The sequence below is a fragment of the Microlunatus speluncae genome (genome assembly GCF_009299835.1).
Classification (GTDB): domain Bacteria; phylum Actinomycetota; class Actinomycetes; order Propionibacteriales; family Propionibacteriaceae; genus Microlunatus; species Microlunatus speluncae.
Genome location: NZ_VKCZ01000014.1, coordinates 517,941 through 630,303, shown reverse-complemented (window position 1 = coordinate 630,303; position 112,363 = coordinate 517,941). Strand labels below are relative to the sequence as shown.

The 112,363-nt window shown below is 69.2% G+C and carries 108 protein-coding genes, 4 tRNA genes and 1 riboswitch (1 of these 113 running past the window's edge); of the genes, 42 read left to right on the top strand and 70 right to left on the bottom strand.

Going from position 1 to position 112,363, the window contains the following annotated elements:
• Positions 1 to 715, top strand: partial view of a ScyD/ScyE family protein gene (locus FNH24_RS19685; RefSeq protein ID WP_161606219.1) — the 3' portion only. The gene continues 410 nt to the left of window position 1, outside the view; the window shows 715 of its 1,125 coding nt (coding positions 411–1,125); its start codon lies off the left edge, out of view; it ends in the stop codon at positions 713 to 715.
• A 33-nt stretch (positions 716 to 748) separates the two neighbouring features.
• On the opposite strand, the gene FNH24_RS19680 is transcribed toward FNH24_RS19685, so the two are convergent.
• Positions 749 to 2,434: a DUF4091 domain-containing protein gene (locus FNH24_RS19680; protein WP_152363891.1), complete on the bottom strand. Its 1,686-nt coding sequence runs from the start codon at positions 2,432 to 2,434 to the stop codon at positions 749 to 751.
• Between the two features lie 98 nt (positions 2,435 to 2,532).
• On the opposite strand from FNH24_RS19680, the gene FNH24_RS19675 reads away from it, so the two are divergent.
• Positions 2,533 to 3,318 carry an aldo/keto reductase gene (locus FNH24_RS19675; protein ID WP_152363890.1) on the top strand — a complete coding sequence of 262 codons (786 nt, stop codon included), beginning with the start codon at positions 2,533 to 2,535 and terminating at the stop codon, positions 3,316 to 3,318.
• 599 nt (positions 3,319 to 3,917) lie between these two features.
• Here FNH24_RS19675 and FNH24_RS19670 read toward each other — a convergent pair.
• The 5 genes from FNH24_RS19670 to FNH24_RS19650 form a co-directional block, all read right to left on the bottom strand.
• On the bottom strand, positions 3,918 to 5,102 hold the full coding sequence (locus tag FNH24_RS19670) for a mandelate racemase/muconate lactonizing enzyme family protein (protein ID WP_161606218.1): 1,185 nt from the start codon (positions 5,100 to 5,102) through the stop codon (positions 3,918 to 3,920).
• Positions 5,103 to 5,106: 4 nt separating this feature from the next.
• On the bottom strand, positions 5,107 to 6,030 hold the full coding sequence (locus FNH24_RS19665) for a dihydrodipicolinate synthase family protein (RefSeq protein ID WP_152363888.1): 924 nt from the start codon (positions 6,028 to 6,030) through the stop codon (positions 5,107 to 5,109).
• A 245-nt stretch (positions 6,031 to 6,275) separates the two neighbouring features.
• A complete protein-coding gene (locus FNH24_RS19660) occupies positions 6,276 to 7,370 on the bottom strand; it encodes a mandelate racemase/muconate lactonizing enzyme family protein (protein ID WP_152363887.1) in 1,095 nt (364 codons plus the stop codon).
• A gap of 784 nt (positions 7,371 to 8,154) precedes the next feature.
• Positions 8,155 to 9,225 carry a tryptophan--tRNA ligase gene (gene trpS, locus FNH24_RS19655; protein ID WP_152363886.1) on the bottom strand — a complete coding sequence of 357 codons (1,071 nt, stop codon included), beginning with the start codon at positions 9,223 to 9,225 and terminating at the stop codon, positions 8,155 to 8,157.
• A gap of 158 nt (positions 9,226 to 9,383) precedes the next feature.
• Positions 9,384 to 10,565: an enolase C-terminal domain-like protein gene (locus FNH24_RS19650; RefSeq protein ID WP_246186975.1), complete on the bottom strand. Its 1,182-nt coding sequence runs from the start codon at positions 10,563 to 10,565 to the stop codon at positions 9,384 to 9,386.
• A gap of 45 nt (positions 10,566 to 10,610) precedes the next feature.
• On the opposite strand from FNH24_RS19650, the gene FNH24_RS19645 reads away from it, so the two are divergent.
• Both FNH24_RS19645 and thrS (FNH24_RS19640) read left to right on the top strand, forming a co-directional pair.
• Complete coding sequence (locus FNH24_RS19645) at positions 10,611 to 11,636, top strand: LacI family DNA-binding transcriptional regulator (RefSeq protein ID WP_152363885.1); 1,026 nt, start codon at positions 10,611 to 10,613, stop codon at positions 11,634 to 11,636.
• Between the two features lie 187 nt (positions 11,637 to 11,823).
• Entirely contained in the window at positions 11,824 to 13,086 is a 1,263-nt protein-coding gene (thrS, locus tag FNH24_RS19640) for a threonine--tRNA ligase (protein ID WP_246186974.1), read from the top strand.
• Here thrS (FNH24_RS19640) and FNH24_RS19635 read toward each other — a convergent pair whose 3' ends face one another.
• Together FNH24_RS19635 and eat are read right to left on the bottom strand one after the other, a co-directional pair.
• Positions 13,087 to 15,420: a S8 family peptidase gene (locus FNH24_RS19635; protein ID WP_152363884.1), complete on the bottom strand. Its 2,334-nt coding sequence runs from the start codon at positions 15,418 to 15,420 to the stop codon at positions 13,087 to 13,089.
• Between the two features lie 167 nt (positions 15,421 to 15,587).
• Positions 15,588 to 17,036: an ethanolamine permease gene (eat, locus tag FNH24_RS19630; RefSeq protein ID WP_152363883.1), complete on the bottom strand. Its 1,449-nt coding sequence runs from the start codon at positions 17,034 to 17,036 to the stop codon at positions 15,588 to 15,590.
• A 181-nt stretch (positions 17,037 to 17,217) separates the two neighbouring features.
• Between eat and FNH24_RS19625 the strand changes: the two genes are divergently transcribed.
• Genes FNH24_RS19625 through FNH24_RS19605 form a run of 5 tightly spaced genes read left to right on the top strand, consistent with a single transcriptional unit; the run spans position 17,218 to position 22,261 of the window.
• Positions 17,218 to 18,594 (top strand): glutamine synthetase family protein, encoded by a 1,377-nt coding sequence (locus FNH24_RS19625; protein ID WP_152363882.1) that lies wholly within the window; start codon positions 17,218 to 17,220, stop codon positions 18,592 to 18,594.
• Positions 18,575 to 19,396: a gamma-glutamyl-gamma-aminobutyrate hydrolase family protein gene (locus FNH24_RS19620; RefSeq protein ID WP_152363881.1), complete on the top strand. Its 822-nt coding sequence runs from the start codon at positions 18,575 to 18,577 to the stop codon at positions 19,394 to 19,396. Before FNH24_RS19625 ends, FNH24_RS19620 begins: the two co-directional genes overlap by 20 nt.
• The gene (locus FNH24_RS19615; protein WP_152363880.1) at positions 19,393 to 20,757 is read left to right on the top strand and encodes an aldehyde dehydrogenase family protein; all 1,365 of its coding nucleotides are present in this window, start codon (positions 19,393 to 19,395) and stop codon (positions 20,755 to 20,757) included. The genes FNH24_RS19620 and FNH24_RS19615 overlap by 4 nt, the downstream gene beginning before the upstream one ends.
• Positions 20,758 to 21,519 carry a 3-oxoacyl-ACP reductase gene (locus tag FNH24_RS19610; protein ID WP_152363879.1) on the top strand — a complete coding sequence of 254 codons (762 nt, stop codon included), beginning with the start codon at positions 20,758 to 20,760 and terminating at the stop codon, positions 21,517 to 21,519.
• Positions 21,503 to 22,261 carry a FadR/GntR family transcriptional regulator gene (locus tag FNH24_RS19605; RefSeq protein ID WP_152363878.1) on the top strand — a complete coding sequence of 253 codons (759 nt, stop codon included), beginning with the start codon at positions 21,503 to 21,505 and terminating at the stop codon, positions 22,259 to 22,261. Before FNH24_RS19610 ends, FNH24_RS19605 begins: the two co-directional genes overlap by 17 nt.
• Before the next feature lie 24 nt (positions 22,262 to 22,285).
• Here FNH24_RS19605 and FNH24_RS19600 read toward each other — a convergent pair whose 3' ends face one another.
• Positions 22,286 to 22,840: an NUDIX domain-containing protein gene (locus FNH24_RS19600; RefSeq protein WP_152363877.1), complete on the bottom strand. Its 555-nt coding sequence runs from the start codon at positions 22,838 to 22,840 to the stop codon at positions 22,286 to 22,288.
• Positions 22,841 to 22,905: 65 nt separating this feature from the next.
• Here FNH24_RS19600 and FNH24_RS19595 point away from each other — a divergent pair, with 65 nt between their 5' ends.
• Together FNH24_RS19595 and FNH24_RS19590 are read left to right on the top strand one after the other, a co-directional pair.
• Entirely contained in the window at positions 22,906 to 24,111 is a 1,206-nt protein-coding gene (locus FNH24_RS19595) for an anhydro-N-acetylmuramic acid kinase (protein WP_246186973.1), read from the top strand.
• Between the two features lie 41 nt (positions 24,112 to 24,152).
• On the top strand, positions 24,153 to 24,641 hold the full coding sequence (locus FNH24_RS19590; RefSeq protein ID WP_246186972.1) for a GyrI-like domain-containing protein: 489 nt from the start codon (positions 24,153 to 24,155) through the stop codon (positions 24,639 to 24,641).
• Between the two features lie 64 nt (positions 24,642 to 24,705).
• On the opposite strand, the gene mraY is transcribed toward FNH24_RS19590, so the two are convergent.
• Entirely contained in the window at positions 24,706 to 25,809 is a 1,104-nt protein-coding gene (gene mraY, locus FNH24_RS19585) for a phospho-N-acetylmuramoyl-pentapeptide-transferase (protein ID WP_152363875.1), read from the bottom strand.
• 261 nt (positions 25,810 to 26,070) lie between these two features.
• Between mraY and FNH24_RS19580 the strand changes: the two genes are divergently transcribed.
• Positions 26,071 to 26,808, top strand: coding sequence for a nucleotidyltransferase domain-containing protein (locus tag FNH24_RS19580; protein ID WP_152363874.1), 738 nt, complete (start codon positions 26,071 to 26,073; stop codon positions 26,806 to 26,808).
• A 20-nt stretch (positions 26,809 to 26,828) separates the two neighbouring features.
• Positions 26,829 to 27,632 carry a TrmH family RNA methyltransferase gene (locus FNH24_RS19575; protein WP_152363873.1) on the top strand — a complete coding sequence of 268 codons (804 nt, stop codon included), beginning with the start codon at positions 26,829 to 26,831 and terminating at the stop codon, positions 27,630 to 27,632.
• A gap of 32 nt (positions 27,633 to 27,664) precedes the next feature.
• Here the strand turns inward: FNH24_RS19575 and ku are convergent, their stop codons facing one another.
• The 3 genes from ku to FNH24_RS19560 are packed head-to-tail and all read right to left on the bottom strand — an operon-like array spanning position 27,665 to position 29,990.
• On the bottom strand, positions 27,665 to 28,576 hold the full coding sequence (ku, locus tag FNH24_RS19570; RefSeq protein ID WP_152363872.1) for a non-homologous end joining protein Ku: 912 nt from the start codon (positions 28,574 to 28,576) through the stop codon (positions 27,665 to 27,667).
• A 17-nt stretch (positions 28,577 to 28,593) separates the two neighbouring features.
• Positions 28,594 to 29,214 carry an L-threonylcarbamoyladenylate synthase gene (locus FNH24_RS19565; RefSeq protein ID WP_152363871.1) on the bottom strand — a complete coding sequence of 207 codons (621 nt, stop codon included), beginning with the start codon at positions 29,212 to 29,214 and terminating at the stop codon, positions 28,594 to 28,596.
• Between the two features lie 50 nt (positions 29,215 to 29,264).
• Positions 29,265 to 29,990, bottom strand: a complete 726-nt coding sequence (locus FNH24_RS19560; protein WP_161606217.1) for a PP2C family protein-serine/threonine phosphatase — start codon at positions 29,988 to 29,990, stop codon at positions 29,265 to 29,267.
• Between the two features lie 195 nt (positions 29,991 to 30,185).
• On the opposite strand from FNH24_RS19560, the gene FNH24_RS19555 reads away from it, so the two are divergent.
• The 7 genes from FNH24_RS19555 (at position 30,186) to FNH24_RS19525 (ending at position 39,031) form a co-directional block, all read left to right on the top strand.
• Positions 30,186 to 31,151 (top strand): aminoglycoside phosphotransferase family protein, encoded by a 966-nt coding sequence (locus tag FNH24_RS19555; RefSeq protein ID WP_152363869.1) that lies wholly within the window; start codon positions 30,186 to 30,188, stop codon positions 31,149 to 31,151.
• Positions 31,152 to 31,334: 183 nt separating this feature from the next.
• Complete coding sequence (gene metG, locus FNH24_RS19550) at positions 31,335 to 32,828, top strand: methionine--tRNA ligase (protein WP_152363868.1); 1,494 nt, start codon at positions 31,335 to 31,337, stop codon at positions 32,826 to 32,828.
• An 859-nt stretch (positions 32,829 to 33,687) separates the two neighbouring features.
• Positions 33,688 to 34,326, top strand: a complete 639-nt coding sequence (locus FNH24_RS19545) for an HAD family hydrolase (RefSeq protein WP_246187000.1) — start codon at positions 33,688 to 33,690, stop codon at positions 34,324 to 34,326.
• A 42-nt stretch (positions 34,327 to 34,368) separates the two neighbouring features.
• Complete coding sequence (gene soxR / locus FNH24_RS19540; RefSeq protein WP_152363866.1) at positions 34,369 to 34,839, top strand: redox-sensitive transcriptional activator SoxR; 471 nt, start codon at positions 34,369 to 34,371, stop codon at positions 34,837 to 34,839.
• A gap of 287 nt (positions 34,840 to 35,126) precedes the next feature.
• The gene (locus FNH24_RS19535) at positions 35,127 to 37,145 is read left to right on the top strand and encodes an NPCBM/NEW2 domain-containing protein (RefSeq protein ID WP_152363865.1); all 2,019 of its coding nucleotides are present in this window, start codon (positions 35,127 to 35,129) and stop codon (positions 37,143 to 37,145) included.
• Between the two features lie 16 nt (positions 37,146 to 37,161).
• Positions 37,162 to 38,382: a pyrophosphate--fructose-6-phosphate 1-phosphotransferase gene (locus tag FNH24_RS19530; RefSeq protein WP_152363864.1), complete on the top strand. Its 1,221-nt coding sequence runs from the start codon at positions 37,162 to 37,164 to the stop codon at positions 38,380 to 38,382.
• A 166-nt stretch (positions 38,383 to 38,548) separates the two neighbouring features.
• Positions 38,549 to 39,031 (top strand): pyridoxamine 5'-phosphate oxidase family protein, encoded by a 483-nt coding sequence (locus tag FNH24_RS19525; RefSeq protein WP_152363863.1) that lies wholly within the window; start codon positions 38,549 to 38,551, stop codon positions 39,029 to 39,031.
• Between the two features lie 945 nt (positions 39,032 to 39,976).
• Here the strand turns inward: FNH24_RS19525 and FNH24_RS19520 are convergent.
• The 3 genes from FNH24_RS19520 to FNH24_RS19510 are packed head-to-tail and all read right to left on the bottom strand — an operon-like array spanning position 39,977 to position 42,714.
• The gene (locus FNH24_RS19520; protein ID WP_152363862.1) at positions 39,977 to 40,861 is read right to left on the bottom strand and encodes a phosphotransferase enzyme family protein; all 885 of its coding nucleotides are present in this window, start codon (positions 40,859 to 40,861) and stop codon (positions 39,977 to 39,979) included.
• A 54-nt stretch (positions 40,862 to 40,915) separates the two neighbouring features.
• Positions 40,916 to 41,854: a serine hydrolase gene (locus FNH24_RS19515; protein WP_152363861.1), complete on the bottom strand. Its 939-nt coding sequence runs from the start codon at positions 41,852 to 41,854 to the stop codon at positions 40,916 to 40,918.
• Positions 41,851 to 42,714 (bottom strand): LysR family transcriptional regulator, encoded by an 864-nt coding sequence (locus FNH24_RS19510; RefSeq protein ID WP_152363860.1) that lies wholly within the window; start codon positions 42,712 to 42,714, stop codon positions 41,851 to 41,853. The genes FNH24_RS19515 and FNH24_RS19510 overlap by 4 nt, the downstream gene beginning before the upstream one ends.
• 92 nt (positions 42,715 to 42,806) lie before the next feature.
• Here FNH24_RS19510 and bla point away from each other — a divergent pair, with 92 nt between their 5' ends.
• The 4 genes from bla (at position 42,807) to FNH24_RS19490 (ending at position 46,867) form a co-directional block, all read left to right on the top strand.
• On the top strand, positions 42,807 to 43,727 hold the full coding sequence (bla, locus tag FNH24_RS19505; RefSeq protein WP_152363859.1) for a class A beta-lactamase: 921 nt from the start codon (positions 42,807 to 42,809) through the stop codon (positions 43,725 to 43,727).
• Between the two features lie 89 nt (positions 43,728 to 43,816).
• On the top strand, positions 43,817 to 45,115 hold the full coding sequence (locus tag FNH24_RS19500) for an ABC transporter substrate-binding protein (protein ID WP_152363858.1): 1,299 nt from the start codon (positions 43,817 to 43,819) through the stop codon (positions 45,113 to 45,115).
• 25 nt (positions 45,116 to 45,140) lie between these two features.
• Complete coding sequence (locus tag FNH24_RS19495; protein ID WP_246186971.1) at positions 45,141 to 46,022, top strand: carbohydrate ABC transporter permease; 882 nt, start codon at positions 45,141 to 45,143, stop codon at positions 46,020 to 46,022.
• The gene (locus FNH24_RS19490) at positions 46,019 to 46,867 is read left to right on the top strand and encodes a carbohydrate ABC transporter permease (RefSeq protein WP_152363856.1); all 849 of its coding nucleotides are present in this window, start codon (positions 46,019 to 46,021) and stop codon (positions 46,865 to 46,867) included. The genes FNH24_RS19495 and FNH24_RS19490 overlap by 4 nt, the downstream gene beginning before the upstream one ends.
• A gap of 166 nt (positions 46,868 to 47,033) precedes the next feature.
• On the opposite strand, the gene FNH24_RS19485 is transcribed toward FNH24_RS19490, so the two are convergent.
• From FNH24_RS19485 to FNH24_RS19475, 3 genes are all read right to left on the bottom strand, one after another.
• Positions 47,034 to 48,137 carry a YhjD/YihY/BrkB family envelope integrity protein gene (locus tag FNH24_RS19485; RefSeq protein WP_152363855.1) on the bottom strand — a complete coding sequence of 368 codons (1,104 nt, stop codon included), beginning with the start codon at positions 48,135 to 48,137 and terminating at the stop codon, positions 47,034 to 47,036.
• 126 nt (positions 48,138 to 48,263) lie between these two features.
• The gene (locus FNH24_RS19480; RefSeq protein WP_217428309.1) at positions 48,264 to 49,358 is read right to left on the bottom strand and encodes an ArsB/NhaD family transporter; all 1,095 of its coding nucleotides are present in this window, start codon (positions 49,356 to 49,358) and stop codon (positions 48,264 to 48,266) included.
• A gap of 54 nt (positions 49,359 to 49,412) precedes the next feature.
• Entirely contained in the window at positions 49,413 to 49,820 is a 408-nt protein-coding gene (locus FNH24_RS19475) for a YybH family protein (protein WP_152363854.1), read from the bottom strand.
• Positions 49,821 to 49,906: 86 nt separating this feature from the next.
• Here FNH24_RS19475 and FNH24_RS19470 point away from each other — a divergent pair, with 86 nt between their 5' ends.
• Positions 49,907 to 50,191, top strand: coding sequence for a 4a-hydroxytetrahydrobiopterin dehydratase (locus FNH24_RS19470; protein WP_152363853.1), 285 nt, complete (start codon positions 49,907 to 49,909; stop codon positions 50,189 to 50,191).
• 18 nt (positions 50,192 to 50,209) lie between these two features.
• Here FNH24_RS19470 and gcvP read toward each other — a convergent pair whose 3' ends face one another.
• Entirely contained in the window at positions 50,210 to 53,116 is a 2,907-nt protein-coding gene (gcvP, locus tag FNH24_RS19465; protein ID WP_152363852.1) for an aminomethyl-transferring glycine dehydrogenase, read from the bottom strand.
• Positions 53,117 to 53,209: 93 nt separating this feature from the next.
• A riboswitch (glycine riboswitch) is annotated at positions 53,210 to 53,302 on the bottom strand.
• A 179-nt stretch (positions 53,303 to 53,481) separates the two neighbouring features.
• Here gcvP and FNH24_RS31540 point away from each other — a divergent pair.
• The 4 genes from FNH24_RS31540 to FNH24_RS19450 all read left to right on the top strand — a co-directional run bounded on the left by FNH24_RS31540 (position 53,482) and on the right by FNH24_RS19450 (position 56,266).
• A complete protein-coding gene (locus FNH24_RS31540; RefSeq protein WP_161606216.1) occupies positions 53,482 to 53,637 on the top strand; it encodes a hypothetical protein in 156 nt (51 codons plus the stop codon).
• Complete coding sequence (locus FNH24_RS19460) at positions 53,630 to 54,775, top strand: NAD(P)/FAD-dependent oxidoreductase (RefSeq protein ID WP_161606215.1); 1,146 nt, start codon at positions 53,630 to 53,632, stop codon at positions 54,773 to 54,775. The genes FNH24_RS31540 and FNH24_RS19460 overlap by 8 nt, the downstream gene beginning before the upstream one ends.
• A gap of 67 nt (positions 54,776 to 54,842) precedes the next feature.
• Entirely contained in the window at positions 54,843 to 55,643 is an 801-nt protein-coding gene (locus FNH24_RS19455; RefSeq protein ID WP_152363850.1) for an LLM class flavin-dependent oxidoreductase, read from the top strand.
• Between the two features lie 35 nt (positions 55,644 to 55,678).
• Positions 55,679 to 56,266, top strand: coding sequence for a GNAT family N-acetyltransferase (locus tag FNH24_RS19450; RefSeq protein ID WP_152363849.1), 588 nt, complete (start codon positions 55,679 to 55,681; stop codon positions 56,264 to 56,266).
• A gap of 1,416 nt (positions 56,267 to 57,682) precedes the next feature.
• Here FNH24_RS19450 and FNH24_RS19445 read toward each other — a convergent pair.
• The 14 genes from FNH24_RS19445 to thrS (FNH24_RS19380) all read right to left on the bottom strand — a co-directional run bounded on the left by FNH24_RS19445 (position 57,683) and on the right by thrS (FNH24_RS19380) (position 69,070).
• A complete protein-coding gene (locus tag FNH24_RS19445) occupies positions 57,683 to 58,282 on the bottom strand; it encodes a MerR family transcriptional regulator (RefSeq protein ID WP_425486902.1) in 600 nt (199 codons plus the stop codon).
• Between the two features lie 230 nt (positions 58,283 to 58,512).
• Positions 58,513 to 59,073: a dihydrofolate reductase family protein gene (locus FNH24_RS19440; RefSeq protein WP_152363847.1), complete on the bottom strand. Its 561-nt coding sequence runs from the start codon at positions 59,071 to 59,073 to the stop codon at positions 58,513 to 58,515.
• 96 nt (positions 59,074 to 59,169) lie between these two features.
• Entirely contained in the window at positions 59,170 to 59,652 is a 483-nt protein-coding gene (locus FNH24_RS19435) for a bifunctional nuclease family protein (protein WP_152363846.1), read from the bottom strand.
• Between the two features lie 81 nt (positions 59,653 to 59,733).
• The gene (gene ftsR / locus FNH24_RS19430) at positions 59,734 to 60,528 is read right to left on the bottom strand and encodes a transcriptional regulator FtsR (RefSeq protein WP_152363845.1); all 795 of its coding nucleotides are present in this window, start codon (positions 60,526 to 60,528) and stop codon (positions 59,734 to 59,736) included.
• Positions 60,529 to 60,547: 19 nt separating this feature from the next.
• Entirely contained in the window at positions 60,548 to 61,063 is a 516-nt protein-coding gene (locus tag FNH24_RS19425) for a double zinc ribbon and FHA domain-containing protein (RefSeq protein WP_152363844.1), read from the bottom strand.
• A 128-nt stretch (positions 61,064 to 61,191) separates the two neighbouring features.
• Positions 61,192 to 61,584: a glycine cleavage system protein GcvH gene (gene gcvH, locus FNH24_RS19420; RefSeq protein ID WP_152363843.1), complete on the bottom strand. Its 393-nt coding sequence runs from the start codon at positions 61,582 to 61,584 to the stop codon at positions 61,192 to 61,194.
• Positions 61,585 to 61,602: 18 nt separating this feature from the next.
• Positions 61,603 to 62,364 carry a DUF881 domain-containing protein gene (locus FNH24_RS19415; protein WP_246186970.1) on the bottom strand — a complete coding sequence of 254 codons (762 nt, stop codon included), beginning with the start codon at positions 62,362 to 62,364 and terminating at the stop codon, positions 61,603 to 61,605.
• Between the two features lie 76 nt (positions 62,365 to 62,440).
• Positions 62,441 to 62,773: a small basic family protein gene (locus tag FNH24_RS19410; protein WP_152363842.1), complete on the bottom strand. Its 333-nt coding sequence runs from the start codon at positions 62,771 to 62,773 to the stop codon at positions 62,441 to 62,443.
• Positions 62,770 to 63,615, bottom strand: coding sequence for a DUF881 domain-containing protein (locus FNH24_RS19405; RefSeq protein ID WP_152363841.1), 846 nt, complete (start codon positions 63,613 to 63,615; stop codon positions 62,770 to 62,772). The genes FNH24_RS19410 and FNH24_RS19405 overlap by 4 nt, the downstream gene beginning before the upstream one ends.
• A gap of 41 nt (positions 63,616 to 63,656) precedes the next feature.
• Positions 63,657 to 64,892 carry a glycosyltransferase family 4 protein gene (locus tag FNH24_RS19400; protein ID WP_152363840.1) on the bottom strand — a complete coding sequence of 412 codons (1,236 nt, stop codon included), beginning with the start codon at positions 64,890 to 64,892 and terminating at the stop codon, positions 63,657 to 63,659.
• Positions 64,889 to 65,821: a phosphatidylinositol mannoside acyltransferase gene (locus tag FNH24_RS19395; RefSeq protein ID WP_152363839.1), complete on the bottom strand. Its 933-nt coding sequence runs from the start codon at positions 65,819 to 65,821 to the stop codon at positions 64,889 to 64,891. The genes FNH24_RS19400 and FNH24_RS19395 overlap by 4 nt, the downstream gene beginning before the upstream one ends.
• Positions 65,805 to 66,425 carry a phosphatidylinositol phosphate synthase gene (gene pgsA, locus FNH24_RS19390; RefSeq protein WP_152363838.1) on the bottom strand — a complete coding sequence of 207 codons (621 nt, stop codon included), beginning with the start codon at positions 66,423 to 66,425 and terminating at the stop codon, positions 65,805 to 65,807. The genes FNH24_RS19395 and pgsA overlap by 17 nt, the downstream gene beginning before the upstream one ends.
• A gap of 4 nt (positions 66,426 to 66,429) precedes the next feature.
• Complete coding sequence (locus FNH24_RS19385) at positions 66,430 to 66,996, bottom strand: HIT family protein (protein WP_246186969.1); 567 nt, start codon at positions 66,994 to 66,996, stop codon at positions 66,430 to 66,432.
• A 73-nt stretch (positions 66,997 to 67,069) separates the two neighbouring features.
• Positions 67,070 to 69,070, bottom strand: coding sequence for a threonine--tRNA ligase (gene thrS, locus FNH24_RS19380; RefSeq protein WP_152363837.1), 2,001 nt, complete (start codon positions 69,068 to 69,070; stop codon positions 67,070 to 67,072).
• A 297-nt stretch (positions 69,071 to 69,367) separates the two neighbouring features.
• Between thrS (FNH24_RS19380) and FNH24_RS19375 the strand changes: the two genes are divergently transcribed.
• Positions 69,368 to 71,335, top strand: a complete 1,968-nt coding sequence (locus tag FNH24_RS19375; protein WP_161606214.1) for a vWA domain-containing protein — start codon at positions 69,368 to 69,370, stop codon at positions 71,333 to 71,335.
• Positions 71,336 to 71,465: 130 nt separating this feature from the next.
• Here the strand turns inward: FNH24_RS19375 and FNH24_RS19370 are convergent, their stop codons facing one another.
• Positions 71,466 to 72,647 carry a serine/threonine-protein kinase gene (locus FNH24_RS19370; protein ID WP_161606213.1) on the bottom strand — a complete coding sequence of 394 codons (1,182 nt, stop codon included), beginning with the start codon at positions 72,645 to 72,647 and terminating at the stop codon, positions 71,466 to 71,468.
• 71 nt (positions 72,648 to 72,718) lie between these two features.
• Between FNH24_RS19370 and FNH24_RS19365 the strand changes: the two genes are divergently transcribed.
• Positions 72,719 to 74,230, top strand: a complete 1,512-nt coding sequence (locus FNH24_RS19365; RefSeq protein WP_152363834.1) for a carboxylesterase/lipase family protein — start codon at positions 72,719 to 72,721, stop codon at positions 74,228 to 74,230.
• A gap of 12 nt (positions 74,231 to 74,242) precedes the next feature.
• Here FNH24_RS19365 and FNH24_RS19360 read toward each other — a convergent pair whose 3' ends face one another.
• The 3 genes from FNH24_RS19360 to FNH24_RS19350 all read right to left on the bottom strand — a co-directional run bounded on the left by FNH24_RS19360 (position 74,243) and on the right by FNH24_RS19350 (position 76,731).
• Positions 74,243 to 75,628 (bottom strand): exopolysaccharide biosynthesis polyprenyl glycosylphosphotransferase, encoded by a 1,386-nt coding sequence (locus FNH24_RS19360; protein ID WP_152363833.1) that lies wholly within the window; start codon positions 75,626 to 75,628, stop codon positions 74,243 to 74,245.
• Positions 75,629 to 75,630: 2 nt separating this feature from the next.
• Positions 75,631 to 76,119, bottom strand: a complete 489-nt coding sequence (locus FNH24_RS19355) for a P-loop nucleotide/nucleoside kinase family protein (RefSeq protein WP_152363832.1) — start codon at positions 76,117 to 76,119, stop codon at positions 75,631 to 75,633.
• 105 nt (positions 76,120 to 76,224) lie between these two features.
• Entirely contained in the window at positions 76,225 to 76,731 is a 507-nt protein-coding gene (locus FNH24_RS19350; protein WP_152363831.1) for a DinB family protein, read from the bottom strand.
• Between the two features lie 312 nt (positions 76,732 to 77,043).
• Between FNH24_RS19350 and FNH24_RS19345 the strand changes: the two genes are divergently transcribed.
• Together FNH24_RS19345 and FNH24_RS19340 are read left to right on the top strand one after the other, a co-directional pair.
• The gene (locus FNH24_RS19345) at positions 77,044 to 77,721 is read left to right on the top strand and encodes a class I SAM-dependent methyltransferase (protein WP_152363830.1); all 678 of its coding nucleotides are present in this window, start codon (positions 77,044 to 77,046) and stop codon (positions 77,719 to 77,721) included.
• Positions 77,722 to 77,819: 98 nt separating this feature from the next.
• Positions 77,820 to 78,122, top strand: coding sequence for a hypothetical protein (locus FNH24_RS19340; RefSeq protein WP_152363829.1), 303 nt, complete (start codon positions 77,820 to 77,822; stop codon positions 78,120 to 78,122).
• 67 nt (positions 78,123 to 78,189) lie between these two features.
• Here the strand turns inward: FNH24_RS19340 and FNH24_RS19335 are convergent.
• A tRNA-Val gene (locus FNH24_RS19335) sits at positions 78,190 to 78,261 on the bottom strand.
• 155 nt (positions 78,262 to 78,416) lie between these two features.
• Between FNH24_RS19335 and FNH24_RS19330 the strand changes: the two genes are divergently transcribed.
• Entirely contained in the window at positions 78,417 to 79,337 is a 921-nt protein-coding gene (locus FNH24_RS19330) for a DMT family transporter (RefSeq protein WP_152363828.1), read from the top strand.
• Here FNH24_RS19330 and FNH24_RS19325 read toward each other — a convergent pair.
• Positions 79,334 to 80,203, bottom strand: a complete 870-nt coding sequence (locus FNH24_RS19325; RefSeq protein ID WP_246186968.1) for an aminotransferase class IV — start codon at positions 80,201 to 80,203, stop codon at positions 79,334 to 79,336. The two genes, FNH24_RS19330 and FNH24_RS19325, sit on opposite strands and share 4 nt — an antisense overlap.
• Before the next feature lie 105 nt (positions 80,204 to 80,308).
• Between FNH24_RS19325 and FNH24_RS19320 the strand changes: the two genes are divergently transcribed.
• From FNH24_RS19320 to FNH24_RS19310, 3 genes are all read left to right on the top strand, one after another.
• Positions 80,309 to 80,380, top strand: a tRNA-Gly gene (locus FNH24_RS19320).
• A 43-nt stretch (positions 80,381 to 80,423) separates the two neighbouring features.
• Positions 80,424 to 80,494, top strand: a tRNA-Cys gene (locus FNH24_RS19315).
• Between the two features lies 1 nt (position 80,495).
• A tRNA-Val gene (locus FNH24_RS19310) sits at positions 80,496 to 80,567 on the top strand.
• A 78-nt stretch (positions 80,568 to 80,645) separates the two neighbouring features.
• Here FNH24_RS19310 and FNH24_RS19305 read toward each other — a convergent pair.
• The 17 genes from FNH24_RS19305 to FNH24_RS19235 form a co-directional block, all read right to left on the bottom strand.
• On the bottom strand, positions 80,646 to 81,836 hold the full coding sequence (locus FNH24_RS19305) for a site-specific integrase (RefSeq protein WP_152363827.1): 1,191 nt from the start codon (positions 81,834 to 81,836) through the stop codon (positions 80,646 to 80,648).
• Complete coding sequence (locus tag FNH24_RS19300) at positions 81,836 to 82,021, bottom strand: helix-turn-helix domain-containing protein (protein ID WP_152363826.1); 186 nt, start codon at positions 82,019 to 82,021, stop codon at positions 81,836 to 81,838. Before FNH24_RS19300 ends, FNH24_RS19305 begins: the two co-directional genes overlap by 1 nt.
• The gene (locus FNH24_RS19295) at positions 82,018 to 83,175 is read right to left on the bottom strand and encodes an AAA family ATPase (protein WP_152363825.1); all 1,158 of its coding nucleotides are present in this window, start codon (positions 83,173 to 83,175) and stop codon (positions 82,018 to 82,020) included. Before FNH24_RS19295 ends, FNH24_RS19300 begins: the two co-directional genes overlap by 4 nt.
• Entirely contained in the window at positions 83,175 to 84,113 is a 939-nt protein-coding gene (locus FNH24_RS19290; protein ID WP_152363824.1) for a bifunctional DNA primase/polymerase, read from the bottom strand. The genes FNH24_RS19295 and FNH24_RS19290 overlap by 1 nt, the downstream gene beginning before the upstream one ends.
• Before the next feature lie 96 nt (positions 84,114 to 84,209).
• On the bottom strand, positions 84,210 to 84,719 hold the full coding sequence (gene ssb, locus FNH24_RS19285; protein WP_152363823.1) for a single-stranded DNA-binding protein: 510 nt from the start codon (positions 84,717 to 84,719) through the stop codon (positions 84,210 to 84,212).
• Positions 84,720 to 84,760: 41 nt separating this feature from the next.
• Positions 84,761 to 85,114: a hypothetical protein gene (locus FNH24_RS19280; RefSeq protein ID WP_152363822.1), complete on the bottom strand. Its 354-nt coding sequence runs from the start codon at positions 85,112 to 85,114 to the stop codon at positions 84,761 to 84,763.
• A 41-nt stretch (positions 85,115 to 85,155) separates the two neighbouring features.
• On the bottom strand, positions 85,156 to 85,605 hold the full coding sequence (locus FNH24_RS19275; protein WP_217428308.1) for a P-loop NTPase family protein: 450 nt from the start codon (positions 85,603 to 85,605) through the stop codon (positions 85,156 to 85,158).
• Positions 85,606 to 85,621: 16 nt separating this feature from the next.
• Entirely contained in the window at positions 85,622 to 85,864 is a 243-nt protein-coding gene (locus FNH24_RS19270) for a hypothetical protein (RefSeq protein WP_152363821.1), read from the bottom strand.
• Positions 85,861 to 86,028: a hypothetical protein gene (locus FNH24_RS31535; protein ID WP_161606212.1), complete on the bottom strand. Its 168-nt coding sequence runs from the start codon at positions 86,026 to 86,028 to the stop codon at positions 85,861 to 85,863. The genes FNH24_RS19270 and FNH24_RS31535 overlap by 4 nt, the downstream gene beginning before the upstream one ends.
• Before the next feature lie 98 nt (positions 86,029 to 86,126).
• Positions 86,127 to 86,768 carry a hypothetical protein gene (locus tag FNH24_RS19265; protein WP_152363820.1) on the bottom strand — a complete coding sequence of 214 codons (642 nt, stop codon included), beginning with the start codon at positions 86,766 to 86,768 and terminating at the stop codon, positions 86,127 to 86,129.
• Complete coding sequence (locus FNH24_RS19260; protein ID WP_217428307.1) at positions 86,765 to 87,157, bottom strand: hypothetical protein; 393 nt, start codon at positions 87,155 to 87,157, stop codon at positions 86,765 to 86,767. The genes FNH24_RS19265 and FNH24_RS19260 overlap by 4 nt, the downstream gene beginning before the upstream one ends.
• 143 nt (positions 87,158 to 87,300) lie before the next feature.
• Positions 87,301 to 89,691 carry an FtsK/SpoIIIE domain-containing protein gene (locus FNH24_RS19255; protein WP_152363819.1) on the bottom strand — a complete coding sequence of 797 codons (2,391 nt, stop codon included), beginning with the start codon at positions 89,689 to 89,691 and terminating at the stop codon, positions 87,301 to 87,303.
• The gene (locus FNH24_RS19250; protein WP_152363818.1) at positions 89,691 to 90,554 is read right to left on the bottom strand and encodes an SLC5/6 family protein; all 864 of its coding nucleotides are present in this window, start codon (positions 90,552 to 90,554) and stop codon (positions 89,691 to 89,693) included. The genes FNH24_RS19255 and FNH24_RS19250 overlap by 1 nt, the downstream gene beginning before the upstream one ends.
• A complete protein-coding gene (locus FNH24_RS19245; protein WP_152363817.1) occupies positions 90,554 to 90,946 on the bottom strand; it encodes a hypothetical protein in 393 nt (130 codons plus the stop codon). Before FNH24_RS19245 ends, FNH24_RS19250 begins: the two co-directional genes overlap by 1 nt.
• A gap of 23 nt (positions 90,947 to 90,969) precedes the next feature.
• A complete protein-coding gene (locus FNH24_RS19240; RefSeq protein ID WP_152363816.1) occupies positions 90,970 to 91,215 on the bottom strand; it encodes a hypothetical protein in 246 nt (81 codons plus the stop codon).
• Between the two features lie 474 nt (positions 91,216 to 91,689).
• Positions 91,690 to 91,839: a hypothetical protein gene (locus FNH24_RS31530; RefSeq protein ID WP_161606211.1), complete on the bottom strand. Its 150-nt coding sequence runs from the start codon at positions 91,837 to 91,839 to the stop codon at positions 91,690 to 91,692.
• Positions 91,840 to 91,943: 104 nt separating this feature from the next.
• Positions 91,944 to 92,159, bottom strand: a complete 216-nt coding sequence (locus FNH24_RS19235) for a hypothetical protein (RefSeq protein ID WP_152363815.1) — start codon at positions 92,157 to 92,159, stop codon at positions 91,944 to 91,946.
• A 162-nt stretch (positions 92,160 to 92,321) separates the two neighbouring features.
• On the opposite strand from FNH24_RS19235, the gene FNH24_RS19230 reads away from it, so the two are divergent.
• Complete coding sequence (locus FNH24_RS19230) at positions 92,322 to 93,458, top strand: NsdA family TPR-like regulatory protein (protein ID WP_152363814.1); 1,137 nt, start codon at positions 92,322 to 92,324, stop codon at positions 93,456 to 93,458.
• Here FNH24_RS19230 and FNH24_RS19225 read toward each other — a convergent pair.
• Positions 93,426 to 94,175 carry an NUDIX domain-containing protein gene (locus tag FNH24_RS19225; protein ID WP_246186967.1) on the bottom strand — a complete coding sequence of 250 codons (750 nt, stop codon included), beginning with the start codon at positions 94,173 to 94,175 and terminating at the stop codon, positions 93,426 to 93,428. The genes FNH24_RS19230 and FNH24_RS19225 overlap by 33 nt on opposite strands.
• Before the next feature lie 963 nt (positions 94,176 to 95,138).
• Here FNH24_RS19225 and FNH24_RS19220 point away from each other — a divergent pair.
• Positions 95,139 to 95,582 carry a hypothetical protein gene (locus tag FNH24_RS19220; RefSeq protein ID WP_152363813.1) on the top strand — a complete coding sequence of 148 codons (444 nt, stop codon included), beginning with the start codon at positions 95,139 to 95,141 and terminating at the stop codon, positions 95,580 to 95,582.
• Between the two features lie 22 nt (positions 95,583 to 95,604).
• On the opposite strand, the gene FNH24_RS19215 is transcribed toward FNH24_RS19220, so the two are convergent.
• Positions 95,605 to 97,164: an alpha-amylase family protein gene (locus tag FNH24_RS19215; RefSeq protein WP_152363812.1), complete on the bottom strand. Its 1,560-nt coding sequence runs from the start codon at positions 97,162 to 97,164 to the stop codon at positions 95,605 to 95,607.
• Complete coding sequence (locus FNH24_RS19210) at positions 97,161 to 98,120, bottom strand: TIGR03885 family FMN-dependent LLM class oxidoreductase (RefSeq protein WP_152363811.1); 960 nt, start codon at positions 98,118 to 98,120, stop codon at positions 97,161 to 97,163. Before FNH24_RS19210 ends, FNH24_RS19215 begins: the two co-directional genes overlap by 4 nt.
• A 78-nt stretch (positions 98,121 to 98,198) precedes the next feature.
• Between FNH24_RS19210 and FNH24_RS19205 the strand changes: the two genes are divergently transcribed.
• Positions 98,199 to 98,939 carry a phosphotransferase gene (locus FNH24_RS19205; RefSeq protein ID WP_161606210.1) on the top strand — a complete coding sequence of 247 codons (741 nt, stop codon included), beginning with the start codon at positions 98,199 to 98,201 and terminating at the stop codon, positions 98,937 to 98,939.
• Here FNH24_RS19205 and FNH24_RS19200 read toward each other — a convergent pair.
• Positions 98,918 to 99,391: a GNAT family N-acetyltransferase gene (locus tag FNH24_RS19200; RefSeq protein ID WP_152363809.1), complete on the bottom strand. Its 474-nt coding sequence runs from the start codon at positions 99,389 to 99,391 to the stop codon at positions 98,918 to 98,920. The genes FNH24_RS19205 and FNH24_RS19200 overlap by 22 nt on opposite strands.
• A gap of 135 nt (positions 99,392 to 99,526) precedes the next feature.
• On the opposite strand from FNH24_RS19200, the gene FNH24_RS19195 reads away from it, so the two are divergent.
• Entirely contained in the window at positions 99,527 to 100,372 is an 846-nt protein-coding gene (locus FNH24_RS19195) for a class I SAM-dependent methyltransferase (RefSeq protein WP_161606209.1), read from the top strand.
• A 41-nt stretch (positions 100,373 to 100,413) separates the two neighbouring features.
• On the opposite strand, the gene FNH24_RS19190 is transcribed toward FNH24_RS19195, so the two are convergent.
• The 5 genes from FNH24_RS19190 to FNH24_RS19170 all read right to left on the bottom strand — a co-directional run bounded on the left by FNH24_RS19190 (position 100,414) and on the right by FNH24_RS19170 (position 108,144).
• Entirely contained in the window at positions 100,414 to 103,518 is a 3,105-nt protein-coding gene (locus FNH24_RS19190; RefSeq protein WP_170304510.1) for a DEAD/DEAH box helicase, read from the bottom strand.
• 94 nt (positions 103,519 to 103,612) lie between these two features.
• Positions 103,613 to 104,368 (bottom strand): ABC transporter ATP-binding protein, encoded by a 756-nt coding sequence (locus tag FNH24_RS19185; protein ID WP_152363806.1) that lies wholly within the window; start codon positions 104,366 to 104,368, stop codon positions 103,613 to 103,615.
• Positions 104,369 to 104,370: 2 nt separating this feature from the next.
• Positions 104,371 to 106,071 carry a branched-chain amino acid ABC transporter ATP-binding protein/permease gene (locus tag FNH24_RS19180; protein WP_152363805.1) on the bottom strand — a complete coding sequence of 567 codons (1,701 nt, stop codon included), beginning with the start codon at positions 106,069 to 106,071 and terminating at the stop codon, positions 104,371 to 104,373.
• Entirely contained in the window at positions 106,072 to 106,947 is an 876-nt protein-coding gene (locus FNH24_RS19175; RefSeq protein ID WP_152363804.1) for a branched-chain amino acid ABC transporter permease, read from the bottom strand.
• Positions 106,948 to 106,974: 27 nt separating this feature from the next.
• Complete coding sequence (locus tag FNH24_RS19170) at positions 106,975 to 108,144, bottom strand: ABC transporter substrate-binding protein (RefSeq protein WP_152363803.1); 1,170 nt, start codon at positions 108,142 to 108,144, stop codon at positions 106,975 to 106,977.
• Positions 108,145 to 108,399: 255 nt separating this feature from the next.
• On the opposite strand from FNH24_RS19170, the gene FNH24_RS19165 reads away from it, so the two are divergent.
• Entirely contained in the window at positions 108,400 to 110,469 is a 2,070-nt protein-coding gene (locus FNH24_RS19165) for a HelD family protein (RefSeq protein WP_152363802.1), read from the top strand.
• Here FNH24_RS19165 and FNH24_RS19160 read toward each other — a convergent pair.
• From FNH24_RS19160 to FNH24_RS19145, 4 genes are all read right to left on the bottom strand, one after another.
• On the bottom strand, positions 110,422 to 111,006 hold the full coding sequence (locus FNH24_RS19160) for a TetR/AcrR family transcriptional regulator (RefSeq protein ID WP_152363801.1): 585 nt from the start codon (positions 111,004 to 111,006) through the stop codon (positions 110,422 to 110,424). The two genes, FNH24_RS19165 and FNH24_RS19160, sit on opposite strands and share 48 nt — an antisense overlap.
• Before the next feature lie 102 nt (positions 111,007 to 111,108).
• Positions 111,109 to 111,465 (bottom strand): SPW repeat protein, encoded by a 357-nt coding sequence (locus tag FNH24_RS19155; RefSeq protein WP_152363800.1) that lies wholly within the window; start codon positions 111,463 to 111,465, stop codon positions 111,109 to 111,111.
• A gap of 134 nt (positions 111,466 to 111,599) precedes the next feature.
• Positions 111,600 to 111,980 (bottom strand): fluoride efflux transporter FluC, encoded by a 381-nt coding sequence (locus FNH24_RS19150; RefSeq protein ID WP_170304514.1) that lies wholly within the window; start codon positions 111,978 to 111,980, stop codon positions 111,600 to 111,602.
• A complete protein-coding gene (locus FNH24_RS19145) occupies positions 111,977 to 112,360 on the bottom strand; it encodes a fluoride efflux transporter FluC (protein WP_217428306.1) in 384 nt (127 codons plus the stop codon). The genes FNH24_RS19150 and FNH24_RS19145 overlap by 4 nt, the downstream gene beginning before the upstream one ends.
• Positions 112,361 to 112,363 lie beyond the last annotated feature (3 nt).

The window sequence follows — 112,363 nt, the reverse complement described above, 5'->3', positions numbered from 1 at the left end:
GTTCGCCGACCTGACCGCGTTCGAGCTGAAGTACAACCCGGATCGCCAGATCCAGTTCGGCCCGGACGGGCAGCCGCTTGATGCGCTGTCGAATCCGTACTTCGTGCTCAAGGACCGGGCCAAGCACGGCTTCCTGCTGGTCGCCGACGCCGGCGCCAACACTGTGCTCAAGGTCGATCGCCGGGGCAAGATCAGGAACTTCTTCACCCCGCCGACGGTGACCACCGGTGCCTGCAAGACCGCGCCGAACAACACCAAGAGCGGTGTCGGCTGCGATCCGGTGCCGACCGGGTTGGCCTACGGTCCCGGTGGGCTGCTCTACGTGTCGGCGCTGACGGCCGAGATGCCGGGCGAGGGCCGCGTCTACGTGGTCAACCAGCGCGGCAAGATCGTCAAGGTGATCAAGGGCTTCACGGCTCCGACCGGTGTCGCCGTCGACAAGTACGGCAACGTCTTCGTGTCGGAACTGCTCGAGGGCTCGCCGCCGCCGAATGCTCCGCCGCCGCCGGGATTCGATCCCAGCACGGTCGGGCAGATCGTCAAGGTGCCGCGTTGGGGTCAGCGCAAGTACGCGCAGGTCACGATGCCCAGCGGGCTGCTCTGGCGCGACGGCAAGCTGTGGTCCTCGGCCTGGGCCATCGCCGGCTTCGTCGGCATCCCGAACGCCGGCCAGGTGGTGATCGTCGACCAGAGGGCCTTCCGCTCCGCGAAATGACGTCCGGCCGGGGGAAGACCGCGCTACGCGTGGTCAACCCCCGGCGCGGATCGCGGCGTTGATCCGTTCCCGCGAGGCCAGGAAGTGCTCGGGATCCCGCGGATAGGCCGAGAAGCTCAGCGCGCCGTCCGGATCGATGATCTTGAGTACGGTCTCCCGCCCGGCCCGGTCGCGCAGCAGCTGCATCGCCCGGTGATCATGCATCGCCTGGGCGGCGACCCGGTGCCGGGTGGACTCCCAGACCGTACGATCCGGGCCGGGGTAGACGATGAACGGATCGCCGGCCGGGAACGCGCCGCCGGACGTGGTGTCGGTGAACGGGTCGACCCGGTAGCGGGACTGCTGGGCGTTGTAGAAGTTGAAACCCCAGTGCAGGAAGCCGCCGGCGTCGGCCGCGAACAACTGGTGGCCGAGCACCCGGTGCCGGGCCGCGGGCATGCCGATGAAGCGGTTGGCGACCAGCTTGTTCTGGCTGACGCAGTAGTAGACCCAGAGCCGCTCGACTCCCGCGTCCAGGAACGGCTTGACGTGGTTGGTCGCGACGATCGGGTTGGCCACCACTCCGCTGGTGTAGAAGGCGTAGTCGCTCAACGCGTCCACGATCAGGCACCCCTCGAGCAGGTCGGCCACCACCGCGCGGGCCGCCTGATAGGAGTCGAGTTGATCTTGGTGCGGCTCGTCGGAGATGTGGAAGATGATCTTCGCCGGATCCCACCGCTCGGCCAGGTAGGACCGCAGCTGCGGCAGCAGTGCCTCCAGGAAGCGCCGGTATTCGGGGTCGGTCGCGGCCACGTCCCAGCCGAAGAGCTGGGTCGCCGTCCCGTCCACGACCGCGTCGATCGCCGGCGTCGCCTTGGCTCCCCACTGGGTGAACAGGTGGGACAGCTCGACGTAGGCGATGCCGTGCCGGCGGAACAGCTCCAGCCAGCGGCCCAGCTTGTCGAAGCCGAACCGGTAGTCGCCGCCGTCCCGAGCGATGTCGATCAACTGCACCGGCGTCCGCCGGCTGCCGATCGCGGTGTCCAGCGGCGGGGTCCAGAGCGGCGTCAGCAGTCCGGTGACACCCATCCGCGCGGCGCTGCCGATGAACTGATCAAGGGCGGCCCAGTGGCCCTCGTCGAAGGCCGTACCGCCGTAGTAGTCGAGCACACAGTCGGCGTGCAGCCACTGGGTGTTGACCAGGTCGAGGTCCGGCAGCGGCTGGTTGATCACCGTCACCGGGACCGTCGTCGCGTACAACTCCTCACCGGTGCTGGCCCGGGTCGCGGTGATGATCAGGTCGAGGTCGATCGCCTCGACCCCTGCCGGCGCCGCGTCCGGGTCGACCCGGACGTCGATCCAGACGCTGCGCCAGTGCCCGACCAGCGGCTCGACCCGGCCGTCCGGGATCGGCCGCAGCACATCCGGATACAGGCCCGGCTCGGTGACCAGATAGTTGTCATCATGATCGGGAAACGCCGGCATCCGGGCCGGCACCAGGTCGACCGCGAAGATCGAGGCGTGTGGTGCGGCCGAGCCGGACAGCGTGAACTGCACCGCGTGCGACCCGGTCCGGCCCGCCGGCGGCGGCCGGAACGCAACTTGGACCGAGTACGGCTCGCCGAGGAACACCGACCCGCCACCGCGAGGTCCGCCGGAGTCGGCATGGGCCCGAGGCTCGACCGTCGGCAGCACGGTCTCGAGGGAATCGGCCAGGACGAAGCGCCAAGCGCTGGACATGATCAGCTCCGATGATCGACGGCGAGTTCGACACACCCTAATCCCACAGGCTGGTCGGCAGGGCGCGTGGATCGTACCGGCAGCGCCAGACTGACCCCATGACGAACGACTACTCCCAGCCCACCGTGGCGCTCAGCAACGGCCCGGCCATGCCGCTGCTCGGCTTCGGCACCTGGCAGATCCCCGATTCGGAGGCGACGGCGGCGACCGCCGCGGCCCTGGAGGCCGGCTACCGCCACATCGACACGGCCACCGGCTACCAGAACGAGGCCGGGATCGGCCAGGCACTCGCTGCCGCCGACCTGCCGCGCGAGTCGATCTTCGTCACCACGAAGATGCCGCCCGACCATGTCGGCCGGGAACGGCAGACCCTGGAGGAGAGCCTGCAGAAGCTCGGCCTCGACCGGGTCGACCTGTGGCTGGTGCACTGGCCGCCGAACAAGCAGGCCACCCCCGAAGCCTGGGAACAGTTCGTCGCCGCGCAGGCCGAGGGTCTGGCCACGTCGATCGGCGTCAGCAACTATTCGCTGGACCAGATCGACGAGCTGATCAGCGCGACCGGCGTCGCGCCGGCGGTGAACCAGATCAAGTGGGGCCCGACCCTGTACGACGCGACCATAGCCGACGGCCTGGCCGAGCGCGGCGTCGTGCTCGAGGGCTACAGCCCCTTCCGCGCCTCGAACCTGGACGACCCGACCCTGGTCGCGATCGCCGAGAAGCACGGCGCCACCACCGCCCAGGTGATCGTCGGCTGGCACGTCAAGCACAAGTTCGTGGTGATCCCGAAGTCGACCCAGCCGGAGCGGATCGTGGCCAACGCCGCCGGCGCCCGCGTCGACCTCGCCGACGACGAGGTCGCCCAGATCGACGCCCTCGCGGAGTAGCCCGCTCGTTCCCTGAGCCTGGATCCACCGATCGGGCGCACCAGCTTTGGACAGGGCCCGGTTCGGGTGTTGGCGTGCGTGGCCAGGCCTTGCGTCGAGAGTGACCTTATCCACCCGAAACCTGCGAACCCGGGTGGAAAAGGTCACACTCGACGGCTGCCGGACCGGAAGCCGGCTGCCGCTACGCGAGCGCCGGGTTGGGTCCGGATCCACCGCCGAGCTCGGCCGGGCTCAAGGGAGGATCGAGATCCCCCGCCGGCGTACATCGAGTGGACTGTTCGGCCACCTTCCAGACGCAGATCCGCGGCCAAAGCGTCCACTCGAGGAATGCAATCGAAACCCAACGCACAACCCGACGTCGGCCGCGACACCGGCTGACCGCTCCACCCGCCCCTCCTTGGCGCGTCCTGTCCGGCCGGATGGCCGAAACCCCAGGCGAGCGCAACCCCCTGGCCTGCCCTTCGACAGGCTCAGGGAACGAAACCAGCGACCGCCTCCCCCAACCCCTGGGCACGGCCACGGCTCCAAGATCATCGGTGGATCCGGGCTGAGTCTGTCGAAGGGCAATCCCTATTCATCACCCTGGCCCTTCGACAGGCTCAGGGAACGGAAAGCGCGACGGCGTGCTGAGTGATGAAGGCCTCGTCAACGTCGGGAACCGCTACGGGGACCTGGACGGTGCCGTCGGATCCCAGCTGCAGCGGATCCCGTACGACTCCCCTGCTCAGGGTGCTCTGGGCGACGTTGAACTCCACCCACGGAGCGGCGGGCAGGGTGGCCAGCAGGTGCAGGCTGTAGTGGTGCAGCAGGTCGGTCAGCCAGGAGTGGGTGACGAGCTGGACCCCATGATCAACAGCCGGTCCGACCAGCCGGCGAGCGACGGTGAGACCGCCGCAGCGGGACAGATCCGGTTGCAGATAACGGAGTCCGCCGGTCGCGATCAGCCGCTCCAGCTCCCAGCGGGTCGCCTGTTGCTCGCCGGCCGCGAACGGCAACTCGGGGAAGTCGCAGCGGAGGTCGGCGTACTGCTCGAACTCCTCGGGATGGACGATGTCCTCGACCCAGGTCGGCCGGACGTCGTCGAGCAGTTCGAGCATGGCGCGCAGCTCGGTCGGGGTGCGCAGCCGCGGTCGATCATGGTCGGCGACATACCAGCCCGGATCAACCATCAGGTCATGATCATCACCCAGCTCGGCGGTGATCGCCGCCAGATTCTCCGCGTCCCGGCCCGCGTCGACGCCGAAGCCGCCCCAGCCGAACTTCACGCCGCGGAAGCCGCGATCGCGGTAGGACCGAGCCGCCGCCGCATTCCCCTCGGGTGTGCTCCGGAACAGGGTCGAGGCGTAGGCCGGGATCCGGTCATGGCGCCGACCGCCGAGCAACTCGGCAAGATCAACACCGTCCCGCTGGGCCAGCAGGGCCCAGAGGCAGTTGTCGATCGCCGACAGAGCCTGCAGCGCGACGCCGCGGCGGCCGTAGTAGACCGAGCCGATGAACAGCTCCTGCCAGATCAGGTCCAGCTCCTCGGAGTCCTCGACGTCGCGGCCGGCGATCAGTTCCTCGAGAGTCTTGAAGCCCATCGCACCCATGCCGTCGCCGCGGACCACCCGGGCCGCGACCGGCGCCAGCGTCTCCACATCGGCCCAGGCCTGCAGCCCGTCCGTGGTCCGGACCCGGATCAGCAGCAGCCAGTCACCCTGATCGGTAGCCTCGTCGCCGGTCGCGCCGGAGCCGTACGTCTCGGAACCGCGGAGCAGGAACGGGGTGACATCGCGGATCCGCACCGGGTCACTCCCCCGCGTCCACCACGGACCGCAACCGATCGACCAACCGGTCCACCTCGGCCAGGGTGAGCTCGTCGCCGATCGTGCCGACCGGGCCACGCATCCGTGCCGAGGGGAAGATCCCCTGCCGGACCAGGTTGTGCTTCTCGATCGCGACGAACGTGTCCAGGCTCGACTGCAACGTGATCACCATCGCCAGCGGCCCGCCGATCGCGTACGCCCGCTCGAAGTCGCCGCGCCGCAGCGCCTGCCAGAGCGGCACCATGGCCCAGACCAGATCGCCGGCCGGCATCGTACCGATCGCACCCCGGCGGTAGCTGTCGATCAGGTGCAATCCCCCGGTGCCCTCGAAGATTCGGGCGCCGCCATCGGTCGCCTGTCGCAGCGCGGTCACCTTCGGCCCGATCGGCGGCGATTCCGGCTTGAACAGAGCAAGATCACCAAGCTCCCAGAACAGCCGGGCCTGCAACTCGATCGACAGTGACCGACCGACGTAGCCCGAGGCGTCCTGCACCACCACCGGCAGCCCGGACGTCTCAGCGATCGTGGCGAAGTAACCGAACAACTCGTCGTCACCGACCGCGGTCAGCGCCGGCGGCACCGCCATGACCGCGTTCGCGCCCGCCTTGGCGGCGTGCCGGGCATGCCGGACCGCCGTCTGGGTCGACTCGGCGCCGACGCTGACGATCACCGGTCCGCGGCCGGCGGCGGCCTCACAGGTCAGGCTGGCCAGCTCGTCGCGTTCGTCCGACGACAGCCGCAGCACCTCCGACACCATCCCCGTGACCACGCCGTCCGTGCCCTCGGCGAAGAGCCAGTCCACCTGGCGCCGATGGCTCCGCGGATCAAGCTCGTCGTTGTCGTCGAACGGGGTCTGCACGACACTGATCACCCCGCCGAGCCCACCCGGATTCGTTCGCTCGGTCACGTTGCCCCGTCCTTCCGCAGCCGTAGCCTGTCATCGGCACACTTCGAGATACCGAAGATTATTACAATAAACGGAGGATAGCTAGCGGACCGGCGACGGCATGAGTCGATCTTGCCCCCTGAGACCGGCGGAGGCGGCGTGGTGGGAGCGAAGGGATTCGTTCCCTGAGCCTGTCGAAGGGCAAGCCACGGGTCGGCCTGCACCGGAGGCTCAGGACGCGGGACCGACCGCGATCCCGCGATTGGTCAGTCCAGGGTCGAGATCTGGTGGGTGGCGGACTTCAGCAGGTCGGGGTCGATGTCGACGCCCCAGCCGGGACGCTCGGACAGCTCGAGGTGGCCATCGACCGCGACCGGGAAGGGTTCGTAGAACCGCATCCGGGAGACATCCTCGATGGTCCACTCGTGCCGGCCAGTGCAGGCCGGCAGGGCGGTGACCAGGTGCGCGGTGAAGATCGCGGTCAGCGATCGACCGGACGAGTGCGGGATGCAGGGGATGCCGGCCAGGTCGGCCAACTGCGCCACCTGCATCGCCCGGCTCACTCCGCCGAGGTAGCAGACGTCGGGCTGGATGATGTCGACCGCGCGGTCGTTGATCAAGCGACGCATGGACTCCACCGAGAACTCCTGTTCCCCGACCGCGACCGGGATGTCCAGTGCGTCGGCGACCTGCTTGGTGTTCTCGTGCTCCCAGAAGGCGACCGGCTCCTCGAAGTGGCAGTAGCCGTGATCTTCCATCAGCCGGCCGACCCGGATCGCCTGGCCCGGTGAGTACGCGCCGTTGCCGTCCGCGCTGAGGTCGAGTTGATCACCGAGCGCCTCGCGCAGGGCGGGGATCAGGGCGGTGCTGCGGCCGCCCAGGTAGGGCTCGCCGTCGCGGCCGATCCGCTCCCCGATCTTGATCTTGACCCCGCCGAATCCGTGCTCGGCGACGGCGCCGCCGAGCCGCTCGACCTCCTCTTCCGGGGTGGTGTCGCGCCTCATCGCCGAGCCGTAGAGCGGGATCCGGTCGCGGAGCTTTCCGCCGAGCAGCTCGTAAACCGGGCGGCCGGCGGCCTTGCCGAGCAGGTCCCAGAGTGCGGTGTCGACGCCGGCCAGGGCGCGAAACAGCAGGCTGCCCCAGATCTTGTACGAGGCCCGGGCGCAGGCGTCGGCCAGCGCGACCACGTTGATCGGATCCCGGCCGAGGTAGTGCTGGGCGACCAGGCGGTGCAGCACCTGCGCGGTCAGCTCGCCCTCGGAGTGCGCGGTCTGGCCGTAGCCCTCCAGCCCGTCGTCGGTCCGGACCCGGACGATGCAGACCGGCCCGCAGAAGGTCTCGATCGAAATGATCTTGGACACCTGATCACAACTCCTGGTTGAGCTCGTCGACCATCGCCTGGCTACATGAGCCAGAAAACGGTTTCTGACGGTATCTCCCGAGCTTGCTCGCGGTCAACAATTCCACCGTATTGCGGAGTATTGATTCCGGGGAGCGGCCTAGCTCCACCGCCGAGCTTGGAGCTGTGGTGTCGCGATCTCTGTTCGGGCTGGGGCAGCGGTCCGGCGGGTTCGACAGTCGGAAACGAGGGTGTTCGGTCCCCAAGCTTGTCGACGCTTGTTCATTCCCCGGCCTGTCGTGCTTGTTCGTTCCGGCCGAAGCCTGCCGTCCGGGTCCACTCGATGGGTGCACCCGGTCGGACTGTCGCAAAAGCTCTTCGTGCCGGAGGTTTCCACGTGGCAATCGCCGCTATCGCCCCGCACAAAGAGCTTTCGCGACACCACGACCAAGTCATCGGTGGATCCGGGCTGGGAAGATCCGGCTGGTGGGCCGCTGGCTGTCGACCAGCCCGCGCGTCGGTCCGCCGAGCTCGACGCGACCGCTCTCGGCTGACGCGACTGTTGCGGCAGTCGCGCGGACCGATAATGATCGCGCCGAGCCCAGGCAACAGCCGCGACTCCGCAGACCGCGATGACCCGCCCGCTCCTCAGCGCGTCTTTCCGGCCGTCAGGCCGAAACCCGACAGGACACCCAACTGGCCTGCCCTTCGACAGGCTCAGGGAACGAACACCCTCCCCCGCCCGACACCACCCAAGTCCAAGATCATCGGCGGATCCGGGCTCAAGGGAACGCGAGCGCTCGCGTTCAGTAGTTGCACTTCATGGCGGTCCGGACCTCGGCCAGGGTGGCGTTCGCCACGGCGTTGGCCTGCTCGTTGCCGGCGCGCAGGATTCGGCGGAGGTGACCGCGGTCGCGGGCGTACTCGGCGCGGCGGGCCCGGATCGGGGAGAGGAATTCGTTCACCGAATCGGTCACGGTCCGCTTCAGGGCCGCGGCGCCGGCGGAGCCGAGGTCGGAGGCGACCTGCTCCGGGGTCCGGCCCTGGCAGAGGGCGGCGAGCAGGACCAGGGACGACACTTCGGGCCGGGTGGCCGGATCGTAGGTGATGGATCGCTCGGCATCGGTCTTGGCGCCCCTGATCAGCCGGGCCGTCTCGTCGGCGGTGGCGGCCAGGGTGATCGCGTTGCCGCGGCTCTTGCTCATCTTGGTGCCGTCGGTGCCGAGCAGCAGTGGCGCCTCGGACAGCAGCGCGTCCGGCCGCGGGAAGACGTCGCCGTAGCGATGATTGAACCGGCGGGCGATGGTCCGGGTGATCTCCACGTGCGGCAGTTGATCTTGACCGACGGGGACCAGATTCGCCTTGCAGAACAGGATGTCGGCGGCCTGGTGAGCCGGATAGGTGAACATCAGCCCGCTGACCGAGGACTGCCGGGAATGGACGATCTCGTCCTTGACAGTGGGGTTGCGCTCCAGTTCGGGCACCGAGACCAGACTGAGGAACGGCAGCAGCAGCTGGTTCAGCGCCGGCACCGCGCTGTGGGTGAAGATCGTGCTGCGTTCCGGGTCGATGCCGATGGCCAGATAGTCGAGCGTCAGCTCCTCCACGTAGTCGGACAGGTGGTCGGCGACATCGCGATCGGTCAGCACCTGATAGTCCGCGATGATCACGTACGTCTCGATACCGAGATCCTGGAGTCGGACCCGGTTGTGCAGCGTGCCGAAGTAGTGACCCAGATGGAGCTGCCCGGTGGGCCGGTCGCCGGTCAGGATCCGGAACCGACCCGGATCGGTGGTGATCAACTCCTCCAGCTCCGCGCTGCGCAGTTGAGCGGCCGTAGTGCCGAGGACGCCGGTGGGTTGCAGGGTGGTGGTCATCAGGTCTCCCGGTGGTCGTGGTCACCGTCAGGACGGGCCGACCCCAGGCATGAAGAAAGGCCGTCCGTCCGGACGGCCTTTGCTCGTGTACGTGTGCTGGCCGCCCCTAGAAGGAGCGCCACCAGGACAGACACGACGAACGATGCATGATCGACAGCCTACCGCGTCCCGTCCCGGAGCCCGGCCAGGATCGGCGCCAGCGAGGCCTTGGCCTCCAACCCGATGCCCGGCACGTCGGGCAGCGTGACGTAGCCGTCGACGACCTGATCACCGTCGGCGAAGCCGCCGAACGGCTCGAAGATCCCCGGGTACGACTCCGCGCCACCGAGCCCACAGGCGGCGGCGATGGCCAGATTGAACTGGTGCCCGCCGTGTGGCACGCAGCGTTCCTTCGACCAGCCATGATCGGCCAGCGCGGCCAGGGTCCGGTCGTATTCGGTGAAGCCGTAGCTCAGCGCCGAATCCATCTGCAGCACGTCCCGGTCCGGCCGCAGGCCGCCGTAGCGGACCAGGTTGACCGCCTCCTGCCGGGACAGCAGGTTTTCCCCGGTCGCCAGTGGTCCGGGGTAGGCCTCGGCGACCTCGGCCAGGGCCCGGAAGTCGAGCGGGTCGACCGGCTCCTCGTACCAACGCAACGGCAGCTCCCGCAGCGCGACGGCATAGTCGATCGCGGTCGCCGCATCGAACCGGCCGTTGGCGTCGACGGCCAGGTCGGCTCCGGCCGGCAGCATCGCCAGCACCGCCTCGATCCGGCGCAGGTCGTCGGCCAGCGTCGCGCCGCCGATCTTGAGCTTGACCGTCCGGTAACCGAGGTCGAGGTAGCCACTCAACTCGTCCAGCAGCGCCGGGATGCCGCGGTCCGGGTAGTAGTAGCCGCCGGCCGCGTAGACCCAGACCCGCTCCAGCGGAGTGCCCAGACCGGCCGCGGCGCGCTCGGCGAGCTGGTGGTGCAGCGGCCGGCCGGCGAGCTTGGCCGCCAGATCCCAGGCGGCCATGTCCAGGATGCCGACCGCGACGGCCCGATCACCGTGCCCGCCGGGCTTCTCGTTGATCATGGCGGCCCGCCAGATCAGCTCCGGGTCGAGGTGGCCGGACTCCGGACCGATCAAGGAATCCGGCGCGGCGGCGAGCAGCCGCGGCACGATCCGATGGTCCAGGATGCCGGGCTGGGCGTAGCGGCCGTTGGAGTTGAAGCCGTACCCGATCACCGGCTCGCCGTCCAACACCTGGTCGGTGATGATCGCCAGTACGCTGACGTCCATGCTGGCGAAGCTGATGAACGCGTTCGCCATCTCCGACTCGATCGGGACGGTGACATGGCGGATGGCGGTGATCTGCACGGGTGTCCTTTCGACGTTCGAGGACTGCAGGAAGGAGACTAAGACATGGCCAAGAGCTCGAAGGTGCCGACCAGCGTCGACATCGCGCGCGCAGCGGGGATGTCGCAGGCCACGGTCTCGCGTGCCCTGAACGGCGGGGTCGTCTCCGAGGAGACCCGGGAACGGATCCTCGCGATCAGCAAGTCGCTCGGCTATTCGCCCAATGCGGTCGCCCGTGGGCTGGTCACCAGCCGCACCGGGTTGGTCGGCGTCGTGGTCTCCGACATCACCAATCCGTTCTATCCCGAGTTCCTGGAGGAGATCGGCCGATCGCTGACCGACCGCGATCAGCAGATGCTGTTGCAGAACGCCGCCACCGGTGATCAACAGGGTGCGGTCGAGCTGCTGTTGCAGCAGCGGGTGGACGGCATCATCTTCATGGCGGCAACGTCGACCCTCGGCATCATCCGCGACCTGGTCCGGCGCCGGTTCCCGATCGTGCTGGCCAACCGCACCATCGAGCTGCCGTGCGACTCGGTGCAGGGCGACAACCTCGCCGGGGCGGCCGCGATCGTTGATCATCTGTACGGTCTCGGACACCGCCGGTTCGCGGTCATCGAGGGCACGGCGACCACCAGCACCGCCGGGCAGCGGACCCGAGGGTTCGTCGCCCGGCTGGAGGAGCACGGGCTGGAGCTGCGGGACGAGTTGGTCGTCCGCACCGATTTCCGGTACGACCAAGCCTTCGCCGGCGCCCAACGGCTGCTCGATCGCCGCTATCCCCCGTCGGCGATCTTCTGTCACAACGATCTACTGGCGATCGCGGCACTGAACGCGATCAAGGACCGCGGGCTCCGCATCCCGGACGACGTCTCGGTGGTCGGCTTCGACAACACCCTGCAGTCACGGTGGGAGTCGATCGACCTGACCACCGTCGATCAGCCGTTGGCGGCGATGGCGGCGCGGTCCGTCGAGCTGCTCGGCGACCGGCTGGCGGAGCCTGACCTGCCGCCGCGGCACGAGGTGTTCCCGGCCGAGTTGATCGTGCGCGGATCGACCGGCCGGCGACGGCCTCGGCCACGGCAGGGCTGAAATGTCGCTTGCGATCGCCGAAACCGTCCGAGTACGGTGATCACATGCCTCAGCGATCACTGCCCACCACGACGCCGGACACCCTCCGGCGCCGCAGCGTTCGCTGACCTACCTCAGCACCCAGCCCCGGAGCTCGACTCCGGGGCTTTTTCGTTGCTCTGAGCCGGCTCCGCCAGCCTCCAGGAGCATGATCATGATCGAAAGTCCGAGCCGAGTCCGCGATCATCGCGAGATCGGCCGCGCCATGGGCGTCTTCGCCGGCCACCCCGACGTCGGGTCGGGCTTGCCGTTGTGGTTGCCCGCGGGGGCGGTGATCAGACGCGAGCTGGAGGAGTTCGCCCGTGAGGTGGCGATCGCCAGCGGCTGCCAGCCGGTCTACTCCCCCGTGCTGGGCAAGCGGGCCTTGTTCGAACGGTCCGGCCACTGGGAGAAGTTCAGCGACGACATGTTTCCGCCGATGCCGGTCGGCGGTGATCAACTTGTGCTCCGGCCGGCCAACTGCCCGCACCACGCGATGATCTACGCCGCGGAGCAGCACAGCTATCGCGAGCTGCCGGTGCGCTACAACGAGCTGGCACCGATGTTTCGGGCCGAGCGGTCCGGCAGCGTCAGCGGGCTCAGCCGGGTCCGGCAGATCAGCCTGGACGACACCCACGTGTTCTGCCGGCCGGATCAGCTCCGGGCCGAGGTGGTGTTGGCCATGGAAGCCCTGCTGGACGCATTCGGCGTGCTCGGCATCGAGGTCGACCATCTTCGCCTGTCCGGCCGGGACGATGGACCGGGCTACCTCGGGTCGGTTGATCAGTGGCAGCACGCGGAGGAGGAGCTGCGGCGGGCGATGGCGGAGCTCGGGCTCGACGGCCGGGGGCTGAGCTGGTGCGAGGTCGCCGGTGAGGCCGCGTTCTACGGGCCCAAGATCGACGTCCAGGTGCTCGACGCGGCCGGCCGGGAGGAGTCCATCGCGACCGTCCAACTGGACTTCAACCAGCCGGAGCGATTCGACCTGTGCTACACCGGCGCCGACGGGTCGGCCCAGCGGGTGATCATGATCCACCGTGGCGTGATCGGAGCGATGGAGCGGATGACCGCGTTCCTGCTGGAGGCCTACGACGGCCGGCTGCCGATCTGGCTGGCGCCGGTGCAGCTGTGCCTGCTCCCGGTCGGCGACTCCGCCCTGGCCGCGGCCGAGCAGGCCGCGGAATCCCTGCGCCGGCGGGGAATCCGGGTCCGGCTCCAGCCGGACGGCAGCCTCGGCCGCCGGATCCAGGACTCCCGCGCCCGCCGCGATGCGCTGATCGGGGTGATCGGCGACAGCGAAGCCGCTGCCGCAGAGATCACCGTCGACGATCCCGCGTCGGGCGTCCGGGCCCGACTCCAGGTCGCCCGGCTGGCCGAGTCGATCATGGACGCGGTCAGCCGTCGCGATCGGCGGGTCGACCTCGAGACCTGATCAGCGAGGGCGGACGACCACGTCCTCGGCATGCTCCGCGAGCTTCTGCTCGCCGTCGCCGCCGGCCTTCTTCCGGACGATCGTGTACTTGTACGGTTCGAACGACGGTGGCTCCACCCGAACCCGGAGCTGATCGCCGGAGTCGGACGACCAGACCCCCGACGCGGTGCAGTCGAGGTCCTTCCAGGGCAGGTCCGCGGGCTCCCGACTCGGCTGGAACGGACGGATCTCCAGCCGGCCGGTGACGGCCAGCTGTTGGTCCCCGGCCGGCTTCGGGCAGCCGTACTTCTGCGCGGTTGTGCTGCCCGACAGCCAACCGAGCTGCAGGTTCGTGTCGCCTTCGAAGTGCGCCAGCATCGTCGTGGCGCAGAAGAAGTCGTCGTACGGCCAGAACTGCCACACCCAGGGCTCGCCGGTCGATCTCGACTTCTCCAGGTCGAACACCCGCGGGCAGGACTGCGGACTCGTCGCGACCACATATCGGCCCTTGGCCGAACCCACGACCTCTTCGAACGGCAGCCCGCCGTCGTCCAGGGTGATCGCCGTACTGTCCGGCCAGACCGCGATCAGCCGGTTCGCGTACTCCCCCTGGCTCAGCGTCAGCAGCGCCACGTCGCCGGCCGCGCCGACGAGCTTGGCCCCGTCCAGTCCTCCGGACACCTTCGGGGCGTAGGTGGTGCCGGTCCAGTCGGCGGTCATCGGGTCGAACTGGGCGATCTTGACCCCACCACGGGTCTGGGCGGTGAGCACGAGGTTCTTCGGGTTGAACGCGACGCCGCTGCAGGCACACTCGGTCGACTGCTGCCGCCCGGTGTAGGCGTCGACGACGGTCAGCCTCTTGCCGTCGGTGGCGGCGAACCAGGCGCCGTCCGCACTGAAGGCGAACGACGGCGGTGCCCCACCCTGGGCGACCTGCTGCACGTCGACCAACTTGGCGGAGTCCAAGATCAACTCGACCTTGCCGCCGATTCGAGCCGCCGCCCTGATCACCGGCGGCTCGGGCCGCGGCTTCGGCGGATGATCATCGAGATACTTGACGGCGGCCAGGATGTCCAACCGGCCGTAGCCGTACTTGTCGTCGCGCTGACCCGGCTCGAGATCGAGATCGTCCCGGTTGGTGCTCACGATCAACGCGTTCCGGATGTCGGCCGGGGCCGCCGCCGGGTGCCGGGCCACCAGGATCGCTGCCGCGGCGGCGACCTGCGGCTCCGCGAAGGAGGTGCCGGTGCCCGTGCAGAGGGTGCGTGGCCGGCCCGGATCGTTGACACAGGTCGAACGCAGCGGATGATCCGGCCACCAGGCCTCACCGAGGTTACCGCCCGGTGCTACCAACTGGACCGTCCGGTTGGCCGACGAGTAGTCGGCCTTCTTCGTGTCATCCGCCGTGGCACCGACCCCGAGCACCGTCGGCTGATCGGCCTGGGCCATCACGTCGTCGCGGCCGCGGCAGTACTCGTCGCGGCTGGTTCGCCCGCCGCAGTTGCCGACCGCGGCGACGGCGACCACGCCGTTCAGCTCCGCGTACTCGTAGGCCGCGGTCAGCGTCGACGTTCCCTCGACCTGGGTGGCCGAAACGCTGAGCACCCGAGCGCCGGTGTCGACCGACCAGATGATCTCGTCGGCGATGCCCGGCTGGTTGACGCCCTCGGTCACACCCCAGTCCCCGCCGTCGCGCCAGTACTGGGCGTCCAGCAACTGCACCTTCGGCGAGATGCCGGTGATGCCCTGACCGTCGGCAGCGGCCGCCATGATCCCGGCACTGAACGTGCCGTGGTCCCGGCTGTGGTCCGTGCCGAGCACCGTGTCCCGGGTCGCGACCACCCGGCCGGCCAGTTCGGGATGGGTCGCGTCGACGCCGGAGTCGATCATCGCCACTCGGACGTCCGGCCCGTCCTCCGGCCACAGTCCGAGCAGGCGATCTCCGCCCAGCGAGTCCCGCGCGGGCTCCTCGAACTGTTTGCCGTCGCCGCCCTCGTAATCCTTGAAGTCCGGCGGCGCGGCGGCCTGCGCCCGGTCGGCCGCGACGACGTCCGGCTGCTTCCGCAATTCGTCGACCTTCGCGGCGGCGTCGGCGTCGGCCACCAGGACGGTCTCCGGGACCAGGCAGTGGCCGCGCAGCCGGATCACGCTCAGTCGCCCGTCGCCGGAGCCGGACGGCTTGGCCCGCGGGAGCTTCGTGCAGGCCGGATCGGGACGGGCCTGCTTGATCAACTCACTGTTGACCGGGTGCTCCACCCGGTCCGGTTGAGCGGTCGGCTGATCTCCGACGACCCAGACCACCGCAGTCACGGCGACGACTATGATCACCACGCCGAGCGCTGTCGCTCCGATCATCCAACGACGCTTCACGTCAGGTCAGTCTGCCAGGTGTCGGCCGGGCCGCGCTTCTGGTCCGGGTCCGGCGTGTTCGGTTCCCCGAGCTGTCGAAGGGCGCCCCCACCAGGGCCCTTCGACAGGCTCAGGGAACGCCACCCACCCCGCCGGTCCGTGCGACGCGCACCTCAGCTGAGCTCCTGCTCGGCGCTCTTGATCGCGGCGAACTCCTCCTCCGGGGCGTTGGCCACCAGCCGGTGCCGGCTGTAGAAGTAGAAGTAGGCCAGCGCGATGATCAGGATGCCCGCGGTGATCCCGGCCGCGATCCGGTCGACGAAGAAGGTCGCGATCACCGCGGCCAGGGCCAGCACGGTGGCGATCCCGGTGGTGATCACTCCGCCCGGGGTCCGGTACGGCCGCTCCAGGCCGGGTTCGCGGACCCGGAGCACGATGTGCGACAGGTTCATCAGCACGTACGACACGGCAGCTCCGAACACCGCGATGTTGATCAACAGCGCACCGTTCTGAGTGATCGCCGCCAACAGGAAGCCGACCACCCCGGGCACGACCAGCGCGAGGTACGGAGTCTTGCGCCGGCCGGTGACCGACAGCCAGCGCGGCAGATAGCCGGCTCGGGACAGCGCGAACAGCTGCCGCGAGTAGGCATAGATGATCGAGAAGAAGCTGGCCACCAGGCCGGCCAGGCCGGCGTAGTTGACGAACTGGGCCAGCAGGTTGTCGCCACCGTAGGCCGCCCGGATCGCCTCCGGCAGCGGATTGGTGGAGGTCGACATCAGCTGCGAGCCCGCGGTGCCGGGCACCAGCACGAGCATCAGGGCGGCGAACACGACCAAGATCGCCATCGCCGCGATGATCCCGCGCGGTAGGTCCCGGCGCGGGTCGCCGGCCTCCTCGGCGGCCAGCGGAACCCCTTCCACGGCGAGGAAGAACCAGATGCCGTAGACGAATGCGGCCAGCACCCCGGCGACGCCGAACGGCAGGAAGGTGCTCGCCCCGACGGCGTCGGTCGGCACGATGTCGAACAGCTTGCCGGCGTCGAACTTGCCGATCATGCCGACCACGAACACCACCAGCGCGACGACGGCGATCGCGGTCACCACGAAGATCACCCGCAGCGCCTCGCCGACCCCCCACAGATGCACGCCGATGAAGATCAGATAGCAGACCAGGAACACCGGCCAGCCGCTGGTCAGCCCGAACAGGCCGAGCGCCTCGACGTACCCGCCGATGAACACCGAGATCGCCGCCGGCGCGATGGCGTACTCGATCAGGATCGCCGTCCCGGTGGCGAACCCGCCGGTCGGCCCGAGCGCGCGCCGGGCGAACCCGTAGCCCGCGCCGGCGACCGGCATCGCCGAGGCCATCTCGGCCAGCCCGAACACCATGCAGGCATACATCACCGCCATCAACACGGTGGCGATCAGCAGGCCACCCCAGCCGCCCTGGGCCAGGCCGTTGTTCCAGCCGGCGAAGTCTCCGGAGATGACGTAGGCGACGCCCAGCCCGGCGAGGAGCACCCAGCCCGCGGCTCCGCGGCGCAGCTGACGCTGCTGCAGGTAGCTTCCCTCGACGGTTTCGTACTCGACGTTCTTCCGGCGCCCGGTCGGAGTCGCCATGGCTGCCCCCTACTCCCCGGTGAGTTCAATGGATCAACATCAGTCCTTTGAGACGGATCCAGATTGATACCGCCGCCCAGGCTCTGTCAAGAGATCTGTTGTCCACGGTGGATCACGCGTTGACACGGCGCGAACGCCCCGTGTCCAATGGATCACTATCAGTCCTTTGGCAGGAGGTCGGATGGGACGAGAGACGGATCGGCGCGACGGCCGGCTCACCGTCGACCAGCTCCGCACCCAGGTTGCCGACGGCGCGATCGACACCGTCCTGGTCGCGATCACCGACATGCAGGGACGGCTGCAGGGCAAGCGCTGTGCCGCGGAGTTCTTTCTGAACGAGGTCGTCCCGCACGCCACCGAGGCCTGCAACTACCTGCTCGCCGTGGACGTGGAGATGAACACGGTCGACGGCTACGCGATGTCCTCGTGGGAGCACGGCTACGGCGACTTCGTGCTCCGGCCGGACCTCGCCACGTTGCGGCTGGTGCCCTGGCACGAGGCCACCGCGCTCGTGTTCGCCGACGTCGAGTGGGTCAGCGGCGGCGACGTCCCCGCCTCGCCGCGGCAGGTGCTGCGCCGGCAACTCGACCGGCTGGCCGAGCGCGACCTGACCGCATTCGTCGGCACCGAGCTGGAGTTCATCGTCTTCGACGACAGCTACGAGGCCGCCTGGACCGCCGGCTACCGGGATCTGACCCCGGCCAACCAGTACAACGTGGACTACTCGCTGCTCGGCACCGGCCGGCTGGAGCCGCTGCTGCGCGACATCCGTAACGGGATGACCGGTGCCGGCCTCTACGTCGAGTCGGCCAAGGGCGAGTGCAATCCCGGCCAGCACGAGATCGCCTTCCGTTACGGCGAGGCGCTGGAGACCTGCGACAGCCACAGCCTCTACAAGACCGGGGCGAAGGAGATCGCCGCCCGGCACGGCAAGAGCCTGACCTTCATGGCGAAGTACAACGAGCGCGAGGGCAACTCCTGCCACATCCATCTCAGCCTGCGCGGCGCCGACGGAACGGCCGTGCTCAGCGGTGACGGACCGAACGGCTTCTCGCCCCTGATGACCAATTTCCTCGCCGGCCAGCTGGCCGCGCTGCGGGAGCTGACCTACTTCCTGGCACCGAACATCAACTCCTACAAGCGATTCGTGCCCGGCAGCTTCGCGCCGACCGCCGTCGCCTGGGGTCTGGACAACCGCACCTGCGCGCTCCGCGTGGTCGGGCACGGCGAGTCGTTGCGGTTCGAGAACCGGGTGCCGGGCGGCGACGTGAACCCGTATCTGGCGGTCGCGGCCTTGATCGCCGCCGGTCTGCACGGAGTCGATCATGAACTGCCGCTGGAGCCGGAGCTGACCGGGAACGCTTACAGCACGGACAAACCTCGGGTGCCGGCCACCCTGCGGGACGCGGCGGAGCTGTTCGGCGGCAGCAAGATCGCCCGGTCGGCGTTCGGCGACGACGTGGTCGAGCACTACCGGAACAACGCCCGGGTCGAACTGGCCGCCTACGACGCCGCCGTCACCGACTGGGAGAAGGTCCGTGGCTTCGAACGCCTCTAGCCCGCTGATCGGGATCAGCTGCTATCTGGAGCCGGCCCGGTTCGGCGTCTGGGACACCCCTTCCGCCCTGCTCCCGCGCTCCTATCTGGACGGGGTGCTGGCCGCCGGTGGGACGCCGGTCCTGCTGCCGCCGATCAGCGGTTGGGACCGTGGGCACCTGTCCCGGCTGGACGGCTTGATCATCGCCGGCGGCGCCGACGTCGCTCCGGAGCTCTACGGTGCCGTACGCGATCCGGCCACCGGTCCCGCCCGGCCGGACCGGGACGAGTCCGAACGGACCTTGATCAACACCGCCTTCGAGGTCGGGCTGCCGCTGCTCGCCGTGTGCCGTGGGATGCAGCTGCTCAACGTCGTGCGTGGCGGCACCCTGCACCAACACCTGCCCGATCACCTTCGATCCCTGAGCCAGTCGAAGGGCAGATCAGCTGCACCTGTCCCGCCCTTCGACGAGCTCAGGGAACGGAACAAGCCAGACGCATCGGGTCCGCCCTTCGACGAGCTCAGGGAACGAAACAGGCACCTACCGGAGCCGGGACGGTTCGGGCAGGTCAAGATCACCGTGGCGGCGGGCAGCCGGCTGAGCAAGATCATCGGCGAGGAGATCGAAGCGCATTGTCACCATCATCAGGCGGTCGATCGACTCGGTGACGACCTGACCGCGGCCGCGTGGGCGGAGGACGGGACGGTGGAGGCGATCGAGGTCGACGGGGAGCAGTTCGCGGTCGGGGTGCAGTGGCATCCGGAGGAGGACGGGGTGGATCGGAGACTGTTCCAGGAGTTGATCATGGAGGCGGGCCGGTGACGACGGTGATCAATCCGGCGACGGAGGCCGTCGTCGAGACCGTGCCGGAGACGTCGGCGGCGGAGGCGGATGCGGCGATCGTCCGGGCCGAACGAGCGTTCCCGGCCTGGCGGGAGGTGGCGCCGGCGGACCGGGCTCGGCTGCTGCGCCGGTTCGCCGACGCGGTCGACGCCGACCTGGCGCACCTGGCCGAGCTGGAGGTGGCGAACTCCGGGCACACGATCGGCAACGCGCGCTGGGAGGCGGGCAACGTCCGCGACGTGCTGCACTACTACTCCGCCGCGCCGGAACGATTGTTCGGCCGACAGATCCCGGTGCCCGGCGGGCTCAACATCACCTTCGCCGAGCCGCTCGGCGTGGTCGCGGTGATCGTGCCCTGGAACTTCCCGATGCCGATCGCCGGCTGGGGCTTCGCGCCCGCGCTCGCCGCCGGCAACACGGTCGTGCTGAAGCCGGCCGAGCTGACCCCGCTGACCGCATTGCGGCTGGCCGAGCTGGCCCTGGCGGCGGGTCTGCCCGAGGGCGTGTTTCAGGTGCTGCCGGGCCGGGGATCCGTGGTGGGACAGCGATTCGTCGACCATCCGGCCGTCCGCAAGGTGGTCTTCACCGGCTCGACCGAGGTCGGCCGGATGATCATGGCCGGCTGCGCGGCGCAGGTGAAGCGGGTGACGCTGGAGCTGGGCGGCAAGAACGCTAACGTGATCTTCGCTGACGCCGACCTGGAGCGGGCCGCGGCGACTGCTCCGTACGGCGTGTTCGACAACGCCGGGCAGGACTGCTGCGCCCGGTCCCGGATCCTGGTCCAACGCACCGTCCTCGACCGGTTCCTCGCGTTGCTGGAGCCGGCCGTGCACGGCGTCCGGGTCGGGGATCCGGCGAGCGAGGCCACCGAGATGGGGCCGCTGATCTCCGCGAGCCACCGGGCCCGGGTCGCGTCCTATCTGGACGACACGGAGATCGCGTTCCGCGGCACGGCGCCGGACGGACCCGGATTCTGGTTCCCGCCGACGGTGGTGCTGCCGCGCACGCCGACCGACCGGGTGGTCACCGAGGAGGTGTTCGGGCCGGTGGTGACCGTGCAGCCGTTCGACGACGAGGACGACGCGGTCCGGCTGGCCAACGACACCCCGTACGGACTCTCCGGTTCGATCTGGACCAACGACGTCGGCCGGGCGCTCCGGGTGTCCCGCGGGATCGAGGCCGGCAACCTGTCGGTCAACTCGCACTCCTCGGTCCGCTACTGGACTCCGTTCGGCGGGATGAAGCAGTCCGGGCTGGGCCGCGAGCTCGGGCCCGACGCCCTGAACGCCTTCACCGAAACCAAGAACGTCTTCATCGACACCAGCCGAGGGAGCCACTAGATGCGGTTGCAGGGACGGGTCGCCATGATCACCGGGGCGGCCAGCGGGATCGGATTGGCCACCGCGCGCCGGTTCGCCGCCGAGGGGGCGACGGTCGTCGCCGTCGACCTCGTCGAGGACGGCATCTCCACGCTGGCCAAGGAACTCGGCGGTGACGCGATCGTCTGCGACGTCACCGACGAGGCCGCCGTCGCCGCGATGGTCGACCGCGTCGTCGCCGGCCACGGCAGCATCGACATCGCGTTCAACAACGCGGGGATCTCGCCGCCCGAGGACGACTCGATCCTGGAGACCGGGATCGAGGCCTGGGAGCGGGTGCAGCGGGTCAACCTGACCTCGGTCTATCTGTGCTGCAAGCACGTGCTGCCGCAGATGCGTCGGCAGGGCCGCGGCTCGATCATCAACACCGCATCGTTCGTGGCGGTGATGGGGGCGGCCACGTCGCAGATCTCCTACACCGCGTCCAAGGGCGGGGTGCTGGCGATGTCGCGCGAGCTCGGCGTCCAGTTCGCCCGGGAGGGGATCCGGGTCAACGCGCTGTGCCCCGGGCCGGTCAACACTCCCCTGCTGCAGGAACTGTTCGCCGCCGACCCCGAGCGGGCGCAGCGGCGGCTGGTGCACGTCCCGATGGGCCGGTTCGCCGAGCCGGACGAGATCGCCGCCGCCGTGGCCTTCCTGGCCAGCGACGACGCCTCGTTCATCACCGCGTCGACGTTCCTGGTCGACGGTGGGATCTCCGGTGCCTATGTCACCCCGCTCTGAGCCGGCCGCCGAGCCGGAGTCGGCCGCCCAGCCCGGGGCGTCCGCGGCGCTGTTCCGGCCGGTGCGGACCCGGAACGCGTTCGAGGAGACGGTGGAGCGGCTGCTGCAGGCGATCCGGCTCGGGGTCACCCGGCCCGGCGAACGGCTGCCGGCGGAACGGGAGTTGGCCGGTCTGCTCGGGGTCAGCCGGGTGACCCTGCGCGAGGCGCTCCGCGCGGTCGCCGACGCCGGTTACGTCGAGTCCCGCCGCGGTCGTTACGGCGGCACGTTCGTCGCGGCCGACCTGCCCGGGACCGGGTCCCCTGCGACGGAGGAGCCGGTGCCGGACGTCGAGGACGTCCTGACCCTGCGCCGGGTGCTGGAGAGCGGCGCCGCCGAGGCGGCGGCGACCCGACCGCTGACCCAGGACCAGCGCCGCGAGTTGCGCGGCCGGCTGACCGAGGTCGCCGACGCCGATTCGCAGGACGAGGCCGAATACCGGCGCCTGGACTCGCGGCTGCATCTGGCTATCGCGGAGCTGACCGGCTCCCCGTCGCTGACCACGGCGGTCGCCGACGTCCGTTCGACGGTGAACGGGTTGTTGGACGCGATCCCCTGGCTGCCGGCCAACATCGAGCATTCCAACGCCCAGCACGCGGAGATCGTCGAGGCGATCCTCTCCGGCGATCAGGCCGCGGCCCGGGCCGCGATGGAGGAGCACCTGGAAGGCACCGAGTCCTTGCTCCGCGCCTTCCTGACCTGAGTCTCCTCAGTCTGGACCCATCGCTCAGGCGGCAAGATCATCCAGGATGCCGAGCAGCGCGGCCAGCCGGACCACGTCCGCATGATCTTGATCATGCTGGTCCAGGTAGGCGGCCGCTTCCTCCGGCGGCAGCGCGTGCACCGCGGTGATCTGCTCGCCGTCGGGCGGCATGGTCGGCTCGGCGACCACGGTCGCCGGTGCGCTCGCGTACGCCCAGTAGCCGGTCGGATGGGCGAAATGATCACGGTACGGCTTCGCCTCCCGGCTGACCGCGACATGCGAGGCGAACACGGTCGGGGTGGCGTCGAGCCGCAGCCCCGCCTCCTCCATCGCCTCGCGGTGGGCGAGTTGATCGACGGCCTCCCCCGGCTCGCGCCGCCCGCCGGGCAGGAACCGCCAACCCTCGACGCTCTCGCAGACCACGATCGAGCCGTCGGCCGTGACCGCCACCAGGTGCAACCGGTTGATCAACTCCGCCGGCACCGGATCGACGGTGAAGGTGAGGTCGCAGTTGGCGTAGTCCACCCAGCTCGGGGCGAACAGCCGCGGCAGTCGACCGGCCAGCGTCGCATCGTCCATGGATCGAACTCTACGAACTGGTCCGGTCGGTCGGCCGCGCCGGGTGCTCGCGTACGGTGACGCCCATGGCTGAACAGGCGTCGGGGCTGCGCGTGATCGGGATGATGTCGGGGACCTCGTTCGACGCGGTCGACGCCGGGGCGGCGGAGCTGTCCTTCGACGGTGACGCGATCACGCTGCGACCGCTCGGCCTGGTGTCGCGGAGCTATCCGGCCGAGATCCGGGACGGGCTGGCCGACGTGCTGCCGCCCCGGCCGGCCTCGGCCGAGACGCTGTGCCGGCTGGACACCCTGATCGGCCAGTTCTTCGCCGAGGTGGCCGAAGCGACGATCACCGAACTGTGCGACGGGCAGGCCGACCTGATCGCCTCGCATGGGCAGACCGTCTTCCACTGGGTCGAGGACGGCGCGGCTCGCGGCACCCTGCAGCTGGGCCAGCCGGCCTGGATCGCGGAGCGGACCGGCTGCCCGGTGGTCGCCGACTTTCGGTCCCGCGACATCGCCGCGGGCGGGCAGGGCGCCCCGCTGGTCGGCCTCTTCGACGTGCTCTGGCTGCGGTCCCGGCCGGGCCGGCCGGCGGCACTCAACCTCGGCGGGATCGCCAACATCACCGTCGACGTCGGCACGGACCGTCCGCTCGCCTACGACACCGGACCGGCGAACGCCCTGCTCGACGCGGTGATCCGGGCGGTCACCGGGGAGCCGTACGACCGCGACGGGGTCCGGGCGGCCCGCGGCACCATCCGGCCGGACCTGTTGCAGCGGCTGCTGGCCGAGCCGTACTACGCCCGCCCCGCGCCGAAGTCGACCGGCAAGGAGCTGTTCAACCTCGACCACCTGACCGGCCTGTTGCCGGCCCTCGGCCCGGAGTCCCTGGATTCGGCGGCCCTGGACGACGTGCTGGCCACGCTGACCGAGCTGACCGCCCGGACGGTGGCGGAGGCGGTCGGCCGGCACGATCCGACCGAGGTGATCGTCGCCGGCGGCGGCGTCCGCAATCCGACCCTGGTCCGGCGGCTGACGGCCGCGCTGGCCCCGGTGCCGCTGGTCCCGGCCGAGCAGCTCGGCCTGGCCGGGCAGGCCAAGGAGGCCTACCTGTTCGCCCTGCTCGGCTTCCTCACGGTGCACGGATTGCCCGGCACGGTGCCCTCCTGCACCGGGGCCCGGCACGGCTCGGTGCTCGGCTCGATCACGCCCGGCCGCGGCCCGCTGCGGACGCTGCCGGACCCGCGGCCGCCGCTCGCCCTGAGAATCCTGCCGGCCGGCCGCTGAGTTCCGGCCGTTCGCGGAGTCGTACTGGCATGGATCCTGTGATGACGGAGCCGCGGATCGTCGATCGCGCGGCGCAACCGTACGTGTTCATCCGCCGCCGGGTGCCGATGAGCCGGCTGGGCGAACTGGTCGAGGTGCACGGCCAGGTCTTCGGCTGGCTCGCCGAGCACGACGTGCCGCCGGCCGGTGCCCCGTTCTGGAAATACAACGTGATCGACATGGCGCGGGAGTTGGAGATCGAGGTCGGCGTACCGACGGCCACGGTGCCGACCGGCGACGGCGAGGTGCGCGGCGGCATCCTGCCCAGCGGCCGTTATGCCACCGCCGGCCACACCGGCCACCCGGACGAGCTGATGGAGGTCACCAGCCGCTTCCTCCGCTGGGCCGAGACCGAGGGCCTCCAATTCGACCGCGCCGACGCCTCCGACGGCGACCACTGGACCTCCCGCCTGGAGATCTACGAGACCGACCCGGCCGAAGAGCCCGACCTGGCCAAGTGGCACCACACCCTGGCCTTCCGCCTCACCTGAACCCCCCCGAGTTGTCAGACTCTCACCACGCCCTGGCGTGGTGAGAGTCTGACAACTCGGGGTTCTATGGGGTGCTGCCTAGCCAGCTGATGTAGAAGATGCCGACGCCGACGATCATGAAGACGCCGGCGATGATCCAGAATCTGATCGTGATCGTCACCTCGGCCCAGCCCTTGAGCTCGAAGTGGTGGTGCAGCGGGCTCATCAGGAAGATCCGCTTGCCCTTGGTGAGCTTGAAGTACGCGCGCTGCACGATCACCGAGCCGGTGATCACGCAGAACAGGCCACCGATGATGATCAGCAGCAGCTCGGTCCGGCTGAGGACGGCCAGGGCGGCCAGCGCACCGCCGAGTCCGAGGGCTCCGGTGTCGCCCATGATGATCTTGGCCGGTGGCGCGTTCCACCAGAGGAAACCGATCAGGCTGCCGGACAGGGCGGTCGCGATGATCGCCAGGTCCAGCGGATCCCGGACCTGGAAGCACGCGTGCTCCAGCGATCGGGCGGCGCTCTGGCAGGCCTGGCTGGACTGGAAGAAGCCGATGAAGACGAATGCCGACAGGGCCAGGATCGTCGATCCGGTGGCCAGCCCGTCCTGACCGTCGGTGACGTTCACCCCGTTGGACGTCGCCACCGCCAGCAGGTTGATCCAGATCAGCAGCAGGCCGACGCCGATCGGCAGGCCGAACGCCATCAGGTTGAGCCACGGGATGTCCCGGGTGAACGAGATCGCCGTCGAGGCGGGCGTCAGCCCGGTGAGCGGGTCGGCGAACTGCAGCGCCAGGATCGCGAAGACGGTGCTGACCGTGACCTGGCCGGCGATCTTCTGCCAGCCGCCGAGGCCGAGACTGCGCTGCAGCCGGGTCTTGGTGAAGTCGTCCAGGAAGCCGACCGCGCCGTGACCGACCATCATCAGGATCACCAGCAGCGCGCTGGGCGAGATCGGCACGCCGGGCCCGACCAGGTGCCCGACGAAGTAGCCGGCCAGCGACCCGGCGATGAACACCAGCCCGCCCTTGGTCGGGGTGCCGCGCTTCACCTCGTGGGTGGTCGGGCCGTCGACCCGGATCGGCTGACCCCAGCCCCAGCGGGTGAACCAGCTGATCGAGACGCGGGTCATCAGCAGGCTGAAGATGAGGCCGACGGCGCCGGCGACGAGCAGGGCGATCATCGGCGTCCTCCTCGCGAACCGGGCGTGCTGAAGGCGGCGATTCGGTGGGCTGGACTCATGCGGCGGCGACCACCCGGGCGCTCGGATCGGCAGGCTGGAGGGGCGGCGAACCGGGCCAGTGCGTCATTGCGTCGATGTTAGTGGCCGAGGCCCGGCGGATGACGGAACCCGTGCCGCAAATGGGCGGACCGAGCCTGGGGAGATGAGATGAAATCACGGAATCCGGTACGAAATCTGTGAATCCATCGCAGAATGGGCCGGGTGATCGACTTCCAGCTCGTCGACCTCGCCCGCGAACTCGTCCGGGATCGTTTCCCCACCCTCCGGGCCTCTTGGCTGGGCGGCAGCGTCGTCGCCGAAACGACAACCTCCACCTCCGACCTCGACCTCACGGTGCTGCTGGACGGTCCACCGGGTGCGCATCGGGAATCCCTGCGGTACGAGGGCCATCCGGTCGAACTGTTCGTCCACACCGAGGAGTCGCTGACGTACTTCTGCGACCGGGACCGGCATCGGCGGCGGCCGAGCATGATCCGGCTGGTCGGTGAGTCCATCATCCTGGCCGACTACGACGGCGCCGGTGCCGCCTGGCAACGGCGGTGTCTGGACTGGCTGCGGACCGGGCCCGACCCGCTGGCCCCGGCCGACCTGGACCACCGCCGCTATCACCTCACCGACCTGCTGGACGATCTGCGCGGCGCCCGGGATCCGGACCGGATCGGAGTGATCGGCTCCAGCCTGCTCGAGTCGGCCGCCGATCTGCTGCTCACCGGCTCGCGGCGCTGGGTCGGGGCCGGAAAGGCACTGGTGACCGAGCTCGAACGGTTCGACGCGGAGACCGGCAGCACCTGGCAGGCGGATCTGCTCGGCGCGGCCCGGGCAGCGTGGGCCGGAGACCCGGGCCCGATCGCCAAGTTCGCGGAGCAGATCCTGGATCAGTTCGGCGGGCCGCTGTTCGAGGGCTATCGCGCCGAGGCGGACCTGCCGACCACCCGGTGACCGGCGCGTAGGCTCCTGCCATGTCTCCGAGGGCCGATTCGCCGAAAGACCGCTTCATCACCGTGTACGGACATCGTCCGGTGCAGGCTGCGCTGGACGATCCGGCCCTGGCCATCGACAAGATCATGATCGCCGACGGCGAGCACGGTCCGGCCGCCCGGCAGATCGAGTCCACCGCCCGGAGCCGCGGCGTCGACGTACAACGCGCGCCGGCTCATCGGATCAAGCTGCTGTCCGGCAACGGCAAGCACGACAACGGGGTACTGGCCGACGTGATCGCGCCGGGCATGCGTACCCTGGCCGCGGCCCTGGCCGACGCGGACCGCCCGGGCCGGATCCTGCTGCTGGACGGCGTCCGGACGCCGAGCAACGTCGGGATGATCCTGCGCACCGCCACCGCCGCGGGCCTGGACGGCATCGTCATCCCGCACCGCGGCGTGGCCAGCATCGACCCGCTGGTGATCAAGGCCTCCGCCGGCGTCGCCTTCCGGGCCCCGGTCCTCCGGTCCGGCACCGCGGTCGAGGCCGCCGAACAGTTGCGCGAGGCCGGCTTCCGGCTGGTCGGCCTCGGCGCCGCCGCCGACACCTCGATCTTCTCGGTCCAGCTCGACTCGCCCGTCGCGATCGTGCTCGGCAGCGAGACCGACGGGATCGGCCCCGATGTCGGCCGGCTGATCACCGACTGGGTCAAGATCCCGATGCCCGGCGCCGTCGAGTCCCTCAACGTCGCCAGCGCCGCCGCCGTCGCCTGCTTCGAGCTGGTCCGGCGCACGGAGCCCGGAGTTTCGTTCCCTGAGCCTGTCGAAGGGCAAGCCCGACTCTGACCTCCCCTTCGACAGGCTCAGGGAACGGACGATCAGCTCGCCTTCTTGGCGGGCTTCTTCGTGGCCTTCTTGGCCGTCGACTTCTTGGCGGCGCTCTTCTTCCCCGCGGACTTCTTGGCCGCCGACTTCTTCGCCCCGCTCTTCTTCGACGTCTTCCGGCCGCCGACCTCATCGATGCTGCGGCGCAGCGCCTCGACCAGGTCGATCACCTTGCCCGGCTCCTCGTCCTCGGGCTCCTCGCCGAAGGTCGCCGCGGTGTCCAGGGCGTCGCCCTCAGACAGCTTGGCCTCGATCAGGATCCGCAGCTGCTCCTGATAGTTGTCGGTGAACGAGTCGGGCTTGAAGTCGCCCGACATGGAGTCGATCAGCGACGCAGCCATCTGCTTCTCCGACTTCGACACCGACGCCTTCTCGTCCAGCACCGGGAAGTCGGCCTCACGGACCTCGTCGTCCCAGAGCAGCGACTGCAGCATGATCACCTTGTCCCGGACCCGGAGCGCGCCGAGTCGGGTCTTCTGCCGCAGCGAGAAGGTGACGATGGCGGTCCGGTCGCTGTCTTTGAGCGCGTCCCGCATCAGCCGGTACGGCTTCACCGCCATCTTGTCCGGCTCGAGGAAATAGCTCCGGTCGAACCGGACCGGGTCCAGTTGATCATTGGGCACGAACTGCGACACGTCGATGCTCCGGCTCCGCTCCACCGGCAGCGAGGCAAGATCATCTTCGGTCAGCACGACGGTCGTCGAGCCGTCGTCGTAGGCCTTGTCGATGTGCTCGTACTCGACCACCTTGCCGCACACCTCGCAGCGTCGCTGATAGCGGATCCGGCCGCCGTCGGCGTCATGCACCTGATGCAGCGAAAGATCATGATCCTCGGTCGCCCCGTACAACTTCACCGGGATGTTGACCAGGCCGAACGAGATCGCGCCCTTCCAGATCGAACGCATCGTTGCTCCTCGGTGTCCTACTGGAAGGGGGACGGGTCGCCTGCGCCGACCCGGACCACGGTGGCCGCCCCGTCGGAGAAGTCGATCACCGTGGTCGGCTCGGCACCGCAGTCGCCGGAATCCACGACGGCGTCCAGGTCATGATCAAGTCGGTCCTTGATCTCCCAGCCCTGAGTCAGCGGATCTTCCTCCCCCGGCAGCAGCAGGGTGCTGGACAGCAACGGCTCGCCGAGCTCCTCCAGCAGCGCCAGGGTGGTGACATGATCAGGGATTCGTACCCCGACCGTCTTCTTCTTCGGATGCAGCATCTGCCGCGGCACTTCCTTGGTGGCCGGCAGGATGAAGGTGTAGCTGCCCGGCGTAGCCGATTTGATGCTGCGGAACACCGCGTTGTCGATGTGCACGAACTGCCCGAGCTGGCCGAATTCGCGGCAGACCAAGGTGAAGTGGTGCTTGTCGTCCAGTTGCCGGATCCGCCGGATCCGCTCCAGGCCCTCGCGATTGCCGAGCTGGCAGCCCAGGGCGTAACAGGAGTCGGTGGGATAGGCGATCAGCGCGCCGTCGCGAACCAGGTCGACGACCTGTCCGATGGCGCGGGGCTGGGGATTGTCCGGGTGCACATCGAAGTACTTCGCCATCGTCGCAGCTTAGCGTCGATCCGCGGCCCGACGTCTCGCGCCGGTTTGGTCTAGCCGGCGCTGACGCCGAGTCGGACCGGCGTCGGATCGATCAGATTGTCCGGGCAGCAGGCACCGACGAAGTGACCGTGCCGACGGATCAGCGGGCCGGCCTCGACCTCACCGATGACGCAGGTGATGTTGTCCCGGCCGCCGCGGTCCAATGCCGCCGCGATCAGGGCGATCGCCGCATCGTCGAGGTCGCGGGTGTAGAGCAGGTCGGCGATCAGTTGATCATCGACCAGGTCGCTGAGGCCGTCGCTGCAGATCAGCAGCCGGTCACCGATCAGCAACTCGAGCTCGATCAGATCCGGCACCGCGGGCTGCCGGTCGTCGATCGCCTGCAGCACCACGCTCCGGTACGGATAACTGAGCGCCTCCTCCGGCGTCAGCTCGCCGGTGTCGATCAATCGCTGCACCAGGGTGTGATCATGACTCAACTGGGTCAGGTAGCCGTCCCGCAACAGATAGGCGCGCGAGTCACCGACGTGAGCCATCGCGCAGCTCGCGCCGTCGGTCATGATCGCTGTCACCGTGGTCGACATGCCGCGCCGCTCCGGATGAATCTCCGCGTCGTCGCGGAGCTGGCGGTGCGCGAGCTCGAGCACTTCGGCCAGGAATCCGGTCAGATCGGGGTCGTCGCGGGTGATCGCGGCGGAGCTCAGCGCGAACGCCGTACTCGCCGATGCGATCTCTCCCGCCGCAGCGCCACCCACGCCGTCGGCGACCAGGAGCATATAGGGACCGGCGAAGCCAGAGTCCTCATTATGCGGGCGAATCAGACCGACATCAGTGCGGGCGGCGTACCGGAACCTCACGCGGTCCGCCTCCGTCATGAGCGGCATCCTAACCCGACCGCACGCCTGGATCGAGCCTCGCGACGCGGCGTTCCGCGAAGACCTTGTCACCGACTTTCGCGGCACACTGTTCTGATGTCATATCCCGACCAGCAATCCGAACCGGTCTCGACCGCGCCCGCGCTGCCGGACCGGGTCCGCAACCGAGCCCTGTCGTTGGGCCCGGTCGGGGCGGAATGGCTGGCTGACCTGCCCGAACGGCTAGCGACCCTGAGCCGGGACTGGTCCGTCGTCCTGGGCGAACCGATCTCCGGCGGCAGTGCCTCGCTGGTGTTGCGGGCCCGGGACACCGCCGGGCGGCCCGTCGTGGTGAAGATCGGACAGCCCGACACGGTGCTCGACGATCAGGCCGACACGCTCGACCGCGCGGCGGGTCGCGGTTATGCCCGGCTGCTGGCGCACGACCGGAGCCGCAACGCCCTGCTGCTGGAGGGGCTCGGTCCGTCGCTAGAGAGTCTGGGGCAGCCGCCGGAGCAAACCCTGGAGCTCCTCTGCGACCTGCTCCGCGAGGCCTGGCAGGTGCCGCGGCCCATCGGAGTGGTGCGGCCGGAGCCGGACAAAGCGACCGCGCTGGCCGCGTTCATCGAGGAGGCCTGGCCCGCACTCGGCCGGCCCTGCCCGCGACCAGTGATCGACCGGGCGCTGAGGTACGCCGAACGCCGGGCGGCGGCCTTCGACTTCGACCGGTCCGTCGTCGTCCACGGTGACCCCCATGCCGCCAACGCCCTGCGCACCCTGACCCCGAGGGCCGGAGTGGTGTCGGGGTTCGTGTTCGTCGATCCGGACGGGTTCCTCGACGATCCCGCGTACGACCTCGGCGTGGTCCTCCGGGACTGGCACCAGGAGCTGATCGCGGCCGCCGATCCGGACGCCCTGCTGCGCGGACACTGCCGGCTGCTGGCCGACCGGAGCGGCATCGAGCCCGCGAGAATCTGGGAATGGGGCTTTCTGGAACGGGTCTCCAGCGGGCTCTATTGCCTCCGCTACGGAGCACCGGAACTCGGCCGGGCGCTGTTGGCGACAGCGGGCCGGCTGGCCTGACGGAAAACCGCTGGGCCGCTCCTCGATCGGCCGATTACGCTGTTCGGCATGTTCCGCGCAGCCCGGATGATGACCCCGCCCACGGGGTAATCCGGCCTGCGCCATCCACCCCGCGGTCTGCGGGGTGAAGCTTCGAGTAGCGCCCGCCTCGCGCCGCGGCCTGCCGAAGCTTGGAGTCTGATCATGAACGACCAGCGGGTGTACGTCACCACGTCGATCCCCTACGTCAACGCCCGGCCGCACCTCGGGCATGCTCTGGAGTTTGTCCAGGCCGACATCCTGGCCCGGCACCACCGCCACCGCGGCCGCCCGGTGCGGCTGCTCAGCGGCACCGACGACAACGCGCTGAAGAATGTCACCGCCGCCCGGACGACCGGGGCCGACCCGGCCGCGTTCGTCGCCGGCAACGCGGCCGCCTTCGAACGGCTCGCCGACCCGCTCGGCCTGTCCCTGGACGACTTCATCCGGACCAGCATCGACCCGCGGCACCGGCCCGGCGTGGAACGGATCTGGCGCCGGTGCGCGGCCGCCGGCGACCTCTTCCGGCGCCGCTACGCCGGCCGATACTGCGCCGGCTGCGAGCAGTTCCTCACCGACGCGGAGCTGATCGACGGGCTGTGCCCGGAACACCGGACCGCGCCCGAGCCGGTCGAGGAGGAGAACTGGTTCTTCGCCCTGAGCCGGTACGCCGAGCGGATCCGGGCCGCGATCGAGTCCGGCTCGGTCCGGATCGAACCCGAGCCGAAACAGAACGAGGTCCTGTCCCTGATCGACGCCGGACTGCCCGACATCAGCGTCTCCCGCCCGGCTGCCCGCGCCTCCGGCTGGGGCATCGGGGTGCCGGACGACCCGAGCCAGGTGATCTACGTCTGGTGGGACGCGCTGGCCAACTACGTCACCTCGCTCGGGTACGCCGCGGACGGCGCCGATTACCGGACCTGGTGGCAGGGCTCCGACCGGCGGATCCATGTGATCGGCAAAGGCATCACCCGCTTCCACGCGCTGACCTGGCTCGGCCAGCTCTTGTCCGCCGACCTGCCGCTGCCGACGGCGATCTTCGTCCACGACTACCTCACCGTCTCCGGTGCCAAGATCTCCAAGAGCTCGGCCGGCGCCGAGCCGCTCGACCCGGCCGGGTTGGTCGATCACTACGGGCAGGACGCGGTCCGCTGGTGGTTGGCCGCCGGCGTCGCCCGGCTCGGCGACACCGACTTCACTCCAGCCGCTCTGATCGAGCATCATGATGCCGATCTGGCCAATGGCGTGGGCAACCTGGCCAATCGCGCCGTCGCCTTGATCATCCGGCGGCGTGGCGGTGCCCTGGCCGCTCTCGGCCCCGACCCGGCCGGGGCCGAGCTGCTGGCTGCCGCCGAGGCCCTGCCGGCCTTGATCGACCTTGCTCTGGATCGATTTGATCTTCGGGGCGCCACTGCGGGGTTGATCGACGTGGCCCGGGCCGCCAACCGTTATCTGCAGCAGAAGGAGCCCTGGCGACTGGACCTCGGCGATCCCCGATTCGATCTTGTCCTGGGCACCGTCCTGACCGTCAGTCGAGTGCTGGCCGCCGAACTCGTTCCGTTTGTTCCGCTTGGGGCTTCGCGGCTGCAGCGGCAACTGGGATCGGGCATGCGGGTGGGGGCTGCCAAGGCGTGCTTTCCGCAGCTCGGGCCTTCTTGATCTCTTCCTTCAATTGGGATGTCATGCCGCGGTGGGGTCTGGGGGTCTGTGCGCGGGCAACCATCCGCCCGCGGGCAGTGAAGAGTGCCGCTGCCGCGGTCTGGGCATCCGCGTGCTCCCGCCAGGCCCGTCCACGCCCGCGCACAGACCCCCAGACCCCACCGCTCCCTTTGTCGCTGCACAGGGGTTTACCGTCACAGCCGAGCGGAACCCTGGTCGCTACGACTGCCAAACCGAGCGCTTGGAGTGCATACGAAGGTCTTCGTTCCCTGAGCCTGTCGAAGCATGTCCTGAGCTTGTCGAAGGGGGCACCCCGCGAGGGCACCTTCGTTCCCTGAACGCTCGGACCAGCCACGAGGGCTTGTTCCCTTCCCTTCTCACAGCCTGGATCCACCGCCGAGCTCGGCCGGGTTCAGCAGGATCGTGATCACCGACCTCACCCGCCGGCGTGCGTCGAGTGGACTGTTCGGCCAGCTTCCAGGCGCAGATCCGCGGCCAAAGCGTCCACTCGAGGAGTGCAATCGAACCCCAGAGCCAGACCGGTCGTCGGCCGCGATACCCGGCCGACCGCTCCGTCCCGCCCGTCCTTGGCGCGTCTTGTCCGGCCGGCTGAAACCGCAGGCGAGAGCAACTCCCTGGCGAGCCCTTCGACAGGCTCAGGGAACGAAACGAGCGGCCGCCTTCCCCAACCCTGGACGCGGCCACGGGTCCAAGATCATCGATGGATCCAGGCTGAGCCTGTCGAAGCATGTCCTGAGCTTGTCGAAGGGGGCAAGCCCGGATCACCGCGCCCTGAGCGATCGAATGGCAGGCGGGGTCGGGCTGGGATGGCGATCTCGGTAGCGTCGTTCTGGTGCTGATGTTGATGGATCTGGACAACACCCTCGTTGATCGTGATGCCGCGTTCGGGGGTTGGGCGGGGCGGTTCATCGACGAGCTCTCCGGGGACATGGGTGATCTGGAGTGGCTGATCGGGGCGGATGCCGAGGGGTATGCGCCGCGGGAGTGGTTGGCGGGGGCGATCAAGGAGCGGTTCGGGTTGCCTGATGGTCTCGAAAGATTGGTGGAGCGGTTGCTGTTCGAGCATGTGGAGCAGATCGAGGCGGTGGTCGGGGTGCCGGAGCTGCTCGGGGACCTGGCGGCCCGTGGGGTCGGGCGGGTGATCGTCACCAACGGGACCGAGCGGCAGCAGCGGCGCAAGCTGGCGGTGACCGGGTTGGGTGAGCTGGTCGACGCGGTGGTCATCTCCGAGTCGGTCGGGTGCAAGAAGCCCGATCCGCGGATCTTCCGGCTTGCCCTCGGCGGTGTCGATCCGGGCGACGCGTGGATGATCGGTGACGATCCGGACGCCGACGTGCGCGGCGGCACTGGCGTGGGAATGCGGACCGGTTGGGTGGATCGCGGGCGGAGCTGGGTCGGCGATCTCCCACCCACCGTCAGCGGCCGTACGGCTCCGGAGTCCATCGCTGCCGCCCTGGCCCAGGTGAACGAGTCCTGAGATGTCATTAAAGCTCGCTTCAACTTGACTATGCTGGTGATCATGCTGCACAAGACCGATCATCTGACCATCGGCGACCTGGCCACCCGGTCCGGGGTCGCACCGTCGGCGCTGCGGTACTACGAGTCGCAGGGGTTGATCAGCGCCACCCGGACGACCGGCAATCAGCGCCGGTACGAGCGGGCGATGCTGCGGCGGATCGCGTTCATCCGGTCGGCACAACGGGTCGGGCTGTCCCTCTCCGAGATCACCCACGCGCTGGACAACCTGCCGGACAACCGGACCCCGACCCGCGCCGACTGGGCCCGGCTGTCCCGCGACTGGCGGCCCCGGATCGACGCCCAGATCGCCCGCCTGATCAAGCTCCGCGACGAACTGGACAACTGCATCGGCTGCGGCTGCCTCAGCCTGAAGCGCTGCAGCCTGCAGAACCCGGACGACCTGGTCGCCGCCGACGGCCCCGGCGCCGTCTACCTCGAGCCCGGCACAGCCCGGCTCTGCGAACCTGCCTGATCCCTGGCCCAGGCATCCCGTGCCCGATGCGGAGGTGCGGTGTTCGTTCCCTGAGCCTGTCGAAGGGCGGACCAGATCGTGATGTGGGGGCAGTGGGAGCATCCGGCTTGCCCTTCGACAAGCTCAGGGAACGAACACGGCCTCGTCGGATCGTCCAGGTCGCTCGCGATGATCATGCATTCCCAGCGTCACTGAAGGCCGCTTAGCCTCGTCCCAATTCCACCGGCACTCGACGACGAGGGAGCCCGCCATGATCAAACGTGCCCTGAGCTGGATTCTGGCCCGCACTGCTCTGCTGGACCGGCCTGGCCGTTCCGGCCCAGGCGGAGGCGCGCGACACCGGGGCTGTCAGCCCGACGCCGTACCTGGGCTGGAACACCTACTACGGGCTGGGCGGCGACTTCACCGAGGATGAGGTCCGGGAGGTCGCCGATGCCTTGGTCGACCGCGGGCTGCGCGACGCCGGCTACGACATCGTCTGGCTGGACGGCGGCTGGCAGGACGAGCGGCCGCGGGGCGAGGACGGCGTGCTGCGGGCCGATCCGGACCGCTTCCCCAGCGGACTGCCCGCCCTCACCGACTATCTCCATGATCGCGGGCTGCGGGCCGGGATCTACACCGACGCCGGACCGTATCTGCCTGGGAGTTGTGGGCTGGGCAGCCACGGGCACTATCAGACCGACGCCGACACGTTCGCCGCCTGGGGCTTCGATGCGGTGAAGGTCGACTTCCTCTGTGGCATCGCCGCCGACCTGGATCCGAAGACGGTCTTCACCGAGTTCAGCGAGGCGCTGGCGAACAACAGCAGCGGCCGGAAGTTGATCTTCAATCTGTGCAACCCGGTCACCTCGCCGGACTGGGGTGACTATCCGGAGGAGCAGCAGTCGACGTACTCCTGGAGCTACGCGCCCGAGATCGCGACGTCGTGGCGGACCTACACCGACGTGGGATTCGTCGGCGCGATCAAGTACGCCGACGTCCTGCGCAACTTCGATGCCAACGCCCGGCATCCCGAGGTGGCCGGCCCGGGCCGGTGGAACGACCCGGACTACCTCGGCCCCGAGTTGGGGATGACGGCCGAGGAGTTCCGGACCCAGTTCGCGCTCTGGGCCGTGGCGGCGGCGCCCATGATCATCGCCAGCGATGTCCGCACCCTCGACCAGGACAGCCTGGACACCCTGACCGATCCCGAGGTGCTGGCGATCAACCAGGATCCGCTCGGGAAGCAGGCCACCCGGGTCGGTCCGGCCGGTGATCATGAGGTCTGGGTCAAGCCCTTGGCCGACGGCTCCCGCGCCGTGCTGCTGCTGAATCGCGGCGACGAACCCGCCCTGATCGACACCACGGCGGCCGACGTCGGCCTGACCGGGCATCGGTTCAGTGTCACCGACGCCTGGTCGGATCGGGTCGCCGAAACCGCCGGCACGGTCGCCGCGACGGTGCCCGCCCACGGCACGGCGCTGTTCACCGTGGCTCCGGCGACCGGCCGCCCGGCCGCGCCGTTGGTGATCACCGGGCCGGCGTCGGTCAGCACCATCGATGGCGCTCCGGCCGGGGCCGGCACCGATCCCCTGGTCACCGCCGGGGCCGAGCTGGCCGTGTCCGTACCGCTGCACAACCTCGGCCGGACCGCGGTCCGCGACCTCGCCCTGATCCTGGAGGCACCGGAGGGCTGGTCGGCCACGCCGATCGGTGAGCCGCCGGCGCGGATCCTGCCCGGCCACGACGCCGAGGTCAGGTTCCGGGTCGTGGTCAGCGACGATGCCGCGACCGGCCCGGCCGAGGTCCGGATCGCGGCCGAGTACGGTGGCGCGGGCGGCACCGGGCGCAGCGGGACCACGACCCTGCCGGTCACGATCGCCGAGTCGGCACCGACCGGCCAGGCCGTCCTCTCCCACCACCCGTGGGTCAGCGCGACCAGCGGATGGATGACGCCGGCCGTTGATCAGGCGATCGGCGGCGGCCCGATCATCGTCGACGGCGCGACCTATCCGACCGGCATCGGTGTCGCCAGCGTGTCGACCGTGCGCTACTACCTCGGCGGAGCCTGTGACCGGCTGACCGGGATCGCCGGCGTCGACGACAACGTGGACGCGGTCGGACCCGACGGCGGCACCGTCACCTTCACCGTGATCGGCGACGGCAGGACCCTGTTCGAGTCCGGATCGATCGCCCGGCACACCACCGTCCCGCTCGACGTGGACGTCGCCGGGGTCCGGGATCTGCGACTGGTGGTCGGCGACGACGGGGACGGCGGCTACAACGACCGCGCCGCCTGGGGTGACCTGATCGCATCCTGCCGCTGACCCTAGGATGACCGCCATGGTCAAGAAGGTCGCACTGCTCACCGCCGGTGGGTTCGCCCCGTGTCTCTCGTCCGCGATCGGCGGACTGATCGAGCGCTACACCGAGCTCGCCCCCGAGGTCGAGATCATCGCCTACCGGCACGGCTATCAGGGCCTGCTCGCCGGCGATTCGATCACCGTCACGCCGGAGATCCGGGCCAAGGCGGCGCTGCTGCACTCCTACGGCGGCTCCCCGATCGGCAACTCGCGGGTGAAGCTGACCAACGCGGCCGACCTGGTCAAGCGCGGCCTGGTCGCCGAGGGCGTGGACCCGCTGCAGGCGGCGGCCGAGCGGCTGACCTCCGACGGCGTGGACGTCCTGCACACCATCGGCGGCGACGACACCAACACCACCGCGGCCGATCTTGCGGCCTACCTGGCCAAGCACGACTACCCGCTGACCGTCGTCGGGCTGCCGAAGACGATCGACAACGACGTGGTGCCGATCAAACAGTCTCTGGGTGCCTGGACTGCGGCCGAGCAAGGCTCCCGCTTCGCCCAGAACATCGTCGGCGAGCACAACTCCGGCTCCCGGATGTTGATCGTGCACGAGGTGATGGGCCGGCACTGCGGCTGGCTCACCGCCGCCACCGCGCAGGCGTACCGGGACTGGCTGGACATCCGCGACTGGCTGCCCGAGATCGGTTTGAGCCGGGAAGCCTGGGACGTGCACGCCGTGTACGTACCGGAGGCCGTGATCGATCTCGACGCCGAGTCCAAGCGGCTGCAGACGATCATGGACGAGGTCGGCAACGTGACGATCTTCCTCTCCGAGGGTGCCGGTCTGGACTCGATCGTCGCCGAGCTGGAACGCTCCGGCGAGGAGGTCGAGCGGGATCCGTTCGGGCACGTCCGGATCGACATGATCAACCCGGGTGCCTGGTTCGCCGACAAGTTCGCCGAGCGGATCGGCGCGGAGAAGGTGATGGTGCAGAAGTCCGGCTACTTCTCCCGTTCCGCCGCCGCCAACGACCGCGACCTCGACTTGATCAAGTCGATGACCGACCTCGCCGTCGACAGCGCACTGCGCGGTGAGCCTGGCGTGATCGGGCACGACGAGGAACAGGGCGACGAACTGCGGGCGATCGAGTTCACCCGGATCAAGGGCGGCAAGCCGTTCGACATCACCCAGCCGTGGTTCGGCGACCTGCTCGCCGGCATCGGCCAGGGGGCCCCGGTCGCGGCCGCCGCCCACTGACCGGCAACGTTCCCGCGGGAACGCTTCGGCGGCCGCCACCAGGTTGATCGGCGCATTCGGGGCTCGCGGTTGCGCTGCTGTCGAATCGGACGGCGCGCCGTTCGTCTCAGGAGCAGGGCACCCTCCAATCGGGAGGGCTTGAGCCCTGACCCTGAGGAGAACCGCCGTGCTCCCCCACGAAGCATCTAGCCCGACCCCGCGCGACCTGGCCGGGCGGCAGGCCGCCGCTCACCGGCGGCTCGAATCCGGCCATCAGCTGTGGCTGGCCACCGGCAGCGACGGTCTGGGCGCACACCTGATCCCGGTGGCCTTCGTCTGGGACGGATCGGCGCTGATCACCGCGACCTTCGCGCACAGCAGGACCGTCCACAACGTCCGCGCTCACCCGCGGGCCAGGGTCGCCGTCGGCACCACAGCGGACGTGATCATGATCGACACCAGTTCTTCGTTGATCGACGTCGCCGAGCTCGATGCCAAGATCACCGAGCGGTATGCCGTCGTCTCGACCGACCCGCGCAACGCTCCTGAGGGCACCTTCGTCTATCTCCGCCTGCAACCTCGGCGGATCCAGGTCTGGAACGGCCTGCACGAGTTCGCCGGCCGGACGGTCATGGCCGGCGGCCGCTGGTTGGACGCACCGATCGACTGACGCCTGAACCTGACCAGGCCGCTTACCTTCGACAGTCCCGGCCTGGATCCATCGATGATCTTGGAGCCGTGGCCGTGCCCAGGGTTGGGGAAGGCGGTCGCTGGTTTCGTTCCTGAGCTTGTCGAAGGGCGGGCCGGGAGGTGCCCTCGCCTGGGGTTTCGGCCGTACGGCCGGACAAGACGCGCCAAGGACGGGCGGGATTTGCGGTCGGCCGGGGATCGCGGCCGACGACCGGTTATGCGCTGGGGTTCTCGATCGCACTCGAGTGGACGCTTTGGCCGCGGATCTGCGCCTGGAAGCTGGCCGAACAGTCCACTCGACGCACGTCGGCGGGTGAGGCGGGTTTCGCGGCAGCCGCGGTCGAGGTGTCGTTCCGGAGGGGTTCAGCCCGGCGGTAGCGGGGGCAGGGTTGGCCGTTGGTCGTGTAGCGGCAACCGGCCGGTCCAGCAGCCATCGAATGTGACCATTTCCACCGGGGTTCGCAGATTTCGGGTGGATAAGGTCACTCTCGACGCGAGGCTTGGCACCCACTGGCCGAAGCTGGTGCGCCCGATCGGTGGATCCAGGCTGAGCCTGTCGCCGCTTGTTCGTTCCCTGAGCCTGTCGAAGGGCAGGCCGGATGGTGCCCCTGTCGGGTTTCGGCCTGACGGCCGGAAAGACGCGCCAAGGAGCGGGCGGGTCATGGCGGTTCGTCGCGTCAGTCGGCCGGGCGTCGGTGTCGGGCGGCGAAAGCGCCGGCTGGGCATCCACTGTGACGTTTCCCGCCCCGTTCCGTGCCGATCGAGCCGGGAAACGTCACATTCGATGACCCCGGCTACAGCGCAACCGGCACCCGGCCGGAAGTTCCCAGGAACGCCGCAACCCGCCCGTCCTTGGCGCGTCTTTTCCCTCGGCGCGCACCGAGCGGACTTGTCCGGCCGACCTGGAGCGGGCCTCCGGTCGACCTCAAAGGCTGATCCGCGCAAGGGATTCGAAGGCGTCGAACTTCGCTCGTTCGTCGGCCGGGTCGATCCGGTGGCCGAGCCGCGCGATCCGCCGGAAGAACGCGATGTCACGACGGAGGCGCTCTCGGATGATCGGGATCAGATCGGCCGATGAGTCCACCTGGCCGCCCGACTGCCGGTAGGCCGAGAGGAACTCCGTAGCCCGGTCCAATCGCAGCGCATCGCCGCGGTCGGACTTCCCAAACTCCCAGGTCGACCAGGCCAGCTCGATGATCACCCGGCCGAATCGGACGTCGTCCCAGTCGATCAAGCCGACGATGCTGCCGTCGCGGCACAGCAGGTTGCGCCAGAAGAAGTCCCCGTGCGACCAACCAACGGAGGCGTCCGCGACGGGCGCGTCGCGCCAGTGCCGGAACCAGTCGTCCAAGCCGCTGTCCGGAAGCAGCGCTGCCGCCGCCTCGGCGTTGTCCTCGCCCGGGATGTCCGGATCGCTCACGTCGGCGGCGACCGGCGCCCGATGCAGCCGAGCCAGCAGCCGGGCCGCCTCCTTGATCAGGTCCGGGTCACGCCGATCGAGTTCGGCACCGTCGACGAACGGCCAGAGGGTCACCGGGCGGCCGGCCCACTCGAAGGCCATCGCCTGCTCTGAATCCCTCAGCGGGGACACGACCTCCGGCAGGACGCGCGCGAGTCGATCGGCGGCGGTGCAGGCCCGGTGCACGTGATCAAGACCGTAGTGGCGCGCGATCCGCAGCAGGACGGGCGGATCCGAGTCGAGTCGCCACAGCGATGACCCGCTCACCCCCGCAGCGATCGATCGGGCCCGGCCGCGGACGCCGTACCGATCAGCGACGGCTCGCAACAACCCCTCCGGGAGAGCGTCCATGCCCGCACGGTACGCGCGATCGTCGAAAAGATCACAGGCTCCCGCGGCCTCTGATCATCGCTCGGCGAGCAGCGCGTCGACGGCGGTGCGGGCGGCCTGGGCGATCGCCCACTCGGCCTCGGGCTGCTCGAAAGCGGGGATCGAGGAGCTGGTCAGGGCGGCGACGGCCAGGCGTTCACCGGCGCCGGTCTCGACGACGCCGACCTCATGGCGCAGGTTGAGCAACGTGCCGGTCTTGGACCGGACGGAGGTCAGGTCCGAGATCAGGTCGGCGGCGAGCCGGTGCTGCCGGAGCTGGTGCGAGAGGGCCTCCCGGAGCAGGGCCGTGGCGCCGGGCGTCGCAACGGAATCGGCCCAGATCCGTTCCAGCAGGTCGATCAGGGCCCGCGCGCTGCCGGCGTTGGCGCGGTGCGGATCCAGCTGTGCGACGGCATGACCGCCACCGCGGGTGTTGGCGCGGACGGTCAGCTCCAGCGCCAGCTGACGATCATCGCCGACCAGCTCGGCCAGGGCCTGGTTGAGCTCGCGGATCGGGTGCCGGACGGTGATCCCGGCACAGCCCCACTCCCTCAGCCGGCGGGTGATCAACTCCGGCGGCAGCCGGTCGAACAGCGCGTCGGCCGCCGCGTTGTCGCTGACCGACAACGACTGCATGATCAGATCGCCGACGGCGATCCGGGCCGGATGGCGAAACAGGGAGATCCCACTCGGCCCGGCGGTGGCGGTCGCCGGGTCGAGGTCGATCGGCTCGGCCGGGTCCAACCGGCCGGTGACGATCTCGTCGAAGGCGACCAGGGCGAGCGGGAGTTTGATCACCGAGGCCAGTGGAAACAGGCGGTCCGGCCCGAAGCCGAGCTCGTGCCCGGTGCCGAGGTCGCGGGCCCAGAAGCCGCCGCCCAACCCGGTCCGGCGCCAATCCCGCTCGACGTCGCGGGCCGCGTCGTGCAACCCGGCCGTGCTGCCCGAGACGTCGTCGGTGTCCGATTCGGTCATCCGTCCGCGCCCAGTCCGCGGCGCAACCGGTCCATGATCAACTCCAGCGCGTCGGGCTCGATCCGGCCAGGCCGGCTACGGGCCAGATAGCCGCGCAACAAGGGCAGTCCGGCGATCGGCTGCCAGGACAGGCCGTGGCGTTCCGCCTCCGGCCGTGGGCAGACCAGGCAGTCGCCGAGCTCGTACACGCGGGTCAGCACCTCGGTCCGCGGCAACCCGACCGCCACCTGATCGGCGCGCAGCCCGTGCGCGTACGCGGCCCGGAGCAGCGGGTCGCGGACGGCCGGAGTGTCGTCCTCGTCATCGAGGTGCAGCGTCGGGCCCGATCGGTCCCGCTGCCGCCCGGTCCGCCGCAGCCGGTCCAGCCGGAACTCCCGGCCGGCCGGGTCGGCCGTGCCGACGCCGAGCCGGATCGACAGCTCGGCGTGGTCGGGCGCCTGGGGCAACAACGCCAGATCCGCCTCCCCCGCCCGCAGCGCCCGGTCCCGTTCCACCGCCGGCAACTCGAGGAAGCGGGTCGGCCGACCGGCCAGCCCACGCCGGACCGCAGCCAGGGTGCGCGGGTCCACGCCGGCCGGCAGTGCGATCACCAGCTCGGCGGTCTCTTCCCGGGCCAGCGACTCGATCCGTTCCAGCCGGGTCACCACCTCGCGGGCGTACGGCAGCATCCGCGATCCGACGTCGGTCAACTCGACCGATCGTGACGTACGAGCGAGCAGGGACACCCCGAGCTGCCGCTCCAGCCCGGCCAGCCGGCGGCTGATCACCGGCTGCGGCACCGCGCAGAGCTCCGCGCCGCGGGTGAAGCTCCGCTGATCCGCCACGGCGACGAACGCCCGCAGCCCGGCAGCCAGATCCATGGCCAACACCCTAACCAGCCATGCCGAATCCGCATGAATCCCCACGAATGCGTCTTGGACATCGATCGGCTCCGGCAGCGAGGCTCGACGGCATGACGCAACCCGCTCACCCCCTGCCCGCCCACCTGTCCCGCCGCACGCTGATCGCGGGCGCCGCCGGGCTGGGCCTCGCCCTCACCCTGCCGGCGGCCCGGGCTGCCGCGACGGACAAGATCACCGAGCTCGAGCGGCGGCACGACATCACCATCGGCCTGTACGCCCGCAACCTCGAGACCGGGGCGACGCTCGGCCACCGGACCGAGGAACGCTTCCCGCACTGCTCGGTGTTCAAGGCCCTGGCCGTGGCCACGCTGCTGGACGACCGGCGGCCGCACCAGCGCGGCATCCTCGAGCGCGGCGTCCACTACGCGCCGAAGAGCCTGGTCGACTACTCCCCGTTCATGCAGGAGTGCCTCGATCGCGGCATCACTCCGACCGGTGCCGACGTATGCAAGGCGACCCTGCAGCTCAGCGACAACGGGGCCGGCAACTGGGTGCTGTCCGTGATCGACGGGCCGGCCGGCGCCACCCGCTTCGTCCGGCGGCTCGGCGATCGAGTGACCCGGATGGACCGCTGGGAGACCGAGCTGAACAGTGCCGTGCCCGGCGATCCGCGCGACACCAGCTCGCCCCGGGCGATCGCCGACACCTTCACCCGGCTGATCATCGGCAACGCGTTGCGGCCGGCCGAGCGGCGGCGACTGACCACCTGGATGCTGGGCAACCAGACCAGCGACGACCGGTTTCGCGCCGGGCTGCCCGAGGGGTGGCGGCTGGCCGACAAGACCGGCGGCGGCGCGTACGGCGTCTCCAACGATGTGGGCATCGCCTGGACCGACCGGAACGTGCCGGTGGTGATCGCCGCGTTCACCCGTTCCGACCGGGAGGACGCCCCGACGACCGACCCGGCCGTGGTCGCCGAACTGGCCCGGATCAGCGCGGCCACGGTGGTGTCCGACGTCACGATCAGATAGCCGAACGCCAGAACTGGGCATGGCCGCACACCCCGCGGGTTGGAAATGCTGGTGCGGTGGAGGCATCCCAGAGGCGGGGTCCGGGTGGCGTGACCCGGCGGCGCGTGCTCGCCGGTCTCGGTGCGACGGCCTTGGCGCCGCTCGGCGCGACGGGCTGTACGCCACCCTCCACCGCCGACTCCGACGCCGACCTCGAGGTGTGGACGTTCGCCGAGACGCATGCCGGCTGGTTCGAGTCGATGGCTGCCGAGTTCGAGCAGCAGACGGGGCTGCGGGTAGCGGTCACACTGATCCCGGGCAGTTCGATCTTCGAGCAGTTGTTGATCAACCTCAAGGCCGGCGGGATCAACACTCCCGACCTCTGCGACATCGAGCAGGGCCAGTTCGGCAGCTTTCTGATCGGCCGGTCGGTGCCGTTCGTCGATCTTGGTCCGAAGCTCCGCGAGGGCGGTTACGTTGATCAACTCGTCGAGGCCCGGCAGGCGCTCTACAGCTGGCAGGACGGCGTCTACGGGGTCGAGCACGCCCTGACTCCGGTGACCCTGTTCTATCTGCGCGAACCGTGGGAGCGGGCCGGGCTCGACCCGGCCACCCTGACCACCTGGGACGACTTCGCCGAGGCGGTCACGACCGAGTTCCCGCCGGAAGTGCGGGCCTTCCCGATCCCCGGCCACGACATCGTGCTGCGGCAGCGCGGCGGCGACTACTTCGATGCCGACGGGCGGGTGATGCTCGACAGCGACCTGTCCGTCGACACGATGGAATGGCTGCTCGGCCTGGAGGACAGGCGGGTGGCGTCGCAACCGCCGGGCTGGGTCACCGACGGCGCGACTCCGGCGCTGTGGGCCGAGCTCCGCGCCGGCCACCTGACCTGCCTGGTCGCGCCGGACTGGTACGCGGGGACGATCGCCGGCCAGGCCGACGACCTGATCGGCGCCTGGGGTGCCTGTCCCCTGCCCGCGTTCGAACGCGGTGGGCGCCGGGCAAGCTGCTCCGGCGGCACCGGGCTGACCATCCTCGGCACCAGCCAACGCCAGGCCGAGGCCTGGCGGTTCCTCGAGCTCGCGATGCTGCGGATCCCGTCGGTCGTCGCCCGCTACAAGGCGATCAACCTCTATCCGCCGTTCATCCCGGCCTGGGACGACCCGGGCATGCACGACCCGATCGACTTCTTCGCCGGGCAGGACATCGGTGCCCTCTATTCCGAGGTCGGGCCCGAGGTGCCGCCGCAGTATCAGAGCCCGTTCCGGCCGCAGCTGGTGTCGCAGGAGCTCGAGCCGCGCCAGCTCGACATCTATCAGCGCCGAGCCTCCGCCCGCGCCGTGTTCACCGAGGTGTCCGACGTGATCCGGGCCCGACAGCAGCGGGGTGGCAGCGTTGGCCGCTGAACGATCACGACGACGTCGCCGCAGCGTGAAGCCGCGCTGGGCCCCGTACCTCTTCATCGCCCCATTCTTCATCCTGTTCGGCGTCTTCTTCGGCCTGCCGACGCTGCGCTCGTTGCAGTTGAGCTTCTACACCGAACGCGGAGTCGACACGTCGGCCACCTTCGCCGGCCTGGACAACTACCGCACCCTGCTGGCCGATCCGAACTTCGCCAAGAGCCTGGTCAACACGTCCTACTACGCGCTCGGCAGCTTGTTGATCATCGTGCCGCTGTCCCTGTCGCTTGCCCTGCTGCTGCGGACGAAGGGGCTGCTGCTGCGGGAATTCTTCCGGCTGTCACTGTTCCTGCCCAACGCGATCTCCGGCATCGTCGTCGCGATCGTCTTCCGGCTGGTCTTCGATGCTGAGTACGGCGTCCTCAACAACTGGCTGCTGGCGCCGCTCGGGCTGCCGAAGCTGGCCTGGCTGGCCGACCCGAACTTGATCATGCCGAGCATCATCCTGCTCGGCGTCTGGCAGTTCGCCGGGCTGAATGCGATCTATTTCATGGTCGGCCTGCAGAACCAGGACCCGGGGATCCACGAGGCGGCAGAGGTGGACGGGGCGAACGCCTGGCAGCGGTTCCGGCACATCACGTTGCCGCTGCTGCGTCCGACGACGGTCTTCGTCACCACGTTCGCGATCATCGGTTCCTACCAGTTGTTCGCCCAGCCGGTGGCGCTGGTCGGTGACGGCGGTGGCGCCAACCGGGCCGGGCTGACGATGACGATGTATCTCTACCAGACCGCCTTCACCAATCTCGATCTTGGTTACGGCGCGGCGATCGGCTACGCGATCACGGTGATCATCGTCGTGCTGAGCCTGATCCAGATGTGGATCCAGGGGTTCTTCCGGAAGGAGTCGGCGTGATCGACGACCTGATCGTTCGCCGCTGGACGCCGGCCCGGATCGCGGCCCATCTGATCTTGCTCGTCGCGGTCGGGCTGACCGTGCTGCCGTACCTCTATCTGGCGTTCGGCTCGATCAAGACCCAGGGTGAGATCTTCACGGTTCCGGTCAAGCTGTGGCCCGACGCGGTGACCTGGGAGCACTACCAACGGTTGTTCAGCGACGAGATCATCCCGTTCGCCCAACAGGTCGGCAACAGTTTCGTGATCGCGACCCTGACCACCCTGCTGGTGGTCGCGGTGTCGGCGTCGGTCGGCTGGGGCTTCGCCAAATACGAGTTCCCGCTGCGCAACGTGCTGTTCGTGATCTTGCTGGCCACGCTGACCCTGCCGGTGCAGGTGGCGCTGGTGCCGCTGTTCACGATGATGGTGTCGCTGAACTGGCTGGACACCTTCCAGGGCGTCGTGCTGCCGAGCGGGGCCAGTGCCTTCGGGGCGTTCCTGATGCGACAGTCAATGCTCTCGGTGCCGGACGAGATGGTGCAGGCGGCCCGGATCGACGGCGCCTCGGAGTTCCGGATCTTCCTCACCATGGGCGTGCCGCTGGTCCGCGGCGCTGTCTCCGTGCTCGCCGTGCTGACCTTTCTCGCGTCCTGGAACGACTTCCTCTGGCCGTCCATCGTGCTGCGCAGCCCGGAACGACAGACCTACCCCGTCGGGCTGGCCAACCTGGTCGGCTTCTACACCACGGAGTACGGCATGATCCTGGCCGGCTCGTTCCTGGTCACGGTGCCGATCATCGTCGTCTTCGTCGCGGGCCGGAAACACATCCTCGACAACCTGACCATGGGCTCGGTCCGCGGCTAGTCGCGAGCCGGTCGCCGGGAGCAACCCGGCAGCTGCCGGTCCGTTCCCTGAGCTTGTCGAAGGGCAGACCAGACCACGCCGATTCCCTGCGGTTTCGGCCTGACCGCCAGGTGAGCGGCGCGTTCTGGTCTGCCCTTCGACAGGCTCAGGGAACGAATCGGAACGGTCAGTCGTGCTCTGCGGTGATCTTCTCCCGGCGCTTGGCCAGGCGGCCGGCGATGGCGGCGATGATCGCGCCGAGGCCGACGCCGGTCGCGGCTCCGGTGACGTACCCGGCGCCCATGCCGACCCGGACCGAACGGACGGCTACCTCCTGCGGGACGAGGACCGGCTCCGGCTCGGCCGGCTCCGGGGTCAGGGCGAACCGGGTCCGCTCCTCCACCTCGATTTCCGGCACCGCCGGCTGATGGGCGGTTGCGATCCAGGCCGCGATGAACAGGATCAGCCGGGCGAACAGGTTGAAGAACAGCATCAGCGCGATCACCGGACCGAACAGCGCGGCGGCCGAGTTGCCGGCGAAGATGCCGACCAGGAAGCTGGTCAGATACTGCAGCAGACCCAAACCGATCGAGCCGATCAGGGCGCCCCGACGGACCGTGCGCCAGGGGAACCGGGATTCCGGCAGCACGGTGTAGAGATACATGAACAGCACCCAGCCGGCACCGACCGAGATGATCACCGGCACCAGCGACAGGACCGGCCGGAGCCAGGGCAGGTCGTCCAGCCCGAGCCAGCCGATCACCGTGCCACTCAGCGCCGTCGACAGGCTGGCCAACGAGAAGGTCAGCGCGATCAGGATCAGCAGACCCACCAAGATCAACAGGTTGATGCCGATCTTGGCCAGGAAGTTTTCCTTCTTCTCGGCGTAGTCGAAGTTCTCCCGCAGCTGCCCCTGTACGGCCTGCTTCAGGTTGCCGATCCAGCCGGACCCGGAATACATGGCCGAGGCCAGGCCGATGATCCCGACGGTGGCCCAGCCCTTGAGGAAGCCGGTGATCATGTCGGCGATCTTGTCGCCGCTGTCCCCGCCGGTGCTTCCGATCGCGCTGGTCGCCGCTTGGACCACCGTGTCCATCAGGTCTTCCCGGGTGGACAGCACGAAGCCGGTGATCGCGAACGCGAACATCAGGATCGGCACCAGGGCCAGCACCGAGAAGTACGTGATCGCGGCGCCGAACTGATCACCGAGCCGGGTCGAATACCGTTCGGCGGCTCGCAGCAGATGGGCGATGCCCGGCCGTTGCTTCAGCCGCTCGATCCATTCCTTCATCGATCCTCCTCTCCGACCCCGAACTCACGTGGTTCAACCGCACGCAGTGACCTCACCGGGTCAGGTTAGTGCCGCCACCCCGGGGCAGCGACGACCGCGTCCGCGTGCCTCCGTACGATCTCATCCCTACCCCGTCTGCAGGCTGAGCAAACCGACTCCGACCAGCAGCAGGACGGAAACGAGCAGCAGACCGCGGAGGGCGAAGTCGCGCCAGGAGATCCGGACCCCGGCCGCCCGGCAGCGTCCGGCCCAGAGCAGGGTGGCCAGGCTGGCCCAGGGGGTGATCAGCGGCCCGGCGTTGACCCCGATCAGCAGCGCGGTCGTCCGGGCCAGCGAGTCGGCGACCGGCTCCAACGCCAGATAGGCGGGCAGGTTGTTGATCAGGTTTGCGGCGACGGCGCCGAGGACGGTGAGCCGGGTCAACTCCGGCCACCCGTGACCGGCCCCGCTGAGCTGGCTCAGCAGCGCCGGCAGACCATGATCATGGGCCAGCTGGACCAGCAGGAAGAGCACCGTCACCCCGATCAGCAACCGCCACGGCACCAGATGCCCCGAGCGCAGCGCGGCCAGCACCAGCTCCCGTCGCCGGACGATGGTCGCGATCAGCAACACCGCCGCCCCGGCCACCGCCACTGCGTACACCGGAGCGCCGGCGACGATCGCCGGGCCGATCGCGACGCAGACCAGGAAGGCCAGGACCAACAAGGGTCGGTCGGGGATCCGGTGTCGCGGCGGAAGATCGTACCGGCCGCGGAGAGAGCGCCGGAACATGTTCATCAGCAGGGCGACCGTGGCCAGCACCAGCGCGGTCGCGACCGGCCAGGTGAAGGCGGCGAACCCGCGCGCGGTCAGTTCCAGCCGCTGCATGGCCAGCAGGTTGGTCAGGTTCGACGACGGCAGGAACAGCGAGGCGGTGTTGGCCAGCCAGACCGTCGTGTACGCGAACAGCAGCCGGTCGGCCCCGACCCGTCGAGCCAGGGCCACCGCCACCGGCGTCACCAGCACCGCGGTCGTGTCCAACGACAGCACGGCCGTGATCAACACCGCGGCGGCGGTGATCAACAACCACAGCGCGAGCACCGAGCCGCGCCCCAGCCGGGCGGCCAGATCGGCGATCCGGCCGAACAGGCCGATCCGGTCCGACAGCTCCGCGAGCACGGTCATCCCGACCAGGAAGACCAGGATCGGGACGACCCGCTCCGCCAATCCGATCAGGTCCACGCGCAGACCGTAACCCGCCGGACCGACACCGATCGCGGCCGGGTCGGGTCCGGTTCAGCCGGTCTGGGTGAACGAGTGGTGCTCGTGCAGCACCACCCACCGGTCACCCTCGCGGCGCAGGCCGAACGAGATCCGCAGCCGCTTGCCCGGCTCCCGGGTCAACTCCTCCGGCGTGCCGCAGCGCAACAGCGCCCAGGCGAACGCGACGTCTCCCCCGGCGACCACCTCGATCTCCTCGGGGTCGAAGCTGGCGCCGGTCCGCTGCCAGTCGAAGAACGCCGGCCAGATCTCGCGATACTCGGCCATCCCGCGGACCCCCCGCTCCGGCGGCGGCACGTCGAACATGACGATCCCGTCCCCGCGCCCGGCCACCGTCGCGTCCAGATCGCCGGCGTGGACGGCCTCGGCCCAGCTCCGGATCGACTCCCGGATCGCCTGCTCGTCGGTCGATTCCTGCGTCATCGCGTTCCTCCTCGTCATCCCGGCCCGGTCGGTCCGGCGGTCGTACGTCCCTTGACAGTCTCCGACCACCGGTCTTGGCTGGCATCATGACCCGACTGCTCACCGACGAAGAAGTTCATCGCCAGCTCGCCGACCTCGCCGACTGGTCGAGGGTGGAGGGAGAACCGGCGATCCGGGCCACCATCGAACGGGACGACTTCGTCGCCGCCCTGGAGTTCGTCAACCAGGTCGGCGATCTGGCCGAAGCCGCGGGGCACCACCCGGACATCGACATCCGCTGGAACAAGGTCACCCTGACCCTGTCCACCCACTCCGAAGGCGGCCTGACCCAGCTCGACTTCGAACTCGCCCACCAGATCGCCGCCCTCTGATCATGGGCCGCTAGCGCGTCAGTCCTCTTCGAACGCCTCGGGCGGCGGGCAGGAGCAGACCAGGTTGCGGTCGCCGTAGCCGCCGTCGATCCGGGCCACCGGCGGCCAGTACTTGTCGCCGACGCCGGCGCCGATCGGTCCGGTCTTGATCCCGGCCGGGAAGGCGGCCGCCCGCCGCGAGTACGGATGCGACCACTCGTCGGCGGTGACCGCGGCCTGGGTGTGCGGCGCGTTGACCAGCGGATTGTCGTCCGCCGGCCACTCCCCCGCTTCGACCCGGCCGATCTCGGCCCGGATGTCGATCATGGCCTGGCAGAAGCGATCCAGCTCGGCCAGGTCCTCCGACTCGGTCGGCTCGACCATCAGCGTGCCGGCGACGGGGAAGCTCATCGTCGGCGCATGGAAGCCGTAGTCGATCAAGCGCTTGGCCACGTCATCCACGGTGATCTTGCTGGTCTTGGTCAGCGGGCGCAGGTCGATGATGCATTCGTGCGCGACGAGTCCGCCGCGACCGGTGTAGAGGACGGGGAAATGATCACGGAGTCGTACGGCCACATAGTTAGCGGCCAGCAAGGCGTGCTGGGTGGCCGAGGTCAGGCCGTCGGTGCCCATCATCGCGATGTAGGCATAGCTGATCGGCAGGATCCCGGCCGAACCGTACGGCGCGGCCGAGATCGGCCCGATGCCGTGATCACCGCCGAGACCGTCGGCCAGCGGATGGGTCGGCAGGTGCGGCACCAGGTGTGCGCCGACACCGATCGGTCCGACGCCGGGACCGCCGCCACCATGCGGGATGCAGAACGTCTTGTGCAGATTCAGATGGCTGACGTCGGCACCGAACTTCCCGGGCCGGGCCAGGCCGAGCAGCGCGTTCAGGTTGGCGCCGTCGACGTAGACCTGGCCGCCGGCCTCGTGCACCAGGGCACACAGCTCCGCGATGCCCTCCTCGAACACCCCGTGGGTGGAGGGATAGGTGACCATGATCGCCGCCAGTTGATCACGATGCTTGTCGATCTTGGCCCGCAGGTCGTCCAGGTCGACCGAGCCGTCCTCACCCGAGCCGACCACGACCACCTTCATCCCGGCCATCGCGGCCGAGGCCGCGTTGGTGCCGTGGGCCGAGGACGGGATCAGACAGATCCGGCGATCATGATCACCGCGGGCGACGTGATAGGAGCGGATCGCGAGCAGCCCGGCCAGCTCGCCCTGGCTGCCGGCGTTCGGCTGCACCGAGACCTTGGCGTAGCCGGTGATCTCGGCCAGCCACTGCTCCAGTTCGGTGATCAAGGTCGCGTACCCCTGCGCGTCGGCGACCGGCGCGAACGGGTGCAGGTTGGCGAAGCCGGGCAGCGAGATCGGCTCCATCTCGGCGGTCGCGTTCAGTTTCATGGTGCAGGAGCCGAGCGGGATCATCCCGCGGTCGAGCGCGAAGTCACGGTCCGCCAGCGCCCGCAGGTAGCGCAGCATCGCGGTCTCGCTGTGATGGGTCCGAAACACCGGATGGGTCAGGAAGTCGCTGGTCCGATCACTGCCGGCCAGCCGGGCCGCGGCCCGGTCCCGGGTCTGGTGCTGATCATCGGCACCGAACGCTTTCCGGACCGCCAGCAGGGCTGCGGTATCAGCGTCCTCACCGATCGAGATGCCGACATGATCATGGTCAACGATGCGGAGGTGCACCCCGAGATCACGAGCCCGGGCGACGAGCCGTTCCGCTCGGCCCGGAGCCCGGACCAACAGCGTGTCGAAGAAGTCGGCGTGCACGACCTCGTGGCCCGCCCGCTCGAGATCATCGGCCAGCGCCGCCGCGTTGCCGTGGATGGTCCGGGCGATCGCGGCGAGCCCGCCGGGCCCGTGGTAGACCGCGTACATCCCGGCGACGACGGCCAGCAACACCTGGGCGGTGCAGATGTTGGAGGTCGCCTTCTCCCGCCGGATGTGCTGCTCCCGGGTCTGCAACGCCAGCCGGTACGCGGCCGCTCCGGCGGCATCCTTGGACAACCCGACCAGGCGCCCGGGCAGCTGGCGTTCCAGACCGGACCGGACCGCCATGAAGCCGGCGTGCGGCCCGCCGTAGAACAGCGGCACTCCGAATCGTTGGCTGGAGCCGACGGCGATGTCCGCGCCCCACTCCCCGGGCGGGGTGATCAAGGTCAGCGCGAGCAGGTCGCAGGCCGCGATCACCTGCGCCCCGGCCGCATGCGCGGTCTCGGCCAACTCCCGCAGCTCGGCGGTCGAGGCCAGTCGACCGGAGGCACCCGGCGTCTGCACCACGACGGCGAACGGATCGGTGCCGGCGATCGCCCGACCAAGATCACCGTCGGCGACGATCACCTCGATCCCCAGTGCCTCGGCCCTGGTCCGGACCACGCCGACGGTCTGCGGCAGCGTGTCGGCGTCCAGCAGCAGGGTCGAGCCCGTCTTGTTGGTGCGCCGGGCCAGGGTCATCGCCTCGGCGACCGCCGTACCCTCGTCGAGCAGGCTGGCGCCGGCGGTCTGCAGGCCGGTCAGCTCGGCGACCGCAGTCTGGAAGTTGATCAACGCTTCGAGCCGGCCCTGGCTGATCTCGGGCTGGTAGGGCGTGTAGGCGGTGTACCAGGCCGGGTCCTCGAGCACGTTGCGCCGGATCACCGGCGGGGTGATCGTGCCGTGGTAGCCGAGGCCGATCATCGCGGTCAGTGGCCGGTTCCGGGCGGCGAGGTGACGCAACCGGGCCGCGACCTCCGCCTCACTCAAGGCCGCCGGCAGGGCCAGCGGCTGAAGCTCGCGGATCGCCTCCGGCAGCGACGCGCCGACCAGGGCTTCGAGGCTCGGCTGGCCGATCGCCGCGAGCATGGTCGCGGTCTCCGCCTCGTCCGGCCCGATGTGCCGGTCGCGGAACGCCCGAGGCTGATCGGCGAGGCCGGCCGGGGTGCTGTGATCGATCATGACCGCCATTGATGGGGCTCTTTCTCCGTCGGGTGGTGCGCCGGGCTGACCCGATGCACTCCCCCTCTGTCGCCCCTCCGGCTCCAGAGTCGCCAACACAATGCAGTCTGGGTGCCTGAGAGGTTCCGGGGAGGTTGCCCCTTCGGCGCCGACCCGGTCAGGGTCGGACTCTCCTGCATTGCTGTTGCGGCAAGCCCAGCCTAGTGGCTTCGGCTCGGTCCGTGAAACGGCCACGCCGAAGCGAGATCTTCCACGATCAGGAAATAGATGTTCAGAATCGGGCATGATTCATTGCCGCCCGCTCACGTTCGGCCGTAGAGTCCGCGCAACACCACCCTGCCGACTGGAATGTGGGAAGGCGCGCGATGACGACCTCACTCGATGACCTGCGACTCCGAGACTTCGTCCCGCGTTCGATGCTGGTCGCGGCCGAGCATCCTCCGACCCGACCGGCGACGGCGATCGTCGACGCCCGGGCATTGTTGCCGGTCCTGGCCGGGCGGGGTGTCGGCGATGCCTGATCTGGTGATCATCGGAGGCGGCATCGTCGGCTCCAGCGCCGCCTACCAGGCGGTGGGCGCCGGTGCCGACGTCGTGCTGGTCGATGCCGGGCATCCCGGCCGGGCCACCGACGCCGGGGCCGGCATCGTTTCGCCGGTCGGCCTCGATCGCACCGAGCCGGCCTGGACCGGCCTGATCGCCGAGGCGGTCGCGTACTACCACCGGCTGCTGGCCGAACTCGACCACCAGGGGCCGTGGCCGGGGCCGCCGATCTTCCGCGTCGTCGGCCAGATCGTGCTCGCCGACGGCGACGCCGAGCTCGCGTGGCTGAGCGAGATCGAGGCCCGGGTCGCCTCGGCCGAATCGCGCCGGCGGCTCGGGCTGACCGGCCCCACCTCACGGCTGGCCGGATCGGAGCTGCGCGAGCACTGGCCCGAATTGCGCTCCGATCTGAGCGGACTGTTCATCCCGGACGTCGGTCGGGTGAACGGCCGGCAGCTCGCCCAGCGCCTGCGCACCGCCGCCGAACGCCGGGTCGCGCAGGGCACCGGCCGGCTGGCGATGATCACCGGCGAGGCCGTCGTCCAGTCGGGCGGATCGGGTATCACGGTCCGGGTCGGTGCCGAGTTGATCAAGGCCGGTGCGGCCCTGCTCGCCGCCGGGGCCTGGCTGGGAGCCGACCCGGCCGCCCTCGGCATCGGCCCGATGATCAAGCCCGACAAGGGCCAGATCGTCCATCTCAGCGTGCCCGGCGCCGGCACCACGACGCGGCCCGTGCTCAACACCCGTTCGGCCGGCTATTTCCTCGGCTTCGACGATCGGGTCGTCGTCGGCGCGACCCACGAGGACGCCGGATTCTCCGCGACGGTGACCGCGGGCGGTCAGCTGACGGTGCTGTCCCGCGCGCTCGGCTTCGCGCCCGGCCTCGCTGCGGCGCCGCTGATCGAGACCCGGGCCGGGCTCCGACCGGTGAGCCAGGACGGCATGCCGCTGGTCGGTCCGACCGCCCTGCCCGGCGTCTGGCTGGCCAACGGCCTGGCGGCCTGGGGCCTCACCCTCGGCCCGCTGCTCGGCGGGGTCGCCGCCCGGCAGGCTTTGGGCGACCCGGTGGACGACCGGTTCCGGTTCCTCGATCCGACCCGGAGGCCGTCCGGCTGAACCGGTCGGATCCGCGTTGTCGGTGCCGGGTGATCTGCTGGCGGTACGACGACGAACGGAGGCCACGATGAGGTCCGGACTCGCCATTTCGCCGATCGGTCCGTGGGGCGAGCCGCAGCGGATCGCCGAGCTGGCCGCGCTGGCCGAGGACAGCGGCTGGGACGGGATCTTCTGCGAGGAGTACCTGATCCGCTCCGACGGGATGGAGGCGCACGACGTCTGGCTCACCCTGGCCCTGGTGGCGCAGGCGACCAGTCGGGTCACGCTGGGCACGATGGTCACCCCGCTGGCCTGGCGACAACCGTGGACGGTCGCCGCGCAGGCGGTGACGCTGGACCGCATCTCCGGCGGCCGGTGTGTGCTCGGCGTCGGCAGCGGTGACGGCGACGTGGAGAGCCGGCTCAGCGAGATCAACCGCACTCCCGGCCAGCTGGCCGAGACGCTGGATCGCCGGCTGGCAGTGATCGACCGGCTCTGGTCCGGCCGAAACGGGCCGATCCTCAACCCGGGTCCGGTGCAGCGGCCGCGGATCCCGGTCTGGGTCGGCGGAGCCATCACCCGGCCGGGGCCGCGGTCCCGGGCTCTGCGCTGGGACGGCTCCTGCCTCTACCGGCTGCCACCACCCGATTGGCAGGACGTCACGGCCGAGGATGTCGCATCGCTGCGATCCGATGCCGACGCGGCCGGCAAGCCCGATTTCACCATCTGCGTCGGAGGCCGGCAACGGGCCGACGACCGCGCTGCTGATCTCCGCTATCTCGCCGGGCTCGAGGCGGCCGGCGCCGACTGGTGGACCGAGTACGTCCCGCCGACGCTGTCGTACTCGGAGGCGAGGGCGCTGATCAAGGGAGGTCCGCTGCGGCCCTGAGCCGACCGCGGCAGAATGCCATCAGGGAGGGCACCATGGCTGACCGAACGACCGTGCCGTACACGGTCCGTGCGCTGGATGCGTCGACCTGGGACGCCTTCGCCGAGCTCGTCGAACGCAACGGCGGAGTCATGGGCGGCTGCTGGTGCCAGAACAATCACCGCCAGCCCGGCCTCAACACGCCGGAGGAGAAGCGGGCGGCCAAGGAGGAGCGCGTCCGCACGGGCCGAGCCCACGCGGCCCTCGTGTTCGACGCCGACGACCGGGCCCAGGGCTGGGCCCAGTTCGGCAGTCCGGAGGAACTGCCGGCACTCACCCACCGCCGGGCCTACGACCTGGATCCACCACCAACCGCCGACTGGCGCATCATCTGCATCTTCGTCGACAAGCGGCACCGCCACCAGGGCGTCGCCCGGGCTGCTCTCGAAGGGGCGCTGGACCTGATCGCGCGCAGCGGCGGAGGCCGGATCGAGGCCGTCTCCCAGACGACCACCGGCCGAAAGGCGCCGAGCGGCTTCCTGTTCTCGGCGACCGTCGAACTCTTCGAACAGAACGGGTTCGAACGATTCCGCCAGGTCGGCAAGCACTCCTGGATCGTCGGGCGCGTCCTCGATCCGAGTTAGTGTCGTGCGTCCTCAATTCCTTGACAGATGGCGGCAGGTTGGACCGGCCGACCGGATCGGTCGTCCTGCCGGGGAAGTCGGGATGGTCAGCGGTCTCGAGGATCCCCAACTCGATCAGCCCCCGACAGCACGGCAACCTCGCAATCGCTGACCTCGGCGCCGCAGCCGGTGGAGGAACGAGGCATCCGCCGTTAACGGCCACCGTCACAAATCGGGGGCGCAACCCGGTCTCCCCTGGCGATTTTCGGTCCCGCGGCGCGTTGCGCCCCCGATTCGTGCCAGTGCGTCAGCCCGCCCCAGCTCAGCCCACTGCCGCCACCGACCACAACCCCACCAAGATCGCGATTGATCAGCCGAACCCCGCTGCGCACATAGGCGAGGACCCCGGTCCGAGACGAACACTCGGCAGCGCTCAGCGGAATCGCGTTCACCGAGATCGCCCACCGCAGGGCATCGAGTGGACAGTTTGGCCAGCTCCCAGGCGAATATCCGCGCCCAAAGTGACCACTCGAAGAGGTGTACCCAACCCCAGCGCCAGATCCGGCGGCCGGCCGCGACTCCCACCGCCCGCTCCCCCGCCCTTTTGGCGCGTCCTTCCGGCCGACAGGCCGAAACCCCAGGGAGCCGCACGGACCCGGCTTGCCCTTCGACGAGCTCAGGGAACGACCTTCGCTGCCGGTCAGGTCCTCCGGGACCTTCGCTGCCGGTCAAGTCCCCCCGGGACCTTCGCTGCCGGTCAAGTCCCCCCGGGACCTTGGCTGCCGGTCAAGTCCTCCGGGACCATCGCTGCCGGTCAAGTTCTCCGGGAGCTTCTTGGCGCCAAAGTGGGGGCGGGTTCGGGTGCCGGTTGGCTCCGAGTCCGCCCGCTCGCGTTGCTCCGGGCGTCGAGCCGGCGAGGTCCGAGGCCGAGATTGCGTCGAGGGTGACCTTTTCCACCTGAGAACGTCGGATCCGCGTGGATAAGGACACACTCGGCGGCTGCCGTGCGTCGAGTGGACAGTTTGGTCAGCTCGCAGGCGAAGATCCGCACCCAAAGTGACCACTCGAGGGGGTGCATCCAACCCCAGCGCCAAATCCGGCGGCCGGCCGCGACTCCCGCCGACCGCACCAACCCCTCCGCCATTGGGGCGTCCTTTCCGGCCGACAAACCCCCAGAGAGCCGCACCGGCCGGCTTGCCCTTCGACAAGGTCAGGGAACGACCATCGCTGCTGGTCGAGTCCTCGGGGACCTTCTCGGCGCCAAAAGTGGGGCGAGTTCGATAGCCGGTCGGTTCCAGGCCCACCCGCTCGCGTTCTGCAGCCGGCATCGAGTCGGCAAGATCCGCGGCCGAGCTTGCGTCGACTGTGACCGCCCGGAAACGCGAAACGCGACCGGCGGACCGGTCGCGTTCGGCGATGAAGACTGGAAGGGAGGGATCAGCTGACGGCGCGGGCCTGCCGACGGCGGGACAGTTCGTCGTTGGCGGACGGGGTCGCCTGCGGCTCCTCTTCCTCGGCCCGTTCGGCCGGAAGGGAGGAAAGGGTGCCCTCGATGTCGCGCCAGACCCCGCCCAGGGCGATGCCGAAGACGCCTTGGCCGCCGCGGAGCAGGTCGATCACCTCGTCGTCGGAGGTGCACTCGAAGACGCTGACGCCGTCGCTCATCAGGGTGACCTCGGTCAGGTCGTCGACGCCGCGGGCTCGCAGGTGCTCGATCGCGGTCCGGATCTGGTTCAGCGAGATCCCGGCATCGAGCAGCCGCTTGATCACCTTCAGCAGCAGGATGTCGCGGAAGCTGTACAGCCGCTGGCTGCCGGAGCCCTTGGCGCCACGGACCTCGGGCGTGACCAGCCCGGTCCGTGCCCAGTAGTCCAGCTGCCGGTAGGTGATCCCGGCGGCGTTGCAGGCGACCGGGCCACGGAAGCCCAGATCGGCCGGCAACGGCGAGAAGTCACCGTCGAAGAGCAGTTCCTGCAGCTCGCCGGGCCGCGCCTCGATCTCGGCCTTGGGTGCCTTGTGCTGCTCGGTTGTGCTCACGTCTGCCTCCGGGTGCCAGTCAGCTGGGGAAGTCGGTCCCGATCCCCCGTGATCGTTCGTTTCGCGTGATCGATTCCGCTGTAATCCCATACCTGAGGGTGAATCTCAGGAGTGGTATTACTCCGATGAATCTACGGGCCGACTCCTTCGAGGGTCAACGACACGCCGATAGGCCGACCGAATGGCGGCCAGGCCTCAAGATCAGCCTGAGAGTTCCCGCCGGGTGCGGGTCAGCGCCGGTAAACCTGCATCACGATGCCCGATCTGAACGACTTGACCTCGGCCAGCTTCAGCCCGCGGAGGGACACGCCCTCGGGCACCAGGGTACGGCCGCGGCTGGTGAGCACCGGGAACACGAACAGCCGATACTCGTCCACCAGGTCGGCCCGGATCAGTTCGTGCACCACGCTGATACTGCCGGTCACCCCCACTTCGCCGCCCGACCCCTGAGCCTTGAGCGCGGCCACCTCGTCCACCAGTGGCCCGCGCAGCACGGTGCTGTTGGACCAGTCGGGATCGGTCAGGGTGGACGACATGACGTACTTCTGCACCCGGTTCAGGTGGTCGGTGTTACCAGTGGCGTCATCGGTCTGCTTCGGCCAGTATCCGCGGAAGTCCTCGAACGTCTGCCGGCCCAGCAGCAGCGCTTCCTCCCGCTTCATCTGGTCCTGCATGACGGCAATCAGGTCGTCGGCGTCATCCTGTTGGTCGGGATGGAACCAGGGTTCGACGAACTCGATCACCCCGTTCAGGGTGATGTTCTGAGCAACGACAAGTTTGCGGTCCGACATGGGAGCCTCCAGCGGGAACGGACAGTTCCAGGGGTAGACCCGGCCGGACCGCGAAAGTCATCGGGCGCCGACCGTCTCGTTCGGCGACCGATCAGGTCAAGGCTGCTTCGGGCCCTCACCGGTGACGAAGTCGTCCGGGTTGACCTGATCGAGGAACTCGCGGAACTTCTCCACCTCGTCCTCTTCGGCCTCCGGCCATTCGATCCCGGCCTCGTCCAGCACCTCTTCGGCGCAGTAGATGTCGCAGCCGATCCGCACCGCCAGCGCGACCGAATCGGAGGGGCGGGCGCTGATTTCGACACCGTCGATCAGCAGCACGGCGTAGTACGTACCGTCGTCGACCTCGGTGATCTGGACCTCGGTCAGCCGGTGGTTCAGGGCCTCCAGCACGTTCACCATCAGGTCATGGGTCATCGGCCGCGGCGGCTCCAGACCTTCCTGGGCGCTGGCGATCGCCGAGGCCTCGCTCGCGCCGATGAAGATCGGCAGCGCGCGCGTACCACCGACCTCCCGCAAGAGCAGGATCGGTTGATTCGACGGCATCTCCACCCGGACCCCGACGACCTCGAGTTCACGCATGACTCCACACTACTTCTCCGGCCAGTGACCCTAAATACCCGTCGGCATCTTGGCCGCCCGGCGAGTCGCCCGAAGGGTCGGTCAGCGCTGTTCCATGGCGGTCCGGACCAGGGCGGCGTGGAAGCTGATCACCAGTTGGGTGATCTCCCGGGAGACCTCGGTGTTGCCGCCGCCGCGCCGCACGTGCGGGGCGATCGCCTGTTCGACCAGGCCGACCTCGCGGTCGACCGACATCTTGAAGGCGCGCAGGTGCCGGGTGTCGATGCCGAACTCCGACATCCGCCGGGCCGCGATCGCGATGGTCAGTGCGTCCCGGCCGTAGTGGGCGGTGCCGCGCCGCGGCTGCACGATCAGCATCTTCTCCAGCTCGCCCAGCGCCGGCTCGGTCAGCCCACTGGCCTCGAGCAGCTGAGCCCGGGTGAGCCGGATCGCCGACCGCTGCTGTTCCTGCTGCTGCGCGGCCGGGTTGGGCGCGGCGCCCGGTCGGGGGGCCGGCCGGGATTCGGCGGCCGGCGTCTGGTTCGGCAGGGTCGCGATCGGTGGCGGCGGTTTGCCCTGGTCCAGCTGATCCAGGTGCTCCCGGATCACCTTCAGCGGCAAGTAGTGATCCCGCTGCACCGACAGGATGTAGCGCAGCCGGTCGATGTCGCGTTGGGCATAGCGGCGATAGCCGGAGGACGGCGACCGGACCGGTGAGATCAACCCCTCGCTCTCCAGGAACCTGATCTTGGAGATGGAGATGTCGGGAAACTCGGCCCGGAGCACCGTCAGGGCCTGGCCGATGCTGCGCAGCCGTTGACCGTCGCCCGATCCCCCGGCTCGGTGGAGGGCGCGAGCTTCCGGTGTCCTGATCTCGGGCTGCGGTTCGTCCGCCATCGATCCCGTAACGGCCGGCTTAGGCCGTTTCCTGCCCACCGGTGAAGAAGACCAGCCGGAACTTGCCGATCTGCACCTCGTCACCCTGGGCCAGCAGTTTCTCCTCGACCAGTTCCCGGTTCACGTAGGTGCCGTTGAGGCTGCCCAGGTCCTTGACGGTCGTGCCCTCCGGCGACCGGTTGAAGACCGCGTGCCGCCGGGAGACGGAGATGTCGTCGAGGAAGATGTCGGAGTCCTGATGCCGGCCGGCGGTGACGACATCGGTGTTCAGCAGATACCGGCTGCCGGCGTTGGAGCCGCGCCGGACGACCAGCAGTGCGGAGCCCTGCGGCAGCGCGTTGACCGCGGCCTCGTCCTCCGCCGTCAGCGACTCGGGGTCACGCTCGTCCATCGTCGCGGCCGGCATCGTCCGCGTCGTATCGGAAGCGGACTCGCGATCCACCGGTGCGGTCACGGTGTTCAACGGGGTACCGCACTGGCCACAGAAGTTGCTCCCCTCGGGGTTGTCGTGGCCACAGTTGGTGCAGTACGGCATGCAGTCCTCAATCGGCTCGGGCGGCGCGTTCCCTGAGCGGTACTCAAGGAGTGATGGAGAGTTTAGGGCACGACACAGCGGATACAACTCTCATCCACACCGGTCGGCCGCAGTTCCGTTTGTCGGGTTCAGTCGCCCCGCTCGGTCAGCTCGGCGTAACCGTCGGAGTCGAGCAGGTCGTCGAGGTCGTTGTCCGAGTCGACCTCGACCTCGAACAGCCAGCCGTCGCCGTACGGATCGGAGTTCAGCAGCTCCGGCGTCGCGTCCAGCGCGTCGTTGATCGCGGTCACCGATCCGCTCACCGGGGCGAACACGTCGGACACGCTCTTCGTCGAATCCAGCTCACCGCAGGCATCGCCGGCGGCCACCGTGGTGCCCACCTCCGGCAGCGACACGTAGACGATGTCGCCCAGTTGCTCGGCGGCGTAGTCGGTGATCCCGACCCGGACCGTCGACGCGTTGCCGGTACGCACCCACTCGTGCTCGGCGCTGTATTTCAGGTCCTCCGGGAAGGTCGGCATTACGCACTCCTAGTCAGGTCAACGAGGCGTCGGCGGACCGGACGCGGGGCGAGCGTACTGATTCGGTTCGGCGTGATGCAAGGAGTTGATCACCAGCCTGTCCAGCTGGTCGATGTCGACCTCGCCGCCGATCCGCGGACCGGTGATTTCGCTCACGATCCCGCCGCGGAACCGGGCCGCCTCCTCCAGGCTGTGCGAGTCGCCGATGACACTGATCGTGATCGGCCGGGTGACCGGCTTGCCATCGGCCACCAGTTGATCACCGGCACCGCCGAACCAGGTCGACGCGACCACCCGGACCGAGTCGTTGATCTCGATCACCTCGGCGCCGGCGTCCCGCAACTCCTCCACGGCGCTGAGCAGGATGTCGCCGTCGATCTTGTTCAGCGGATCCTCGATCGTCATCCGGATGCCCGGTCCCTGCGCCGGAACCGTGCCGGCGAGGATCGAGGTGACCTCCAGCCGCTGCTCCAACTGCTCCCGTGCGACCCGGGACGTGTTCGCTCCGGACTGCAGCTCCGACCGGGTCCGATCCAGTTCGGCGATCTCGTCCTCCAGCCGCTCCGACTCCGCCGCCAGGCCGTCGAGCAGCTGGATCAGATCCTCCCGGCGGGCATTGCGGTACGCGTCCTCGGCCGAGTTCGCCCGGATCTGCATCACCGCCCCCAGCCCGACCAGGAACAGCATCACGGCGGCGATCACCTGCGCCTTGCCAGGTCGGGTCATCGCCCGGCCGAGCCGCCGCAGCGCCGACACCTTCTGCTCCTTCTGCTCCGGCACGGAACCCTTCTCCTCAGGCACGGAACCCTTGTCCTCAGGCACGGAACCCTTGTCCTCAGGCACGGAACCCTTGTCCTCAGGCACGGAGCAGGGCCCGTCGAATCGCGGCCGCGTTGGTGAAGATCCGGATCCCGAGCACCACCACCACGGCCGTGGACAGCTGCGAGCCGACGCCGATCTGATCACCGATGAAAACGATCAAGGACGCGATCAGCACGTTGGAGATGAACGACACGACGAAGACCCGGTCGGTGAAGGTGCCGTCCAGGTAGGCCCGGAAGGCGCCGAAGATCGCGTCCATCGCCGCCACGATCGCGATCGGGAGATAGGGCTGCAACACCTGCGGCAGGGTCGGCTCGAGCAGCAGGCCGACGATGATGCCGAGCAGCAGCCCGATCACCGGGATCATCGGGCGGCCCGCTCGGCGTGACGCAGGCTGAGGCCCGGGTCGGCGTCCATGGTGAGCTCCTTCACGGTGCTGAGTTCGTACCGCATCCCGCGGCTCTTGGTCAGTTCGTTCCACCACAGTCCCGCATGGGTCTGGACGAACTGCTGCTGTGAGGTGTCCGGGTCGGTGATCGCCTCGACCCGGTACGGCCGGGTGAGTGATCGGTAGTCGACGGTGATCGCTTCGCCGGCGGACCGGATCGAGGTCAACGGCGACAGCCGGTGGCCGTTCACGGTGACCGCCTCGGCGCCGACCTGCCAGAGGCCGTTGACCAGGATCTGCAGGTCGAGGTCGAGCACCCGGTCCCGGGTGTCGCCGCTGTCGCCCGGCGCGTCGTCGACGATGACCACCAGGCCGGCGCCGCTGACCGGCCGGGCCCCGATCGCCACCTCGGACTCGGTGATCCGCGTTTCCAGCCGCTTCGCCTCGGCGTCGCCGCCGAGCGCGTTGGCCCGCAGTTGTTCGATCTCGGTGCCGAGCTCGGTCGCCCGCGACTGAAGTTGATCTTGCTCGGCCTCGGCGGCGACGATCCGGTCGATCAGCTCCCGGCGCTCGTCGGCGACGACCGGTGCGCTCTGCGAGTTCTGCAACACCGACATGGTGATCAAGCCGCCGATCAGGACCGCCACCAGGGCGAAGCCGAGCCGCCAGCGCGGTTTCCGTTGGGTGCCGGCCGCTGCCGCCTCGGCGTAGCCCGGATCGACCGGTTCCTCGACGATCTGCCGCAACAGATCCATGCTGCCGCCGAGCGGTCGCGGCGGAGTCGCCCGACCGCCCGCGGTTTCCGATCGGCGCGACGGCACCGCCCCAGACTAATCATGTCCTCGCCCGGTCCGTCGCGGCCTCACCCACGCGTCGCCGCGAGACTGGGCGTCGGGCGTCCTAGGGTCCCGTCGTAGGCCTCGACGACCCGGGGTCCGACCATCGCCCAGTCGTAACCGCGGCTGGCCGACCGGGCTCGGCCGGCCCGCTGCCGTACCGCCGGACGGTCGGCCAGGGTGGCGATCACTGCGGCGGCCAACCGGTCCGGGTCACCGGCCGGGAACAACTCGCCGAGCCGGTCGTCGTCGCCGTCACGCAGTAGGTCGACGAACGCGGGCAGATCCGAGGCGACGATCGGCGCGCCGCTCGCCATCGCTTCCAGCAGGACGATGCCGAAGCTCTCCCGGGCCCGGTGGGGCGCGACGAACACGTCGGTGGTGCCGAGCAGGCCGGCCCGTTCGACGTTGCTGATCATGCCGACCCCACGGCAGCCCGGCGGCAGCGCACGGCGGCCGCGCCCGGTCGCGCCCCGTCCCGATTGGCCGGCGATCACCACTTCGAGTTCGTCGATGCCGAGGTCCCGGGCTCCCGCCCTGATCATGGGCAGCGCGGCCAACAGGACGTCCAATCCCTTGCGGGGTTCGTCCAGCCGGCCGAGGAACGCGAGCCGGGGCCGGTCGCCGCCCCGCCAGGCCGTCGCCGAACCGAGCGGCCGCCGCGCTTCCGCCGACTCGGTGAACTCGCCGTGGCTGAAGCCGTTCGGCACCACGATCGCGTCCCGGCCGAGATAACGGACCACCACCTGCCGGGCCGACTCCGAGACGGCGATCCCGGTGTCGATCTTGCCGATCGACCCACGCAGCACGCCGCCGGCCAGCCGCATCGACCGGGATCGGGGCGTCGCCGTGTGGAACGTCGCGACCACCGGCGCGGTGCTGGCCCACAGCGCCAGCATCGACACGCTCGGGGTGATCGGCTCGTGCAGGTGCAGCAGGTCGAAGCCGCCGTCGCGCAACCACTGCCGGACCCGGGCGGCACTGACCGGGCCGAAGTTCACCCGAGCCACCGAGCCGTTGTACGGGACCGGGACCGCCGGCCCGGCCGAGCTGAACACCGACGGCGGCAACTCGGCCTCGGCCAGGCTGGACGCGATCAGCCCGTCGGGCCGGCCGGGGCCGAGGATCCGTGGCCGGAAGCCGTTGCGGGCCAGGAATCCGGCCAGCCCGACGACGTGGTTCTGGACCCCGCCCGGCTGGTCGAAGGAGTACGGGCAGACCAGGCCGATCCGGGGCCCGTGGCCGAGGCCGGACGAGCTCATGCCGGAGCCACCGTCCCGGTCGGAGCTGCGGCGGCGGCCGGGAAGAACGGCTGGAACATGTGCCAGTCCTCGGGTTGCCGCGGTAGCTCGGCGGCGAAGAAGTCGCACACCTGCTGAGTCATCGCCACCAACCCGTCCCGACCGGGCCGATGCGTGACCGGCGGGCCGAGCACCACCTCGAGGCCGGTGCCGCGGAACCGGGTCACCGCCGGGATCAAGGCCGCCCCGGTCCGCCGCGCCACCACGGCCGGACCGGCCGGCATGGTAGTGATCACCGGGTCGCCGGGCAGCGGCCAGATCACCGGCAGACCGGTGCCGGGCAGATCGCGATCACCGAGCAGGCAGACCAGCCGGCCGTCCCGGACGGCGGTGATCAACTTCGGCAACGCGGCCGGATCGGTGTGCGCGATCACCTCCATCCCCAGCCCCTCGCGGAAGGCGGTGAACGCGGCGAACTCGCCGTCCCCCAGTTCTTCGGCGACGGTGCTGACCGGACGCAGGTCGAGGCAGGCGAACGCTCCGGCGAGATCCCAGTTGCCGCTGTGCGGCAGCACGACCACCGCGCCGGGACCGGTCAGCGCCGCCCGCAGCGCGTCGTCGTTGATCAAGGCCACCCGCCGGTGGATCTGCTCCCGGCTCCAGCGGGCCAGCGCCAGCACCTGATAGAAGGTGCGCAGGTAGGAGGCGACGCCGCGTCGCACCAGGTCATCCGGGCAGGGGCGGCCGATCAGCACGGACACATTGTGCCGCCAGGTGCCCAGCGCCGAGGCCACCGGGGCGCGGGAGCCGAATGTGGTGGTCAGCCGAGCCCCCACCCGGCAGAGCGTCTCGGCGACCGGTTCCGGGATCCGCGCGGCGACCCGCCAGCCGACCGCGTAGACGCCGCGGAGCAACTTGTCCCGCGCCGACCGCTCAGGACGTCGGCTCATCCGTCTCCAGCCGTGACTGGTGCCGGACCAGCAGCACCCGCTGCACGACGGTGATGGTGTTGATCACCGCGAGCACGGTCAGCCCGATCTCGAGCACGTACGGCACCCCGAAGCCGGCCAGGAACAACGCGGCCAAGATCACCAACAGCCGGTCCGCCCGCGCCGCCAGGCCGCCCGGCGCGGTGAAGCCGAGGCTCTCCGCCCGCGCCTTCACGTACGACGTGAGCTGGCCCGCCACCAACGCCCAGACGGCCATGATCGGCCAGATCATCGGGCCGTCCCGGCCGACGAAATACAGCACCACCCCGCCGAAGACGGCGCCGTCGCCGATCCGGTCCAGGCTGGAATCGAGGAAGGCACCCCAGCGGCTGGCCCGGCCGCTGATCTTGGCCATCTGCCCGTCCAGCATGTCGAACAGGACGAAGAAGGTCACGATGATCACGCCGGGCAGGAACCAGCCGTTGGGGAAGAAGATCATCGCGCCGAGCAGGACCCCCAGGGTGCCGATGCAGGTGATCAGATCCGGGGTGGCGCCGATCCGCAGCAGCAGCCGCGCCAGCGGGGTCAGGGCACGTGCCGCGAGACCTCGGAACCGTTCCAGCACGCGATCAGTCCGGACTCGGGGTCGGTTCGACCAGCTCGAGCTTCGCCCAGGCGTCGCTGACCAGCTCCCGGGTGTCGCCCAGCAGTTGCGGCAGCGCCCGGGTCTGGCCGATCACCGGCAGAAAGTTGGAGTCGCCGGACCATCGCGGCACGACGTGCTGGTGCAGATGGGCGGCGATCCCGGCGCCGGCGACCGCGCCCTGGTTGATCCCCAGATTGAAGCCGTGCGGGTTGCTCGCGGCCCGCAGCGCCCGCATCGCGTCCTGGGTCAGCCGGGCGACCTCCAGCAACTCCTCGGGGGTCAGGTCGGTGTAGTCCGCGACGTGCCGGTACGGGCAGATCAGCAGGTGGCCCGGCGAGTAGGGATAGAGGTTGAGCACGGCGAACGCGTGCTCGCCGCGATGCACGATCAGGCCGTCTGCGTCGCTGCGATCCGGGATCTGACAGAACGGGCAGGCCGGTGCGGCATCGGAGGTCGGCTTGTTCTCGCCGTTGATGTAGACCATCCGATGCGGGGTCCAGAGCCGTTCGAACCCGTCCGGCACTCCCGGCAACCCGGCAGCGTCCTCCACTCCCCTCCTCACTTTCTCCGACCTGTCAGAACTAGGGCACGCTATAGCGTGCTCTCGTTCTGACAACTCGGGGTTAGACCTGGCGGCGGTCGGCGATGGCGGTGACGATCTCGGTGATCGCGTCGTCGATCGGGACGCCGTTCTTCTGGGTGCCGTCGCGGTAGCGGAACGAGACGGCGCCGGCGCCGGCGTCCTCGCCGCCGGCGATCAGCACGTACGGCACCTTCTCCTTGCTGGCGTTGCGGATCTTCTTCTGCATCCGGTCGTCGGAAGTGTCCACCTCGATCCGTACGCCCCGCTCGCGCAGTCTGGCCGCGATCCCTTCCAGATAAGCGTTGTATTCGTCCGCGACCGGGATGCCGATCACCTGGACCGGGGACAGCCAGGGCGGGAAGGCCCCGGCGTAGTGCTCGGTCAGCACGCCGATGAACCGCTCGACGGTTCCGAACAGCGCGCGGTGGATCATCATCGGCCGCTGCCGGCTGCCGTCCGGCGCGGTGATCTCCAGCTCGAACCGGTCCGGCAGCATCAGGTCGACCTGGATCGTCGACATCTGCCAGGTGCGGCCGATCGCATCCCGGGTCTGGACCGAGATCTTGGGCGCGTAGAACGCGGCGCCGCCCGGATCGAGCACCAGATCGAGCCCGGATGCCTCGGCCGCCTTCCGCAGCATATCCGTGGCCCGTTCCCACTCCTCGTCGCTGCCGATCGACTTCTCCGGGTCCCGGGTCGACAGCTCCAGGTAGTAGTCGTCCAGTCCGTAATCGGCGAGCAGGTCGAGAACGAACTTGAGCAGCGAGATCAACTCGGCCTGCGCCTGGTCCTCGGTGCAGTAGATGTGCGCGTCGTCCTGGGTCATCCCGCGGACCCGGGTCAGGCCGTGCACGACGCCGGACATCTCATAGCGGTAGACGCTGCCGAACTCGAACATCCGCAGCGGCAGCTCCCGATAGGAGCGGCCGCGGGACCGGAAGATCAGGCAGTGCATCGGGCAGTTCATCGGCTTCAGGTAGTAGTCCTGACCCTGCCGCTTGACCGTGCCGTCGGGGTGGCGTTCCTCGTCCAGGTGCATCGGCGGGAACATGCCGTCGGCGTAGAAGCCGAGGTGGCCGGAGATCTCGAACAGCTCGGCCTTGGTCACGTGCGGCGTGTTGACGAAGTCGTAGCCGGCCTCGATGTGCCGCTTGCGCGAGTAGTCCTCCATCACCGTGCGCAGGATGCCGCCCTTGGGATGGAAGACGGCAAGGCCGGAGCCGATCTCGTCCGGGAAGGAAAACAGGTCGAGCTCGCGGCCGAGCTTGCGGTGATCACGCTTGGCCGCCTCCTCCAGCCGGGTCAGGTAGGCCTTCAGATCGTCCCGGCTCGGCCAGGCGGTGCCGTACAACCGCTGCAGTTGCTGGTTGGCCTGATCGCCGCGCCAGTAGGCGGCCGAGGTGCGCATCAGCGAAACGGCCGGGATGTAGCCGGTGTGCGGCAGGTGCGGCCCGCGGCAGAGATCCTTCCAGGCCACGGAATCGTCGCGCCGAAGATTGTCGTAGATGGTCAGGTCCCCGGCGCCGACCTCGACACTGGCTCCGTCATCGGCGGTCGCCGAACCCTTGTCGCTGATCAGTTCCAGCTTGTACGGCTCCGCGGCCAGCTCGGCCCGGGCCTCGTCGTCGCTGACCACCCGGCGACGGAACCGCTGCCGCTCCTTGATGATCTTGGTCATCTGCTTCTCGATCACCTTCAGATCGTCCGGCGTGAACGGTTCGGCCAGGTCGAAGTCGTAGTAGAAGCCGTCGGTGATCGGCGGGCCGATGCCGAGCTTGGCGTCGGGCTTCAGCGCCTGCACCGCCTGGGCGGCGACGTGGGCGGCCGAGTGCCGCAGGATCGCCAGGCCCTCGGCGGAGTCGATGGTGACCGGCTCGACCGTGGCGCCGGCCGGGATCTCCCGGTGCAGGTCCCGGGTCTCGCCGTCGACCCGGACCGCGACGACCGTCCGATCCTCCCCGTACAGATCCAACCCGGTAGTCGTCTCGTCGACCACCCGGGACTCGAGGCTGCCGGTGCTCGCGGTCGACGTGGGTGACACGGTGTTTCCTCTCTGGTGCGCAGCGTGATTCCGCGCGGATTCGATGCCGGCCGGCAGGGCATGCCGAACCGTTGGAACAGATTAGTCCCCTCGGCCGGACCCGGATGCCCTGAGTCGTTCCACGGCCTTCACAGTAGTGAACCACTGGACCTGATCAGCTTCTCCGGACCCTGCCGATACTGCTGCTGCGTTGCCAATCTGCAGGGTATTTCGGGGTTCCGCAATCGGTTGCAATTTGCGCTCGCCGCAGAACACATGGCATGTTTGCTTTCGCAAACACCAATCGATGGAGGTCAGATGCAGTCACCGAGCCCGGTTCGCCGGGTCGTCGCCGGATTCGCCACCTTCGCCGTCCTCACCCTGCTGGCGATCGTCGGGTCGGCCCCCGAGGCCGGGGCCGAGACCGCGAACGGTCGGATGATGCTGGTGATGGATTCGTCGGGGTCGATGAAGGAGAAACTGCCCGGGGGCGAGACCAAGATCAAAGCGGCCAAGAGTGCGCTCAACACCGTGATCGACGGGCTGCCCGAGCAGCAACTGGTCGGGCTCCGCGTGTACGGGGCCAAGGTGTTCAGCCGCAACGACAAGGGTGCCTGCACCGACTCCCAGAAGGTGGTCGACATCGGCACCGGGAACCGGCCGCAACTGAAGCAGGCGGTCGCGGCCTACAAGCCGTACGGCGAGACGCCGATCGGCCACGCGCTGCGGGAGGCGGGCAAGGACCTCGGCGGCGAGGGCCAGCGGACCGTCATCCTGGTCTCCGACGGCGAGCCCACCTGTCAGCCCGATCCCTGCGCGGTCGCGGCCGAGCTGGCCAAGGCCGGCGTCCAGCTCAAGATCGAGGTGGTCGGCCTGCACGTCAGGGGTAAGGCCCGGGACATGCTCAAATGCGTTGCGGACAAGGGAAACGGTTCCTACTACGATGCCGACGACGCCGAGGATCTGACCCACGCGCTGGACAAGCTGGCGACCCGGGCGCTGCGCCCGTACAAGCCGACCGGGAAGCCGATCACCGGGGCCGAGTCCGAGGCCGAGGCGCCGGCCATCGCCGCCGGTGACTGGCTGGACCAGCTCGGCGGCCTGGACAAAGCGCGCAGCGAGCTGTTCTACACGCTGCGTCGCACGATCCCGGGATCGACCATTCACGTCTCGGCGTCGATCAGGACCTCGGCCGACCGCGACTCGCTGCGGCTCCGGATCTTCAGCCCCGACGGCGTCCAGTGCGCGTCGACGAGTGACTCCCAGGTCGGCTCGAGCGGGCCGATCATCGCCGCTTCGCTGGCCGCTCCCGGGACGAGAGACTGGGACAAGAGCTGCAGCGAGAACGACGACTTCATCATCGTGATCACTCGGGGACTGGACAATCGGGGCGGCCAGTTCGCCGGCGATGACACCGTCCCGGTCGAGATCAGGGTGATCGAGGAGCCGCCGGTCGTCTCGGTCGACGACCTGCCGAAGTCGCAGGACACGACCGAGCCGCCCAAGATCGACTTCGCCGACCCGGAGAAGATCACCGGCGGGCAGTCCTTTGCCCAGGCCACCGAGGTCGAGCCCGGCGGCAGCTACTCCGGCACCCTGGTGCCCGGCGAGGTGCAGATCTTCGCCGTGGACCTCGACTGGGGTCAGCAACTGTCCGCGTCGGCCCGCACGCCGGTGCTGTCGAAGCGGCTCAGCCAGGAGGTCCGAGGCAAGTCGGTCCGGTTGAATCTGAAGACCTATTCCCCGAGCCGGGCCCGGTCCAACGACGTGGTCAAGTCGCGGGACGGTGCCGTGCTCAGCTCGAGCGGCACCCGGATCGATGCGATCACCGCGCCGGTCACGTACCGGCACCGCGAGTCCTACACCGACTCCAAGCAGGGCACCTCGCAGAGCGGCACCTACCTGATCGCGGTGTCCTTGCAGGTCGACGACGGCAAGCAGTATCAAGTGCCGTTCAACCTCGCGGTTGCGGTCGGTGGATCCGTCTCCGGTGCGCCGGTCTACCGGCAGGGCGAATCGGCTCCGCCGAGCAGCCCGGCACCCGATCCGGCCGAGCCGACGCCGAACGAGCCGTCCGACGACGCGTCGGCCGGATCCGGCGAACCGCCGGCCAGCAATCCGGGCGGCGACACCGATCCCGGTGGCGCCGGAGGGTCGGCGGATCGCGAGCAGGCCGGCCCGGCCGTCGGCACCGCCGCGGTGATCGGCCTCTCTCTCGGCGGGATCGGCGTCGTGGCCGTGATCGCCGGAGTGATCGCCTTCCTGGTGCACCGCCGATCCGGCTAGGACGACCACGCGTCCAGGGTGCCCGCGTCGTGCCCGGCGCGACTCTTGTCGGCCCGCGCGAGCGCCACAACGATCGCGCCGACCGGCAAAGGTCGCGTCGAGCGGGCAGGCAGGCGGGCTCGGGGCGACGTTATTGGAGGAGGATGGCGATCGCGGCTACGACGCAGACCAGGCCGCCGGCGATCAGACAGAACGCGACCGTCGATAGCCGGGTGCGACGCCGCCGGAGCCGGCCGGTGGCGGGGACCTGAGCCGCGCCGGTGGCCGGGTCGAACCCCGACCGGTCGGCGACTGGCGTACGGCTCCCCGACCCGGCCTCGACCGCCTCGGTGGGCGGAGGGTCCGACCATTCGGCCGGCTGGCGACCGGGCTGACCGGTGGGCGGCTCGACCGGTGATCCGACGGGGGATCCGACCGGCTGGGCCGGGGCGGCCGAGGTGCTGGACGGTCGGCGGTGGGTCCGGGTGGCCGGTCCGTCGGGTCCCCAGCCGAGTGGCAGCGGCGGCAGGTGTCCCAGCACCTCGACGTCGTCGTCGGTGACGGCCACCTGCGGCAGCCGAATCGTCGCTACCTCCGCCCGTGCCGCCTCGGCGGAAGCGAACCGGTCGGCCGGATCCTCGGCCAGCAGTCTCGCCAGGACCGGGCCGAGGGGTCCGTCGGTCACCGCCGGCGTGATCATCGCGCAGCCGCGCTCCGGTCGGGTTCCGGTGATCATCTCCACGGCGACCAGCCCGGCCGCATAGAGATCCTGCCGCGGGTCGGGATCGGCGCCGAGTCGGGCCTCCGGGGCGAGGTAGGCCGGGGTGCCGATCACGTCCCCGACCCGGGTCAGCCGGGGATCGTCGATCGGGGCCGCGATCCCGAAGTCGGTCAACCGCAGGTGCGGCTTGTCGCGGCCGGTCGCCTCCAGCAACAGATTGCTCGGCTTGATGTCGCGATGGACGAGGCCGACGTCGTGGACGGCGATCAGCGCTGCCAGGAGCTGATCGAGCAGCGTGATCGTCCAGCGATCCGGCAACGGACCGAAATCCTTGATCAGCGAGGCCACGGTGCCGCCGCCGACCAGGGGCATCGTGAACAGAACCCGATCGTCCTCGCCGGACCAGCCGATCGGGGCTACGACATGATCATGATCGATCCGCCACGAGGTCTCCCGGACGAACCGGATCAGCGACGCACCGTCGGACTGCTTGAGCATCTTGGCCGCGCGGTAGCAGCTCTGCCGTTCGTCCCACACCCGCCAGATGGTGCCCATCCCGCCTTCGTCGAGCAGGTCCACGAACTCGTAGCGGCCCGCGAAGATCTCACCCATGGGGCTCATCCTCGCCCATCCGGCCGACGGGCTCGCCGGCGGACCGCGGCCCCGGCCGCGATGATGGGGACATGAGCGTCGACGGGGAACGACCGCTGATCGCCACCAGCGGCGGGATCGTGCGCGGGGTCCGGCGAGTGTCTCCGGACGGACCGGTGCAGGAGTTCCTGGGTGTCCCCTACGCTCGCGCCGAACGGTTTCGGCCGGCCACGGCCGTGCCGCCGTGGGCCGGCATCCGCGACACGATCGAGTACGCGCCGGCGGCGCCGCAGCTGGTCGACGACGTCGTCGCCGGCAGCGAGTCGGATTGTCTGGCGCTGAACGTCTGGCGACCCGAGGGCGCCGAGGGCCGGCCGATCATGCTCTGGATCCACGGCGGCGGCTTCTACTCCGGATCCACCGCCGCGCCGGTGACGGCCGGCGATCGGCTCGCTGCCCGGCACGGGGTGATCGTGATCTCCGTCGGCTATCGGCTCGGCGCGCTCGGCTTCCTGTCCCTTGATCATCTTCTCGGCTCCGGCTTCGGGGACTCGGCCAACCTGGCTCTGCTGGACCTGATCACCGCCCTGCGCTGGGTTCGTGATCACGCCGCTGCACTCGGCGGTGATGCCGACCGGATCACGCTGTTCGGCCAGTCGGCCGGTGCGGCCGCCACGGCCACGCTGCTCGGAATGCCGGCTACTGAAGGGCTGTTCCGGCGCGCGATCGTGCAGAGCGGCACCGCCGAACGGGCCCAGCCGCCGGAGTTCGGGGTCGAGCGGACCGCTGAACTCCTGTCGTTGTTGGGAATTCCGGAGGATCGGGCGGAGCGGCTGCTGGAGCTGCCGGTGGAGTCGATCATCGAGGCCCAGTCGGCCCTGATCGAGCGCCGCAGCCGAGGCCGGATCGCCACCGTGTTCGCGTTCCAGCCGACGATCGACGGGCGATGGTTGCCGGAGCTGCCGTACCGGTCGGTCGCGGCCGGGACCAACGCAGACGTCGAACTGATCGTCGGCACCAACGTGCACGAGTCCGCCGGTCTCGGGGCGCCGCTGGCGCTGACCGACCGCGAGGTGGCCGCGTTGCCGGAGACGCTGGAGAGCCTGATCGCCGAGGACTTCCCCGGCCGCGATGACCTGGCCGAGCAGTATCGGGCCGCCTTTCGCAGGATCGTTCCGGACGGCTCGGCGGCCGAGCTGCTCGGCGCCTACCTGACCGACCGGACCTATCGGCAGCCGTCGAACCGGCTGCTCGAGGCCCGCGCCGGTGCGGCCCGGGCGGCGACGTACGCCTATCTGTTCACCTGGGAGCGGTCGGGCGAGCCGCGGCAGGGCGCCACCCACGCGCTGGAGCTGCCGTTCGTCTTCCGGCAGCTTGATCTTGCGGAATCGGCCGATGATCTTGGACTCGATCCACCGGGCTGCCTGGCCGACGCCCTGGCGAGCGCCTGGACGTCGTTCGCGGCGACCGGGGTGCCGGCCGGCGCCGGTCCGGGCTGGCCCGAGTTCCGGATGCCGCACCGACCCACCCTGCTGGCCGGGCGCTGGCTCGCCGTCGCCCACGACCCGCGGCGGGAATTGCGCGAGCTGCTGGCTCGACCTTGATCGTTTCGGCGGTCAGAGCCGGAGGGTGAAGATCACCCACGCGGTGCGCAGCATGATCTGCAGGTCGGCCAACGGCGACCAGTTCGCCAGGTATTGCAGGTCGTGGCCGAGCTTGAACTCGGGATGGGTGTGGTAGCGGCCGTACACCTGGGCCAGCCCGGTGATCCCGGGTGCGATCTGGTGCCGGCGCCGATAGCCGGGGATCAGCCGCTCGTAGTCGGCCATCTCCTCCGGTCGTTCCGGCCGCGGCCCGACGATCGTCATCTGGCCGAGCAGCACATTGATCAACTGCGGCAGCTCGTCCAGTCGGGTCCGGCGCAGCCAGCCCAGCCCCTTGATCACCCGCGGATCATCCGTCGCGGCCTGGACCGGGCCGGTGCCGGACTCGGCGTCGCGGCGCATGGTCCGGAACTTCAGCATCCGGAACGACGAGGCTCCGAGCCCGACCCGGGCCTGGACGAACAGCAGCGGCCGGCCCGCCCGGACGGCGACCAGAATCGTGGTCATGATCGTCAACAGGATGGTGATCGGCGCGGTGACGAGAAGCACGGCGAGATCCATCAGCCGTTTGACCCGCTGTTGCGACCGGGTGAGCACGTGAGCTGACAGGGTGACGACCGGCATCCCGCCGATCTCCCCCACGGTCCGCAGCCCGAGCAGTGAGTCGTGCGGCCGCACCAGTTGCAGCACTTCCACGCCGTGATCTTCCAACCGGGACAGCGAGTCGGCGTAGAGCTCCCGCAGCGCCTCGCTGTCCAGCAGCAGCACATCGGTCGCATCGGACTCGATCACCTGTTGCTCCAGGGCGGCGACGCCGGTGACCCGGCCGGCCACCTCCACCGTCGATGCCTCGGCCAGATGCCGGGCGGCGAGTTCGGTCGCGTCGTCGGCGCCGACCAGCAACACCCGGGGCGGCCCTTCCACCCGTTCCCGCAGGGTGCGGGAGATCCGCCGGGTCGCCCACAGCCCGATCGGACCGACGATCGCGTACCCAAGGAGGATGCTGCGTGGGATCAGGGAGTCGCCGAGCAGCCAGCTGATCAGGCCGACGATCAACGACGCGACCCAGACCAGGGTGACCATCCGCGGCAGTGCCGGTCGCACGATCAGCCGCCGCTCCCGGTCGTACAGGCCGCCGAAGGAGAACACGGCGAGATTGATCACCGCGACCAGGGCGTACTTCCAGGCGTACTCGTCGAAGTAGAGCAGGCCCTTGAAGTTGGGCCGGACGATGCTCATGGCCACGGTGATGATGAAGAGCATCAGGTAGACCACGAGGAGGTCGGCCAGATGCAGCATCCGGATCCCGCGGCGATTCATCGCCCGGACCAGGATCAGGCGAGCGCCCCGCCGCGGCGCAGCATCGGCACGCCCCGCAGCGTCATCGTGGGCCGGCACCGTCACAGCGTCATGATCCCATCAGCCTCGTCGAACAGGCGTCGCTCCTGGTCGGTGGGTCGTTCGAACAGAGTCCACCAGAGCTTCAGGTGCTCCCGGGTGATCGGCTCAGCGTGCCATTCCGGTGAGTTGTTGCGCCGCTCGATCCGCTCCCACAGCTCGTCCTGGGGCAACTCGAGGACCCAGAGCTCGGCCCGGGCCCCGAGGGTGTGGGCCCGGTCCCGCAGCGTCTCCCGCTCGGTCCGGGACCAGAACCCGAACTCCAAGATCACGCTCTGTCCGTGTCGGAGCAACTCCTCCGTCAGTCCGATCAAGCGCTTCTCCAGCCGGTCGCGGAGCGGTTCGTCGAACAGCGACAACTCGAGGTCGGACAGCCACTCGTCCGGGCTCAGCCGCACCGCGCCGCGCCGGGCCGCGAGCTCACGGGCCAACGTGGTCTTACCGGCGCCGGGCAGGCCACAGATCAGCAGCAGCGTCGGGTGATCGGACACCGGGTCAGCGTAGGGCCTCCCGACCTCACCCCGCGCCAGCCTGTCGAAGGGCAAGCCCGAATCCCCCTTGCGCTTGGGCTCAGGGAACGGAATCAGCGCGAGCCGTCAGTCGCCGACGCTGCCGTCGATCATCTCGCGCAGGATGTCCGCGTGGCCCGCGTGCCGGCCGGTCTCCAGGATCACGTGCAGGTACACCCACCGCAACGTCAGCTCCCTGCCCGGCGGTGCGTAGTCGAGGCTGTGCTGGGCGGCGATCTCGCGGGAGCGGTCGCACTCCGCCTGGTAGGCGCCGATGACGTCGTCGATCTTCTCGTTCGGCTCCAGCCGCAGGTCGGCCTCCGGGTCTGCGTCGGTCCACGGCGGCGTGGGCAGCTCCGCGGCGGGGATCTGCCCGATCTGCTCGGCAAACCCGCCCAGTTCCACCCACCGCAGGTGTTTGATCAGGCCGCCGAGGTTGGTGCCGCTCGGCACCGGGCTGCGCCGGGCGTCCTCCTCCGACACCCCGCGGGCCTTGCGCACGACGGCGTCGCGCAGGTAATCCAGGAACGTCTCGAGCTGCTCGCGCTCGCTGGCGGCGACCACGCTGCCGAGGATCTCACCGGGCCTAGTCATGCCCGAACGTAGCACGCGGGCCGACCCTCGCACCGGGGAAATTTGGGCTCTTCGCAGTCGCAGTTGAGGGTGTAGTCCGGTCGGCGCGTCGGTGGCCGGGTAGGGGTCGAGGTCTCCCGAAGGATGGAGGTGACTATGCCGTCCATCTGGGCGGCATCGAGGATCCCGCGGGCCTCCAGGCCGACAGCACAGGCCGACAGCACCACCCTCGAATAGTTCGAACATACAGACTATTCTCCAGATGCCCACCGACACCCGGGGCTCCGCCACAAACCTGTTGTCGTACCGAATCTCGCGTGTGACTCTGGCGCCATGTCCAGCACTCCAGTCGACTACGACCTCGATCCGGCCGACCGACGGCCGGCGTGGGATCGGACCTGGGAGGTGGCGTCTCCCGATTGGGACGCGACCGGGATGCGGCGGATCGTCGCCGAGGACCTGTCGCCGGTGCTCGATGTCGGCTGCGGCAACGGTGTTCTTGCCGAGTCGTTGCCTCCGCGATCACGGTGGATCGGGTTGGACAGCTCGCCGGCCCAATTGGCGCAGGCCACGGCGGGTCGGCTCGTCCGCGCCGACGCGCGGCGGCTGCCGTTCGGCGACGCGGTGTTCGGCGCGGTGGTCTGTCACTGGATGCTCTACCACTTCGACCACCCCGCCGAGGTGATCACCGAAGCCCATCGGGTGCTCCGCCCCGGCGGTCTTTTCCTCGCCTCCACCTCCGCCCGCATCAACGATCCCGAGCTGGCGCCACAGGGCTATCCGGCGACCACCTTCGACGCCGAGAACGCGCCGGCGATCGCCGCCTCGGTCTTCGGTGATCAAGCAGTTGAGGTCGAGGCCTGGGACGGGCCGTACCTCCTGCTACCCAACGCCGCCGCGGTGCAGCGGTACGTACGGCATCATTTCCTGCCACCGGAAGCCGCCGACAGCGTCACCGCGCCGTTGACTCTCACCAAGCGCGGTTGCTTCGTCTGGGCCCGCAAGCACTGACGGGTTCGCATCATGCGAATGTCGCCCGCTGAACTCCGGACCGGGCGACACTGATCTTGGGATCACCGTCGCCGCGACGGCCGAGCGGGGAGGTGTACGTGTCCGGGAAGCTCCTCCTCCGATGGCTGAAGTACACCGGACTCAGCCTGGCTGGCCTGGCGCTCCTGGTCACCGTGATCTTCCTGATCACCGGACTGGACCCGCGATCCATCCCGCCGCACCGCTATGTGATCCCGGTCGCCGGACTGATCCTGTTCTGCCTGATGGCGGCCGCGATGTCTCCCCCGCGACGGAACCCGGCGGATGGCGAGTCGACTTCGAGGTTGTTCAACCCACGGATCGTTGCGTTGATGGTCGTCCTCATCGTCATCATCGCGGCACTACTGGTCGTCCTGCTCTGAAGCCGTCGACCAGCCGCGAGAACGAAAGAACCGGTCGAGATCTGTTGATCAGGACCGGTCTCTTCGGTGGGCGATACTGGGTTCGAACCAGTGACCCCTTCGGTGTGAACGAAGTGCGCTACCACTGCGCCAATCGCCCGTCGCAACGTCCCGGATGACCCGAGCCGCCTCAACGCGGTGTTCAGGATAGCGCATCCGGAGGGGTGCCTTCGACACGGATTCCGGGCCGCGAGGCGGTCTAAATCTCGGTCGGAAGGTCGGCGGCCGGTGTTAGCGTCGGCCCGTGATGGAGCGATGACGCGCCGCGGCTGGCTGTTGTTCGCCGCGCTGAGCCTGTTCTGGGGGATCCCGTACCTGTTCATCCGGGTCGCGGTGGTCGAGATCGATCCGCTGCTGCTCGCGTTCGGCCGGACGTTCCTCGGGGCGCTGCTGCTGCTGCCGTTCGCGCTGCGGCAGGGGGCGCTACGGCCGTTGCTTCGGCACTGGCGCTGGATCCTGCTCTATACGGGGATCGAGATCATCGTCCCGTGGTTCATGCTCGGCCATGCCGAGACCCGGCTGAACAGCTCGACCACCGGCCTGTTCATCGCCGTCGTGCCCTTGATCGCCGCGATCATTCTCGGCCGGCTCGGCCATGATCGATTCGATGCTCGCCGGATCACCGGTCTGCTGCTCGGGTTCGCCGGCGCAGCGTTGTTGGTCGGCCTCGACGTGCACGTCGACGACCTGGTGTCGGTGGGTGCGCTGGCGCTGGTGACGATCGGGTACGCGGTCGGGCCGATCATCATCAGCCGGAAGCTGTCCGACCTCCCGCCGCTCGGGGTGATCACCGCGTCGCTGATGATCTCCGCCGTGGTGTACGCGCCGTTCACTCCCCTGGTCTGGCCCGATCGGATGGTGTCGGCGCAGGCGATCAGTTCCGTCGTGGTGCTGGCTGTGGTGTGCACCGCCGGCGCGTTCCTGGTGATGTTCGCGCTGATCGCCGAGGTCGGGCCGAGCCGGATGACGTTCATCACCTACATCAATCCGGCGGTCGCGATCATCCTCGGCGCGGTCGTGCTGCAGGAGCCGCTGACGATCGGGCTGGCGATCGGCTTCCCGATGGTGATCATCGGCTCGATCCTCGGCACCTGGAAGTCCAAGGCGCCACCCCCCGAGGCCGCCGGCACCGGTCCGGAGCTGGACGACGAACCGACCTCCAGCGTCAAACCTTAGGCCTCCAGTGCGGCCGTCGAGCGGTCGGCGAAGATCTTGGCCGCCGCGGCGGTCTTGACGCCGGTCGCGAATTCCTGATCACCCCACCGGTGCACGTGCTGCACGTCTCGCAGCGACGATGTGATGAACACCTCATCGGCCCGTCGGGCCTCGTCCTCGGTCAGATCGGCCTCGCGGCCGCCGCACCACTCGAGCACCAGGGCCCGGGTGATGCCGGCCAACGGACCCGACTCCAGGGTCGGCGTGATGATCTCGTCGCCGAAGATGAAGAAGATGTTCGAGCCGGTGCCCTCGCACACCTGGCCGGCGTTGTTGATCAAGATCGCCTCGGTCGCGCCGCGCTCGGCCGCGTAGGCCAGCGCCCGCACGTTCTCCGCGTACGAGATCGACTTCACCCCGGCCAGCGCGCCCCGCTCGTTGCGGGTCCACGGCGCCGTGACGATCGCCGTCGACGACTCCATCGGCGGGCTGGCGTCGGCAGCAACCACCACGGTTGGCGGCCCGAAGGCCGGCTGAGACCCAAGCGGGCCACGGCCTCCGGTGTAGGTGATCCTGATCTTGCCGTGCTCGTACCCGCGATCACGCAACACCGCGTCGATGCCCTCGCGCAGCTGTTCATGATCAGGATCGGGCAGGCCGAGCAGCCGTGCCGACCGGGTCAACCGGTCCAGGTGCCGGCCGACGGTGAAGGGGCCGGCCGGCAGCACCTTGAGCGTCTCGAACACGCCGTCACCGACGACCAGGCCGTGATCGGCGGCCCCGATGGTGGCCGATTCGGGGTCGGTGAACAGCGTCCCGTTCACCCAGATCCGCAGGTCGCTCGTGGCCGGCGCAGGGGGTTGATTCACAGCCGTGGTCGAGGTCATGTCGCCACGATAGTGCGCCGGAAACCACAACGGTGGAACCCAGTTGGACTCGCACGGGCGGCTAGGCTAAAGTTCCTGAACGCACCGCCCCTTCGGGAGCGGCGCGCGGACGTGGCTCAGGGGTAGAGCATCACCTTGCCAAGGTGAGGGTCGCGGGTTCGAATCCCGTCGTCCGCTCGGAGCGGGTCTCGCCGTCTCGGTGGGGTTCGCAACGCTCCTCGGTGGAGTGGCCGAGAGGCGAGGCAACGGACTGCAAATCCGTGTACACGGGTTCGAATCCCGTCTCCACCTCGGGCGATTGGCGCAGCGGTAGCGCACTTCCCTGACACGGAAGGGGTCACTGGTTCGATCCCAGTATCGCCCACCCTAGTGAAACGGCAAATCGCCCCGGACCAAGACTGGCCCGGGGCGAACTGTCCGACAAAGTGTCCGACATAGCCGATCATTCCTTGGCAATCTTGAACCTGTCATTGAACGCCAACGCGCCGGTCTGCACTACGGGCCGGAGCTGATGGCGGTAGACAACCTCGGTCACCCGACTGCCGCCGGCGTGGCCGACCAGCATGGCGATCTTGTCCACCTCCAGACCCATGTCCGACAGCATCGAAACGAACGAGTGACGGAGCTCCCGCGGCGTCCACTCCGATGGGTCCACGCTCGGCACCCCGCCGAGTGCACGACGGAAGTTCCGGCGCGTGTTGGCGGCATCCATCGCGGTGCCGACCAGGGTGGTGAACACCAGGCCGGTGTCCTGCCAGTCCGGCCCCGCCTTGAGCCGCTCCGCGGCTTGCGTAGCTCGCTCGGCGCGGAGGGCGCCGATGCAGAGATTCGGCAGAGCAAGTGTCCGCCGGGACCGCGGCGTCTTGGTGTCGCCGTTGCGCCGGACCGAATGCCACACCGCCATGTAGGGCGGCACCTCCACTTGACCGACGGTCGTCGGGGTCAGATAGACGTGATCCCACCGCAGGCTGCGCAGTTCCTCGGTCCTCGCCCCGGTCAGGAGTGACAGCACGATGTAGCAAAACATCCGGTCCTCCTTGGTGTGGTCCAGCACCTCGTCAATCTGCTGTGGTGTCAGCGATTTGGATCGCCTGCCGTCCTGCCCGGTCGGAGTGACGGCGAGCTCCACGACGTTTCGGTGCACGCGGTCCTCCACCATCGCCCGCCGGACCGCTCGGCTCAGGTAGGACCGCACCATGGCGAGCACGCTCCGGGCCAGCACGGCGGCCCGGCCCTTCAGCCACTTCTCGACATCAGTCACGCTGAGATCTCGTAGCTTGATCGCGCCGACCCAATGGCAGGCCGGGTCCGGGTGTTCCGGAATGACGTGGTGGGCGCAGAGCGTCCTGATCTTGTTCTGCGTGTTCGGGTCGAGGTCGGCGATCCCCGTTGCTAGCCAGTCCGTCACCGCCTGCTCAACGGTGTAGTTGGGCTGGTTGATCTTGATCCCGTTCTTCAGGTCGCGGAGCAGTTCGCGCAGTGCTTCCTTGGCGTCGGTCTTAGTGCGTCGGTAACGCCGAACCGAGCGCCGCTTGCCTCGCCCGTCGTAGCCGGTCGTCACCTCGGCGACCCATCGTTGCCGTTCCTCACTCCAGTACAGGCCGCCGTCGCCGTGCGGTCGCTGCTTGCTCATCAGGCTGCCGCCTCCTCTTCCAATCGTTCGATGTACTCGGTCAGTGCGTTGTGCGTGATCCGCCGGGACCGCCCAACCGTCACTGACCGGATCTGGCCGGATCGGATCAGTTCGTAGATGGCGCTTCGGCTGAGCCGGAGCACGTGCGCCGCCTCGGTCACGCGATACATCAGTTGCTGGTTCATCGGCTTGTCTCCTTCGGGTCGGCCGGCATCGCCGGGGTCGGTCGTAGCTGCTCGAGTGGGACAGGTGGGACAGGTGTCCCGGTCGGTGTCCCACCCGGATCGGGCTGATTTACGCCTGGATCGGGGGCCGACTGGGACAGTGGGACAGGTGGGACAGTTCCTGTCCCGGTGCAGTCCCACTCGTTGGGGACGGCGGTGTAGCTGCCGGTGTCGCTGCGGATCAGCTGGTTGCTGGCCGCCATCCGGGAGCAGGTCCGGCGGGCCAGTTCGTAAGGGATGCCGGTGGCGTCGGCGATCTGTTTGGGGCCGATGCCGGGGTGTTCGCGGACGTGGCGCAGGATCTGGGCGCGGGCGGTGTGCAGGGTGTGATCGATGGCGGGTCCGTCGAGCAGCTGCCAGGTGCCGGTGCGGCGGTCGAGCCGGAGGGCGCGTTCGGTTTCTTCCACGTCGCGGCCGGTCGTGTGGAGCACGCCGTCGGCCTCGCCGCGGGCGCGTTTCAGGACGTGGATGGCGTCGGCGGCGCCGGCGATGCCGTTGGTGCCGGACAGGGTTTCAATGAAGTCGTCCGCGGCCATCTTGCGGATGTGGTGGACCAAGATCACGGCGACGCCGTAGTCGTCGGCGATGCGTTTGGGGATGGTGGTGGCGGCGTAGTCCTCGGTGTAGCTGTCCCCGCCGCCGGGGACCTGGCCGCGGACCTTGGCGAACACGTCGATCACGACCATCCGGGCACCGGGGTGGTGGTCGAGCCAGCCGCGGATCAGCTCGGCACCGCCGGCCCGCAATGGCGGGCACTCGGTCGGCAGGTGCAGGTTCGCCGGCGGCGGTTCGCCGTCGAGCACTTGGCGGAGCCGGCGTTGCAGCCGGCGCGGGGTGTCCTCGAGCGCGAGGTACAGCACCGGCCCCGGGTCGCAGGTGATCGAGCCGAGCGCCAGGCCGCCGGCGGCGACCGCGACGGAGATGGCCAGCACCAGGTAGGACTTGCCGACCTTGGGCGGCCCGGCCAGCACCGACAGCCCTTCAGGGATGATGTCGGGCACGGCCCACCGCGGCGGCGGGAACTCGGTGTGCAGCAGCTGGTCGGCGGTCCACGCGTCCGCGAACGGATGGAGCGGGCGCACCACGTCGTCTGTCGGGTGGGGCCGGGCAGTCATCAGGCGGCGACCTTTCGCGGGCGGCGGGTTCCGTTGGTCAGTCCGTTGGTGATCGTCTTGTGCGCCTGCCGTTCGGTGTGGTCGCGGCGCGGGCACCGGTCGGCCAGCTGCCGCTCGGCGTTGAACAGAGCGGCGTAGGCGGCGTGGTAGTCGAGCTCGTCGCCGCCAACCAGACACCCGAGGGTGAGTGCGGCCTTGTAGAGCGCGGCGTTGTGATCACCGGGTGCGGCGTTGATGATCAGGTCGCACTCGGCGTTGACCGCGCCTTGCACGTAGGCGCTTGGGGCGGTCACGTCGGCCGGGTACGGGATCGGCGGGGCCAGCTTGGGTTTCGTGAGCCGGGCGGCGATCCAGTCCGGTAGCGGGGCCGGTGGGGCGTCGTGCAGGGTCCGGTAGGCGCCGGTGCGGAATTGGGTGCCGGCGGCGACGACCAGGCCGCCGCGGCCGCGGGTGTCGATGCACCAGCCGAGCTCGCGGGTCGTGTTGCCGAGCTCGCCGCCGGCCGGCGTCCGGTAGTACAGGTGCAGCCCGCCGCCGGCGGTGCCGACCGTGTAGATGTCGAGCGGGAGCCGGCCGCCGGCCTGATCGGCGAGCTCGGCGAGCGCGTCGGTGCCGTCGCGGATGCCCGGGCCGGGTGGCGGTGGGTCGTCCGGCTTGGGTTGGTCGCAATCGATCACTAGGAGCCCGGACGGGCCGCAGTAGATCCCGACCCCGTAGCGGTCGTTGCCTGGTTGGCTCCACCAATGCCGGGCCTTGTCCGGGTCGCAGGTTGCGGCGGCCTGCCAGTTCTTCCACAGTGGGCGTTTCTGGCCGATCCGGAGCGGAAACACGTACCAGCCGCGGCCGACGGCCTCGAGCGCGGCGACCAGGTGCGCCGGGCCGGCCTCGAGCTCACCCGGCCCGGGCCGCCGGCGGGCGTAGTGTGGTGCCTCGTTCATGATCCGATGTCCCTTCCGTGGTCATGGGCAAAGTGAGAGAAGGTCGGCCGGCCGGCGGCCCGGACGTTGCAGCGTCCAGGCCGCCCACCAAAGGGCTCAGAACGGCGGCGTGCCCGCTGCTCCGGCTCCGGCGGTAGCCGGTTCGGCCCGGCCGCCGGCCGGCGTCGCGGTCCACGGATCACCGCCGGCCGGCGTGCCCTCGGCTGCCGGCTGCCGCTGGTCGGCCCGTTCGGCCTGGTCGCGGGTGGCCTTGGTGACGGTCGCGGTGGCCCAGTGCAGGGACGGTCCGAGGTCGTCTACCTCGAGGTCGATCGACCAGCGGGTTTCGCCGTCGTCGGTGGTCCAGTTGTTCTGCCGGAGCCGGCCGGAGGCGATCACCCGAGCTCCCTTGCCGAGCGAGGCGGCGATGTGATTGGCGAGGTCGCGCCAGGCGGTGGCTCGCAGGAACATCGTTTCGCCGTCGGTCCAGCCGTTGGTGGTGCGGTCGTAGCGGCGCGGGGTCGCGGCGATCACGAACCGGGCATACGCCTGCCCGCTCGGGGTGAAGCGCAGTTCCGGATCGCCGGTCAGGTTGCCGGTGATCGTGATGGTCGGTTCGTTACTCATCGTTGGTTTCCTCTCGGGGTTGGGTCGTTCGGTTGGTTGGGTCAGGCGGCCAGGCCGGGCGGCTGGCCGTGGTGGGCGGACTTGTTGGCCTCGCCGATCCAGGCGGCGGCGTAACGGGCGTTCCGCTCAGCAGCGCGGAGGTGCTCGGCGACCGCCAGCGGGTTGCAGCCGACCGCCGGGCCGCCGTGGCCGGCGAGGGCGAGGGCCCGCACCAGCTGGTCGCAGTGGGCGGCCAGGCCGACCGCGGCGTGCTCGAGCTCGGCACCGATCGCGGCGACGGTCGGGCCGGGCATCGGGGTGCCGACCATCGCGTAGTGCGCGGTGTCGATCAGGTCGGCGGCCTGCCGAACGGCGGCCAGGATCGTCGCGTGATCGGGGTGCAGCGTGGTGGTCATTTCGGGTTCCTTCCGGGGGTTTGGGTGCTTGCTCGGCTGGGTTAGGAATGGGGCCAGGGGTGGAGGCTGGTCAGCCGCTCGAATCCGGTCGGTCGGCCGTCGACGTCGAAGGTCATTTCGGAGTGTTCGTGGGTTCCGGCGGCGTGGGCAACGGCGGCCAGGACGAGCTCGGTCGCGTGCCGCTCGAGCCCGGACAGGGTGTCGCCCAGGTGGATCGGCCGATCGGCGGTGATCGAGGCGGCGAGCTCGAGCATGCGGCGCTCGCCGCCGGACAGGTAGCCGGCCTCGGACACCTTGCGGGTGTCGAACCAGACCGTGCCGTCGGCCGGGTCGGTGACGATCCACGGCCCGGTCAGCAGCCGGCCGCCCCAGGCACGAATCAGGAGCTCAACGCCGGCCTCGCAGGTGTACAGGCCGCGCGCCCACGTCCGCAGCGCGACAACTCGGCGGGCCAGTTCGGCGGCCCGGTCGGGATCAATGGTGTTCATCATTCGGGTGTCCTTTCGGTTAGAGGTGGTGCCGGTTCTTCTTGGCGTTGTTGACGAGTCGCCAACCAACGCGGAGGCGTTTGCCGGTGCCCTTGCAGCGGCCACAGTCGCGCCAGGCCTTACCGCCAGGTGAGCGGCGTTTCCCGGATCCGGTGCAGCGGCGGCAGGCGGCGAAGGGCCAGATCCGGCAGGCCAGGGCGTAGAGCAACCCGCCGCCGACCGCGACCGCGAGCACGGCCAGGACCAGTTCCGCGGTGCTCACTTCGCACCCCGGATCTTCGGCGGCCATTTGGAGCCGCGACGGACCGCGTTGTAGCGGGCTTCGTCGATGCAGCCGGTGGTGATCGCGAGGTTGTCGTGGCGGATCTTGACCCACGGGCAGGAGAAGTGCCGTTTCCGCATCACCCGGCCCGGCTCGTTCGACACCACACCGTCACCGCGACAGCTCGCCGTGAAAATCAGCGCGACCACGACGACGACAGCCGCGGCCAGGCGTAGCCACCGGCCGCCTCGCCCGCGGCCGGTCACTGGCCCGCCCGTCGAGTGATGGTCGGTTCGTTGCTCATCGTTGATTCCGCCCGGGATCGGATGGGCGGGTAGCAGGCGCGGATGGTCCGTTCCTGCCACCCTGACAGCCGGCGGCCGGCCTTGCGGACGGCCTGCCGGGCAGCGGTCCGCTCGAGCCCATAGGTCCGCCAGAACGCGGTCACGGCGGGATGGTCCAGGCCGTGTTCGACCTCGAGGTCGCGGCCGTCTCGGGCGAGCTCGCCAAGCCGGTACAGCTGGGCGAACGCCGCGGCGTAGTCGGACAGGTCCTGCCAGTCACCGGCCGGGCGGAGCGGCTCGAGTCCCCACCGCTCGAGCCGGCGGCTCACCGCGGCCTTGACCCGTTCCACGGCCTCGTTGCGTTCGATCGGGCGGAGCGCGTCCACACAGTCCAGGCAGATCGGCAGCACTGTGTCCGGGGCGGGGTCGTCGGGCTCGGCGAGCAGCGACGCCCCACACAGCGTGGTCGGAACCCGGCCGGTCAGGTCGGCGATCCAGCCGCGCAGCGCTCCCACGGCGTGGTGTTTCTCGCCGTCGCCGAGCAGGTCCTGACGGATAGCGCAGGCCGGGCCGGCCGCCGGCTCGGTCTCGTACGGCTCGGTCTCGTATGGGGCGTTCACAACGGCCGCCGATCAATGGCCTCGATCCAGCCGGTGGCGACGGCGGCGACCTGGACGAGCTCGGCGCGCAACCGGTCGGGGTCGATTTCGGCCATGGCCTCGGCGAACTCCTCGGCGAGCACGTCGGACCAGGTGCCGGTGCCCTCGGCGAACCGGTGGTCGGTGATCCGGATGCGCTGGTCACGCTCGAGCGTCCACAGTTCGCCGCCGGTGCCGTCGGGATGGTTCTGCTCGCCCCACTTCTCGTCCTGGCGGCGGCGTTCGGCGGCGATGTCGGCGAGCACGTGCCGGGTCGCAACCTCGGCGGCGTGCTCGGCGATCGCCACCGTGAGCTCGTCGGCGGTTGCCGGACCGGGCTGGCTAGCGGCTAGCGGTTGGGTGGTGGGCATGGTGTCTCCATTCGGGGGGTTTCAGGCTGAATTGGGGTCTGATCAGGGGTGGCCGCTAGAGCGGCATCGTCCCTAGTGGGGTGCTAGAACGGGCCGCTAGCGGCCCTGCTAGACCTAGCAGGGGTGCGGTGGCCTTCTGATGCTCAATCGGCGGCCCCGTCCGGCCCGGCGGCCTGCTCGCGGTTCAGGGCCCGGCGGGCCTTGTCGAGGTCGGTGCGGTGCACGCCGCGGCGGTTGGCTCCCTTGGCGCCGGCGGGCTTGTACCAGACCTGATCGGTCTCGATCCCGTACGGCTTCAGCTGGCCGGCGAGGCCGTGCTGGTCCAGGCCGCGGTAGTGGTCGGGCCGGAGCCCGGTCAGGAGCTCGCAGAGCCGGGTGGACCAGACCTTGTCTTCGCCGGCCGGCCAGATCGAGGCGAGGTCGGCGAGCAGGGAGAACGCCGGCCCGGTGGTCGGGGTGTCGCCGGTGGCGTGGCCGGTCAGGGTGCCGGCGGCCTGCCGGGCGGCCAGGGCGCGGTCGGTGATGGCTTCGGCCTCGGCGGCTTCGACCTTGTAGGTGCGCACCACCTGGTGCTCATCGGCGTGCCCGTCGAGGATGCCGATGCCCTTGTCATTGCGGGTGAACGCGGTTGCCTTGAGCCCGTTTTGGTGGGCTGAGGTGCCCAGGATCATGTCGTTTTCCTGGTGTCCCTTGACCCGCATCGCGCACCGCACCCCGACCAGCGCGGACAGCGAGGTCGGGATGGACTCCTTGTCCGGCCGCTGGGTGGCGAGCAGCAGCATGATGCCCATCGCCGGTCCGAGCTTGAGGATCTTCTGGCACAGCGCTTCGGCCTCGGTCGCGTGCTTGGAGGTGAACAGGCCGTGGCACTCATCGATCCCGCACACGATCGGCTGCAACTTCAGCTTGAGGTTCTTCGCCGCCGCGCTGGTCAGCTGGTTCTCCGGCAGCACGTCGGCCGGAAGCCGGCGCATCGCCTCCGCCCGCCGATCCACCTCCTTCGACAGTTCCCGCAACCCGTCCATCACCAGGTCCACGGTCGCGTCATCGGCCGGGCCACAGCCGTAGCGGTGCGACACCTTCTCCAACGCCTTCAGATCGCCGAGGCCTTTGAGGTCGTAGACGTAGAGGATCACCGTCGGATCGAGCGCGGCGGCCAGCAGCAGCAGCCGGACCGCGAACGTCTTGCCCATCCGCGGGATCGCGCCGAGCAGCATCGAGGTGTACATCAGGCAGAACGCGACCGTCTGGCCGCGCTGGTCGGTGCCGAACGGGATGTCGGCGAAGATGTCGAACTCGCCCGCCTTGGTCAGCGGCCAGGCCGGCTGCTTGGCCTTGGCGAAGTCCTCATCGCCGACCCACACGATCAGCCGGCCCTCGTGCACCGACGAATCCCCTTCTGGCCACACCATCCCCCGGGTGCGGCGCAGCCCGGAGGCGAGTTCCTCCTTCCGCTCGATCACGTGTGCGGCGGTCACCCCGTACGGGAGATCGATCACGGCCCGGTACCCCTCGCCGTGCCGGGCGATCTCGTCCGGGAATCCCACACCCTGCCCGCCGGGCTTCAGCGCGGCATTCAGCCGGGCCAGGCCCAGGGAGCCGAGCGCGGTGATCAGCTGGCTCGAGGTGAGCTCCGGGATCTTCAGCGCCGTGGTCGCCCGGGACAACACCGGCTTGTCGTCGTTGGTCCCGGCCTTGCCGAGCAGCCCGATCAGCACCGCCGCGATCAGCAACAGTCCCGGGAGCGGGAGCACCACGACCGCCGTGCCGAACGCGATCGTCCCGGTGATCGCGACCAGCACCGACAGGGTGCCGCGCACCCGTTGCCGGCCGACCGACTTCTCCGTCAGCTTCATGTGCATTTCCGGGTCGTTGGCCTGGATCGCACCCGTCACCAGCGGCCGGGACTCCGCATCCCGGACCCAGTTGAACCAGTCCCGCGACACCCGAAACGCACCCCGGGGGGAACGGGCCAGCAACCGGCCCGCATAGACCGGGACCCGGGCCGCGTGGAACCCGGTCACATAGCGGGCCTTCTTCGCGGCCCACTTGAACGCCGACACCCGGGTGCGCCGATCGGTCAGCCAGTCCGGGATGATCGGCTTGCGGGACTCCTCGAGCTCCCACGGGAGCTTCGTGCCGCCCAGGGTGCGCGGGTCCGGGTCCACCAACACCACCGGGCGGGAATCCTCCCCCTCCCCGTCGTCGGTGTCCTCGAGGGTCCCGGGAGTCCCGACCGGGACCATCCCGCCGTCCGGGCGCAGCACCAACGCACCCGCCTCCCGGTCCTCCCGGGAGTCGTCGTCCAGTTCCTCCCGGTCTCCCGCCCCGGTCTCCCGGTCCTCTCCCGGGTCGCCGGTCTGGCCGTCGGGATGGTTCGGGATGGTCGGGTCCTGGTCCTCCTCGTCCCCCGGGAGCGGCCACACCGCCCCGGTGTGCTTCGGGAACCGGATCACCTCACCCGTCCGGCCCCAGCGGCCGTCGGCGTCGCCCTGGTCGTCGTCGTGCTGGTCGCGTTGTGTCGTCTCGGTCATCACGCTGCCTCCCTCTCGATCCGCACCGCTTCACCCGCGGCGTCCTGGTCCTGCTCATCCCGCTGCGCGTCCTGGTCCCGGTCGCCGGGCTCGGCGTCTTTCCACTCCCGGACCCAGCCGCGGGCACCGGAGTCGTCGGCCTCCACCGCCCGGGCCAGCTCGGCCGCGGTCGGCATCCGACCCTCGGCCCGCGCCGCGTCCCACAACACGCGAGCTCGCGCCTTCTTCGTGCCCTTCCGACCCGCCGCCGGCGTGGCCATCTCGGCCCGCTTCGCCGCCGGCCTCGAGCTCGCCGGCCGCGAGGTCGCCGGCGGCCTGGTCGCCGGCCGGGCCGACGGCTCGAGCTCGGGCCGGGCTGGCGTCGTCGGCTCGAGGGCGGCCGGGGCCGGCGCGGCCTTGTCGGTCCGGCGGGTGAGCCGGCGGCTGGTCGGGGTCAGCAGCGCATCGAGGTGCAGCACCGCGGCCAGCACGATCGGGGCGACCATCGCCGCGACGATCACCAGGGCCAGCCCGGCCGGCAGGTGGCCGGCGTGGATCAGGTGGCCGGTCACGTTGCCGGCCAGCGACGCGCCGAGCGCGGCCAGGGTGAGCCGGCGGGCATAGCCGCGGGTCTGCGGATTGGTCGGCTTGCGGCGCAGCCAGATCCGGCCGCCCAGAAACCCGGGCAGGTCGATCAGCACCGGCAGCAGGTAGGCAGTCCAGCCCGTCCAGCCGGCCTGCTCGGCGAGGAACACCAGCGTGCTGCCCGAACCGATGATCGCCCCGACGATCACCACATACAGCCCGAGACGGACCAGCTGGTCCGGCGCGTTCTCCTCCGGGCCGGCCGTGTTGATCTTGGGTGTGGAGTCGATCTTGGTCATTAGGCTGCCCGCCCTTCGTTGTCGGTGCCGGCCTCGGCGGCCCACTCGGTCTTGCGGTCCCGGCCCAGCTGGCGGCCGGTGTCGCGGTTCCGGTAGTCGAGCGGGTGCCGGCGGTACTGGCCGGCGACGATCCCGTGCAGCGGCGGATCGGTCGCGACGAACGCCGCGCACAGGCCGAACACCGGGCACGCCGTCTTGCACAACCGGGCCGCCCGCTTGATCTCGAGCTCGTCGCCCTGCACGGTGTCGTCGGCGTCCCACGTGCCCGGGTCCTGCGTGCACGGGATCGTCACCCCGTCGCCGATCTGATCTTGAATCGCCCGGGTCAGCACCACATGAGTCCGGGCCTGCTCCGTCGTATAGGTCGGCCCCGGCAGTGGATCAGTCCGCACCGGCAGCTTCTTCGCGGTCGCGCTCATGCCGCCGCACCACCAAGATCATCAGCAGCGCCATGATCAGCAACGGCCAGATCGTCGGCTGCGGCCTCGTCGGCCGGGTCAAGATCGACAGTGAACAGATCCGGCCACTCCGCCATCCGATCCGCCGCGGCCTGCCGGGACGCGATCTTGTGCGCCAACTCCCAACACGGCCCACACATCGCCCGCTTCGGAGCCCGGGCCGCAGCCGCGGTATCGATCCGGATCTCTGGATCGGCCGGCACCACAAACAACGGCCGGCCCAACACGTGCTCCCGGTCGCACCGACCGCCCCCCTTCGCATGATTGCGGCCACACACCCCGCGGCACTCACACCGCGAACCAGCCCGACCGATCACCGCATCCTGCACCGCGGCGACCTCCGGCCAGATCGAACGAAACTCCGCCCCGCTCATCGCCGGCCACCGTCCGTAATCACGACGACCGCAACGGTGATCATGGCCACCAGGACCAGGGCCCAAATCGGCCGGATCACCTCAAGCAACGCCATCAGAGACTGATCCATCACGCCGCCACCGCCTGCACCGAGGCCGGCACGTGAACCGTGCGCAGATGAGCCCGGCCGGCATCATTAGCCGCCGCCTCCGACCGCTCCCGGCCCGAACCAGGACACGCCGGCAGACCGGCACAAGTCCACGACCACCGACCGCCCAGAGACGGCCTGACCCGGATCGGACGCTCAACATGCAGCCGCGGCATCAGAACTCACCGCCCGCGGCCTGCTCGGTCTCCGCCTGCGCGGTCCGCAGCGACACAGCCGCCATCGCGAACAACGACGACAACCGCTCCAACTGATCAACCGAGTCAGCGATGATCACCACCGATTCGACATCAGCCTCGATCGTCACAGCCACAGACCGGCCGAACGACGGGACCCGAAGAACCCGCCAGTCCACCCGGTTCTCGCGGCGGACAAACAACGTCGCAGCCAACGGCTTCTCCGCCCGGCGCATCACCGGCCACCGCCGTTCAAACCGGCCTGGATAGACGAGATCACCGTGTCGCAGAACGTCTGCAACCCATCGATGATCGGCGGCCCGACCGTCGTGCTCGCCAACGCCAGACCCAGAAACACACCGACGACCGCGCCGCCCAGACCCTGCTTGCCGAACTTCACCAGCAAGAACAGGCCGACCGCCAAGATCGCCACCAACGGAACCGTCACCATTGCGTCCGCCCCCCAGACCAGCGATCCGCGTAAATCTCGAGCATCTCCGTCACCTTCCGTTCGTCGCCCCGCCTGCCATGTACAGACTGAGTCTGCAACATTACAGACAGTTTCTGTATCAATCAATGGTCAGCTTGGAACCTCGTGGTCCACACTGGTTCCATGGCGGGACCCCCAACAGAGGACACAGGCGGACACCGGGCGGACACGCTGGACGTGGCTGCCCTGTGCAAAGAGCGCGGGTGGAACTGGAGCAGACTCGCTCGCGAGTTGCGCCGCGTCGCCAAGATCGCGGGCATCACCCTGCCCAGCGATGACAGCCTCCGGCGGAGGTTTCGGGGCTGGGCAAACTCAGGCCGACAACCGGATGAGATGTACACGATGTTGCTGCGGCAGGCTTTCGGCCTGGTGCAGACGCACCCTGTCGAGCATCCCGGCGACTTCCTCGGAAGAATTGACCGCGGCTTTTCGATCGACAAAGAAACCGTGGCGGCGTTGGAGGCCCAAACTGACGGCATGCGCCTACTCGATAGGCGCCTCGGCGCTCATAGACTCTTGAGTCAGTCAGAAATGCATGCCCGGACAATTGCTGATCTTGTTCAGTGGTCCCCCGAAGGCCACATCCGGCGAGATCTGGCAGCAGCGGGCGCCGAAGCCGCGGCATTAGCAGGGTGGCAAGCACTTGACCTTGGTCAACTCAAGGCGGCCTGGAATCTCCACACTTTGGCCCGCGGTCTAGCAGGTGAGTCCGGGTATCCGAGCATCATTGCGCACGTATTCGCACAACAGGCATACGCGTTACTGGACGCCGGCCGAGCCGCTCAGGCGGCGGCGCAGTTCGAGGCGGCGCGCGCAGCAGCTGGCACTAGTGTTCCTGGCGTCGTCCGCGCCTGGCTCATTACAGCTGAGGCTGAGGCTCGGGCCGCAAATGGAGAAAGGGGGACAACGCTAAAACTGCTCGACCGAGCCGATCGATACCTATCGGATGATGCCGTGCCGGGGATTTTTCTGGATCCCGCTCACCTCGCTCGATGGCGAGGTCACTGCCTAGCAAGACTGGGCCACGAAGAGGCCGTCACAACCCTGACATCGGCACTTGAGCAACTCGACCCAGAGTTCAATCGTGCCGCCGCCGGGCTACATACCGATCTCGCAATCGCGCATGATGCGCGTGGCGATCGCGACGGCCGGCACCACCATGCAGAAATGGCAAACAGCCTGTCCTCATCGACCGGATCGACCCGTCAGCGACTCAGAATACAGGCACTACTCGATGCCGAAGGCGAGCAAGTGAAGTAGCGCGACCAACGTTCCAGAGTTCGAAATCTCCCCGGCCTTAATCCGGCCTTTGATGGAATCCAAGGCGATCCATTCGAGGCCAGCACCCTCATTCTTTTCAGTTGGCTCGGAAGCTGCGCGGGCCCCAGTCGCGACAAATACGTGATGTGGACTACGCACCATGCCAACGACCGGTTCGAAGCTGACGACATGATGAATTTCCGCGACGACTAATCCGAGCTCTTCACGAACCTCTCGCCGCGCCGTTTCGATGGGCTCTTCGTCGTCGTCGACCAGGCCGCCGGGTAATTCCCAGTTCCATAGATCGGGCGCAAACCTGTGTCGCCAAACCAATCCGACATTCTCGCCGGATTCATCAATTATCGCTGTCATGGCGGCGGCACGCATCGTGACAACGTGGTGCTCGAATCGGCTGCCATGCGGCGGTTCGACGTCCACTTTGCTGAGCCGAACCCACTCCGACTTGTACAAGTCGCGCTCGCCGTGCACCAGCCATTCATGGGGATCGGTTCGCTCGGGCGGGGCGTCGCTCTTGGGCCGGCGATGCTCATGCCACTCTCGAATTGTTGCTGCCTCCCAGAGATGGGTTCGCTCACCGAGCGTCTGCACCGGAGCCGGCATCTGGCCCCGGTGTCGATATGCACTGACCGTTCCCGGCTTTACGCCGAGGTACTTGGCAACGTCTGAGGTGGTCCAGAGTTCTCCGGTTTGGGGCACCCACCCAGCATAAATGCCGACGCCTTGCTGGCAGACCAAGCCTCCGTGCCCGGCCGGCTCGAGCTCGAGGTGGGACACCCACCTGTCCCAGCTGTCCCACTGTCCCAGTCGGCACCCCGATCCAGGCGTAGCCGGCTCGAGCTCGAGGTGGGACACCCACCTGTCCCAGCTGTCCCACTGTCCCAGTCGGCACCCCGATCCAGGCGTAGCCGGCTCGAGCTCGAGGTGGGACACCCACCTGTCCCAGCTGTCCCACTGTCCCAGTCGGCACCCCGATCCAGGCGTAGCCGGCTCGAGCTCGAGGTGGGACACCCACCTGTCCCAGCTGTCCCACTGTCCCAGTCGGCACCCCGATCCAGGCGTAGCCGGCTCGAGCTCGAGGTGGGACACCCCCATGCTCTAGCGAGCCCTTCGGGTATCGATCACCGCCGGCTCTCGATCGGATGCTCAGGGTGGATTGCTCGCCGTGCTCGTGACGAGGATCTTGCTAGAGCAGAGGGTGGTGGGAGTCCGACAAACTGTCCGGCATAGGACCTGGACAACAGTGGACGATAGCGACTGCCTGCAGCAGCTGCTAAGGCTTGATCAACACCGGCAAACCGGCCCGGAACTCGCTGACACGGAAGGGGTCACTGGTTCGATCCCAGTATCGCCCACCAGAGTGAACGGCATTCCGCCCCGGAGCAAGATCGGCCGGGGCGAGCAGTTCGAAGACGGTCTCCGCGCTCGTCCGGAAGCTACCGGAGCACTAGCGCCTGCTCTTCCCGGACGTCCCCGACGACCTGCCGTACCTCTGGCCGGACTCGGAGGACCGCGCCGGATTCTGGTGCGGTGATCCCGCACCTTTCGCGCCCTCCGGCCGCTTCGCGGGCTGAATTGAGCCGTTCGATTTCCTCTTCTTTCTGACCTGACGGACTTCTACCGTGGCGGAGTCGTTCGTAGGAATCCGAGGAGAGGAACCCGATGATCCGCCGTATTTCCGCCATCGCAGTGGCCGTCGCCAGCGCCGGAACGGTGCTGGCCGGGGCGACCACGGCCACCGCCGAGCAGCCCACACCGACAGGCAGCAAGGCTGCGCCGGCTTTGTCCTGCACCTGGGAGGTCCAATCACATCAGGTCACGGGGAACTGTTATCGCGACGGGTGGAAGCGCGGGTTGATCCAGTTCCACAAGTCCGGCGCGACCGAGAGTCTCTTCGTCACCGACAAGCGCACCGATGATCGGCATGTGTCCGCCCACATCGTGTGGTGGCAGGACGGCCAGAGGCGGCATCGCGTCGTACGGGATTCCGTTGCTGATGGTCGGGGCAACGCGATCGACGTCGCGGCACCCGACGGCGATCGCGTCTTCCTCTACCTCTGCCTCGATGGCGTCGGCTGCAGCCCGTGGCGCGCCAGTCGGGCCTGATCAAGAGCGTCCCATCCCATGATCAACTGGTCCGGTCGGCCTTGCCGCGTGCTCGGAACCAGCGGCAGTCGTACGGGCCCAGGTCAATGCTGGCAGCACCCTGCTTCACCGGCACCGTGCCGTCGACCAGCAGGTCGGTCAGGTCACCGGTCAGTTTGTCCACCTTGATCTTCGCGTTGCGGTCGGACAGGTTGTGGACGGCGAGGACCGTGCCGTCGTCGATGTCGCAGCGGTGGGCCAGGACGGCGGGGTCGGCGGTGTCGAGGATCTGGTACGTGCCCCAGGCCAGCTCCGGGCATTCGCGGTAGCGCTCGACCAGCAGCCTGATCCAGGTCAGCAGAGAGTCCGGGTCCCGGCGCTGCTCGGCAGCGGCGTCCCACCACATCGGAGTCCGTACGGCCTCGCGGCCCGGGATCGACAGGTCCTCGATCATGCCGACTTCCTCGCCGTAGAAGAGGACTGGAGTGCCCGGCAGCGAGAACAGCAGGCTGTAGACCAGCTTGATCCGCTTCAGGTCACCGCCGAGCATCGACGGCAGTCGCCGGCGCAGGCCGCGGCCGTAGAGCTGCATGTCCTCCTCCGGACCGAAGGCGGCGAAGACCTCCTGCCGCTCAGGGACGGTCAGCTTGTCCAGCGTCAACTCATCGTGGTTGCGGACGAACGTCGCCCAGTGGCAGTCCCGCGGCGGCTGCGGCCGCTCCTTCAGCGCGTGCGCCAGCGAGCTGGCCTCCTGCCGCGCCAACGACAGATACAACTGCTGCATGCCGATGAAGTCGAAGCACAGGTGCAGCTCGTCGCCGACGCCGTCGGGGTTGCCGAAGAACTTCATCGTGTCGGCGTAGGGCAGGTTCACCTCGCCGAGCAGCACGGCCTCACCGTTGCGCCGGGACAGGAACGCCCGCAGGTCGCCGAGGTAGTCGTGCGGGTCGGGCAGGGATTCGACCGGCGCCTCCAGCAGGAACGGGACCGCGTCCACCCGGAAGCCGGACAGGCCCAGCTCCATCCAGAAGCCCATCACTCGGGCGATCTCATCCCGCACGGCAGGGTTGGCCACATTGAGATCGGGCTGGTGCTTGTAGAACTTGTGCAGGTAGTACTGCTTGGCCTTGCGGTCGCACGTCCACAGCGAGGACTCCTGGTCGGGGAAGATCACGCCCTCATCGCCACCGGCCGGCTTCTCGTCGGCCCACACGTACCAGTCGTGACGCGGGCTGGCCGGGTCGCGCGCCTCCTGGAACCACGGGTGCTGGGCCGAGGTGTGGTTGACCACCAGGTCGGCGATCACCCGCATCCCGCGATCGCGGGCGGTGCGGACGCACTCGGCCAGATCACCCAGCGTGCCCAGCCGCGGATCCACCCCGTAGAAGTCGGTGATGTCGTAGCCGTCGTCCCGGTCCGGCGTCGGGAAGAACGGCATCAGCCACAGGCAGGTCACACCCAGCCGGTGCAAATGATCAATCTGTTGGGTCAAGCCGCGGAAATCGCCGTGCCCGTCGCCGTCGGAGTCGTGGAAGGTCTCCACATCCAGGCAGTAGACGACGGCGTTCTTCCACCACAGGTCGGCGGTCCGGGTCAGTTTCATGATCGAACCTCCGGCAGGACGTGCTCGCCGAACGCGTCCAGAAATTGATCTTGCTGTTGACCGACGTGGTGCAGATAGATCTCGGCGAACCCGAGCTCGGCGTAGTCGCGGATGATCTTGGTGTGCCGGCCGAGGTCGGCCGAGATGTTGACCACCCGTGCCACCCGTTCGACCGGGACGTGCTCGGAAACGGCGTCGAAGGTCTCGGCCAGATCCAGATCCCAGCAGGTCGGCGGGCCGAACACGTTGCTGCGCCACTGCTCGTGCGCCATGGTCCGCGCCTCGTCCTCATCGGGTGCCCAGCTCAGGTGCACCTGCAGGTGCAGTTTGCCCCGGCCGCCGGCGTTGCGGTACGCATCGCGCACCTTGATCAACTGCTCGACCGGGGCGTTGACGGTGATCAGCCCGTCGGCCCACTCCGCGCACCAGGCCGCCGTCTCCGGACTGACCGCCGCGCCGACCAGGAGCGGCGGGTCGTCGGGCCTGGTCCATACCCGCGCCCGGTCCACCGTCACCAATCCCCGGTGGGTGACCTCCTCGCCGCGCAGCAGCGCCCTGATCACCTGCACGCACTCGCGCAGGCGTGCGTTCCGGGTCGCCTTGTCCGGCCAGCCGTCGCCGGTGATGTGCTCGTTGCTGGCCTCACCGCTGCCCAGCGCCACCCAGATCCGGCTCGGATACATGGCGCCCAACGTGCCGATCGCCTGGGCGATGATCGCCGGGTGATAGCGCTGGCCCGGCGCGTTGACCACGCCGAACGGCAGCGACGTCGCCTGCAGCGCCGCCCCCAGCCACGACCAGGCGAACGCACTCTGCCCCTGCCGACTGCTCCACGGCGAGAAGTGATCGGAACTCATCGCCGCGTCGAAACCGACCTCCTCGGCCCGGCGGACCGCCTCCAGCAGCGCTGTCGGATGGACCTGTTCGTGGGAGGCGTGGACCCCGATGACCGTCATGTCCGGTCAGGTACCCATCGTTCGCGGCGGCTACACCCGACCGGGTCCTGCGATCGTCCTCGGCCGTACGCTGACGGGATGGATCCCCGGACCGAGGTCCCGCTGACCGGCGGCCACGACTCGGGTCCGGTCGTCCGGATCGGCGACACCGTACGCCGCGGACTCAAGCCCTGGAGTACGTCGATCCACGCCCTGCTGCAACATCTGGAACGGGTCGACTTCACCGCAGCGCCGCGGTTCCTCGGGCTTGATGATCATGGACGGGAGATCCTCACCTTCATCGACGGTGCCGACGGGCGGATCGCCCGTTGCTACGACGACGAAGCGCTCATCGCGACGGCAAAGTTGATCAAGACCTTCCATCTGGCCGTGTCCGACTTCACTCCTCCACCCGGCAGCAGCTGGCGTCCGAACCCGTACGCCCCGCGTGGCACCCTGATCTGCCACAACGACCTCGGCCCCGCGAACACGATCTTCCGGGACGGGCGTCCGCAAGCCTTCATCGATTGGGATCTCGCCGTCCCCTCCACCGCCCTGTGGGACCTCAGCTATGCCGTCCGCACCTTCGTCCCGCTCTACAGTGATCGGGATTGTGAACTGTTCGGCTACGAGCCCGGCCGGCGGAACCGAAGACTGAGCCTGTTCTGCGACGCGTACGGGCTGGACCGCCACAGCCGCACCGAACTCCTGCCGACCGTGCTCGACCGCCTGGAGTCCGAGGTCACGACCTTCGCCCGACGCTGCATCGACGCCCTCCAGCGGCATGGGAGCCAATGGGCCAGAGCCGTCCAGACGCCCTACGTCAGCGGAACCGTGTAAAGAATGAAGCCGCGGTTCTCCGCAACCTGATCATAAAGTCGGCGCGCGGTGGCGTTCGACTCCTGCGTCGCCCAGTAGACCCGGCCGCAATCCCGGGCTCGCGCCCAGGTGGTGACCGCGGTGATCAACGCCCGCGCGACGCCCCGGCCGCGCACCTCCGGGGCGGTGAAAAGATCTTGCAGATAACAGGAGTCGGCCGACGTGGTGCTCGCGTGGGGCAGGAAGTGCGCGATCCCGACCAGCCTGCCCTCGAGTCTCGCGGCGAGGGCGTACATCCGTCGAGCGGCCGCGAACTCGGCCCAGGACTGATCGTAGAAGTCGTCCGGCATGGTGCGTCCGTAGAACTCGTTGTAGCCCACGAACAGCTGCTGCCAGGCCGCGCGGTCGTCCGACGTCAGCGCGCCGACCGTCGGCTCGTCGCTCGTGACCTGGGGCTCGCCGGCATAGCTCATCGAATCTCCTTCAGCGGTTGGTACGACGCTCCGGAGGGATCCAATTCGATGGCAGCTCCCGACCGTCATCTGGCAGTGTCGCAGCGTGCCCACCTCCGACTGAAGCCCAACCCCAACCCAACCCGAGGAGTCACCTTGTCGCCCGATCCCCATCCCTGGCAGGACCCCGCGAATGCGGAGGCCTACGCCGCCTTCACCCACAACTTCCCCATGTATGCCGACACCAGCCGCGACGTCGCCGACCGGGCCGAGGTCGGCAAAGCCAATCGCGTCGTCGACCTGTGCTGCGGCACCGGCGTCACCACCCGCACGCTGCTCGACCGACTACCGGAACGTGCCGAGGTCTGCAGCGTCGACGGCTCGGCCGCCATGCTCGACGTCGCGCGGACCGAGATCACCGATCCGCGGGTCCGCTGGATCCATTCGCCCGCCGAGGAGTTCGACCGCACTCTGCCCGACCTGGCCGGACAGGTTGACGCGGTCGTCTGCAACTCCGCGATCTGGCAGACCGAACTCGCGGCGACGCTGCGAGCCGTTGGCCGACTGCTGCGGCCGGACGGGCGGCTGGTGTTCAACGTGGGATCCAGGTTCATCCGGCGTCCCGACCAAGATCAAGCCGTTCCCCCGCCGGGAACGGAGCATCTCGGCGAGCTGATGCGCCGAGCGGCGATCGAGGAATTCGGTTATCAACCACCGGTGGCGGTCCGGCGGCGAACGCTGCTGACCCCCGAATCGATCCAGGCCGGGCTTGCCCACGCCGGTCTGGAGCAGCACACCGCGGAGCTGATCGACTATCCGTCACGACCGGCCATGACCCGGGCCTGGCTGCAGGTGCCGATCTTCGCCGACACGGTCTGTCCGGGGCTTCCGTACGAACAACAACTGCAGGCCCTGGAGCTCGCGGCCGAGCGCTACGTCGAGCCGGCCACGCCGGCGCCGGCGCCCTGGTACGTCGTCGTCGCACGACCGGCCCGGCGATGATCTACCGGGCCTGGGCCCGAGGGACCGAACAGGGCTCGCCACTACTGTGCGGCGACTGATGCTGCCTGATAGAAGTCCGTGGGCATCGGCCGCGCCAAGCGCCAAGTGATCGCGATGGGTCGTTCACCCTGGTGACTGACGTAATGGGCCGGGCCAAGGAAGAGATAGGGCGCCGTGCCGAACTCGTTCGCCTTCTCTTCGCGAACAAACAGGAGAACCTGGCTGGATCCGCTCAGATACCGCTGTCCGGTAGCCGATGAGACCTTGGTGGTCGATTGGCTTTCCCAGTGGAACAAGGTCGGACTGATCGGATAGTCGCGATACATCGTGGTCGGCGAAAACTCAGCGTCTGACTTCCTGAGATTGACGAAGAAGGCGTCGACGTTGCTTTCGGGGACATACAAGACGCCCTCGCGAAACGAGTTCGGCTTCCGCTGGAGGGAGGCGTAGCCGAGGCCGGCCAGGATCTCCTCCCGCTGGTAGCGGGCATGGATCTTGAGCGGTGTCTCGGTCGTGCTGGATTCCCAGTCGAGCGAGACATGTCTGGCTGCCGAGAACGCAAGATCAACAACGCTCGACAGCTCAGATCTCGCGGCCGGGTCTCGCTGCAGGGTCGCCAGGCCCGCTCCGACGGCGGGGTGACTTCCGCCGTTCGGCCAGAGCGAGAAGAAGAGCATGTCGGCAAGCCGCCGCTCCAACGGCGACAGGTCTTCGTAACGAGGGGCGTCGTCGCGAAGAAGCCTTCCGTAGGTCCTGGCGCGAAGGCCGTCATCGACATGCGCCAGAGCCCGGACCCGCTTGAGGAGATTGCCCTCCTGATCCGATCCCGTGGATGTCGTCAGACCCGCTTCCCGCCGCAGACCGGTCCATGATCGGTTGCCGGCCCGGAGAATGTCGGACAGATCCAAGCCGGATTCGTGCAGGAACGTCGCGAGGTCCAGATCGCCATAGGATCGAAGTTCGGTCACCAGCTGTGACCAGCGGTTGGCGGTCTGGCCCTTGAGGTTCTCGACGATCACCGCTTGGGATTGGCGATCCAGGACAATCTGACAACCCGCCGGCAGGAACGAGAAGCCGCGTTCGACGCCGCTCTCAACGCCCTTCCGCGTGAGGCCGGTCAACGCACGGAACTTGAGATCCCACCGGAACTGCTTGTGCTGATGACCGACGAAATCGAGGACGGTGAGCACGGCCTTCGACGCGGTCCGCCTCAATCCGCGCCCGAGCTGTTGCAAGAAGATGGTGGCGCTGGCCGTGGGTCTGAGCAACAGCACGGTGTCGACATCCGGCAGATCAAGGCCCTCGTTGAACACGTCGGCCGAGAAGAGGATGTTGATGTTTCGGGCCCGGAGGGCGCTGAGTGCTTCGGCCCGATCCGTCGCCGACGTTCTTCCGGTGACGGTCCTGGCCGGAATGCCCGCTTGGTTGAAGATCTTGGTCATGAACTCCGCATGAGCGACGTCGACGCAGAACCCCAGGGCCCGCATCGAACCGGGATCGAGCACCTTGTCGCGCAGCTCACGCAGGATGATCATGGCCCGAGCGTTGTCCGCCGTGTAGAGGTTGGAGAGCTCGCTCTCCTGATAGGCACCGCGCACCCAGGTCAGCCGGGTCAGATCGGTCCCGTCGGAGACACCAAAGTAGTGAAACGGGCAGAGCAGGTCAGCGCTCAGGGCATCCCAGAGCCGAAGCTCGGCGGCAGTCCGACCCCCGAAGTAAATCCTGATGTCCTGACCGTCTGCCCGCTCCGGCGTCGCCGTCAGACCAAGCAGCTCCTTCGGCCGGAGGTGCTCCAGGATCGCCCGATAGGTTGTGGCTGAAGCGTGGTGGAACTCGTCGATCACGACGACGTCGAACGCCTGAGCCGGGATGTTCTCGATCCCGTAGGACGAAAGCGACTGGACGCTGGCGAAGACGTGTTCCCATCGTTCGGGCCTCAGTCCGCCGACATAGGACTCCCCGAAGGAGGCATCGGCCAGGACCTCTCGATAGGTGCGAATCGATTGGTCCAGGATCTCTCGGCGATGCGCGACGAAAAGCAGCTTTGGCCGGGTTCCATGATCAGCACCACATAATCGGCGGTAGTCAAGGGCGGCCATCACCGTCTTGCCGGTGCCGGTCGCGGCGACGATCAGGTTCTGGTGGTGATCATGAATGAGGCGCTCGGCCTCGACGAAGTCGAGGATCTGTTGTTGGTACGGGTACGGCCGGACCTCGAGGCCGGACAGCGACACGGTGAGGCGGTCGTGGGGTCGGGCACCGGCGGCTTCAGCGAGAGCGTCATCGAGCCGGTCACGATCACGGTCCGGATCGTAGGTGGCGAAGCTGGGGTCATTCCAGTAGGAGTCGAAAGTCGCGGTGAACTTGTCAAACAGGGTCGGACTTCCGATCCGCGACAGGCGCACATTCCACTCCACGCCGTCCAGCAGGGCGGCGCGAGACAGGTTGGACGATCCGACGTACGCCGTGTCGAAGCCGGTGTTGCGACGAAACATCCACGCCTTGGCATGCAGCCGAGTGCGCTGGGCGTCGTACTGAATCTTGATCTCGGCACCGAAGTCACGGACAAGTCGATCAAGGGCAGCCCGTTCTGTGGCCCCCAGGTAGGTGGTCGAGATGACGCGCAGCGGTGCTTGTCGGCCCTGCAGCCGCCGCAGCTCCGGTTCAAGCAGCCGCAACCCATGCCACTTGACGAAAGCGCACAGCAGGTCGACCTGATCGGCGGTGTCGATCTCCGACTTGAGCTCGGTGCCGAGGCTCGGCTCATTGTTGGCATTGGTGAGCAGCGCGGATTCCGCGAGTGGCGTGCTCGGCCGCACCGGCTCATACGTGCTGACACCCGGACCGGGCCGCGGAGCGAGCCGGAGGAGCTGACGCGGCGGCGAGTCCACCGGATCGGTGGGGTCGGTTCGGTCCAGGTCCACCGTCAGCCGATTCACCAGGTCGATCCGCCGAGCCTGGTCCCGGATCCCGCTGAGCCGCCGGACCGTCTCCTCGTAAACGTGCCGGGCCAGTACGTGCGGCTGATCAGCCTCGTCGACCGACCGGATCTCCGACTCCAGATCCCCGATGTCGTCCAGCGAGCGCTGCAGCCGCTCGGTGATCAAGGACTCATGAAGCCCCTGCGGCAGGTCGGATGAAGTCACCCGCCAAGCTTGCCCGAAGGGCACCGTCCTCGGCGCGCATTCCGGTCGACGGGCCGCGGCAACCCAGGAAGCAGGCACCTTCTCGGTGCCGGGATCACCGATCGGCGGCCGGGCCCTCCGGCTTGATCGGCAGGGTGCTCTCCACGCCCAGGTAGGCCTGGACGACGGCGTCGTCGGCCAGCAATTGTTCCGACGGGCCGGAGGCGACGATCTCGCCGGAGGCCAGGACGTAACCATGATCGGCGGCGCGGAGGGCGCGGCGGGCGTTCTGCTCGACCAGGAGCACGGTGGTGCCCTCGGCGCGGATCTCGGTGATCACGCGGAACACCTCGTCGACGATCTTCGGCGCCAGGCCCATCGACGGTTCGTCCATCAGCAGCAGGGTCGGCCGGGCGACCAGGGCCCGGGCGATGGTGAGCATCTGCTGTTCCCCGCCGGACAGGGATCCGGCCGGCAGGGCGCGGCGTTCGGCGAGCACCGGGAACCGGGCGTACATCTCGGCGATCGTGGCCGAGGCGGTCCGGCGGCGGTGCCAGCCGCCCAGCCGGAGGTTCTCGTCGACGGTCAGGGTGGCGAGGATCTGCCGGCCCTCCGGCACCTGGACCAGGCCGGTGCCGACCAGACGGTGCGCTGGGGTCCGGGTGATGTCGCGGCCCTGGAAGCTGATCTTGCCTGACCGCGGGCGGAGCACGCCGGAGATCGCGTTGATGATCGAGGACTTGCCCGCGCCGTTGGCGCCGACCAGCGTGACCAGGGCGCCGGCGGCCACGGAGAACGACACGTTGCGGACCGCCTCCACCCGGCCGTAGCCGACGGTCAGCTCGCGCACGTCGAGAATCGGATCAGCCATGATCAACTACCGCCGGCCGGATCGGTCGGAACGGGGTCGGCCGTGTCGTCGGCGCTACCCAGATAGGCCTCGATCACCTCCGGGTTGCCGGCGATCTCGGCCGGCGTTCCCGTCGCCAGCACTTCGCCGAAATCGAGCACGACGATCCGATCACAGGTCTGCAGAACCATTCCGACGTTGTGTTCGATCAGCAGGATGGTCAGGCCGTCCCGGGCCAGGGACGTGATCAACTCGGCCAGCGCCTGCGCCTCCACGTGGTTCATCCCGGCGGCGGGCTCGTCCAGCACCAGCAGCGTCGGATCGGAGGCCAAGGCGCGGGCGATCTCCAGCCGCCGTTGATCACCGTACGACAGCGCCGACGCCCGGGCAGCGGCCCGGTCCGCCAGACCGACCCGGGTCAGGCAATCCGCGGCGATCCGCAACGCCTGCCGTTCGTCGCGGCGGGCCGACGGCAGCCAGAACAGTCGCCGCAGGAACGTCGAGCGGACGGCCAGGTGTGTGCCGACGAGGACGTTCTCCAGGGCCGACAGCCGGCCGAACAGCTTCGAGTGCTGGAAGGTACGGCTGACGCCCGCGGCGGCGATCTTGTGCACCGGCGTCCGTCCCGCCTCGACGCCGAGGACGATCACCCGGCCGGACGAGGCGGGGATCAGCCCGGTGATCAAGTTGACCAGGGTGGTCTTGCCCGCGCCGTTCGGCCCGATCAGGCCGATCACGTCTCCGCTGGAGATCTCGAGGTCGACGCCGCGGACGGCGTGCACGCCGCCGTAGTCCTTGCTGACTCCGGCGAGGCGGACGATCTCCGCGCCGCGCTCGGGATGCCGCCGCTGGGCCGGGGCGGTCTCCCCTGCCGCCTCGGCCGCGGGCATCCGAGTCCGTCGCGGGATCAGGCTGGCCAGACCGCCGGGCAGGAACAAGATCACCAGCAACAGCAGGATGCCGGACAGGAACGGCCGGACCCAGCCCGCCTCGATGCCGACCGCCCGTTGCAACTCCGGCACCAGGGTCTGGAAGCCGCTGCCCAACAGCGGCCCGATGAACAACGTCGAGCCGCCGACGACCGCCGTCACCAGGCCGTCGATGGCGGCAGCGAAGTTGAAGTCCTCCGGCGCGATCAGCCGGACGTAGAACGCCCACAGCACGCCGTAGAGTCCGGCGACGGCACCCGCGGTGACGAAGGCCGCCAGCCGGTGCCGGCCGACATCGACGCCCATCGCGCGCGCCGCCAGTTCGTCCTCCCGGATCGCCGCCAGCGCCCGGCCGTAGCGCGACGGGCCCATCCGCCAGAACCAGTACGCGACCAGGATCAAGATCACCCAGGCCACGCCCGGGGTCAGGATCTTCGGCACCTGCATGCCGTTGGCGCCGCCGGTCCAGGACTGGTTGAGCACCAGGATGCGCACGGCCTCGGCGAAGCCGAGGGTCGCGATGGCGAGGAAGACGCCGCGTAGCCGCATCGTCGGCAGCCCGAGCAGCACCGCCGCCAGCGCGCCGAGGGTCATCCCGATCACGATCGCGATCAGCAAGGCCGGCAGGTCGCCGATCAAATCCGGATCCGGGACCAGAGCCGCCGAGCTGAACGCCGCGATCGAGGCGAACCCGGCCTGCCCCAGGGACAGCTGGCCGGCGACCAGCACCGCGTAGAAGGAGAAGGCGAAGATCGCGCCGAGCGCGATGAAGACGAGGGTGGAGTCGGTGAGCATCTAGACCTCGCGCGACTTGCGCCGGCCGAACAAGCCCTGTGGCCGGATCAGCAAGATCACGAACAACAGGCCGAAGGCGATCAGATCTCGCCAGGACGAGCCGATGTATTGCACCGCGAAGACCTCGGTCAGCCCGAGGATCAGGCCGCCGATCAAGGCGCCCGGCAGCGAGCCCATCCCGCCGACGATGATCACCGCCAGCCCCTTCAACTCGATCGCCGTGCCCATGGTCAGCTGGGCGCTGTTCACGTTCATCGCGAACAGCACCCCGGCAACCGCGCCGAGCGCGGAGGAGATCGCGAAGGTGGTCGCGGTGATCAGGTCGACGTTCAGCCCGATCACCCGGGCCGCGGTCGGGTTCTCCGCGACCGCCCGCATCCCCCGGCCCAGCCGGGACCGGGACACCAGCCAGGTCAGGGCGACCATCAGCACCACCGACACGGCAGTGATCACCACCTGCACCAGGGTCACCTGCGCGCCGATGACCTCGAACCGGGTGTCGGGAAAGGAGCCGGCCGGGAACCGGCGGGTGTCCGGCCCGTACCGCGCCTGCAGCAGGGCGACGAAGATCCCGGCCAACGCGATCGAGGAGATCAGCCCGGCGAAGTGGGCGTCCGGCCGGTCCCGCAGCGGCCGGAACGCCACCCGTTCGATGATCAACCCCAGCACGCCGCCGATCACGAACACCACCGGCAGCGCGAGCCAGATCGACAGCCCGCCCCGCTCGACCAGCTCGATCCCGATGAACGCCGACGCGGCGAAGACGGCCGGATGGGTCAGGTTCAACCGGTCCAGGATGCCGAAGACCAGCGTGAACCCGATCGCGAACAGGGCATAGATCGAGCCGATGAAGAGCCCGTTGAGAAGCTGCTGCACGGTGTCCCTCGAGGTCCGGAGTCGCGGTTACTCGAGCACCGCGAACTTGCCGTCCTTGACCACCTGCACGACGGCCTCGTGCTCGATGTCGCGCTGGTCGTTGATCGTCACCTCGCCGAGCACGGTCGGCAGCTTGTCGATGGTGCCGAAGCCGGTCTTGATCCCTTCCCGCTCGCCGTTGCAGGCCGAGCGGACGGCCGAGTCGATGATCATCAGTCCGGCGTACGCCTGCGCCGCGAACTGGTCCGGCGGCGCCTGGTTCTTCTCCTGGAAGGCGGTCAGGAAGTCGGTGTTCTGCGGGTTGTCCGAGGCGGAGTTCCAGGCCGCGCCGACCACGACACCCTCGGCCGCGGGCCCGGCCTGCTTCATCAGCGCCGGGTTGTTGAAGCCGTTGCCGCCGACGATCGGCACCTCGATGCCGAGCTCCCGGGCCTGGGTGACCAGCGGCACGGCCGCCTCGATCAGGCCGGACACGACGACGGCGTCGGGCGCGTGGCCCTTGGCCTCGGTGAGCAGCGGGCGGAAGTCGGTGTCGGCCTTGGAGAAGGTCAGGGTGTCCGCGACCTCGACGCCCTCCTGCTCCAGCGCGGACGCGAACACCTTGTAGCCGGACTCGGTGAAGGCGTCGTCGTTGCTGTACATCACGACGACCTTCTTCAGCCCGTACTTCGCCTTGGCCGCGGCGACGGTCTGCGGGATCACCTGACCCTCGGTCAGCGAGTCCCGGAAGATGTAGTTGCCCTGGGCGGTGATCCCGTCGGCGGTGTTGGAGATCGCCAGCACCGGCACCTTCTCCTCCTGGGCGATCGGCTGGGCCTGGAAGGCGCCGTTGGAGAGGGTCGGGCCGATGATCACGCTCATCCCCTTCTCGATCAGCTGCTCGAAGACGGTGATCCCCTGCCGCGGATCGGTGGCGTCGTCCTCGACGGCGAGCTCGTACTTCACGCCGCCCTTCTCGGCCAGGTGCTCGGCGGCCAGCTCGAGACCCTTCTGCTGCGACGCCCCGTAGCTCGCCGCGCCACCGGTCAGGCTGAGGGCCGCACCCACCTTCACCGGCCCCTCGATCACGCAGCTGTCACCGGTGCCCTGCCCGGTCAGCTGGCCGGCACCGGGCCCGGTCTGCCCGGTCGTGCCGCAGGCGGCCAGGGCGAGGCTGAGAGCCGCAACGGCGGCGAGAGCGGTCTTTCGGGGGTGCATCGAGATCCTCCGGTCTGAACGACAGTGGGTCTGAGTATGGGCCAGACCGACCGCAAGCGACAACCGTCGAATCATTCACAACGGGAAATAGAGCTATTCACCGATTCACCGAGCTGCATTGATCGGACGCCGGGAAATTGATATTCTTTTGAGTTTGTGTGCCCAAAAGAAAATGCACCGATTTCCGGTGCACATTTTCAGATTAGCCCATTGGCCGAGGTTCGTCAACCAGCATCCAGCGAGATCGGAGCGTGCATGATCAACAACTCGAACCACCAGGAGATCGAGCGCGAACAGGCCTATGTCACCAGCCTGTACGCACGCCTCGACCGGGCCAAGACCCGATCGGCGGAGCAACTGGATCGCGCCCATCTCGGCCCGACGACGGAGACCGACCAGGCCGCCTCGGAGCGGGAGTCTTTCGCGCGGCTCTATTCCGGCCGGTCCAGTCAATTGTCGACGGTCGAACGCGGATTGTGTTTCGGTCGGATCGATGGCATCGATCGATCACATTTCTACATCGGTCGGATCGGCCTTTTCGACGACGAGTACGAGCCGTTGCTCATCGACTGGCGGGCGCCGGTGGCGCAGTCCTTCTACCGGGCCACCGCCGCCGCCCCGCTCGGGGTGCAACGACGGCGACACATCCGGCTCGACGGCCGGCGGGTGGTCGGGGTCGACGACGATCTGCTCGACTCGACCGGGCTCGATGATCAAGCTCGGCGCTCGCTCACCGGCGAGGCGGCGCTGCTCGCGTCGGTGTCGGCCGACCGGACCGGACGGATGGGCGAGATCGTCGCCACGATCCAGGCGGAGCAGGACCAGATCGTCCGGTCCGGCCTGCCCGGCATCCTGGTGGTCCAGGGCGGTCCCGGCACCGGCAAGACCGTGGTCGCGCTGCATCGCGCCGCCTATCTGCTCTACTCGCATCGGGAGCAACTGTCCCGGCGCGGGGTGCTGGTGGTCGGTCCGAACTCGACCTTCCTGCGCTACATCGACCAGGTGCTGCCGTCGCTCGGTGAGACCGATGTCGTGTTGTCGACGGTGGGTGATCTCTATCCGGGGTTGTCCGCGACCGCCGACGAAGCGCCGGCCGCCCGCCGGCTCAAGGGCGATCTCCTGATGGCCGAGGTGATCGCCCGGGCGGTCCGGCTGCTCCGCCGCGACGGCGTCCGGCAGGACCTCGCGCCGGAGCGGCTGTTGAGCCGGCTCTGGGCCTGGCCGGAGTTCCTCGAAGCGGTGGCACCGGAGCTGGACGCCACCGAGCGGGCCGCATTGCGCCGGGACCCCGGCGCCGCGTGGACCCCCGCCGACGTGGCCCTGCTGGACGAGGCGGCCGAGCTGGTCGGCGATTCCGAGGCGACGGTACGCGAGCGGCGCCGGGCGAAGGCGGCCAAAGCGTCGGCCGAGGCCGATCATCTCGAGTACACCCGCGGGGTCGTGCTCAGCGAGCTCGCGTCCGACCGGATCACCCTCGAGCCGTGGGAGATCGAGGACTTCATCGGGGTGATGGCCGACCGCACCCGGCCGCGGGACGAGGTGACCAGCACGATCGCCGAACGGGCCGCCGCCGACCGGACCTGGCAGTTCGGACACGTGATCGTCGACGAGGCCCAGGAGCTGTCGCCGATGGACTGGCGGATGCTGATGCGGCGCTGCCCGCGGCGCTCGATGACCCTCGTCGGCGACCTGGCTCAGGCCGGCACCGAGACCGGGGTGCGGTCCTGGGCCGAATTGCTCGACGGCTACGCCGCGGGCCGCTGGCGTACGGCCGAACTGACGGTGAACTACCGGACGCCGAGCGAGATCATGGCGGTGGCCGGCGACGTCCTCGCCGCCGTCGATCCGGAGTTGCGGCCACCGACCTCGGTGCGATCGACCGGCGTCCGGCCGCTGAGCCGCTGTGTCCGAGAGGCGGACCTGGTCGACGCCGTCGCCGCGGCGATCACGGCGGAGCGGGAGCGGCTCGGCGACGGCCGACTGGCCGTGATCGTGCCCCGGTCGCGCTATCGGGAATTGGCCGTGTCGCTCGGTGAGCGGGTGCCGGGGCTCGCCCACGGCACCGGGTCGGAGGTGCTCGACGCGGCCGCGGCGGTGCTCGACGTGGACCAGGTCAAGGGGCTCGAGTTCGACTCCGTGTTGATCGCCGATCCCGGGACCATCCTGCGGGACTCCCCCCGCGGCCGTTCCGATCTCTATGTCGCGGTGACCCGGGCGACCCGGCGCCTCGGCGTGATCACGGCCGGCGTCCTGCCGACCGAGCTGCAACGGCTCGGGTCAGCCGCCGGTGAGGCCGGCGGCGACGACGCGGGCGGCCGCGGCTAGGTCCGGCTGCCGGCCGTCGAACCGGCGGTTGTTGGCGTCGAACAGCATCACCGCGACGAAGGTACGGGCAGCGTCGCGTCGCCGTCGGGCATCCGGCGGCGACGCGGCCGCTGCGTCGAGCACCGACTCGGTCAGCTCCACCAGCCCGTCGGTGAGCCGGCGCAGGTGACCGCGCACCTCCGGATGGGTGTCCACCTCGCGCATCAGCACCGTCCGCAGCAACACCGACTCGTGTCTGCCCAGGTCGAGGCCGCGGGCCAGCCGGCGGAGCGACCCGACGACGTCGCCGTGGCGCGCAACCCGGTCGACGTCGCACAGCGGAGCCACCGGCATCCGTTCGGCGAACAGGGTGGTGAGGATGTTGATCTTCTTGGGGAAGTAGTAGAACAGCAGCCCCTTCGGTGTCCCGGCGGCCGCGGCGATCTTGGCCGTCGGGGTGGCGTCGAAGCCGGTGCCGGCGAACAGTTCCTCGGCGGCGTCCAGGATCCGCTCCCGGGCCGCGTTGTCGGTTGCCGGTTGGTCTGATCGCCGTGCCATGGTCCGCCTTCGCCGCTGGTCGTCGTGGGAGGGATTGCTGCTGGACAAAGCTTTGCGGGCCGGTCTCCCGGCCCGCAAGGGTGAATGGGTTGAGGCGGTCCGTCAGCTCTGCGGGACCGCGTGGTGATGCGCCCGGTTGCTGGACGGAATCGCCCAGATGCCGGTGGCCAGGGCGATGATGCCGAGGATCCAGGCCGTCCACGCCATGCCGGTGACGCCGGCGAAGCCGAGCACCCAGGGCGAGACGAACATCAACAGCCCGAGGGCCGCATGGATGTATTCCGAGGCCACGGCGCCGGGAGCGGCGAGCGACCACAGGGCGCTGCCCGCGAGCAGGACGCCGAGCACGATCATCGACCAGGTGGCGGCCATCGTCGCCTGGGTCCAGATGGGCGACAGGAACGCGTACACCCCGACCACCAGGGCGACCCAGTCCTGCCATCGAGTCCACTTACGCATGGAGATCTCTTCCTCTCTTGAGGATCCGTCGACCTCCGGCGGATCACTATGACTCCATAGTAGGTCCTTGATTGACCGCCCGGTCAAGATCTTGAACGGGGGTCGAGTGTCTGTTTGATCACGTACGAACCCGGTCAGCCGAGCCGGCCGACCAGCAGCCCCGCGTACGCCAGCAGGACCGACCCGAACAGCATCCCGAGCCCGTTGATCAGGCCGTCGCGGTACCGCCGGTCCGCCAGCAGTCGTACGGTCTCGACGCTGGCGGTGCTGAACGTCGTGTAGCCGCCCAGCAGGCCGACCCCGGCCACCGTCGCCCAGGCCTGGTCCACGTGGCCGCTGACGTAGCCGGTGATCAGGCCGAGCAGCAGCGAGCCGCTGAGATTGATCACCATCGTGCCCCACGGAAGCGCCGACCGATCCGCCAGCCGCCGCTGGATCGCCAGGTCCACCAGAAAGCGCAGCGCCGCCCCCACTCCCCCGGCGACCGCGATCATGATCAACATGGGTCCGCTCACGATGCCCGCCGACCACGGCCCGCGGCGAGGCCGGCCCAGCTGAGCAGGGCCCCGGCCAGCACGGTGATCAGCGCGTAGCCGAGCCCCCGCGCCAGGTCGCCACCGTCGATCAACAGCACCGAGTCGGCCGCCAAGGCACTGTAGGTGGTGTAGCCGCCGAGCACTCCGGTGCCGCAGAGCAGCCGCACCGTCTGCAGCCGACCGGTGTCGGGGCCGAACCGGCGCAACACCGAAAGCAGCAGGCCGAGCAGGAACGCACCGGTCAGGTTGATCACCAGGATGCCGAACGGCACCGCCAGGAGGTCCGGGATCGCCTCATCGAGCAGGGCCCGCCCCGCGGTCCCGACCGCGCCACCCATGGCGACGATCCCGGCTCCCACCAG

What these genes read in the sequence shown, in the direction of transcription:
- FNH24_RS19680 (WP_152363891.1), bottom strand. Translation starts at nt 2,434, where the DNA reads ATGTCCAGCGCTTGGCGCTTCGTCCTGGCCGATTCCCTCGAGACCGTG.
- FNH24_RS19675 (WP_152363890.1), top strand. Translation starts at nt 2,533, where the DNA reads ATGACGAACGACTACTCCCAGCCCACCGTGGCGCTCAGCAACGGCCCG.
- trpS (WP_152363886.1), bottom strand. Translation starts at nt 9,225, where the DNA reads ATGACCACCACCCTGCAACCCACCGGCGTCCTCGGCACTACGGCCGCT.
- FNH24_RS19645 (WP_152363885.1), top strand. Translation starts at nt 10,611, where the DNA reads ATGGCCAAGAGCTCGAAGGTGCCGACCAGCGTCGACATCGCGCGCGCA.
- thrS (WP_246186974.1), top strand. Translation starts at nt 11,824, where the DNA reads ATGATCATGATCGAAAGTCCGAGCCGAGTCCGCGATCATCGCGAGATC.
- FNH24_RS19635 (WP_152363884.1), bottom strand. Translation starts at nt 15,420, where the DNA reads ATGATCGGAGCGACAGCGCTCGGCGTGGTGATCATAGTCGTCGCCGTG.
- eat (WP_152363883.1), bottom strand. Translation starts at nt 17,036, where the DNA reads ATGGCGACTCCGACCGGGCGCCGGAAGAACGTCGAGTACGAAACCGTC.
- FNH24_RS19625 (WP_152363882.1), top strand. Translation starts at nt 17,218, where the DNA reads ATGGGACGAGAGACGGATCGGCGCGACGGCCGGCTCACCGTCGACCAG.
- FNH24_RS19610 (WP_152363879.1), top strand. Translation starts at nt 20,758, where the DNA reads ATGCGGTTGCAGGGACGGGTCGCCATGATCACCGGGGCGGCCAGCGGG.
- FNH24_RS19605 (WP_152363878.1), top strand. Translation starts at nt 21,503, where the DNA reads ATGTCACCCCGCTCTGAGCCGGCCGCCGAGCCGGAGTCGGCCGCCCAG.
- FNH24_RS19600 (WP_152363877.1), bottom strand. Translation starts at nt 22,840, where the DNA reads ATGGACGATGCGACGCTGGCCGGTCGACTGCCGCGGCTGTTCGCCCCG.
- FNH24_RS19595 (WP_246186973.1), top strand. Translation starts at nt 22,906, where the DNA reads ATGGCTGAACAGGCGTCGGGGCTGCGCGTGATCGGGATGATGTCGGGG.
- FNH24_RS19590 (WP_246186972.1), top strand. Translation starts at nt 24,153, where the DNA reads ATGACGGAGCCGCGGATCGTCGATCGCGCGGCGCAACCGTACGTGTTC.
- mraY (WP_152363875.1), bottom strand. Translation starts at nt 25,809, where the DNA reads ATGATCGCCCTGCTCGTCGCCGGCGCCGTCGGCCTCATCTTCAGCCTG.
- FNH24_RS19575 (WP_152363873.1), top strand. Translation starts at nt 26,829, where the DNA reads ATGTCTCCGAGGGCCGATTCGCCGAAAGACCGCTTCATCACCGTGTAC.
- ku (WP_152363872.1), bottom strand. Translation starts at nt 28,576, where the DNA reads ATGCGTTCGATCTGGAAGGGCGCGATCTCGTTCGGCCTGGTCAACATC.
- FNH24_RS19565 (WP_152363871.1), bottom strand. Translation starts at nt 29,214, where the DNA reads ATGGCGAAGTACTTCGATGTGCACCCGGACAATCCCCAGCCCCGCGCC.
- FNH24_RS19560 (WP_161606217.1), bottom strand. Translation starts at nt 29,990, where the DNA reads ATGCTCCTGGTCGCCGACGGCGTGGGTGGCGCTGCGGCGGGAGAGATC.
- FNH24_RS19555 (WP_152363869.1), top strand. Translation starts at nt 30,186, where the DNA reads ATGTCATATCCCGACCAGCAATCCGAACCGGTCTCGACCGCGCCCGCG.
- metG (WP_152363868.1), top strand. Translation starts at nt 31,335, where the DNA reads ATGAACGACCAGCGGGTGTACGTCACCACGTCGATCCCCTACGTCAAC.
- FNH24_RS19545 (WP_246187000.1), top strand. Translation starts at nt 33,688, where the DNA reads ATGTTGATGGATCTGGACAACACCCTCGTTGATCGTGATGCCGCGTTC.
- soxR (WP_152363866.1), top strand. Translation starts at nt 34,369, where the DNA reads ATGCTGCACAAGACCGATCATCTGACCATCGGCGACCTGGCCACCCGG.
- FNH24_RS19530 (WP_152363864.1), top strand. Translation starts at nt 37,162, where the DNA reads ATGGTCAAGAAGGTCGCACTGCTCACCGCCGGTGGGTTCGCCCCGTGT.
- FNH24_RS19520 (WP_152363862.1), bottom strand. Translation starts at nt 40,861, where the DNA reads ATGGACGCTCTCCCGGAGGGGTTGTTGCGAGCCGTCGCTGATCGGTAC.
- FNH24_RS19515 (WP_152363861.1), bottom strand. Translation starts at nt 41,854, where the DNA reads ATGACCGAATCGGACACCGACGACGTCTCGGGCAGCACGGCCGGGTTG.
- FNH24_RS19510 (WP_152363860.1), bottom strand. Translation starts at nt 42,714, where the DNA reads ATGGATCTGGCTGCCGGGCTGCGGGCGTTCGTCGCCGTGGCGGATCAG.
- bla (WP_152363859.1), top strand. Translation starts at nt 42,807, where the DNA reads ATGACGCAACCCGCTCACCCCCTGCCCGCCCACCTGTCCCGCCGCACG.
- FNH24_RS19485 (WP_152363855.1), bottom strand. Translation starts at nt 48,137, where the DNA reads ATGAAGGAATGGATCGAGCGGCTGAAGCAACGGCCGGGCATCGCCCAT.
- FNH24_RS19475 (WP_152363854.1), bottom strand. Translation starts at nt 49,820, where the DNA reads ATGACGCAGGAATCGACCGACGAGCAGGCGATCCGGGAGTCGATCCGG.
- FNH24_RS19470 (WP_152363853.1), top strand. Translation starts at nt 49,907, where the DNA reads ATGACCCGACTGCTCACCGACGAAGAAGTTCATCGCCAGCTCGCCGAC.
- gcvP (WP_152363852.1), bottom strand. Translation starts at nt 53,116, where the DNA reads ATGATCGATCACAGCACCCCGGCCGGCCTCGCCGATCAGCCTCGGGCG.
- FNH24_RS31540 (WP_161606216.1), top strand. Translation starts at nt 53,482, where the DNA reads ATGACGACCTCACTCGATGACCTGCGACTCCGAGACTTCGTCCCGCGT.
- FNH24_RS19460 (WP_161606215.1), top strand. Translation starts at nt 53,630, where the DNA reads ATGCCTGATCTGGTGATCATCGGAGGCGGCATCGTCGGCTCCAGCGCC.
- FNH24_RS19455 (WP_152363850.1), top strand. Translation starts at nt 54,843, where the DNA reads ATGAGGTCCGGACTCGCCATTTCGCCGATCGGTCCGTGGGGCGAGCCG.
- FNH24_RS19450 (WP_152363849.1), top strand. Translation starts at nt 55,679, where the DNA reads ATGGCTGACCGAACGACCGTGCCGTACACGGTCCGTGCGCTGGATGCG.
- FNH24_RS19440 (WP_152363847.1), bottom strand. Translation starts at nt 59,073, where the DNA reads ATGTCGGACCGCAAACTTGTCGTTGCTCAGAACATCACCCTGAACGGG.
- FNH24_RS19435 (WP_152363846.1), bottom strand. Translation starts at nt 59,652, where the DNA reads ATGCGTGAACTCGAGGTCGTCGGGGTCCGGGTGGAGATGCCGTCGAAT.
- ftsR (WP_152363845.1), bottom strand. Translation starts at nt 60,528, where the DNA reads ATGGCGGACGAACCGCAGCCCGAGATCAGGACACCGGAAGCTCGCGCC.
- FNH24_RS19425 (WP_152363844.1), bottom strand. Translation starts at nt 61,063, where the DNA reads ATGCCGTACTGCACCAACTGTGGCCACGACAACCCCGAGGGGAGCAAC.
- gcvH (WP_152363843.1), bottom strand. Translation starts at nt 61,584, where the DNA reads ATGCCGACCTTCCCGGAGGACCTGAAATACAGCGCCGAGCACGAGTGG.
- FNH24_RS19410 (WP_152363842.1), bottom strand. Translation starts at nt 62,773, where the DNA reads ATGATCCCGGTGATCGGGCTGCTGCTCGGCATCATCGTCGGCCTGCTG.
- FNH24_RS19400 (WP_152363840.1), bottom strand. Translation starts at nt 64,892, where the DNA reads ATGAGCTCGTCCGGCCTCGGCCACGGGCCCCGGATCGGCCTGGTCTGC.
- FNH24_RS19395 (WP_152363839.1), bottom strand. Translation starts at nt 65,821, where the DNA reads ATGAGCCGACGTCCTGAGCGGTCGGCGCGGGACAAGTTGCTCCGCGGC.
- FNH24_RS19375 (WP_161606214.1), top strand. Translation starts at nt 69,368, where the DNA reads ATGCAGTCACCGAGCCCGGTTCGCCGGGTCGTCGCCGGATTCGCCACC.
- FNH24_RS19370 (WP_161606213.1), bottom strand. Translation starts at nt 72,647, where the DNA reads ATGGGTGAGATCTTCGCGGGCCGCTACGAGTTCGTGGACCTGCTCGAC.
- FNH24_RS19365 (WP_152363834.1), top strand. Translation starts at nt 72,719, where the DNA reads ATGAGCGTCGACGGGGAACGACCGCTGATCGCCACCAGCGGCGGGATC.
- FNH24_RS19350 (WP_152363831.1), bottom strand. Translation starts at nt 76,731, where the DNA reads ATGACTAGGCCCGGTGAGATCCTCGGCAGCGTGGTCGCCGCCAGCGAG.
- FNH24_RS19345 (WP_152363830.1), top strand. Translation starts at nt 77,044, where the DNA reads ATGTCCAGCACTCCAGTCGACTACGACCTCGATCCGGCCGACCGACGG.
- FNH24_RS19330 (WP_152363828.1), top strand. Translation starts at nt 78,417, where the DNA reads ATGACGCGCCGCGGCTGGCTGTTGTTCGCCGCGCTGAGCCTGTTCTGG.
- FNH24_RS19325 (WP_246186968.1), bottom strand. Translation starts at nt 80,203, where the DNA reads ATGACCTCGACCACGGCTGTGAATCAACCCCCTGCGCCGGCCACGAGC.
- FNH24_RS19305 (WP_152363827.1), bottom strand. Translation starts at nt 81,836, where the DNA reads ATGAGCAAGCAGCGACCGCACGGCGACGGCGGCCTGTACTGGAGTGAG.
- FNH24_RS19300 (WP_152363826.1), bottom strand. Translation starts at nt 82,021, where the DNA reads ATGAACCAGCAACTGATGTATCGCGTGACCGAGGCGGCGCACGTGCTC.
- FNH24_RS19295 (WP_152363825.1), bottom strand. Translation starts at nt 83,175, where the DNA reads ATGACTGCCCGGCCCCACCCGACAGACGACGTGGTGCGCCCGCTCCAT.
- FNH24_RS19290 (WP_152363824.1), bottom strand. Translation starts at nt 84,113, where the DNA reads ATGAACGAGGCACCACACTACGCCCGCCGGCGGCCCGGGCCGGGTGAG.
- ssb (WP_152363823.1), bottom strand. Translation starts at nt 84,719, where the DNA reads ATGAGTAACGAACCGACCATCACGATCACCGGCAACCTGACCGGCGAT.
- FNH24_RS19280 (WP_152363822.1), bottom strand. Translation starts at nt 85,114, where the DNA reads ATGACCACCACGCTGCACCCCGATCACGCGACGATCCTGGCCGCCGTT.
- FNH24_RS19275 (WP_217428308.1), bottom strand. Translation starts at nt 85,605, where the DNA reads ATGATGAACACCATTGATCCCGACCGGGCCGCCGAACTGGCCCGCCGA.
- FNH24_RS19260 (WP_217428307.1), bottom strand. Translation starts at nt 87,157, where the DNA reads ATGCCCACCACCCAACCGCTAGCCGCTAGCCAGCCCGGTCCGGCAACC.
- FNH24_RS19255 (WP_152363819.1), bottom strand. Translation starts at nt 89,691, where the DNA reads ATGACCGAGACGACACAACGCGACCAGCACGACGACGACCAGGGCGAC.
- FNH24_RS19250 (WP_152363818.1), bottom strand. Translation starts at nt 90,554, where the DNA reads ATGACCAAGATCGACTCCACACCCAAGATCAACACGGCCGGCCCGGAG.
- FNH24_RS19235 (WP_152363815.1), bottom strand. Translation starts at nt 92,159, where the DNA reads ATGGTGACGGTTCCGTTGGTGGCGATCTTGGCGGTCGGCCTGTTCTTG.
- FNH24_RS19230 (WP_152363814.1), top strand. Translation starts at nt 92,322, where the DNA reads ATGGCGGGACCCCCAACAGAGGACACAGGCGGACACCGGGCGGACACG.
- FNH24_RS19220 (WP_152363813.1), top strand. Translation starts at nt 95,139, where the DNA reads ATGATCCGCCGTATTTCCGCCATCGCAGTGGCCGTCGCCAGCGCCGGA.
- FNH24_RS19215 (WP_152363812.1), bottom strand. Translation starts at nt 97,164, where the DNA reads ATGAAACTGACCCGGACCGCCGACCTGTGGTGGAAGAACGCCGTCGTC.
- FNH24_RS19210 (WP_152363811.1), bottom strand. Translation starts at nt 98,120, where the DNA reads ATGACGGTCATCGGGGTCCACGCCTCCCACGAACAGGTCCATCCGACA.
- FNH24_RS19205 (WP_161606210.1), top strand. Translation starts at nt 98,199, where the DNA reads ATGGATCCCCGGACCGAGGTCCCGCTGACCGGCGGCCACGACTCGGGT.
- FNH24_RS19200 (WP_152363809.1), bottom strand. Translation starts at nt 99,391, where the DNA reads ATGAGCTATGCCGGCGAGCCCCAGGTCACGAGCGACGAGCCGACGGTC.
- FNH24_RS19185 (WP_152363806.1), bottom strand. Translation starts at nt 104,368, where the DNA reads ATGGCTGATCCGATTCTCGACGTGCGCGAGCTGACCGTCGGCTACGGC.
- FNH24_RS19180 (WP_152363805.1), bottom strand. Translation starts at nt 106,071, where the DNA reads ATGCTCACCGACTCCACCCTCGTCTTCATCGCGCTCGGCGCGATCTTC.
- FNH24_RS19170 (WP_152363803.1), bottom strand. Translation starts at nt 108,144, where the DNA reads ATGCACCCCCGAAAGACCGCTCTCGCCGCCGTTGCGGCTCTCAGCCTC.
- FNH24_RS19165 (WP_152363802.1), top strand. Translation starts at nt 108,400, where the DNA reads ATGATCAACAACTCGAACCACCAGGAGATCGAGCGCGAACAGGCCTAT.
- FNH24_RS19160 (WP_152363801.1), bottom strand. Translation starts at nt 111,006, where the DNA reads ATGGCACGGCGATCAGACCAACCGGCAACCGACAACGCGGCCCGGGAG.
- FNH24_RS19155 (WP_152363800.1), bottom strand. Translation starts at nt 111,465, where the DNA reads ATGCGTAAGTGGACTCGATGGCAGGACTGGGTCGCCCTGGTGGTCGGG.